This is a genomic window from Amycolatopsis sp. 195334CR, assembly GCF_017309385.1.
Lineage (GTDB): Bacteria > Actinomycetota > Actinomycetes > Mycobacteriales > Pseudonocardiaceae > Amycolatopsis.
Genome location: NZ_JAFJMJ010000002.1, coordinates 825,978 through 940,322 on the forward strand (window position 1 = coordinate 825,978; position 114,345 = coordinate 940,322).

The 114,345-nt window shown below is 70.9% G+C and carries 98 protein-coding genes, 1 tRNA gene and 3 pseudogenes (1 of these 102 cut by a window edge); 54 read left to right on the plus strand and 48 right to left on the minus strand.

Annotation, left to right across the window (positions count from 1 at the left end):
- Nucleotides 1-331: 331 nt before the first annotated feature.
- The 9 genes and pseudogenes from JYK18_RS26920 to JYK18_RS26960 form a co-directional block, all read left to right on the plus strand.
- Nucleotides 332-958: pseudogene (locus JYK18_RS26920) on the plus strand (carboxylesterase family protein); the annotation flags it as partial.
- Between the two features lie 161 nt (nucleotides 959-1,119).
- Nucleotides 1,120-2,529, plus strand: a complete 1,410-nt coding sequence (locus tag JYK18_RS26925) for an MFS transporter (protein ID WP_206806265.1) — start codon at nucleotides 1,120-1,122, stop codon at nucleotides 2,527-2,529.
- Between the two features lie 16 nt (nucleotides 2,530-2,545).
- Nucleotides 2,546-3,985: an amidohydrolase family protein gene (locus tag JYK18_RS26930; protein WP_206806266.1), complete on the plus strand. Its 1,440-nt coding sequence runs from the start codon at nucleotides 2,546-2,548 to the stop codon at nucleotides 3,983-3,985.
- A 25-nt stretch (nucleotides 3,986-4,010) separates the two neighbouring features.
- Nucleotides 4,011-5,216, plus strand: a complete 1,206-nt coding sequence (locus tag JYK18_RS26935) for a CdaR family transcriptional regulator (protein WP_206806267.1) — start codon at nucleotides 4,011-4,013, stop codon at nucleotides 5,214-5,216.
- Between the two features lie 82 nt (nucleotides 5,217-5,298).
- Nucleotides 5,299-6,321: a dipeptidase gene (locus JYK18_RS26940; protein ID WP_206806268.1), complete on the plus strand. Its 1,023-nt coding sequence runs from the start codon at nucleotides 5,299-5,301 to the stop codon at nucleotides 6,319-6,321.
- Nucleotides 6,322-6,333: 12 nt separating this feature from the next.
- On the plus strand, nucleotides 6,334-7,716 hold the full coding sequence (locus tag JYK18_RS26945) for a serine hydrolase (RefSeq protein WP_206806269.1): 1,383 nt from the start codon (nucleotides 6,334-6,336) through the stop codon (nucleotides 7,714-7,716).
- Nucleotides 7,713-9,002, plus strand: coding sequence for an FAD-binding oxidoreductase (locus tag JYK18_RS26950; RefSeq protein WP_206806270.1), 1,290 nt, complete (start codon nucleotides 7,713-7,715; stop codon nucleotides 9,000-9,002). Before JYK18_RS26945 ends, JYK18_RS26950 begins: the two co-directional genes overlap by 4 nt.
- Nucleotides 8,992-9,387 (plus strand): RidA family protein, encoded by a 396-nt coding sequence (locus JYK18_RS26955; RefSeq protein ID WP_206806271.1) that lies wholly within the window; start codon nucleotides 8,992-8,994, stop codon nucleotides 9,385-9,387. The genes JYK18_RS26950 and JYK18_RS26955 overlap by 11 nt, the downstream gene beginning before the upstream one ends.
- 17 nt (nucleotides 9,388-9,404) lie before the next feature.
- Nucleotides 9,405-10,823, plus strand: coding sequence for a serine hydrolase (locus JYK18_RS26960; RefSeq protein WP_206806272.1), 1,419 nt, complete (start codon nucleotides 9,405-9,407; stop codon nucleotides 10,821-10,823).
- A 281-nt stretch (nucleotides 10,824-11,104) separates the two neighbouring features.
- Here the strand turns inward: JYK18_RS26960 and JYK18_RS26965 are convergent, their stop codons facing one another.
- Nucleotides 11,105-13,111 (minus strand): RNA polymerase sigma factor, encoded by a 2,007-nt coding sequence (locus tag JYK18_RS26965; RefSeq protein WP_277992304.1) that lies wholly within the window; start codon nucleotides 13,109-13,111, stop codon nucleotides 11,105-11,107.
- A 118-nt stretch (nucleotides 13,112-13,229) separates the two neighbouring features.
- On the opposite strand from JYK18_RS26965, the gene JYK18_RS26970 reads away from it, so the two are divergent.
- Complete coding sequence (locus tag JYK18_RS26970) at nucleotides 13,230-13,550, plus strand: hypothetical protein (protein WP_206806274.1); 321 nt, start codon at nucleotides 13,230-13,232, stop codon at nucleotides 13,548-13,550.
- Nucleotides 13,551-13,749: 199 nt separating this feature from the next.
- Nucleotides 13,750-14,946, plus strand: coding sequence for a lipase family protein (locus tag JYK18_RS26975; protein WP_206806275.1), 1,197 nt, complete (start codon nucleotides 13,750-13,752; stop codon nucleotides 14,944-14,946).
- Between the two features lie 43 nt (nucleotides 14,947-14,989).
- Here JYK18_RS26975 and JYK18_RS26980 read toward each other — a convergent pair.
- Nucleotides 14,990-15,742: pseudogene (locus JYK18_RS26980) on the minus strand (MFS transporter); the annotation flags it as partial.
- Between the two features lie 94 nt (nucleotides 15,743-15,836).
- Here JYK18_RS26980 and JYK18_RS48325 point away from each other — a divergent pair.
- The gene (locus tag JYK18_RS48325; RefSeq protein ID WP_374195087.1) at nucleotides 15,837-16,388 is read left to right on the plus strand and encodes a LuxR C-terminal-related transcriptional regulator; all 552 of its coding nucleotides are present in this window, start codon (nucleotides 15,837-15,839) and stop codon (nucleotides 16,386-16,388) included.
- A gap of 304 nt (nucleotides 16,389-16,692) precedes the next feature.
- Here the strand turns inward: JYK18_RS48325 and JYK18_RS26985 are convergent, their stop codons facing one another.
- The 9 genes from JYK18_RS26985 to JYK18_RS27025 all read right to left on the minus strand — a co-directional run bounded on the left by JYK18_RS26985 (nucleotide 16,693) and on the right by JYK18_RS27025 (nucleotide 22,847).
- Entirely contained in the window at nucleotides 16,693-17,442 is a 750-nt protein-coding gene (locus JYK18_RS26985; protein WP_206806276.1) for a GAF and ANTAR domain-containing protein, read from the minus strand.
- Nucleotides 17,443-17,631: 189 nt separating this feature from the next.
- Complete coding sequence (locus JYK18_RS26990; RefSeq protein ID WP_206806277.1) at nucleotides 17,632-18,015, minus strand: STAS domain-containing protein; 384 nt, start codon at nucleotides 18,013-18,015, stop codon at nucleotides 17,632-17,634.
- 155 nt (nucleotides 18,016-18,170) lie between these two features.
- Complete coding sequence (locus tag JYK18_RS26995) at nucleotides 18,171-18,662, minus strand: nitroreductase family deazaflavin-dependent oxidoreductase (protein ID WP_206806278.1); 492 nt, start codon at nucleotides 18,660-18,662, stop codon at nucleotides 18,171-18,173.
- Nucleotides 18,663-18,669: 7 nt separating this feature from the next.
- Nucleotides 18,670-19,845 (minus strand): FAD-dependent monooxygenase, encoded by a 1,176-nt coding sequence (locus tag JYK18_RS27000; RefSeq protein ID WP_206806279.1) that lies wholly within the window; start codon nucleotides 19,843-19,845, stop codon nucleotides 18,670-18,672.
- Nucleotides 19,842-20,420: a TetR/AcrR family transcriptional regulator gene (locus tag JYK18_RS27005; protein WP_206806280.1), complete on the minus strand. Its 579-nt coding sequence runs from the start codon at nucleotides 20,418-20,420 to the stop codon at nucleotides 19,842-19,844. Before JYK18_RS27005 ends, JYK18_RS27000 begins: the two co-directional genes overlap by 4 nt.
- Nucleotides 20,421-20,544: 124 nt before the next feature.
- Nucleotides 20,545-20,745, minus strand: a complete 201-nt coding sequence (locus JYK18_RS27010) for a hypothetical protein (protein ID WP_206806281.1) — start codon at nucleotides 20,743-20,745, stop codon at nucleotides 20,545-20,547.
- 437 nt (nucleotides 20,746-21,182) lie between these two features.
- On the minus strand, nucleotides 21,183-21,383 hold the full coding sequence (locus JYK18_RS27015) for a hypothetical protein (protein WP_206806282.1): 201 nt from the start codon (nucleotides 21,381-21,383) through the stop codon (nucleotides 21,183-21,185).
- 44 nt (nucleotides 21,384-21,427) lie between these two features.
- Nucleotides 21,428-22,687, minus strand: coding sequence for a site-specific integrase (locus tag JYK18_RS27020; RefSeq protein ID WP_206806283.1), 1,260 nt, complete (start codon nucleotides 22,685-22,687; stop codon nucleotides 21,428-21,430).
- A gap of 83 nt (nucleotides 22,688-22,770) precedes the next feature.
- A tRNA-Leu gene (locus JYK18_RS27025) sits at nucleotides 22,771-22,847 on the minus strand.
- A gap of 220 nt (nucleotides 22,848-23,067) precedes the next feature.
- On the opposite strand from JYK18_RS27025, the gene JYK18_RS27030 reads away from it, so the two are divergent.
- The 7 genes from JYK18_RS27030 to JYK18_RS27060 all read left to right on the plus strand — a co-directional run bounded on the left by JYK18_RS27030 (nucleotide 23,068) and on the right by JYK18_RS27060 (nucleotide 29,973).
- Nucleotides 23,068-23,679, plus strand: coding sequence for an ANTAR domain-containing response regulator (locus JYK18_RS27030; RefSeq protein WP_113692905.1), 612 nt, complete (start codon nucleotides 23,068-23,070; stop codon nucleotides 23,677-23,679).
- Nucleotides 23,680-23,941: 262 nt separating this feature from the next.
- Nucleotides 23,942-25,123: a branched-chain amino acid ABC transporter substrate-binding protein gene (locus JYK18_RS27035; RefSeq protein ID WP_206806284.1), complete on the plus strand. Its 1,182-nt coding sequence runs from the start codon at nucleotides 23,942-23,944 to the stop codon at nucleotides 25,121-25,123.
- Between the two features lie 97 nt (nucleotides 25,124-25,220).
- A complete protein-coding gene (locus JYK18_RS27040) occupies nucleotides 25,221-26,234 on the plus strand; it encodes a branched-chain amino acid ABC transporter permease (RefSeq protein ID WP_374195067.1) in 1,014 nt (337 codons plus the stop codon).
- Nucleotides 26,231-27,355, plus strand: coding sequence for a branched-chain amino acid ABC transporter permease (locus JYK18_RS27045; RefSeq protein WP_206806285.1), 1,125 nt, complete (start codon nucleotides 26,231-26,233; stop codon nucleotides 27,353-27,355). The genes JYK18_RS27040 and JYK18_RS27045 overlap by 4 nt, the downstream gene beginning before the upstream one ends.
- Nucleotides 27,355-28,308, plus strand: a complete 954-nt coding sequence (locus JYK18_RS27050; RefSeq protein ID WP_206806286.1) for an ABC transporter ATP-binding protein — start codon at nucleotides 27,355-27,357, stop codon at nucleotides 28,306-28,308. Before JYK18_RS27045 ends, JYK18_RS27050 begins: the two co-directional genes overlap by 1 nt.
- On the plus strand, nucleotides 28,295-29,008 hold the full coding sequence (locus JYK18_RS27055; RefSeq protein ID WP_206806287.1) for an ABC transporter ATP-binding protein: 714 nt from the start codon (nucleotides 28,295-28,297) through the stop codon (nucleotides 29,006-29,008). The genes JYK18_RS27050 and JYK18_RS27055 overlap by 14 nt, the downstream gene beginning before the upstream one ends.
- A 179-nt stretch (nucleotides 29,009-29,187) precedes the next feature.
- Nucleotides 29,188-29,973, plus strand: coding sequence for a S9 family peptidase (locus JYK18_RS27060; RefSeq protein ID WP_206806288.1), 786 nt, complete (start codon nucleotides 29,188-29,190; stop codon nucleotides 29,971-29,973).
- Here JYK18_RS27060 and JYK18_RS27065 read toward each other — a convergent pair.
- Both JYK18_RS27065 and JYK18_RS27070 read right to left on the minus strand, forming a co-directional pair.
- Entirely contained in the window at nucleotides 29,957-30,910 is a 954-nt protein-coding gene (locus tag JYK18_RS27065) for a LysR family transcriptional regulator (protein ID WP_206806289.1), read from the minus strand. The two genes, JYK18_RS27060 and JYK18_RS27065, sit on opposite strands and share 17 nt — an antisense overlap.
- 20 nt (nucleotides 30,911-30,930) lie before the next feature.
- Entirely contained in the window at nucleotides 30,931-31,368 is a 438-nt protein-coding gene (locus tag JYK18_RS27070; RefSeq protein WP_228004128.1) for a PaaI family thioesterase, read from the minus strand.
- Nucleotides 31,369-31,413: 45 nt separating this feature from the next.
- Here JYK18_RS27070 and polA point away from each other — a divergent pair, with 45 nt between their 5' ends.
- From polA to JYK18_RS27105, 7 genes are all read left to right on the plus strand, one after another.
- On the plus strand, nucleotides 31,414-34,128 hold the full coding sequence (polA, locus tag JYK18_RS27075; RefSeq protein ID WP_206806290.1) for a DNA polymerase I: 2,715 nt from the start codon (nucleotides 31,414-31,416) through the stop codon (nucleotides 34,126-34,128).
- Between the two features lie 3 nt (nucleotides 34,129-34,131).
- The gene (locus tag JYK18_RS27080) at nucleotides 34,132-34,572 is read left to right on the plus strand and encodes a helix-turn-helix domain-containing protein (RefSeq protein ID WP_206806291.1); all 441 of its coding nucleotides are present in this window, start codon (nucleotides 34,132-34,134) and stop codon (nucleotides 34,570-34,572) included.
- Nucleotides 34,573-34,630: 58 nt separating this feature from the next.
- On the plus strand, nucleotides 34,631-35,080 hold the full coding sequence (locus JYK18_RS27085; RefSeq protein WP_206806292.1) for a VOC family protein: 450 nt from the start codon (nucleotides 34,631-34,633) through the stop codon (nucleotides 35,078-35,080).
- Nucleotides 35,081-35,152: 72 nt separating this feature from the next.
- A complete protein-coding gene (locus tag JYK18_RS27090) occupies nucleotides 35,153-35,752 on the plus strand; it encodes a hypothetical protein (protein ID WP_242582123.1) in 600 nt (199 codons plus the stop codon).
- Between the two features lie 159 nt (nucleotides 35,753-35,911).
- Nucleotides 35,912-37,486: a discoidin domain-containing protein gene (locus JYK18_RS27095; RefSeq protein WP_206806293.1), complete on the plus strand. Its 1,575-nt coding sequence runs from the start codon at nucleotides 35,912-35,914 to the stop codon at nucleotides 37,484-37,486.
- A 15-nt stretch (nucleotides 37,487-37,501) separates the two neighbouring features.
- Nucleotides 37,502-38,746, plus strand: a complete 1,245-nt coding sequence (locus JYK18_RS27100; RefSeq protein WP_206806294.1) for an MFS transporter — start codon at nucleotides 37,502-37,504, stop codon at nucleotides 38,744-38,746.
- On the plus strand, nucleotides 38,743-39,756 hold the full coding sequence (locus JYK18_RS27105; protein WP_206806295.1) for a PD40 domain-containing protein: 1,014 nt from the start codon (nucleotides 38,743-38,745) through the stop codon (nucleotides 39,754-39,756). The genes JYK18_RS27100 and JYK18_RS27105 overlap by 4 nt, the downstream gene beginning before the upstream one ends.
- On the opposite strand, the gene JYK18_RS27110 is transcribed toward JYK18_RS27105, so the two are convergent.
- From JYK18_RS27110 to JYK18_RS27135, 6 genes are all read right to left on the minus strand, one after another.
- Complete coding sequence (locus JYK18_RS27110) at nucleotides 39,749-40,327, minus strand: TetR/AcrR family transcriptional regulator (protein WP_206806296.1); 579 nt, start codon at nucleotides 40,325-40,327, stop codon at nucleotides 39,749-39,751. The genes JYK18_RS27105 and JYK18_RS27110 overlap by 8 nt on opposite strands.
- The gene (locus JYK18_RS27115; protein WP_206806297.1) at nucleotides 40,324-42,219 is read right to left on the minus strand and encodes a YhgE/Pip domain-containing protein; all 1,896 of its coding nucleotides are present in this window, start codon (nucleotides 42,217-42,219) and stop codon (nucleotides 40,324-40,326) included. Before JYK18_RS27115 ends, JYK18_RS27110 begins: the two co-directional genes overlap by 4 nt.
- A complete protein-coding gene (locus tag JYK18_RS27120) occupies nucleotides 42,216-42,890 on the minus strand; it encodes an ABC transporter ATP-binding protein (RefSeq protein WP_206806298.1) in 675 nt (224 codons plus the stop codon). Before JYK18_RS27120 ends, JYK18_RS27115 begins: the two co-directional genes overlap by 4 nt.
- A gap of 97 nt (nucleotides 42,891-42,987) precedes the next feature.
- Nucleotides 42,988-43,821: a GNAT family N-acetyltransferase gene (locus tag JYK18_RS27125; protein WP_206806299.1), complete on the minus strand. Its 834-nt coding sequence runs from the start codon at nucleotides 43,819-43,821 to the stop codon at nucleotides 42,988-42,990.
- Complete coding sequence (locus JYK18_RS27130) at nucleotides 43,818-44,852, minus strand: GNAT family N-acetyltransferase (RefSeq protein WP_307796079.1); 1,035 nt, start codon at nucleotides 44,850-44,852, stop codon at nucleotides 43,818-43,820. The genes JYK18_RS27125 and JYK18_RS27130 overlap by 4 nt, the downstream gene beginning before the upstream one ends.
- Complete coding sequence (locus JYK18_RS27135; RefSeq protein WP_206806300.1) at nucleotides 44,849-45,694, minus strand: class I SAM-dependent methyltransferase; 846 nt, start codon at nucleotides 45,692-45,694, stop codon at nucleotides 44,849-44,851. The genes JYK18_RS27130 and JYK18_RS27135 overlap by 4 nt, the downstream gene beginning before the upstream one ends.
- Nucleotides 45,695-45,967: 273 nt before the next feature.
- On the opposite strand from JYK18_RS27135, the gene rpsA reads away from it, so the two are divergent.
- Complete coding sequence (gene rpsA / locus JYK18_RS27140) at nucleotides 45,968-47,470, plus strand: 30S ribosomal protein S1 (protein WP_206806301.1); 1,503 nt, start codon at nucleotides 45,968-45,970, stop codon at nucleotides 47,468-47,470.
- 568 nt (nucleotides 47,471-48,038) lie between these two features.
- Nucleotides 48,039-49,865, plus strand: a complete 1,827-nt coding sequence (locus JYK18_RS27145; protein WP_206806302.1) for an AfsR/SARP family transcriptional regulator — start codon at nucleotides 48,039-48,041, stop codon at nucleotides 49,863-49,865.
- Here the strand turns inward: JYK18_RS27145 and JYK18_RS27150 are convergent.
- The 8 genes from JYK18_RS27150 to JYK18_RS27185 form a co-directional block, all read right to left on the minus strand.
- Nucleotides 49,835-50,878 (minus strand): class I SAM-dependent methyltransferase, encoded by a 1,044-nt coding sequence (locus JYK18_RS27150; protein WP_206806303.1) that lies wholly within the window; start codon nucleotides 50,876-50,878, stop codon nucleotides 49,835-49,837. The two genes, JYK18_RS27145 and JYK18_RS27150, sit on opposite strands and share 31 nt — an antisense overlap.
- Nucleotides 50,875-52,005 (minus strand): glycosyltransferase, encoded by a 1,131-nt coding sequence (locus tag JYK18_RS27155; RefSeq protein WP_206806304.1) that lies wholly within the window; start codon nucleotides 52,003-52,005, stop codon nucleotides 50,875-50,877. Before JYK18_RS27155 ends, JYK18_RS27150 begins: the two co-directional genes overlap by 4 nt.
- Complete coding sequence (locus JYK18_RS27160; RefSeq protein WP_307796080.1) at nucleotides 52,002-52,790, minus strand: alpha/beta hydrolase; 789 nt, start codon at nucleotides 52,788-52,790, stop codon at nucleotides 52,002-52,004. Before JYK18_RS27160 ends, JYK18_RS27155 begins: the two co-directional genes overlap by 4 nt.
- Nucleotides 52,787-53,074, minus strand: coding sequence for an acyl carrier protein (locus JYK18_RS27165; protein ID WP_206806305.1), 288 nt, complete (start codon nucleotides 53,072-53,074; stop codon nucleotides 52,787-52,789). Before JYK18_RS27165 ends, JYK18_RS27160 begins: the two co-directional genes overlap by 4 nt.
- On the minus strand, nucleotides 53,071-57,018 hold the full coding sequence (locus tag JYK18_RS27170) for a beta-ketoacyl synthase N-terminal-like domain-containing protein (protein ID WP_206806306.1): 3,948 nt from the start codon (nucleotides 57,016-57,018) through the stop codon (nucleotides 53,071-53,073). Before JYK18_RS27170 ends, JYK18_RS27165 begins: the two co-directional genes overlap by 4 nt.
- Nucleotides 57,015-63,431 carry an SDR family NAD(P)-dependent oxidoreductase gene (locus JYK18_RS27175; RefSeq protein WP_307796081.1) on the minus strand — a complete coding sequence of 2,139 codons (6,417 nt, stop codon included), beginning with the start codon at nucleotides 63,429-63,431 and terminating at the stop codon, nucleotides 57,015-57,017. The genes JYK18_RS27170 and JYK18_RS27175 overlap by 4 nt, the downstream gene beginning before the upstream one ends.
- Nucleotides 63,432-63,735: 304 nt before the next feature.
- Complete coding sequence (locus JYK18_RS27180; protein ID WP_206806307.1) at nucleotides 63,736-64,368, minus strand: TetR/AcrR family transcriptional regulator; 633 nt, start codon at nucleotides 64,366-64,368, stop codon at nucleotides 63,736-63,738.
- A gap of 43 nt (nucleotides 64,369-64,411) precedes the next feature.
- Nucleotides 64,412-64,627, minus strand: a complete 216-nt coding sequence (locus tag JYK18_RS27185) for a hypothetical protein (RefSeq protein WP_206806308.1) — start codon at nucleotides 64,625-64,627, stop codon at nucleotides 64,412-64,414.
- Nucleotides 64,628-64,764: 137 nt separating this feature from the next.
- Between JYK18_RS27185 and coaE the strand changes: the two are divergent.
- Nucleotides 64,765-65,673: pseudogene (coaE, locus tag JYK18_RS27190) on the plus strand (dephospho-CoA kinase); the annotation flags it as partial.
- On the opposite strand, the gene JYK18_RS27195 reads toward coaE, so the two are convergent.
- From JYK18_RS27195 to JYK18_RS27225, 7 genes are all read right to left on the minus strand, one after another.
- Nucleotides 65,660-66,292 carry a response regulator transcription factor gene (locus tag JYK18_RS27195; protein ID WP_206806310.1) on the minus strand — a complete coding sequence of 211 codons (633 nt, stop codon included), beginning with the start codon at nucleotides 66,290-66,292 and terminating at the stop codon, nucleotides 65,660-65,662. The pseudogene coaE and the gene JYK18_RS27195 overlap by 14 nt on opposite strands.
- Entirely contained in the window at nucleotides 66,289-67,542 is a 1,254-nt protein-coding gene (locus JYK18_RS27200; RefSeq protein WP_307796082.1) for a sensor histidine kinase, read from the minus strand. Before JYK18_RS27200 ends, JYK18_RS27195 begins: the two co-directional genes overlap by 4 nt.
- A gap of 20 nt (nucleotides 67,543-67,562) precedes the next feature.
- Nucleotides 67,563-69,074 carry a glycosyltransferase family 39 protein gene (locus JYK18_RS27205; RefSeq protein WP_206806311.1) on the minus strand — a complete coding sequence of 504 codons (1,512 nt, stop codon included), beginning with the start codon at nucleotides 69,072-69,074 and terminating at the stop codon, nucleotides 67,563-67,565.
- Nucleotides 69,075-69,078: 4 nt separating this feature from the next.
- A complete protein-coding gene (locus tag JYK18_RS27210; RefSeq protein WP_206806312.1) occupies nucleotides 69,079-69,822 on the minus strand; it encodes an ABC transporter permease in 744 nt (247 codons plus the stop codon).
- Nucleotides 69,822-70,733: an ABC transporter ATP-binding protein gene (locus JYK18_RS27215; RefSeq protein ID WP_206806313.1), complete on the minus strand. Its 912-nt coding sequence runs from the start codon at nucleotides 70,731-70,733 to the stop codon at nucleotides 69,822-69,824. Before JYK18_RS27215 ends, JYK18_RS27210 begins: the two co-directional genes overlap by 1 nt.
- Before the next feature lie 126 nt (nucleotides 70,734-70,859).
- Nucleotides 70,860-71,495, minus strand: coding sequence for an endonuclease V (locus JYK18_RS27220; RefSeq protein WP_206806314.1), 636 nt, complete (start codon nucleotides 71,493-71,495; stop codon nucleotides 70,860-70,862).
- On the minus strand, nucleotides 71,492-72,004 hold the full coding sequence (locus tag JYK18_RS27225) for a DUF402 domain-containing protein (RefSeq protein ID WP_206806315.1): 513 nt from the start codon (nucleotides 72,002-72,004) through the stop codon (nucleotides 71,492-71,494). The genes JYK18_RS27220 and JYK18_RS27225 overlap by 4 nt, the downstream gene beginning before the upstream one ends.
- A 50-nt stretch (nucleotides 72,005-72,054) precedes the next feature.
- Here JYK18_RS27225 and JYK18_RS27230 point away from each other — a divergent pair, with 50 nt between their 5' ends.
- From JYK18_RS27230 to JYK18_RS27240, 3 genes are all read left to right on the plus strand, one after another.
- Nucleotides 72,055-73,263 carry a DUF5685 family protein gene (locus JYK18_RS27230; protein ID WP_206806316.1) on the plus strand — a complete coding sequence of 403 codons (1,209 nt, stop codon included), beginning with the start codon at nucleotides 72,055-72,057 and terminating at the stop codon, nucleotides 73,261-73,263.
- A gap of 36 nt (nucleotides 73,264-73,299) precedes the next feature.
- Nucleotides 73,300-75,456, plus strand: a complete 2,157-nt coding sequence (gene uvrB / locus JYK18_RS27235) for an excinuclease ABC subunit UvrB (protein WP_307796083.1) — start codon at nucleotides 73,300-73,302, stop codon at nucleotides 75,454-75,456.
- A gap of 370 nt (nucleotides 75,457-75,826) precedes the next feature.
- Nucleotides 75,827-76,219, plus strand: a complete 393-nt coding sequence (locus tag JYK18_RS27240; RefSeq protein ID WP_206808151.1) for an NUDIX domain-containing protein — start codon at nucleotides 75,827-75,829, stop codon at nucleotides 76,217-76,219.
- Between the two features lie 4 nt (nucleotides 76,220-76,223).
- Here the strand turns inward: JYK18_RS27240 and JYK18_RS27245 are convergent, their stop codons facing one another.
- From JYK18_RS27245 to JYK18_RS27255, 3 genes are all read right to left on the minus strand, one after another.
- Nucleotides 76,224-77,600: a S28 family serine protease gene (locus tag JYK18_RS27245; RefSeq protein WP_206806317.1), complete on the minus strand. Its 1,377-nt coding sequence runs from the start codon at nucleotides 77,598-77,600 to the stop codon at nucleotides 76,224-76,226.
- 99 nt (nucleotides 77,601-77,699) lie between these two features.
- Nucleotides 77,700-78,662 (minus strand): ABC transporter permease, encoded by a 963-nt coding sequence (locus JYK18_RS27250; protein WP_206806318.1) that lies wholly within the window; start codon nucleotides 78,660-78,662, stop codon nucleotides 77,700-77,702.
- The gene (locus JYK18_RS27255; RefSeq protein WP_307796084.1) at nucleotides 78,659-81,577 is read right to left on the minus strand and encodes an alpha/beta fold hydrolase; all 2,919 of its coding nucleotides are present in this window, start codon (nucleotides 81,575-81,577) and stop codon (nucleotides 78,659-78,661) included. The genes JYK18_RS27250 and JYK18_RS27255 overlap by 4 nt, the downstream gene beginning before the upstream one ends.
- A 286-nt stretch (nucleotides 81,578-81,863) precedes the next feature.
- On the opposite strand from JYK18_RS27255, the gene JYK18_RS27260 reads away from it, so the two are divergent.
- The 5 genes from JYK18_RS27260 (at nucleotide 81,864) to JYK18_RS27280 (ending at nucleotide 86,130) form a co-directional block, all read left to right on the plus strand.
- Complete coding sequence (locus tag JYK18_RS27260; RefSeq protein ID WP_206806320.1) at nucleotides 81,864-82,889, plus strand: TerC family protein; 1,026 nt, start codon at nucleotides 81,864-81,866, stop codon at nucleotides 82,887-82,889.
- A gap of 39 nt (nucleotides 82,890-82,928) precedes the next feature.
- On the plus strand, nucleotides 82,929-84,860 hold the full coding sequence (locus tag JYK18_RS27265) for a S9 family peptidase (RefSeq protein ID WP_206806321.1): 1,932 nt from the start codon (nucleotides 82,929-82,931) through the stop codon (nucleotides 84,858-84,860).
- Nucleotides 84,857-85,366, plus strand: a complete 510-nt coding sequence (locus JYK18_RS27270) for a GNAT family N-acetyltransferase (RefSeq protein WP_206806322.1) — start codon at nucleotides 84,857-84,859, stop codon at nucleotides 85,364-85,366. Before JYK18_RS27265 ends, JYK18_RS27270 begins: the two co-directional genes overlap by 4 nt.
- Nucleotides 85,367-85,429: 63 nt before the next feature.
- The gene (locus tag JYK18_RS27275; protein WP_206806323.1) at nucleotides 85,430-85,801 is read left to right on the plus strand and encodes a type II toxin-antitoxin system RelE/ParE family toxin; all 372 of its coding nucleotides are present in this window, start codon (nucleotides 85,430-85,432) and stop codon (nucleotides 85,799-85,801) included.
- On the plus strand, nucleotides 85,798-86,130 hold the full coding sequence (locus tag JYK18_RS27280) for a helix-turn-helix domain-containing protein (protein WP_206806324.1): 333 nt from the start codon (nucleotides 85,798-85,800) through the stop codon (nucleotides 86,128-86,130). The genes JYK18_RS27275 and JYK18_RS27280 overlap by 4 nt, the downstream gene beginning before the upstream one ends.
- On the opposite strand, the gene JYK18_RS27285 is transcribed toward JYK18_RS27280, so the two are convergent.
- Both JYK18_RS27285 and JYK18_RS27290 read right to left on the minus strand, forming a co-directional pair.
- Nucleotides 86,127-86,783, minus strand: coding sequence for an RES family NAD+ phosphorylase (locus JYK18_RS27285; protein WP_153033808.1), 657 nt, complete (start codon nucleotides 86,781-86,783; stop codon nucleotides 86,127-86,129). The two genes, JYK18_RS27280 and JYK18_RS27285, sit on opposite strands and share 4 nt — an antisense overlap.
- A 51-nt stretch (nucleotides 86,784-86,834) precedes the next feature.
- On the minus strand, nucleotides 86,835-87,419 hold the full coding sequence (locus tag JYK18_RS27290; RefSeq protein WP_206806325.1) for a DNA-binding protein: 585 nt from the start codon (nucleotides 87,417-87,419) through the stop codon (nucleotides 86,835-86,837).
- Nucleotides 87,420-87,617: 198 nt separating this feature from the next.
- Here JYK18_RS27290 and JYK18_RS27295 point away from each other — a divergent pair, with 198 nt between their 5' ends.
- From JYK18_RS27295 to JYK18_RS27310, 4 genes are read left to right on the plus strand one after another with little or no spacing between them, the layout of a single operon-like run.
- Nucleotides 87,618-88,187, plus strand: a complete 570-nt coding sequence (locus JYK18_RS27295) for a hypothetical protein (protein WP_307796085.1) — start codon at nucleotides 87,618-87,620, stop codon at nucleotides 88,185-88,187.
- Nucleotides 88,188-88,233: 46 nt separating this feature from the next.
- Complete coding sequence (locus JYK18_RS27300) at nucleotides 88,234-89,799, plus strand: sugar ABC transporter ATP-binding protein (protein ID WP_206806327.1); 1,566 nt, start codon at nucleotides 88,234-88,236, stop codon at nucleotides 89,797-89,799.
- Nucleotides 89,796-90,773, plus strand: coding sequence for an ABC transporter permease (locus JYK18_RS27305; RefSeq protein ID WP_206806328.1), 978 nt, complete (start codon nucleotides 89,796-89,798; stop codon nucleotides 90,771-90,773). The genes JYK18_RS27300 and JYK18_RS27305 overlap by 4 nt, the downstream gene beginning before the upstream one ends.
- Before the next feature lie 12 nt (nucleotides 90,774-90,785).
- Nucleotides 90,786-91,793, plus strand: coding sequence for a substrate-binding domain-containing protein (locus JYK18_RS27310; protein ID WP_206806329.1), 1,008 nt, complete (start codon nucleotides 90,786-90,788; stop codon nucleotides 91,791-91,793).
- A 451-nt stretch (nucleotides 91,794-92,244) separates the two neighbouring features.
- On the opposite strand, the gene JYK18_RS27315 is transcribed toward JYK18_RS27310, so the two are convergent.
- Nucleotides 92,245-93,234 carry a LacI family DNA-binding transcriptional regulator gene (locus tag JYK18_RS27315; RefSeq protein WP_206806330.1) on the minus strand — a complete coding sequence of 330 codons (990 nt, stop codon included), beginning with the start codon at nucleotides 93,232-93,234 and terminating at the stop codon, nucleotides 92,245-92,247.
- A gap of 121 nt (nucleotides 93,235-93,355) precedes the next feature.
- Between JYK18_RS27315 and JYK18_RS27320 the strand changes: the two genes are divergently transcribed.
- A complete protein-coding gene (locus JYK18_RS27320) occupies nucleotides 93,356-94,771 on the plus strand; it encodes an L-fucose/L-arabinose isomerase family protein (RefSeq protein WP_206806331.1) in 1,416 nt (471 codons plus the stop codon).
- Nucleotides 94,764-96,263, plus strand: coding sequence for an FGGY-family carbohydrate kinase (locus JYK18_RS27325; RefSeq protein ID WP_206806332.1), 1,500 nt, complete (start codon nucleotides 94,764-94,766; stop codon nucleotides 96,261-96,263). Before JYK18_RS27320 ends, JYK18_RS27325 begins: the two co-directional genes overlap by 8 nt.
- Nucleotides 96,264-96,265: 2 nt before the next feature.
- Here JYK18_RS27325 and JYK18_RS27330 read toward each other — a convergent pair whose 3' ends face one another.
- Nucleotides 96,266-97,135, minus strand: coding sequence for a hypothetical protein (locus JYK18_RS27330; protein WP_206806333.1), 870 nt, complete (start codon nucleotides 97,133-97,135; stop codon nucleotides 96,266-96,268).
- Nucleotides 97,135-97,692, minus strand: a complete 558-nt coding sequence (locus JYK18_RS27335; RefSeq protein WP_206806334.1) for an RNA polymerase sigma factor — start codon at nucleotides 97,690-97,692, stop codon at nucleotides 97,135-97,137. Before JYK18_RS27335 ends, JYK18_RS27330 begins: the two co-directional genes overlap by 1 nt.
- A gap of 154 nt (nucleotides 97,693-97,846) precedes the next feature.
- Here JYK18_RS27335 and JYK18_RS27340 point away from each other — a divergent pair, with 154 nt between their 5' ends.
- On the plus strand, nucleotides 97,847-98,812 hold the full coding sequence (locus JYK18_RS27340; RefSeq protein WP_206806335.1) for a hypothetical protein: 966 nt from the start codon (nucleotides 97,847-97,849) through the stop codon (nucleotides 98,810-98,812).
- Between the two features lie 3 nt (nucleotides 98,813-98,815).
- On the opposite strand, the gene JYK18_RS27345 is transcribed toward JYK18_RS27340, so the two are convergent.
- Genes JYK18_RS27345 through JYK18_RS27360 form a run of 4 tightly spaced genes read right to left on the minus strand, consistent with a single transcriptional unit; the run spans nucleotide 98,816 to nucleotide 101,897 of the window.
- A complete protein-coding gene (locus tag JYK18_RS27345; RefSeq protein WP_206806336.1) occupies nucleotides 98,816-99,805 on the minus strand; it encodes an aldo/keto reductase in 990 nt (329 codons plus the stop codon).
- A gap of 59 nt (nucleotides 99,806-99,864) precedes the next feature.
- Nucleotides 99,865-100,296, minus strand: a complete 432-nt coding sequence (locus JYK18_RS27350) for a GNAT family N-acetyltransferase (protein ID WP_206806337.1) — start codon at nucleotides 100,294-100,296, stop codon at nucleotides 99,865-99,867.
- Entirely contained in the window at nucleotides 100,297-101,172 is an 876-nt protein-coding gene (locus JYK18_RS27355) for a hypothetical protein (protein ID WP_206806338.1), read from the minus strand.
- Nucleotides 101,169-101,897 carry a helix-turn-helix domain-containing protein gene (locus tag JYK18_RS27360; RefSeq protein ID WP_242582127.1) on the minus strand — a complete coding sequence of 243 codons (729 nt, stop codon included), beginning with the start codon at nucleotides 101,895-101,897 and terminating at the stop codon, nucleotides 101,169-101,171. Before JYK18_RS27360 ends, JYK18_RS27355 begins: the two co-directional genes overlap by 4 nt.
- A 41-nt stretch (nucleotides 101,898-101,938) precedes the next feature.
- On the opposite strand from JYK18_RS27360, the gene JYK18_RS27365 reads away from it, so the two are divergent.
- The 4 genes from JYK18_RS27365 to JYK18_RS27380 all read left to right on the plus strand — a co-directional run bounded on the left by JYK18_RS27365 (nucleotide 101,939) and on the right by JYK18_RS27380 (nucleotide 105,882).
- On the plus strand, nucleotides 101,939-102,880 hold the full coding sequence (locus JYK18_RS27365; RefSeq protein ID WP_206806339.1) for a threonine/serine dehydratase: 942 nt from the start codon (nucleotides 101,939-101,941) through the stop codon (nucleotides 102,878-102,880).
- A 39-nt stretch (nucleotides 102,881-102,919) separates the two neighbouring features.
- Nucleotides 102,920-104,377 carry an SDR family oxidoreductase gene (locus JYK18_RS27370; protein ID WP_206806340.1) on the plus strand — a complete coding sequence of 486 codons (1,458 nt, stop codon included), beginning with the start codon at nucleotides 102,920-102,922 and terminating at the stop codon, nucleotides 104,375-104,377.
- Nucleotides 104,378-104,480: 103 nt separating this feature from the next.
- Nucleotides 104,481-104,972, plus strand: coding sequence for an MmpS family transport accessory protein (locus tag JYK18_RS27375; RefSeq protein ID WP_206806341.1), 492 nt, complete (start codon nucleotides 104,481-104,483; stop codon nucleotides 104,970-104,972).
- A 172-nt stretch (nucleotides 104,973-105,144) separates the two neighbouring features.
- Nucleotides 105,145-105,882, plus strand: coding sequence for an ABC transporter permease (locus JYK18_RS27380; RefSeq protein WP_206806342.1), 738 nt, complete (start codon nucleotides 105,145-105,147; stop codon nucleotides 105,880-105,882).
- Here the strand turns inward: JYK18_RS27380 and JYK18_RS27385 are convergent.
- Nucleotides 105,872-106,552: a histidine phosphatase family protein gene (locus tag JYK18_RS27385; protein WP_206806343.1), complete on the minus strand. Its 681-nt coding sequence runs from the start codon at nucleotides 106,550-106,552 to the stop codon at nucleotides 105,872-105,874. The genes JYK18_RS27380 and JYK18_RS27385 overlap by 11 nt on opposite strands.
- 87 nt (nucleotides 106,553-106,639) lie before the next feature.
- Between JYK18_RS27385 and JYK18_RS27390 the strand changes: the two genes are divergently transcribed.
- Nucleotides 106,640-109,306, plus strand: a complete 2,667-nt coding sequence (locus tag JYK18_RS27390; RefSeq protein ID WP_206806344.1) for a sugar-binding domain-containing protein — start codon at nucleotides 106,640-106,642, stop codon at nucleotides 109,304-109,306.
- A 7-nt stretch (nucleotides 109,307-109,313) separates the two neighbouring features.
- On the opposite strand, the gene JYK18_RS27395 is transcribed toward JYK18_RS27390, so the two are convergent.
- Complete coding sequence (locus JYK18_RS27395; protein ID WP_206806345.1) at nucleotides 109,314-109,802, minus strand: GNAT family N-acetyltransferase; 489 nt, start codon at nucleotides 109,800-109,802, stop codon at nucleotides 109,314-109,316.
- A 111-nt stretch (nucleotides 109,803-109,913) separates the two neighbouring features.
- Here JYK18_RS27395 and JYK18_RS27400 point away from each other — a divergent pair, with 111 nt between their 5' ends.
- The 5 genes from JYK18_RS27400 to JYK18_RS27420 all read left to right on the plus strand — a co-directional run.
- Complete coding sequence (locus JYK18_RS27400) at nucleotides 109,914-110,180, plus strand: hypothetical protein (RefSeq protein ID WP_206806346.1); 267 nt, start codon at nucleotides 109,914-109,916, stop codon at nucleotides 110,178-110,180.
- Nucleotides 110,181-110,460: 280 nt separating this feature from the next.
- Nucleotides 110,461-111,411, plus strand: coding sequence for an ABC transporter substrate-binding protein (locus JYK18_RS27405; protein WP_206806347.1), 951 nt, complete (start codon nucleotides 110,461-110,463; stop codon nucleotides 111,409-111,411).
- A 154-nt stretch (nucleotides 111,412-111,565) separates the two neighbouring features.
- Entirely contained in the window at nucleotides 111,566-112,477 is a 912-nt protein-coding gene (locus JYK18_RS27410; RefSeq protein ID WP_206808153.1) for an amino acid ABC transporter permease, read from the plus strand.
- The gene (locus JYK18_RS27415; RefSeq protein WP_206806348.1) at nucleotides 112,467-113,240 is read left to right on the plus strand and encodes an amino acid ABC transporter ATP-binding protein; all 774 of its coding nucleotides are present in this window, start codon (nucleotides 112,467-112,469) and stop codon (nucleotides 113,238-113,240) included. The genes JYK18_RS27410 and JYK18_RS27415 overlap by 11 nt, the downstream gene beginning before the upstream one ends.
- On the plus strand, nucleotides 113,237-114,345 hold the 5' portion of the coding sequence (locus tag JYK18_RS27420) for an aminotransferase class V-fold PLP-dependent enzyme (RefSeq protein ID WP_206806349.1). The gene runs 616 nt beyond the window's last position; 1,109 of the gene's 1,725 nt are visible here — the first part of the coding sequence; the start codon lies at nucleotides 113,237-113,239; its stop codon lies beyond the right edge, outside the window. Before JYK18_RS27415 ends, JYK18_RS27420 begins: the two co-directional genes overlap by 4 nt.

Here is a 114,345-nt window from a genome sequence, read left to right on the forward strand (position 1 = left end):
GGTGTGGCGCACCCAGGCGCTGGACAGTGCTCGCCGCCAAGCTCGGCGTCTACGCGATGGCGGGCCTGACCTACGGCCTGATCACGGTTACTGTCTCCGGCTCCGGGACAGCACTGGCCGCTCCGCCCGCCCTAACCGCACCCGCACACCCCGCCCCAACGGCACCCGACCCGCCATCACAACCTCCGATCACAACCGGTGTTGCAACGACCCCATGAACCCAAGTGGCTTTCGGGATCCTGCGTCCCGAAAGCCACGTTCGTGACATCGGGCCGGGCCCAGTTGCGCCGAGCCCGAGCCCGTTCCCGAACTCGCGCCGACCACCGTCACCACCACCAGCGGACAGGTAGCGGGCCGCGCGGACGCGACCACCCGGCAGTTCCAGGGAATCCGCTACGCGCAGGCCCCATTCGGGCCGCGCCGCTGGACGCTGCCCGAAAAGCCCGCGCCGTGGGAAGGGGACACGCAGGCCACCGCGCCCGGATCCCGCTGCCCCCAGAGCACAGCCTCGGCCCCGCCCGGCGCACCGATCGACGAGGACTGCCTCTTCCTCGACGTGACCACCCCGAGCGAGGTCGCCCCCGGCGAACGCCTGCCGGTCGTGGTGTGGTGGCACGGCGCGGGTTTCACCACCGGCAGCGGTTCGGACTACGACGCCCGCCGCCTCGCCGAACGCGGCCGGGTCATGGTGGTCTCCATCAACTACCGCCTCGGCGCGCTCGGCAACTTCGGCCTCCCCGGCCTGGCCGGATCGGGCAACTTCGGCTTCGCCGACCAGGTGGCGTTCCTGCACTGGGTGCAGGAGAACGCCGCCGCCTTCGCCGGTGATCCGGACAACGTCACCGTCGCCGGGCAGTCCGCCGGCGAGCACCGCACCACCGGGCTGGACACTTCGGTGCCTCAGGCAGGCGGTTTGGCTAGAGGCGGTGCGACAGGTGACGTATATGCGATGGCGTGATTCGACATTTTCCTATAGGTGGCGGTCGCGGTGAGCGGTGACACTGGTGCATCAACCCGGGGTCCGGCAACTGTTCCCCAAGCGTGCACCTCCCGTTCCCCGCACGGGTAGCGCTGTGCCACACCCCGTCGAAAGGCTCGCTCACCCATCCGGAGACATCCATGTCGGTATCTGCGCTCACCGTCGAGAACGGACCGAAATCCGGGGCATCCGCCACCGCCGTGCTGGGCTTGGTCATCCTGGTCTACACCGTGCTGGAGTCGATGCTGGTTCCGGCACTGCCCCTGATCCAGGACGGGGTCGGCGCCTCCGCCTCGTCGATCACCTGGGTCTTCACCGGTTTGCTCCTGTCAGGCACGGTGGCGACCCCGCTGGTCGGACGGCTGGCCGACATCTACGACAAGAAGGCGGTCTTCCTCGTCGTACTGGGGATCGTCGCGGTGGGCACGCTCCTCGGCGCGGTGGCCACGTCGATCGTCGTGCTCGCGATCGGTCAGGTGCTCCAGGGCGCCGGGCTCGGACTCGTTCCCCTGTCGCTCGGCATTCTGCGGGACACCCAGCCGGCCGCGCGGGCCAGGATCGGCAACGGCCTGGTGGTCGGCATGTCGGGACTGGGTTCGGTCATCGGCTTGTTGCTGGCCGGCCCGCTCCTGACCGCACTGCCCTACAACTGGCTCTACTGGCTCCCGCTGGCCGCCCTGGTCCTGCTCGGTGCCGCGGCGGTGCCGGTACTTCCGGCCGCCCGGCCGCCCACTGGCGACGTCCGGGTCGACTGGGTGGGCGCGGCTTTGCTGAGCGGTGGTCTGCTCGCGGTGCTCATCGGTCTCACCCAGTCCCCGTCGTGGGGATGGTGGTCGGCGGAGTTCCTCTCGCTCGGCGCTGCGGGCCTGACGCTGCTGGCCGTGTTCGTGGTGGTCGAGTTGAAGGTCCGGCAGCCACTGATCGATCTTCGCTCCGGTGGCCGGTCGGTGATCATCACCTGCGTCGTCGCGTTCGCCGTCGGCTGGGCGACGTACGCGGTCTTCCTCTCACTCCCGACGATCGTCGCCGCGCCTCCCTCGACCGGGTACGGGCTCGGCGACACGCCGAGCACGGCTGGGCTGCTGCTGATCCCGCTGGGCGTGGTCGCCGCCGCGTCGGCGCCACTGGCCGGGCTGCTGGAACGCGTGCTCGGCGCCAAGATGGTGCTGGTGCTGTCCTGCCTGCCGATCGTCGCTTCCGCCGCGGTCCTCTTCCTGGCCCGCCACGAGGGCGTCGTGCTGGCGTTCGCGTCCGGGCTTGCCGGGCTCGGCATCGGCATCGGCCTGACCCAGGCGATGAACATCGTGTCGTCGGCGGTGCCCGCTGAGCGGATGGCCAGCGCGAGCGGCCTGCTGCTGGTCGTGCGCTCGATCGGCGCGACGGTGGGCGTGCAGGTGTCGGGCAGCGTCCTGGCGAGCGACCCCGTTCCGGGGACGGCCTTGCCCACCTGGTCGTCCTTCAGCGCGGTCTTCCTCATGGCGACCGTGGTCGGCGTCGGGGCGGTCATCGCCGGCGCCGCGCTTCCCGGTCGAACTGCCCGCTTCGAATGAGTAAAGGAAAGAACACATGCCTCAGTTGCTGACCGGTGCGACCATCATCGATGGCGTTGCCGACAAGGGAATCGACGGCCAGGCCATCCTGATCGACGAGGGCCGGATCGTGGCGATCGGCCGACCGGAGGAGATCTCCGCGGACGCCGAAACCGTGGACTTCAGCGGGAAGTACGTCATTCCAGGGCTGATGAACGCCAACGTGCACCTGCTGATGAGCGTTTTCCTCGAAACCCTCGTCCGCTATGAGGACCGGTACGAGGACCTGATCATCGAGGCCGCGCAAGTCGCGCTGAAGAGCGGAATGACCACGGTGTTCGACACCTGGGGGCCGCGTCGTGTGCTCATGTCCGTTCGCGACCGGATCGACCGGGGTGAGGTCGTGGGCAGCCGCATTCGCTGTGCCGGCAACATCATCGGGTTCGACGGTCCGTTCTCCGGGGATTTCGACGGACGGATCAGCGGGGTCGGCAGCTCCTACTTCGTCGACCGGGTCAACGCGACGTGGGTGGAGAACACCGGCCGGCACCTGATGTGGCTGACGCCCGAGGCCGTCGGCGAGGAGGTGCGGGAGTACATCGGGCGTGGCATCGACTTCGTCAAGTTCGCGTCGAACGAGCACGGCGCGACCGCGGCCGGTGCCTTCCTGCAGTTCTCGGGGCGCACCCAGCGGGCCATTGTGGAAGAAGCCCACCGTGCTGGGGTGACCGCGCAGGCGCACACCTCGTCGGTCGAGGGGCTGCGGCTCTCACTCGAAGCGGGCTGCGATCTGATCCAGCACTGCAACGTCACCGGGCCGACCGAGATTCCCAAGGAGACGCTCGAGTCGTTCGCCGAGCGGAACTGCGGCGCCGTCCTCTTCCCGTTGACCGACAACGGTCTTTCGACGCTGAAGGAGTCCATTTCGGATCTCGAATGGACGATGTGGAAGGCCGCCGACGCCAACTGCCGTCACCTGGTCGAATCCGGGGCCACCATTCTCATGGCCAACGACGGGGGAATTCTCGCGCCGGAGGTCATGCGGGAGCCGATGATCAAGAACACCTGGAACGGGCTGCCCGAAGGCGAAGCGCTCGGACGGCTGGCGACCGGGCACTTCACCTGGCTGCGGGCGATGGAGGAGAAAGGCATGTCGCCGATGGACCTGCTGCGGGCGGCGACCCGCAACGTCGCCGAGGCGTACCGGGTCGACGACGAACTCGGCACGCTCGAAGCTGGAAAGCGCGCCGACCTGGTGGTGCTCGACCGGGATCCGTTGCAGGGCGCCAAGAACTACCAGAGCATTCACGCGGTCATCAAGGGCGGCACCCGCGTGGACCTTGACACGCTTCCCGAACGGCCGCTATTGACCGCGGACCTTCCCGAGCAGACTGAGGAAGAAGGCCGGTACAAGCGATTCCTCCACCACGGTGCGCGCCTGCCGTCCTGCCCGTCCTGTCTGCCTGGGACGCGCTGACGGCGGGCGGGTTACATTCACCGGCGTGAGCGAAGACCTGCAGCGGGTGGTGGACACACTGGCTCGGCAGCTGGGCCGGGCGGTCGCGGTCGACGACGTCCACTTCCGGCTGCTCGCCTACAGTGCGCACGCCGGTCCGATCGACGACATGCGAGCGCGGGTGATCCTGACCCGTGAGGCCCCGCCGGAGGCGGTCGCCTGGCTGCGGCGGTTTCGGCTTCCTCGTGCCGACGGGCCGGTTCGCCTTCCTGCTTCGGCGGAGCTCGACCTGCTGCCGCGGGTCGCCATCCCGATCCGCTTCCAGGGTGTTCAGTTCGGCTACCTGTGGCTCATTGACGCCGAGGAGCCGGTGGACGATGCCGGGCTTGAGCTCGCCGGGGCCGCGGCCGACGAAGCCGCCGAGGTGCTGTTCCGCGAGCGGGCGCTCGGCGAGCTGCACGACGCCCGTGTCGGGGAGTTCCTCCGGGATCTGACGTCGGAGGATCCCGTGGCTCGCGCTCTCGCTGCCGGTGGGCTCGTCGAATCCGGTCTCTTCGCGGCGCGCGGGGGCGTGGTCGTCATCGTCGTCGCACCTCTGCCGATAGCTGGTCAGGAGGTGGAAGAGGGTGACCGGCTGGCGCTCGGAGCGGCGCTACGCGCGGCAGCCATGGCGATGCCGGTCCGCGAGAGCATGGTCCTGATCCGCCCCGGCCACGGGTTGCTCGTCGTGACGCAGCGCGCGCTGGAGCGGATCCCCCGGCTCGCGGACGAGCTGTGCTCGTCCGCGGTGGAGCGGCTGGGGCGCGCCGAGCGCTGGCGGGCCGTGGTCGCCGGGGTGGGCCGTCCGGCGGCGCGATTGGCCGACGCCGCGACCTCGTACCAGCAGGCCCTCGACGCGATCCGGGTCGCCGACGTCATCCCGGTCTTCCGGCCCGTCGCCCGCCACGACGCGCTGGGGATCTACGCCCTGCTGGCCGCTCTGCCGCGTGAGCAGCTCCGCAGCATGGGGGTCGCGCAGGCGATCACCGCACTCCTCGACGCCGATTCCGCGCTCCTGGTAACCGCGGAGGCGTTCCTCGACCGTGCGGGAGATTCCCGCGCGGTGGCCGAGCAACTCGGTGTGCACCGGGCGACGATCTACCACCGGCTCCGCCGCATCGAAGAGCTCACCGGCTTCGACCTGAGCGACGGCGAACTCCGCCTCGTGCTGCATCTCGGCATCAAGGCGGCGAGGCTTCTCGGCGACATCTGATGCGACAGGTGTTGAACATAGGCCCCCGTAGTGCGACATTCTGCGCATCCGTTCGGGTGGATCGGTTCCTACACTTGCGGGCATGCCTCTGCACCAGGACGCCGTGGTGGTGGACTGCCACAACGACCTCATCCTGCTGGTCGACCACTTCGACCAGCGAGATCAGCCCGGCCACTTCAGGGACTTCTGGCTCCCCGAACTGCGTGCCGGGGGAGTCGACGTCCAGATCCTGCCCATCTGCCTCGAACCGGCCTTCCAGTCCGAGGGCGGCCTGCGGCGCACCCTGTTGCTCGTCGAGCGCATCCATCGACTCGCCGCCGAGCACAGTGACGACGTGGCAGTCTGCCTGACCGGCGCCGAGATCGACTCCGCGGTCGCCGACGGCAAGATCGCCCTGGTCATCGCGCTCGAGGGAGCGCACGGAATCGGGCAGGATGTCGCGCTCGTCCGCACTCTTCACCGGGTGGGGGTCCGGGTCGTGTCGATGGCGCACTTTGGCCGCACGTTCCTCGCCGATGGCAGCGGCCTCGACACGACTTCACGGGGCCGCCTCACCCCGCAAGGCATCGAGGCCCTGCGCGAGCTGGAGGACCTGGGCATCGTCTTCGACATCAGCCACCTCGGTATCGGTGGGGTCGACCACGTGCTCGAACTCGCCACCAGGCCGTTTCTCGCGACCCACTCGGCCTGCCTCGGCATCACCGACGTCCACCGCAACCTCCACGACGACCACATCAAGCGGATCGCCCAGCTCGGTGGCGTCATCGGGGTGGCCGCGGCGATCCCGTTCTTCATCGACGCCCAGCACCCCACGGCCGACCGGGTCGTCGACCACATCGAGCGGATCGCCGACGTGGCGGGCATCGACCACGTCGGGCTCGGCCCCGACTTCATCGACGACTACTACCAGCAGGTCTTCGGTGGCTGGATCATTCCGCCTGACCTCGCGGCCACCGCCGCACACGCCGAGGTCGCCCGTCCGTCGGACCTGCCGAAGATCACCGAGGCGCTGGTGCGGCGCGGCTTCGCCGAGTCCGACATCCGGAAGATCCTGGGAGAGAACGTGCTGCGAGTCCTTCGGGACGTCATGACGGCCCACGCCTGAGAGGGGCTGCTCATGCCGACACTTGCCGACACCGCGGCTTGGCTCGACGAGAGCCTTGCTGAACTTCTTGCCCAGCACCGGATTCCCGGCGCCGCTGTCGCGGTGCTCGCCGATGGCGAGGTGACCGACCACGCGGCGGGCGTGCTCAACACCGGCACCGGCGTTGACTCCACAGTGGACTCGCTGTTCCAGATCGGGTCGATTTCCAAGGTGTGGACTGCAACGCTGGCGATGCAGTTGGTGGACGAGGGGCTGCTGGGTCTCGACGATCCGGTGCGGGCCCACCTGCCGGGCTTCACCGTCGGGGACGAGCAGGCCGCGGCCGGGATCACGGTCCGGCAGCTCATGTGCCACACCGCGGGTTTCGAGGGTGACGTCTTCACCGACACCGGACCCGGCGACGATGCCGTGGAAAGGCTCGTGGCGTCTCTTTCGGACGTTCCGCAGCTCTTTCCCCCGGGCGAGCGGTTCTCCTACAACAACGCCGGCTTCTGCGTGCTCGGCCGCATCATCGAGGTGCTGCGGGGCAAGTGCTGGGACGACTGCGTGCGCGAGCACCTCATCGCACCGCTCGGCCTGACCCACGCGGCAGCAGGGCCGTACGACGCGATCCGCTACCGCGCCGCGATCGGGCACGTGCAGCCCGGCCTGGACGCGGAACCGGTTCCAGCACCGGTCTGGGCGCTCCCGCGTTCGAACGCTCCGGCTGGTTCGACACTGGCGATGAGTCCGCGTGAGCTCCTCACGTTCGTCCACAGGCACCTCGTGGCAGACAGTGGCACGCCGGTGCTGTCGCCGGAGTCGGCGCTCGCGATGCGCGAGCCCCAGGTGCAGGCGCCCGACCACGGGCTCATGCCTGACGCGCTGGGCCTGGGCTGGTTGCTCTACGACTGGACGGGTGGGCCGGTGTTCGGCCACGACGGCGCCACCATCGGCCAGAACGCCTACCTCCGGGTCGTCCCGCACCGCGGTGTCGCCGTCGCGCTGTCGGCCAACGGTGGCCGGGCGCTGCACCTGTACCAGGAGGTCATGGCTCGGGTGCTGCACGATCTCGCGGACGTGGTGGTGCCGCCCCTGCCCGCCCCGGCCGCCGGCCCGGCGCCGGTCGAGGTGGCACGGTTCGTGGGCGAGTACACGTCGATGGTCACCGACACGGTGGTGAGCGGGGACGATGCCGGCCGACTGTGGATCGAGCGCACGCCGAAAGGGATCCTCGCCGAGATGGGCGAGCGCCCGTCGAAGAACGAACTGCTGCCGTACCGGGGCGAGACGTTCGTCGCGCGCATCGATCCGGCAACCGGTTACTACCAGCCGTACACGTTCGTCGGGGACGACGGAGCCGGCCACGCCCAGTTCCTCTACCACGGACGTGCCGACCGAAGGGAACGTTCATGACCGCCATGGCCGCTGGTGAGCGGGTCGTCATCGTGGGCGGTGGAGCCATCGGCCTCGCGACCGGCTACTTCCTGCAGCGCGCGGGTGCCGAGGTCGTTGTGCTGGATCGCGGCCACGTCGGAGACGGTGCCTCGCGGGGCAACGCCGGCTGGGTCACGCCCGTGCTGTCCGGGCCCATCCCGGCGCCGTCGGTCCGGAAGTACGCGCTGCGCAACATCGCCAAGCCGAGCTCCCCCTTGTTCATCCCGCCCCGGCCCGACCCGGCACTGGCGCTGTGGCTGTGGCGCTTCTGGCGGTACTGCAACCGCCGCGATCACGCGGCCGGGCTCGCTGCGATGGCGGAGCTCAACCGCAGGACGATGCCGCTGTTCGACGAACTCCGGCGGGATGGAGTGGAGTTCGCCATGTGGCAGAAGGGTTTGCTGTTCGCATTCCTGACCGAACAGGGCGCGGCGCACGAACTCGCCTCGCTGCGGGAAATGGCGAGGTTCGGCTACGAGGTGCCCGACGCCCCGCTCGACTCGTCCGCCGTGCACCAGCTCGAACCGGCGCTCTCGCAGCGCGTGTCGGCGGGCTTCCTGCTCGCCGGCGAACGACACGTGGACCCGCAGACGCTCACCCGAGGGCTGGCCGACCGGCTGCGTCAAGGGGGTGCGGTCATCCGGGAGCGCCTGGAGGTCACGGATTTCGAGACGAAGGGCGACCGGGTCGTCGCCGCGATCTCCCACGGCGAGCGCATCGAAGCCGACCGTGTCCTGCTCGCCGCCGGCGCCTGGACGAGGCCACTGGCCCGCAAGCTCGGCGTGGACCTGCCGGTCCAAGGTGCCAAGGGGTACAGCTTCACGGTGCGCACGGAGAACCCGCCCGCCCACCCGCTGTACTTCGGCGACGTGAAGGTCGGAGTCAGTTCTTATGAGGACGGCCGCACCCGCATCGCCGGGACCATGGAGCTCAGCGGGCTTAACGAGAAGATCCACCAGGGCCGGGTCAGGTCGATCGCCGAGCACGCGCGGACCTACCTGGGCGACTGGGCCGGCGGCCCGATCGAGGATGTCTGGGGCGGCATGCGCCCGCTCACCTACGACGGTCTTCCCGTCATCGGCGGATCGGCCCGCTATGCCAACGTCTACGTGTCCACCGGGCACGCCATGCTCGGCATCACCCTCGCACCGGCCACCGGCGAGACGCTCGCCGAGCTGATCGCCACGGGCCGGTCTCCCGGCGTCCTGCGGCCGTTCACCCCTCAACGATTCCACAAAGGATGGAAGAGGCACGATGAGCACTGACTTGATCCGCGTCGGAAACGCGCTGGACTACGGGAACCTGCCCCTGTCGGCCGCGGCCCGCATGGACGGGACGGTGCACACCGCCGGCGTCCTGTCGATCGACCCGGCCACCGGCGAAGTGGTCGGCGAGACGATCGAGGAGCAGGCACGGGTCGCGCTGAGCAACCTGGAGGCCGTCCTGCGAAGCGCCGGCTCATCGCTGGGCCAGGTCGGGATCGTGCGGGTCTACCTGGCCGACATCGTGGCCGACATCGACGGCTTCAATCGCGTCTACGCGGAGTTCTTCGCCCGGCACCACCCCGCCCGCTACGCACTGGGGGTGGCCCTTGCTCTCCCCAGCCTGAAGGTCGAGCTCCAAGCGGTCGCCTCCGCCGAGCCCGCCTGACACCGGGAGGACCAACCGTGACTGCTCTGAATTCCCTGCGTGACCGGATCGCCGGCATCCTCGATGCCCAGTCGCCCGCGACAGGTGTCGCCGGGGCGGTGATCGGTGTCGCGGTGGGCGGCGATCAGTTCTCTCTCGCCCACGGCTGTGCGAACCTCAACACGGGCCAGGAGTTCTTGACGGACACCGGCTGGCTGCTCGGCTCGGTCACCAAGGTGCTGACCGCGACGGTCCTGCTGCGCCTGGTGGACGCCGGCGCGGTCGACCTGGACGCGCCCGCGCGCCGCTACCTCCCCGAGTTCACCCTCGCCGAGGCGGACGCGGCCGATGCCATCACCGTGCGGATGCTGGTCAACCACACCAACGGCATCGACGCCGACGACCTGATGCCCGCGTCGGTACGAGGGCGGGACGCGACGCGCTCGTACATCTCCCAGCTGGCGGACTTCGGCTGCGTCTTCGAGCCCGGTGCCGGTGTGCACTACTCCAATCCCGGGTTCGTTCTCGCCGCACGGATCATCGAGCGTTGCACCGGGCTGCCGTACGAGCGGGCGATTCAGGCCGAACTCTTCGACTTGTGCGGCATGACCGACGCCACCGCGGTGCAGACCCAGGCGTTCCTGCGGCCCACCGCGATCGGCGCGTTTGCCACCGACGAGCCGGGAAAACTGCGGGCAACGACGCTGTTCAGCCTGCCGGAGTCCGCAGGCGGAGCCGGTGCGACTCCGATCGTGACCGTCGGCGACATGATCGCCTTCGGCCGCACGCATCTTGCCGGTGGCCTGGCCCCCGATGGCCGGCGGGTGCTGTCGGAGCAACTGGTGGCGGAGATGCAGGCCAAGGGCGTCGACCTCGGACTGCCTCAGACACCGCCGATGGGGCTCGGCTGGTGGCTGGCCCCGATCGCCGGAACGACCGCTGCCTGGCACGGCGGCGGGTCTCCTGGGGGGACGTCGAGCTTCTGCATCGTCCCGGAGCACAACGCGGTTGTTGTCAGCTTCGTCAGCGGACCCAACACGTTGCTCAACGACACGCTGCATACCACCGTGATCGAGCACCTCACCGGGCGCCAGGCCACTCCACCGTTCACTCCGGCTTCGGCGTCGGCAGACCCGGAGATGGCCGGCGAGTACGCGGCGTTCCACCGGTCCGTGCGCACCAGCTGCCACGACGGTGAGCTGATCGTTCGGACGACCACCCCGCCCTACACCGCCGACGAGGACCTGGATCGCATCCTGGCTGCCTACGGATCGCCCAGTTCGTCGACGGACACCTACACAGCGGTGGCCCCCGGCCTGTTCCTGCCCAAGGGCGTCGGCTCACGGCACACCACCGGCTTCTACGGCCGGACCAGTCTCCTCGCAGACCTCCCCGCGGCACCTGGCCGACCGCGGGGCCTCCACACCGGGCTCCGCTTCATCCCCAGGGTCGGCTGACCACGGCGGCGGAGTCACCGCCACGGCGCTGGTCGGCACGATCTTCCGCCGGGAACGGCTGGGAAACCTGCGGACAAAAGTGAGTGTGCGCAGCACCGGGTACCGCTCATGAGCGATCGCCAGACTGGCCGCCGACCGGCGCGGACGACTGCCGGGCGCACTGGTCCGGGCAGGGAGATCAAGGAGGCCGCGCGCGGCGAACTGTTCCGTGCTCGGTGCGCCGAGTCCACACCGACCCGTGTACGCCTCGGACCGCGGTTTAGGCCAGTGCAACCGTTGGCTTATGAGGGGTGGAGTCGTGTGACGTTCTCGGCGACCGTGCGGGTGGTGGTGCCGTTGGAGAGGGTGAGCGTGCCGGCGGCGATGGTGGAGTTCGTTGTGGTGGCGGTGTAGGTCAAGCTGGTCTGCCAGCCGCCGCCGACGTCGGTGAGGAACGGGCGAGCGTTGTCTTCGAACGTCCAGGACCTGTCGCTGGAGCGGTACGTGCGGGCGGAGGCTGTTGAGCTCGGTTCTTGTCCAGGACTGGGTTGGGCGATGGCGACGGCGGTCGCCGTGCCGTCCGGGGCGATGGTGAGGTCGCCGATGGCCCAGGAGGGTTCCAGTGCGGTGCGGGCCAGTGTGGTGCCGGTTCGGGTGTCGATCAGGGTGAGGACTTGGGTTTCGGCGTAGGTGGGTGGTTCGTGGTGGCGGGCGATGTGTGCGAGACGGCTGCCGTCCGGGCTCAGAGCGAGGGCGGTGATGCTGTCCGCGGTGTCGAGAACGGCGGTCGCGGTGCGGTCTTCGTTGATCCGGTGGACGGTGTAGCGCAGCTCGCCACTGACGTCGCCTTCCCGGGTGATGGCGTAGACGGTGGTGCCGCTCTCCGCGCGGGCGGTGAGCATCGTCAGGTGCGGGCTTTCGTCGACGGTGTCCGCGGGACGGGTGGGCAGCCCGCTGATGATCAGGGGCGTGGGTGGTCCGCCGTCGGCGGGGTAGCTCACCAGTCCGGTGTCGGTCTTGCTGGTGCCGATCAGTTCTGTGCCGAGGAATGCGCTCTCGCACCCGGTGCAGGGCCAGCTGTGCTGGGTTCCGGTCCTCAGGTCTCGCAGTACGACGTCGCCGCTTTCGGCATGGTTGATCCACCATGCCGCCTGGTTACCGTCCGAGGAGAACACGACGTCACCGGCGACGTAGAAGGGGTCGTCGGGGATGAGGGTTTCGGGCTCGGCGTCGGGGGCGCGGAGTAGTTGCGCGCCGGACAGTGTGGTGAAGGCGATCGGGCGGAACGTGGTGGTAGGTGGTGCCGCGACGGGCGCTGGCGCGTTGGGGCGGGTGAGCACCACAACGAGGGTGATCAGGGCGATGACCGCGAGGGCGGCGGTGGCCTGAAGAGCCCGCCGTGCCCGTGGCCGGGGACGGCTGCTGCGGCCGGGTGGGGGGCGGTCGGCGGGCTCGCTGGCGTGTGCGGCCGGTGCGATGGCGAGGTTTTCGACGAGGTCGCGCACCTCGGGGGCGATCAGGATGGGGATCAGGACCGGCGCGTAGGTGCCGGTGAGGCGTCGGCGTTGGTGCTGGCAGGTGGTGCAGTCGTCGCAGATTTCGCAGTTGTTGAAATGACGGGCGATCCGCTCGCGGAGTTGCTTGGTGAAATTCTCCCCGCTCCAGTCGGCTTCGTCGAGGATCTGCGCCAGGCGCGCGCAGTGCGGTCGGCCTTCCTGGGCCAGGATGAGCGCGCCGAACCCGTCGTTGAGCAGTGGGACCAGCTCGCTGCTGAGCCGGCTGGCCTGCGCCGGTGACACGCCGAGGCGCTCGCCGAGTGCCGTGCCGCGCAACCCTTCCCGGAAGGACAGGTGGAAGAGGTTCTGCTGGCGTTCGGTCATCGTGGCGACCACCGCGTCGAGCAAGCGGTCGACCTGAGCCCGGCGGGCTTTGCTGCCCTGTTCGTAGGCGCCGGGTTCGTCCTCGCCCTCGAACTCGGGAGACGCGGTGATTCTTCGTTGCCGCTCCAACTCCTTGAGGCAGATGTTCTTGGCGACCGTCCGGAGCCAGCCCGCGAGGCTTTCCCGGACCTGGCCCAGGCTCTGGAAAGCGATCAGGAATGTCTGCGCGGCGGCGTCGCGGGCGGAGTGCGGTTCGCGCAGCCTGCTCGCGCACTCGCCGAGCACCAACGCTTCATGACGCTGGTAGATGGCGAAGAAGATGGCTTGGCGTTCGGTCGGTGAGCTGGTCGCCAGGAACCGCCGGACCAGTTCCGCATCCGGTGGCTCCCGCACGTCCGACGGCTGCCCGCCACTGGACACCTCCACCATGTCACCCCTCCTGAACAGGCCGAACAGAAAGTCTCAAAGTTTTTCCGGATGAGAGGGGGAGTAAGCGCGGTCTCGATTCCCAGGCATCCGCAACGTTCCCTCGACTGCGGAGGACATCATGGCTTCGAGCAACGCCAACTCCCGAACTACGCTCACCCGCGGCTCCCAGCGGTCCGCCGGGATGGCGGTGCCGTTCGCCGCCGGTCTGGCCGCGTCCGGTTCCGCTACTGCACTGACAGTCGCGCTGGTCGTGCTGGGCATCTCCGCTGCGCTGGTCTTCGTGATCGAGCTGTTGTCCTTGCCCGCGGTGGCCCAGCACCTCGGTTACCGGCAACTGCGGTGGAACACCGAGCACCTGCCGGCCGGTGAGCACCAGCGCGACCTCAACCAGCGGACCGTGGACCTGGCGCGCACCACGATCACCGGAAAGAACGGCTGAGGCCGGTGCGCGCGGTGGCTCATGCGCCGGTTGCCGCGGGCGGCGAAGTGGCGGAGCAGGTCACCACCGTCGGCCATGGTGTACGCCAGGCGCTCCGGGAACAACCCAATATTCCACTTGCGGGGTAGGGCTGTCCCCAGGTCCGATCCGGGGGAGCGCCTGCTGGCCGCCATGGGCGGCCGGAGCCAAAGATGATCACGTGAAAAGCAAGCACCTCAAGAAGTTCGTGGCCGGCTTGGTCGCCGTCGCCAGTCTCTCCGCGGCTTGTGGCACTGCCGAACCGGAGCAGCGGTCCGAGCCGGGACGCGGCAGCGTGGTCTCTGTTGTGCCGGTGGCCGATCTTGCCCAGGCCGAAGTCGCCGATCGCCTGCGGGCGATCGGGATCGACGCGTCGCCGGTCAGGTTCGGCGTGACCGCCCAGCGCGTGGTCTACCGCACCGTCGGCACCACCGGCGAGCCGACCACGGCCAGCCAGCTGGTCGCCTTCCCCAAGAACGACCGGAGCGACCTGGGCGTGGTGTCCTGGTTGCACGGCACCACCGTCTACCGAGGCGACGTCGCGTCGGTCAAGGACGAATCCACCGACCGGGTGGCGGCACTGCTGTTCGCCGCCACCGGGCAGGCCGTGTCGGCACCGGACTACCTCGGGCTCGGCGAAGGTCCCGGCACCCATCCATACGGGCACCCCGAAGCCACCGTCTCCGCCGCGCTGGACGGGCTGCGGGCGGCCAAGGAGGTTGCCGGCGGCCAGGGCAGAACCTTTGACGAACGCGTGCGGGTCAGCGGTTTCTCCCAGGGCGGCCCGGCCACCATGCTGTTCGGCCGCGCGCTGCAGGACGGTGCTGATCCGGCGTTCTCGCTGGGCGGGCTCGCGCCGATCGCCGGGCCGTTCCACCTGAGCCGGTTCGAGGCGGACGCCGCGTCGGACAAGATCGACAAGGCAGCTCTCTACCTGGCGTACTTCAGCACCGCGTGGGACCGCATGTACGGGCTCTACGACTCGCCGTCGGAAGCGTTCCGCGAGCCGTACGCGGCCAACGTGGAGACCCTCTTCGACGGTGACCACCAGACGCAGGAGATCGCGAAGGCACTGCCGCCGGTGGCGAAGGACCTGTTCACCGAGCAGTTCCTGGCACGGGTGCGGGAGCCGGCCGGGGTGCTGGCGGACCGGCTGCGGCCGCTGGACACCACCTGCGACTGGCAGCCCGAAGTGCCCGTGCACCTGTTCCACGCCGCCGGTGACCGGGATGTCGCGTTCACCCATGCTGAGTACTGCCAAGCGCAACTCGTGGCGAAGGGAGCCCAGCAGCAGCTGACCGACGTCGGCGCGGTCGACCACAACGGCAGCGTGCGCGCGGCTCTACCGCAGGTGGCCCGCGAGTTCGCTCCGGCGTGACAGCGGCCCGGCAGGAACACCGGGAGGGAGCCGAGCGTGGTCATCAGGCTCCTTCTCGCACAGCGTGAACGTGTTCGGCGTGGTTGTCCACATCAGCTGTGTGCTGTGGGTCCAAAGTGGACTTCCGGGCGGGTTCGCGGACGAAGAGCGTGGCGAGGAAGGTGAGCGCGATGCAGCCGGTGACCCACCAGTAGAAGCCGCTCTCGTTGCCCCCTTGTTTGAACCAGAGCGCGATCGGTTCGGACAGTCCGCCGAAGGTCGCGGTGACCAGTGCGTGGGGCAGGCCGACGCCGAGGGCGCGCACGCTGGTCGGGAACATTTCGGCCTTGATGATCGCGGACAGCGCGGTGTAGCCGGTGAGCACGGCCAGTGCGGTGAGCATCAGGAGGAAGGCGATCCAGGGGTTGCCGGTCTTGCCGAGGATGGTCATCAGCGAAACGGTGATGACCATGCCGCCGATGGAGAAGCCGAACATGATCGGCCGGCGGCCCCAGCGGTCGGACAGGGCTCCGGCGACGGGTGGCAGCATGAAGAGGAACAGGGCGACGAAGCTGATCAGGGCGACGGTCGGTTTGGGCATGCCCGCGGTGAGCACCATGTACTTCTGCAGGTAGGCGGTGAAGGTGTAGAAGGCGACGGTGCCGCCGATGCCGAGACCGAGCACGGCGAGCAGCCGCGGCCGGGCCGGTGCCGTCGCCCGGCGGGCCTGTTCGGCTTCGAACTGCTCGGATTCCATCATGGACCGCCGCAGGTACATCACCACCAGCCCGGCGATGGCGCCGATGACGAAGGGCACCGCGGCCGCGTCCGGCTTGCGGGACCTGGGTTTCGTCTGGGACGCCGCGCGGCTGGCCGGCCAGGCGGCGATCCGCACCAGCGACCGCCAGGCGATGACCCGGCTGCTGGAAACGGCCCGCCAGTTCCAGGGCCGCGGCCGCGAGGACGCGGCAGGCACCACTTCGGTGATCACCCCGGAGGTGGAACTCAGCCGCCGCGAACGGCAGGTCGCCGAACTCGTCGTGGAAGGCCTGACCTACAAGCAGGTCGGGGCGCAGCTCTACATCCGGCAAACCGTCGAACACCACCGGAGATTGGTTCCGCCTCGCTCTCTCGTAGGCCGGGTTCGCCGATGGCCGCTGACGCGGCCGAGTGCGGTGTGGCGCACTCAGGCGCTGGACAGTGCTCGGCGTCAACGCGATGGCGGGCTGACTTACGGTCTGATCACGGTTACCGTCGACGGTTCCGGGACAGCACTGGCCGCCGCTGCGCGAGGTATCAGTCTCGGACTGCCAACGCCCGCGGTGATGGAGTTCCTGCTCAGGATGGCGGCATTGATGGCGATTTGCACGATCCTCGGCGCAGCGTTCGGCGTGCTGCTGCGCAACCAGGTGACCGCGATGACGGCCTTCGGAGAGGGCGGCCAGATGCTGCGGTGCAGCTAAGAGGACCTGGCCAGCATGCCGGTGCCGGTGGCTCGGGTGCCTGTTCTCGGCATCTCGGAGGCCCGAATGGGTGGGTTTTGAAGCCTCGGAAATAAGTACGCTAGTGCGGTTCGAACCCGGGTCCCCGAGGTTCAAGCTGGGTTCCGGGGACAGGCTCTGGCCGTGCCGCGCCGCTTTCCTGCTGGTTCCCGGCTGGGATCGACGCCCTCTGCTCTGGTGATCCGGGACGCCGGAGCGGCAACATGATCGTGTCGCCTGGGAGGGCCGCTCAACGCCGGGGGCACCGGCCATCCCGGGTGACGGTTCAGCGACCGGACAGGTCGGCGGTCAGCGCGTCCAGCACCGGTTCGAGTTTTCCGTTGTCCTGGGCGGTGACCAGTTGGGCGGCGATGTCGCGCACCTTGGTGTTGTGCCGCTGGGAGATGATGCGGAGCAGGGTGAACGAGTCGTCGGTGGTGATGTCGTGGTGGCGCATGAGCAGGCCTTGGGCGCGGCCGATGGTGGTGCGGTTGTCCAGCGCGGTTTCCAGTTGGCCGATCAGTGAGCGGCAGTCGTGGTAGGTGGTGACGTTGTCGAAGGTCGTGCCCGCGTGGAGGGTGAACATCAGGATGAGGTCGTGGCTGACCGTGCCGAACTGGTTGGGTGTGCGGGAGTAGAGGCTGAACGCGGCGCTCTGCGCGCGCTGGGCGGGGAGGGGCAGGGCCAGGCAGCTGCGCAGTCCCGCTCGTCGCAGCAAGGCGGAGTAGGCGGGCCAGCGCTCGTCGGTGCGGGTGTCGGTGAGGTAGCGGGGTTCGCGGTGGGCCAGTACCTCGCCGATCGGCCCGACAGCGACGGTGGGGCGGTGGCTGTTCTCGGTGACCGCGGCGGGCAGGTTGGTGCTCACCGGCTCGGGTCCGTGCGTGGTGCGCACCGTAATCGCGGCGTGGTCGCAGCCGGGCACGGTGGCCACCACGCGGTCGATGTAGCGGGACAGCGCGGTGTCGAGATCGGCGTCGTCGACCAGCCTGCCGATCTCGGCCAGATCCTGGGCCACCGCGATCACTGAATCGGCCATGGAATCCTCCGTTCCGTCCCCTGGACCGTGGTGAGCTTGCCACGCTGGACGGTTCGGGCCGTCCGATGGGGCGAATGGTGTAAAGGGCTCCGCCGCCGGGTACACGACGTAGACGGCTGGGGGAGTCCCGGGGCTTCGACACCGGTCGCAGGGGGTGGTCGTCCAGACCACGGGCGGCCACCCCCCCGCTCACGACAACGAACGGCGAGCGGCGTTGACGGAGTTGTGGACTGGCAGGTAAGGGCCGAGGTTCAACACCTCGATCGGGCGCTGGACCGGGCGATGGGGTGCCACGAGCCCGAAGCGCGTCCCGGCTGTCTTGGCCGCGGCGCTGGCGTTGATCAGCACGCCCAGGCTGGTCGAGGAGCAGAAGCTGACAGCGGTAAGGTCCACCACCAGTACCTGGGGGCTGAGCGCTTGGGCCTGGCTGAGCAGATCGCCGAGTTCCCCGGTGTTCGAAATATCGAGTTCACCGCCGACCACCACGACGACGCACTTGTCGTCCAGCGGCTCCAACGAGAACGCCGCCAGCGGCAGACTGTCTCCACAGCTTGGGTCGATGTCTTCGGGCATGCGCAGCCTCCACATCGGGATGAGCCCCGACCCGGCCGGTCGCCGTGTCGATAACGCTCAGCTGTGGTCTCAACCGCGCGCCACAACGTTACAACGCCGCGCCCGCGCGGCCCCTGGGGAGCATCGCTGTCACCCTGTTCGTTCCGAGGCGACGTTCACGCACCCTGCGGCGACCTCACGGAATCGAGGGTGAACGCGACGGAGCGAAGGCGTTCTGCGGCGTTGTCGAGCTGGCCGGTGGTGGGTTCGGCGGGCAGGCTGAATGCGGAAGCCAGGCGGCGCCAGGTGCGCGGGTGCCGCCGACGGTAGCTGGAGAGCAGTTCCACGGTCTGCTCACGGGTGAGGAACCGCTGCGCGGGCCGCTGGTAGCGGTGGCCCGCGAGCCGGATCTCCAAAGCGGGTGCGGCCTGCAGGTTGCGGTACCAGTCGGCCCGTTCGCCGTAACCGGATACCACGAACACTTCGGTGTCATCGAGGCCGACCACTTCCACAACGGTTTCGCGTCGTAGTCCGCTGCTGCGACCGCGGTGGGCCACGTAGACGAACCGGCGTCCGAGCAGCGAGCCCAGGCGCATCCGGTAAAGCCAGACAGGGCCGCGGAACGCGATTCGCAGCAACCCGGTCGGCAAGCTGTCGAACAGTGCCAAGGCATCCTCACTTTTTGTTGGCAGCAGGGAGGTTTCGGATGAGCGGGGTGGGTTTCCCGGCTACGCTCGCCGCTATCAGGCGGTTGAGCACCGGCACGTGCGTTGTTCGCAAGGCCGCACGGCGCAACGGGAGCTGCCACGCCGAGCCCGGCAGGAACCAGCGTGCGGCGGCGCGGCCGGTCTTCTGCTTCTCCTCGGCCACCGGGCGCCAGAGCCGCTCGTATTCCAGCACCGCCTGGCTGATTGGCCGCCTGGCCAACTGGTCGGCGAGCAGATAGGCACCTGCCACGCCCAGCGACGCACCTTGCCCGGCCAGCAGGGAGACGGCGTGGCACGCGTCGCCGACCAGCACGACGTTCCCGTTGCTCCAGCGCGGCATCTCGATCTGAGCGACCTGGTCGTAGTACAGCTCGGCGGATGGCGGGCACCGATCGAGCGCGTCAGGTACCAGCCAGCCCAAATCGGCGTAGGCGTCGAGCACCGCGGCGCGGACGTCGTCCGGCAGCGTCGGATCCGGAGTCCGGTGTATGCCGAATGTGGCGACGCGGCCGGCCGGCAGGGCGTAGAAGCCCATCTGGCTGTCGATGGTGTCGGTCAGGCACGCTCGTCCGGCGACCGCGGTACTGATCGCGGGGGAGTCGAAGGTGTAGGCGGCGGTGTGAAAGCCGAGGTAGCGGAAGAACTGAGATTCGTCCCCGAACACCAGCCGCCGGATGGCCGAATGAATGCCGTCGGCGCCCACCAGGAGATCGGCCTCCAGTTCCGTGCCGTTGTCCAGAGTGACCAGCACGCGGTCTCCGCGCTCGGCGACCGCGACAGGGCTGACGCCGAAGCGCTGATCGGCCGTGTCCAGCAGCTGGTCCCGCAGCACGCGTTCGAGGTCGGGCCGCATGAGACTCAGTAGCGGGCCGTGAGCGAACAAGGTGGGGCGCACGGTGGCGCGGCGCCGCCCGCGCGCGTCGACGAACCACGCCTCTGTGATCGGGTGTGCGATGTCTTCGAGTGCGGGCAGCAGGCCAATCGATCTGGCCGCGTCGTAGCCGGGGCCGAAGAAATCGATCATGTACCCGTGCGTCCGAGGGGACGGCGCGCGTTCGAGAAGCACGACGTCGCCGCCGAGGTCCGACAGCCGCGCCGCCAGGGTGAGCCCAGCGATCCCGGCGCCGCAGATCACCGTCTTCATCCCGGCTCCTTCGCATCGGCGGTGAGCCGGCGCAGCACGGCCGCCACCTCCGCGGTACGCGGGACCGAGCCCAGGCCGCGGTGCAGGAGCAGTCCGTCGACCGAGGCCATCAGCACGGCCGCGGTCTCCTCGGCCGCGGGTACTCCGCGTTCGCTCAGCCACTGGCCGAACCGCTGCCGGAACTCCCCGGCCACCCCGGCAATCCGCTCGCGGAGCTCCTCGTCCCTCGTCGCCGCCAGATACGCCTCGATGAACAGCAGCGACGTCCGATCATTTCCGGAGTACTGGTCCAGGGACGCGAGGATCTCCTCGATCGCCGCTGCCGGGTCGGCCGCGGCGTCGAATGCATTGTCCATTTCGGACAGTACTTCGCGCATTCGGCCGATTGCCGCCTCGTTCAGTAGCGCGGGCATCGAGGAGAAGTGGTAGTGCACGACGCTCGGGGTCACTCCGGCGCGTTCGGCCAGCACTCGCGTGCTCACCGCCGGCCAGCCGCGCTCGGGAATGAGCTCGACCGCGGCTGCCAGTAGCCGCTCGCGCACCTCTTGGCCTCGTTCCGCCGCGGGAGAAGTCATCGGCGAATACCTCCTGGGCGATCGTCCTGTACGACTGCCCTAACTCTAGGCCGCGCGTCGGTGCCGGCGCAACAACGGCCGCGCTCGGATTTGCCTAGTCCATTGTGGACTTTGGTGTCGAGGCTTAGCGGAGTCGTCGGCGCGTGAGTGCCAGTGCGAGCGTGACGACGACGGCGCCGGTCAAGTCGTGCCAGGTGAGCGCCAGGGTGGCGTCCCACCAGATCAGGCACCAGCCCAGCACCGCGAACAACCGGGGCAGCCGCTGGGGGAGCAGGGCGAAGCCGAGTAACACCAGCGTGGCGGCGAGCACGATGATCGTTTCCATGGGCTTACGCGCCGTTGGGGTGGTCGGTGCTCAAGGTGGCCCTCCGCTGGGTGCGACTTTGCTGCCGCCGACCAGACTTCCCGGCACACCTGCACGGCATCGTAGCCATCCGTGGTCCGGACGCCGGGTGCCGGGGGTGCGAGCCGGGCCTGACCTGTTGATTTCCCTGGGGTGGTTCCTTGCGGCATGTTTACGTCCGGAGCGCCGCGGCCGTCGACGAGATCGCCGAACTCGCAATGACGCAAAATCGACGCCGTCGGAAACCCGGTGCCGGCGGTACGGGACAACTCCCGCTACGACTTGTCACCCTCGACGTGTGTGGAGGTCAGCGGACCGGTCGCAGTCGAATGCAGCGCGCCCCGCGTCGAGCCGCTGGCACCGGAATCGCCATACGTGGTCATTCCCGACCTGCTAACTCGGGTGTTCCTTTTTGGACTTCAGTGGAGGTTGCCGTTGTAGGTGGCGAACAGTCCTCTGAGGTTGACCATGTCCTCAGTCGGGTTCTTGGCGTCGCCGAGTGTGATCGCATCCTTGCTGTCTTCAGCGGACTTTGAGGTAGTTGGCCTGTCGGACTCTTGTCTTCGGGCGGTCGACTTACCCTTTTTGATCTTGTCATGCTTGCGTTTCGCTTCGTGCATAGAGCCAGAATACGGCGAACAGGAGTTCGAGGAAGCTCGACACGCTATGGTTTTCTTTGGGGCTTCGGCATGCGGGAACCGAGGATCTCGGCGGCCTTACGGTCCGAGGCAGCGACCCATGCGGCGTAGACGCGCAGCGTCGTAGCACCGCCGCCGCCGTGGCCGAGGCGGCCTGCGACGGTTCGCAGGTCGATTCCGGCGGACAGCAGTTCGGTGGCGCTGAAGTGGCGCAGGGCGTGTAGGTGAGTCTTGATGCCGAGGCGGGTGGCCATGTCCTTGTATCGCTGCGTGACGGCGTTGGGGGAGTAGGGCTCGGAGTGGTCCGGCGTCTTGCTGCCCGAGAAGACGAAGAGGTCTTCGTGGAACTTGGTGCCCAGCTTCTTGAGGCGCTGTTCGACGCGCTTCCGGTGCTCCCGGAGCAGGGTGACGGTCTCGGAGTCCAGGGCGATGCGGCGGTTCTGGTGGGTCTTGGTGTCCTTCTCCTTGCCACCGACCCAGTTGAACCGCAGGTCGATGACCTCGGCGTCCAGGTCGACGCGGGAGAAACGTAGGCCGACCAACTCGCCGCGCCGGACGCCTGTCGTCATGGCTAGCCAGACGAGGGTGCCCCAGTCGGCGTCCATCTTGAAGGCGGCTTCGACCAGGCGTGCTGCCTCGGCGGCGGTGGGTGGGTCCGGCTCCGGAGCCTTCTGCTTGGGGCGCCGGGCGATGAGGGCTGGGTTCTCGTTGAGCCAGCCCCAGCGCTTCGCGGCGCCGAATGTGCCGCTCAGGATGGCGTGAATTTGGCGGACCGTGGACGCGGCCATGGGGCGGCACTTATGCGCCCGGCATTCCGCGGCCTGGCAGTCGTGGTCTGCCTCAAGAGACTTGTGCTTCTCGATGAACGGCTTGCCGTCGCATCGCGCGCGGCAGCGGCGTAGTTCGTTGTAGAAGCTTTCGAGGGTGCGAGCGGTGACCTTCTTGGCGGGCTGCTCGCCGAGGGCTGGCTTGATGGTCCGCTTGATGTAGCCCTCGTAGGTCTTGCGGGTGCTGTCCTGCATCTCCGTCAGGCGCATCCACTCGTCCAGGGCATAGGACAGAGTCACTGACGAACTGGGCGCCCGCTGCTCGTCGGCCTGGGTGAGCAGGCGGTTCAAGACCTTCTCGGCGCGCTTCTGGGCCGCTTTATCCGTGCCGTCGACCTTCTCCCGCAGGTAGGAGCGCTTGCCGGTGACCGGGTCGGTGCCTGCGTAGACGACTACGCGCAGGCTGCTCCCACGTTCCTCGATCCGCCCCCGTGAGCGGCCCTCCACAGCACGACTCATGGCCGTGAGTGTACTCGCACCCACGGCCGCATCCAATGATCAACAACGTCGATCAGTCTTCAGTTGTAACGCCAGGTCAGGCGTGGTGCCCCCGGTGCGACTCGAACGCACACTGGACGGATTTTGAGTCCGCTGCCTCTGCCGATTGGGCTACGGGGGCGGCGCCGCCAGACTTTACGGGATGGGGCCGAGCCCAGCGCAACAGGGTTACCAGTGGGGCCGATGGGGTGAAAACCCACTGTGCGCTGAATCATGTTAAACCTGCGTGACCTGGTCGCACACGTGGTGAACGCCATCTCTCAATCGGTTCCGCTGACGGTACGCTCGGAACCCGCGGCAAGCCGCACCTTCCACCCCTTCGAGCTCGCAGGAGGACACCGGTGACCGAACCGGCTGCCGAGGCCAACGGCGTCGCCACCGCCCCACAGCGTCGAGTGCTCGTCGCCGAGGACGAGGCCCTGATCCGCCTCGACCTGGTCGAGATGCTCCGCGAAGAGGGATACGAGGTGGTCGGCCAGGCCGGCGACGGCGAAGAGGCCATCAAGCTCGCCACCGAACTCAAGCCCGACCTGGTCATCCTCGACGTGAAGATGCCCAAGCTGGACGGCATCGAAGCGGCCTCCAAGATCACCGGCGACCGGGTCGCGCCGGTGGTCATCCTGACCGCCTTCAGCCAGCGGGACCTGGTCGAGCGGGCCCGCGACGCCGGCACCATGGCCTACCTGGTCAAGCCCTTCGCCAAACGGGACCTCGTGCCGGCCATCGAACTGGCCGTCAGCCGGTTCGCCGAACTGCAGGCGCTGGAGTCCGAGGTGGCCGGGCTGACCGACCGGCTGGAAACACGCAAGGTGATCGATCGGGCCAAAGGCCTCCTGATGAGTGAACAGGGACTGTCCGAGCCGGACGCCTTCCGCTGGATCCAGCGGACCGCGATGGACCGCCGCACCACGATGAAGGCCGTGGCGGAAGCCGTCGTTCGGGGGATCGGCTGAGCGCCGACCCCACTGGATTACTGGCTAAATTGTCACTTGTGGTTACCACTCGTTCGTTGCAACCCGATGATCGGGTATAAAGCCTCCGTTAACACCGGTGACCACCGTCACGATGTGGAAACAACCAGCTTCGTGACGCTGTGCAACGCGGCGAGGGACGACTAGGTTCAGCGCCCAGTCAGGTCCAGGACGAACGGCCGTTCCGGTGGTTCGTCGGCATTTGGAGGAACGAGTGTCAAGAGCACGACTCACGCGGGTTTTGGTGCTGGCAGCGACCGCATCGCTGGCCCTGGGCGCGTGTTCGGCGCGTACCGACGGCGGGTCCACCGGGGACACCCCCACGGCCCCGCAGGCCACCGCTCCCGCCCAGGCCGCCGACGCGGCCGACCCCAAGGGCGACGGCAAGGCCACCTGCGCCGCCGGCACCGCCATCGCGTACGCCGGAACCATCAACGGTGAGAACGCCGCGCTCGGCCAGAACATCCTCAACGGCGTCAAGGTCGCGGTGAACCGCCACAACGAAGCCAACCCGGGCTGCAAGATCGAGCTCAAGGAGTTCGAGACCGAGGGCACCCCGGACAAGGCGCCGGGCATCGTCACCCAGATGGTGAACACCCCGCAGATCCTCGGCGTCATCGGCCTGCCGTTCTCCGGTGAGTCGAAGGCCGCCGGCAACATCTTCAACGACGCGGGCCTGGTCTCCATCACCCCGTCGGCCACCGGCCCCGGCCTGTCCCAGAACGGCTGGAAGACCTTCTTCCGCGGCCTGGGCAACGACAACACGCAGGGCCCGGCCGCCGCCACCTTCATCACCGGTGAGCTCAAGGCCGAGAAGGTCTGCGTCGTCGAGGACGACTCCGAGTACGGCATCGGCCTGGCCAACGCCATCAAGGGCGCGCTGGGCAGCAAGGTCGCCTGCAACGAGAAGGTCAAGTCGAAGCAGATCGACTTCGCCGCCACGGTGAACGCGGTCAAGGGCGCCGACCCGCAGGCCGTCTTCTACGCCGGTTACTACCGCGAGGCCGCGCCGTTCGCGCAGCAGCTCAACGACGCCGGCGTGACCGCCAAGTTCGTCGCGCCGGACGGCGTGAAGGACGACGAGTTCGTCAAGGGCGCCGGTGACGCCGCCGCCAGCGCGTACTTCACCTGCCCGTGCGTGCCCGCGGACCAGTTCACCGAGTTCAGCAACGCGTTCAAGGCGCTCTCGGGCAAGGACCCGGGCACCTACGCGCCGGAGGGCTACGACCTCGCCACGATCCTGATGAAGGGCATCGACTCCGGCAAGACCGACCGCGCCGGGCTGCTCGACTACGTCAAGAACTACGACGGCCAGGGCCTGACCAAGAAGTTCAAGTGGGACGCGACCGGCGAGCTGGCCGCCACCACCGTGTGGACCTACAAGGTCGAGAACGGGAAGATCGTCCGGAACACCGAGATCAAGTAGCAGAGCCGCTCTCGGCAAATCGATTTTGTAACCGGGGTGTGCGCGCGACGGTTCGATCCCGTCGCGAGCACACCCCGGAACCACATGGAGAACGAGTGTGTCCATAAACCACGCACTACCGCTGTTCCTCGCGCAGGAGGACAGCTGGATCAAGTTCGACCTCGGGGCGCTGGGCGACCAGTTCTGGACCAGCACCGTCGAAGGCCTCTCCCAGGGCAGCATCTACGCCCTGGTCGCGCTCGGCTACACCCTGGTCTACGGGGTGTTGAAGCTGATCAACTTCGCGCACTCTGAAGTGTTCATCTACGGCGCCTACGCCACCTGGTTCGTCTTCTACGCCCTCGGCTTCCGCCCCGGCGCCACGCCCGACCTGCCGGTGATGGAGCTGATCGGCTTCCTCCTACTGGCACTGGTCGCCGCGATGGTGGTCTCCGGCGGTACGGCGGTGGCACTGGAAAGAGTCGCCTACCGGCCACTGCGGAAGAAGGGCGCGCCGCGGCTGGTCTTCCTGATCACCGCGATCGGCGCCTCCTTCGTGCTCCAGCAGCTGATCTTCATCTGGCGCGGCGGCAACGCCGAGCAGGCGATCCGGCTGCTGCGCCCGCAGGAGGTCTTCGAGCTCTTCGGCGCCAGCGTCACCAACATCACCATCATCATCGTGCTGGCCTCGATCGTGATGATGGTCGGCATCGACATGTTCGTGAACCGCAGCCGCCTCGGCCGCGGTATCCGCGCGGTCGCGCAGGACCCGGACACCGCGACGCTGATGGGCGTGAACAAGGAGCGGGTCATCGTGATCACGTTCCTCATCGGCGGCCTGCTCGCCGGTGCCGCCGCGCTGCTGTACATGATGAAGAACCCCCAGGGGGCGTCCTACCAGGGCGGCTTCCTGCTCGGGATCAAGGCGTTCACCGCCGCCGTGCTCGGCGGCATCGGCAACCTGCGTGGCGCGCTGCTCGGCGGCCTGCTGCTCGGGCTCGCCGAGAACTACGGGCAATCCCTGTTCGGCGGCGAGTGGCGCGACGTGGTCGCGTTCGTGCTGCTGGTGCTGATCCTGATGTTCCGTCCCACCGGCATCCTCGGTGAGTCTCTCGGGAAGGCACGGGTATGACGACGCCAAACACCGCAAGCCGCCGCTCGTTGGGCGAGTGGTGGAGCAACCTCTCGCGGCCGCAGCAGTGGCTCGTGCTGATCCCGGTGGTGGCGCTGATCTACGCGCTGCCGGTGCTGAACCCGCCGATCATCTCCACCGAACCCGGGTTCGACTTCCAGATCGCCATGTTCGAGGTGGCCCGCTACGCGCTGGTCGCCATCGGCCTGAACGTGGTGGTCGGCCAGGCCGGCCTGCTCGACCTCGGCTACATCGGCTTCTTCGCCATCGGTGCCTACGTGGCCGCGCTGTTCACCAGCCCGGACTCGCCGCTGCAGAAGCTGCCGTTCCTCGCGGTCATCCCGCTGGCGATGGCGATCACCATGGTCTTCGGGGTCATCCTCGGTACACCGACACTGCGACTACGCGGTGACTACCTGGCCATCGTGACGCTCGGCTTCGGCGAGATCGTCCGCCTGATCGCGGACAACGTCGACCCGCTGCGCGGGCAGTCGGGCTTCCAGGGCGTCGGGCACCCGCCGGGCACCAACGACGACGGTTCCGCGTTGTTCAACAACACCGACGGCACACCGTGGTACTGGCTCACCGTCACGGTGATCATCCTGGTGCTGTTCCTGGTCGGGAACCTGGAGCGCAGCCGCGTCGGCCGCGCCTGGATCGCCATCCGCGACGACGAGGACGCGGCGTCGATCATGGGCGTGAACACGTTCAAGTTCAAGATCTGGGCGTTCGTCATCGGCGCGGCCATCGGCGGGCTCTCCGGCGCGCTCTACGCCGGGCAGATCGGCTTCGTGAACAACCAGAAGTTCGACGTGGTCACCTCGATGCTGTTCCTGGCCGCGGTGATCCTCGGCGGATCGGGCAACAAGGTCGGCGTCATCCTCGGCGCGGTGGTGGTCGCCTACGTGCCGCTGCGCTTCCTGGTGATCGCCGAGTACAAGTTCCTGATCTTCGGCCTGGCGCTGATCGTGCTGATGATCTTCCGCCCGCAGGGCCTGCTCGGCGCGCGCCAGCGCCTGCTGACCTACGGCAGACTCGCTTACCAACGCCTGCTGGGCAAGGGTGAGCAGGTCTCCAGCGACACCGCGCTGGTGGTCGAGAAGAACGGAGGGGCGCGCTGATGACCACACCGGAGAACCCCTCGGACAGCCCCCGGAACGGGGACACCGGCCCGGAGGTGGTCGCCGAGGGCGGCATCGTCGCCGAGCTGGAGCACATGACGGCGGAGGAGCGGGCCGCGCACGACGCGGAGGTCGCCGAGGTCGTCGCCCCGGACCGCGAGATCGCCGTCGAGGTCGGTGAGACCCTGCTCGAACTGCGCGAGCTGACCGTGCGCTTCGGCGGCCTGGTCGCGCTGGACGGTGTGTCGTTCAACATCAAGCGCGGGGAGATCCTCGGGCTGATCGGGCCGAACGGCGCGGGCAAGACCACCTGCTTCAACGCGATGACGGGGGTCTACCGGCCGACCTCGGGCCAGGTGCTGCTGGAGGACAAGCCGCTGGGCAAGGTCTCCAAGCACGGCATCACCCAGCTCGGGATCGCCAGGACCTTCCAGAACATCCGGCTCTTCGGCGAGATGACCGCGCTGGAGAACGTGGTCGTCGGCACCGACGCCCGGCACCGCACCAGCGTGCTCGGCGCGCTGCTGCGCCTTCCCCGCCACTTCAAGGAGGAGAAGGCCGCGGTCGAGCGGGCGATGGCGCTGCTGGAGTTCGTCGGCATCGCCGACCGCGCCGCGGACAAGGCGAGGAACCTGCCCTACGGCTACCAGCGCCGCCTGGAGATCGCCAGGGCGCTGGCCACCGAGCCGAAGCTGCTGTGCCTCGACGAGCCCGCCGCCGGGTTCAACCCCCAGGAGAAGGAAGAGCTCATGGGGTTGATCAAGAAGATCCGCGACGACGGCTACACCGTGCTGCTCATCGAGCACGACATGAAGCTGGTCATGGGCGTCACCGACCGGATCGTGGTGCTGGAGTTCGGCAAGAAGATCGCGGACGGCAGCCCCGCCGAGATCAGGGACAACCCCGCGGTGATCGCGGCGTATCTGGGGGTGCCAGACGATGACGTTGCTTGAGCTCTCCGGAGTGTCCGTCCACTACGGACGGATCAAGGCGGTGTCGGAGCTGACGCTGACCGTGGCCGAGGGGGAGATCGTCACCCTCATCGGCGCGAACGGCGCGGGCAAGTCCACCACCATGCGCGCGATCTCCGGGATCCGGCCGCTCTCGGCCGGGTCGATCTCCTTCGCCGGTGAGGACATCACCAAGCTGCGGGCCGACCTCCGGGTGGTCCGCGGCATCTCGCAGGCGCCGGAAGGCCGGGGGATCTTCCCCGGCATGACGGTGATGGAGAACCTGGACATGGGCGCCTACGCCCGCAAGGACCGGAAGAACCTGCAGCCGGACCTGGACCGGGTGTTCGAGCTGTTCCCGCGGCTGGCGGAGCGGCGGACGCAGACCGGCGGCACGATGTCCGGTGGCGAGCAGCAGATGCTCGCGATCGGGCGCGCGCTGATGGCCAAGCCGAAGCTGCTGCTGCTGGACGAGCCCTCGATGGGGCTGGCCCCGCAGTTCATCCAGCAGATCTTCCGGATCATCACCGAGATCAACAAGCAGGGCACCACGGTGCTGCTGGTGGAGCAGAACGCCCAGCAGGCGCTTTCGCGCGCGCACCGGGCGTACGTGCTGGAGACCGGGCAGATCACCAAGACCGGCACCGGCCAGGAGCTGCTGGCCGACCCGTCGGTCAAGGAGGCCTACCTCGGCGTCGGCTGACGCTCCGACTGATTGCTATGAGTGGGGCATTACTTGCGTTGAATGCAAGTAATGCCCCACTCATAGCATTGGAGGTACAACCGGTGGTTGTGGCTGGGGTGTGGAAAGCTGTTGGACGTGCGGGCTCCGCAGGCTGTTTCCTATACACAACAAGGAAAACAGCGAAGGAGAACGCAGAGATGACCACCTCGAACGCCGTCCAGGGCGTGGCTGCCGGTGTCCCGTTCGTCGCCCTGCCGCCGGCCGGTGACGGACCGGCCCCGCTCGTGGTCACCTGGCACCTGATGGAGCCGCCCGCCTCGGAGGCGGCGATGGCCGAAGCGGTGCCGATGCGTGGGCTCGACGCCTGGCGCGTCTACTTCGGACTGCCGATGTCGGGCGACCGGCTGCCCGAAGGCGGTTTCGACGAGTTCTTCCGGCTGGCGGGCGAAGACTACGTGCTCAACGTGATGGAGCCGGTCACCGGGCAGGCCGCTGACGAGTTCCCGGCGGCGGTCGCGGAACTGCGCGAGCGGTTCGCCATCGCGGACGGCCCGCTCGGCGTGGCCGGTGGCTCGGCCGGGTCGACGGTGGCGCTGGAGGTGCTGGCCTGCGCCGAGGTGCCGATCGCGGCGGCCGCGGTGATCAGCCCGGTGGTGCAGCTGGCCCCGGCGGTCGGCCGCAACGAGCGCTTCTACGGCATGAGCTACCCGTGGACCGACCGCTCGCGCGCGGTCGCGGACCACTACGACTACGTGAACCGGGCCGCCGAACTCGGCGCGGACCTGCTGCTGGTGGTCGGCGACGCCGACGACGTGGCGTTCCGGGAGCCCTCGGCGGCGCTGCACCGGGCGCTCGGCGGGTCCTCGAAGCTGGTCACCGTGCCGGGCATGGGGCACGCGCTGGCCGAGGAGGACGGCACGCCGAACGAGCACGCGGCGACCGTCGACGCCGAGCTGACCGCGTGGTTCAGCGCCCGCCTGTGAGCGTGCCTTCGGGCAGCCAGTCGCGGTCCGGGTCGTAGGAGCACCAGCCCTCCTTCCGGCTGAGCAGGCTCATCAGCTTGAGCAGCCGGACCAGGGCCGGTGACTCCTCGCCGCGCCGCCACACCACCGACCACGGGTAGAGCGGCGACGGCGCGAACGGCAGGCGGCGCAGGTTCAGGTCCGACGCCAGCTCCATGTCGGCACCGGCCAGCGTCACCCGCGGCCTGCCGTACCGCGTCTGCTCCAGCGTGTGCCGCAGGTCGAAGCTGACCCCGGAATCGTCGATCGGCACCGACCAGCCGCCGAAGCTGGTGCGCAGGAAGGTGCGGAATTCGCCGGGACCGGCCAGCGAAGGCAGCCAGACGCCCTCGTCGCGCAGGTCCTCGACGCGGACCGCCTCGCCCGCGGCGAGCGGGTGCTCCGGGGGCAGCAGCGCGACCAGCGGTTCCAGCCGGACCAGGCGCTGCGCGAGCCCGGCGGGCAGCTCGCGGCCCGGTTCGCCGGCCCAGCCGAAGGCCAGGTCCAGCTCACCGGCCAGCAGCGGCTCGAAGCTGTGCACCAGCCCCTGCCGCGTGCTGCGCTCGACGCGCAGCTCCGGATCGGCCATCGAGCACCGGCGCAGCACGAACAGCGGCGAGAGGCGGTGGTCGATCACGTCGACCCGCAGGCGCGGCTGCTCCCCGGTGGCCGCCACGACCGCCTCGTCGTTCAGCTTGACCAGCTCGCGGGCCAGCGGCAGGAACCGGCGGCCCGCGTCGGTCAGCTCGACCCCGCGGTTGGTGCGGCGGAACAACGCGCCGGGCAGCGCGTCCTCCAGCTTGCCGATGCGCCTGGACAGCGCCTGCTGGGTGAGGAACAGGCTCTGCGCGGCACGGGTGAAGTTCTGGTGCTCCGCCACCGCGACGAAGGCGCGCACCTGCCCCAGGTCGAGGTCCATGACCAGGGAACTTACCCAGTTCAGGAGCCCGGCGGGCGCTCCCGGACGGCACAGGTCAGCCGCGCCGTGCAGGTCCGCTTGCCGGCGTCGTCGGTCAGCACGATCTCCACGGTGATCGTGCTGCGGCCGACGTGCAGCGGGACGGCCACCCCGGTGACCAGGCCCTCGCGCACCCCGCGGTGGTGCGTGCACGACAGCTCGAGGCCGACCGCGGCGCGCTCCGGCCCGGCGTTGACCGCGGCCACGGTGGAGCCCAGCGCCTCGGCGAGCACCGCGTTGGCGCCACCATGCAGCAGGCCGTACGGCTGGAGATTGCCCTCGACGGGGATCGTGCCGACCACGCGTTCCTTGGTCACTTCCAGCAGCTTCATGCCGACCTTGTCGTTGAGCTGCTGCTGCGCCCACCGCGGATCGATCTGGAACTTCTCGGCGGTGATCGCCGCCCCCTGCTCGGGCACCCGTGCCTCCTTAGAGTGTCGGGGTCTCACCCTAGACTCGCTCCCGTGAGCCCAGCCGAGAACACCCAAGTAGCGAACGACACACCCCGCCTGTTGCTCATCGACGGGCACTCGATGGCGTACCGCGCCTTCTTCGCGGTACCCGCCGACCGGTTCCGCACCACCACCGGCCAGGTCACCAACGCGGTGTTCGGGTTCACCTCGATGCTGATCAACCTGCTGCGCGACGAGCAGCCGACCCACCTCGCGGTGGCCTTCGACCTCTCGCGTCAGACCTTCCGCTCGGAGGCCTACGCCGACTACAAGGCGGGCCGCTCGGCCACCCCGGACGACTTCAAGGGGCAGGTCGACCTGGTCAAGGACGTGCTCGGGGTACTGGGCATCCCGATCCTGACCAAGGAGAACTACGAGGCCGACGACATCATCGCCACGCTGACCACGCAGTCGGAGGCGCTCGGCTACCAGGTGCTCATCTGCACCGGCGACCGCGACGCGCTGCAGCTGGTCACCGACGCGGTCACCGTGCTCTACCCGCGCAAGGGCGTCTCGGACCTGGTGCGGTTCGACCCGGCCGCGGTCTCGGACAAGTACGGCCTCACGCCGTCGCAGTACCCGGACTTCGCCGCGCTGCGCGGGGACCCGTCGGACAACCTGCCCGGCATCCCCGGCGTGGGGGAGAAGACCGCGACCAAGTGGATCCAGCAGTTCGGCTCGCTGAACGACCTGATCGACCGGGTGGACGAGGTCAAGGGCAAGGCCGGGGACGCGCTGCGCGCCCACCTCAGCTCGGTCGCGCTGAACCGCCAGCTCACCGAGCTGGTCCGCGAGGTGCCGCTGGAGGCCACCCCGCCGGAGCTGGAGCTGAAGCCGTGGGACCGCGACGCGGTGCACCGGCTGTTCGACGAGCTGGAGTTCCGCGTCCTGCGCGACCGGCTGTTCGCCACGCTGTCCAGCGCCGAGCCCGAGGCCGACGAGGGCTTCGAGGTCACCGGCGCGGCGCTGGAGCCGGGGCAGATCGGCGGGTGGCTGGCCGAGCACGCGCCGGCCGGCACGGTGACCGGGCTGTCGTTCCGCACCACCGGCGCCTCGGTGGCCGCCGACGTGCTGTCCATCGCCTTCGCCGCCGAGGACGGGAAGGGCACCTACCTCGATCTGTCCACTCTGGACGAGGCGGACGAGAAGGCGCTGGTCGCCTGGCTCGCCGACGAGAAGGCGGGCAAGAGCGGGCACGCGCTGAAGGTGGCCGTGCACGGGCTGCTCGGCCGCGGCTGGCGACTGGCCGGGCTGCGCACCGACACCGAGCTGGCCGCCTACCTGGTCCGCCCCGGTCAGCGCTCGTTCGAGCTGGACGACCTCACCCTGCGCTACCTCAGCCGCGAGCTGCGCTCGGAGACCGACGAGGGCGACGGGCAGCTCTCCCTGCTGGACGGGGCCGAGGGTGCCGACGCCAAGATCGTGCAGGCCGAGCTGGTGCGGGCGCGCGCGATCGCCGAGCTGACCGGCGCGCTGCACGAGGAACTCGGCAAGATGAACGGCACCAAGCTGCTCGACGAGATCGAGCTGCCGCTGTTCGAGGTGATCAACGAGCTGGAGGCGGCGGGCATCGCGGTCGACATCGAGCAGCTCACCGAGCTCGAAGCGCACTACGCCAACCGCGTGCACCAGGCCGCCGACGCCGCCTACGAGGTGATCGGCAAGCAGATCAACCTCGGTTCGCCGAAGCAGCTGCAGGTGGTGCTGTTCGACGAGCTGCAGATGCCGAAGACCAAGCGCACCAAGACCGGGTACACCACCGACGCGGACGCGCTGCAGACGCTGTTCGAGAAGACCGAGCACCCGTTCCTGCAGCACCTGCTCGAACACCGCGACGCCACCCGCCTGCGCACCACGGTGGAGGGGCTGATCAAGTCCATCGCGGACGACCGGCGCATCCACACCACGCTGTACCAGACCATCGCGGCCACCGGGCGGCTCTCGTCCACCGAGCCGAACCTGCAGAACATCCCGATCCGCACCGAGGAGGGCCGCCGCATCCGCGACGCCTTCGTGGTCGGCGAGGGCTACACCGACCTGATGACCGCGGACTACAGCCAGATCGAGATGCGGATCATGGCGCACCTGTCCGAGGACGCCGCGCTGATCGAGTCCTTCCAGTCCGGGTTCGACTTCCACGCGGCCACCGCGGCGAAGGTGTTCGGCGTGGAGCCCGGCGAGGTCACCGGGGCGCAGCGGGCCAAGATCAAGGCGATGAACTACGGCCTGGCCTACGGGCTGTCGGCGTACGGGCTCTCGGCGCAGCTGCGGATCTCCACCGAGGAGGCGCGCGGGCTGATGGACGACTACTTCGCCGGGTTCGGCGGGGTGCGCGACTACCTGCAGTCGGTGGTGGTGGAGGCGGGCAAGGTCGGCTACACCGAGACCATCTTCGGCCGCCGCCGCTACCTGCCCGACCTGAACAGCGACAACCGGCAGCGCCGCGAGATGGCCGAGCGGATGGCGCTCAACGCGCCGATCCAGGGCAGCGCGGCCGACATCATCAAGGTCGCCATGCTCAACGTGCACCGCGGCCTGACCGAGGCGAAGCTGCGCAGCCGGGTGCTGCTCCAGGTCCACGACGAACTGGTGCTCGAAGTGGCCGACGGCGAGCACGACGAGCTGGAAGCACTGGTGCGCAAGGAGATGGGCGCGGCCTACGAACTGGCCGTGCCGCTGGAGGTCTCGGTCGGCTACGGCCGCTCCTGGAACGACGCGGCGCATTAGCCGATGAGCGGGCGCGTCGATGCGTTGGGGCACCTTCGCCGGGCGAAGGACCGGATCGACGCGCACTACGCCGAACCGCTCGACGTGGACCAGCTCGCCAAGGTGGCGGGCTGGTCCCGCGAGCACTTCACCCGCACCTTCGCCGCGGCCTTCGGCGAGACGCCCGGCGCGTACCTGGCGCGCCGCCGGATCGAGCGCGCCCAGGACCTCCTCCGCTCGGCGAACCTGACGGTGACCGAGGTGTGCCTGCTGGTGGGCTACTCCAGCCTCGGCACGTTCAGCCGCCGGTTCACCGAGATCACCGGGGAAAGCCCGACCGCCTACCGCGCGCGGGCCCGTCAGCGGGGCACCCCGCCCATTCCCGGCTGCTACCTGATGATGTGGACCAGGCCGGTCGCGGGGAACCAATCCGGAAAGGACGGAAAGGACATCACTTCCGGATAAGCCATCCGGCGGCGGGCGCGACTAGCGTTCGGGCCAGAGCGCTGGACGGGAGCAGGAAATGATCAAGAATTTGTCGCACGCCGGCATCTACGTGCTGGACTACGAATCGGCCAAGGAGTTCTACACCGCGAAGCTCGGTTTCGAGGTGCGCCAGGACGTCAAGATGGACGGCCGGTTCCGCTGGCTGACCGTCGGCCTGCCGGGGCAGCCCGGGCTGGAGTTCACCCTGATGGAACCGGGGCCGCCGCAGCACGACCCGGAAACCGAGAAGCAGTTGCGGGAACTGATCGCCAAGGGCGTGCTCGGCATGGGCGTGTTCGACACCGACGACTGCCGCGGGACCTTCGAGACGCTTTCCGCGCGCGGGGTGAACTTCCTGCAGGAACCGGCTGACCGACCGTACGGAGTGGAATGTGTATTCCGAGACGACTCCGGGAACTGGTTCAGCCTCACCGAGCGACGGGAATTCGACGAAGCGAAGGACTGGGGACTCTGTGTGGACGGTTGACCGCGTTTCGCCGCGGTAAACAAGCCTTTCGCCGGACGGCAGGGGCTTCCGCTCGCGAGTAGCGTGACGGGCATGGTGCTCAGAAAGGCGCTGATCCTCGGTGGCACCGGCATGCTGGCCGGCGTCGCGGAATCCCTCACCGGTGACGGCTGGCTGGTGGTCCTGCCGAGCAGGCGGTACAGCCCGATCGGCCGCCGCCCGCCCGAGCCGGGTATCGCCGCCCGGCTGTCGATGGGCGCGCGCGGGCACCGGCCGCAGGGCGGTACCGCGACGCTGGGCCGGGCCATCTGGGTCGAAGCGCAATGGGAACGTCCACGGGAACTGGCGAAGAAGGCGGAGGAGGCGCTCGGCGGACCGGCGGACCTGCTGGTGGCCTGGGTGCACGACTCCTACCGCCGGGCGGTGATGGGGGTGGTGGAGCCGTTGCTGCGCCCCGAGGCCCCGGTGGTGGAGGTGCGGGAGGCCGCGTCGGTGAAGGCGGGCGAGGCGGAGTCGCTGCTCGCGGTCCACCCCACCCAGCAGGTGCGCCTCGGCGCGATCTCGGAGCAGACCGGGCGGCCGCTGAGCCACGCCGAGATCGCCGCGGGCGTGCTCGACGCGGTGGAACGGGCGCTGGAGGACCGCCCGACCTCGGTGCACCAGATCGGGCACAACCGCCCCTACGTGCGGTAACGCGCCGGACCGAACGCCCCCGCTGCTCCGGTGGTGGGGGCGTTTTCGCGCGCTCTTGATCGGGAATCGGCAACGGTGTTACGTTACCCAAACTGGTAACTTTGTTAACTAATTGAACACCGTCCGCTTTCCGCCGCCCGCACCCCCAGGAGAGCGCAGATGAACCGATCTACCCTGCTGGTCAGGGGCCTGCCGATCGCGCTGGCCGCGCTGCTGGCGCAGTCCGTGGTCGCCGCCAGTGGTGAGACGCTGGCCGAAACCCTGCTGTCGCACCAGAAACCCACCACCACCTCGTCGGTGGAGGACGCCACCTTCGGCGGCGGGTTCGCCGTCGACGGCGACACCACCACCCGGTGGGCCAGTGCCGAGGGCAGCGATCCACAGTGGATCGCGGTCGACCTCGGCGGGCCCGCGCGGGTGAGCCGGGTGAAGCTGAACTGGGAGGCCGCCCACGCCAGCGCGTACCAGGTCCAGGTGTCCGCCGACGGGAAGGCGTGGACCACGGTCAAGTCCGTCACCGGGTCGGACGGCGCGGTCGACGAGGTCACCGGGCTCGACGCCTCGGCCCGGTTCGTGCGGGTGCTCGGCACCCAGCGCGCCACCGCCTACGGCTACTCGCTCTGGGAACTGGAGGTGCACGGCTCCCGCACCGGCGGCGGTGACATCGAGGCACCCAGCGCGCCCGCCGGGCTGAAGGCCACCGCCGCCACCACCGACACGATCACCCTGGCCTGGACGCCGTCGACCGACAACGTCGGGGTGACCGGGTACGAGGTGCTGCGCAACGGCAACGTCGTCGGCACCACCAGCACCGCCGGGTACACCGACACGGCCCTCGCCTCCGGCACCGCGTTCACCTACTCGGTGCGGGCCCGCGACGCGGCGGGCAACCTCTCCGCGCCGAGCGCCGAGGTGCAGGCGAGCACCCAGCCGGGCAACGGCACCGGCGGCACGGTCTTCGTGATCGCGGGGGACATCGCCAAGCGCGAACTGCCGTCCGAGCACTCCAAGACCGCCGAACTCGTCGCCGGCATCAAGCCGCAGCACGTGCTGACCGTCGGCGACAACCAGTACGACAACGGCACGCTGAAGGAGTTCCAGACCTACTACGACAAGACCTGGGGCAAGTTCAAGGCCATCACCAAGCCCACCCCGGGCAACCACGAGTGGTACGACCAGCTCAAGGGGTACAAGGCGTACTTCGGCTCGATCGCCACCCCGCAGGGCAAGCCGTACTACAGCTTCGACGTGGGCGACTTCCACTTCGTCGCGCTCGACTCCGATCCGGTGACCGACGGCAACACCGCCGAGCAGGTGGCCTGGCTCAAGGACGACCTGGCGAAGAACACCCGGTCGTGCGTGGTCGGCTACTGGCACCACCCGCGGTTCAACTCCGGCGAGTACGGCGACAACAAGGCCATCGCGCCGCTGTGGGACGAGATGGTCAAGGCCAGGGCCGACGTGGTCTTCGGCGGGCACGACCACCACTACGAGCGGATCAAGCCGCTCAACTCCCAGGGCCGGGTCGACGAGGCGAACGGCGTGCGCTCGGCCATCGTCGGCATCGGCGGCGACAGCCTGTACACGCAGATCAAACCGCGTGAGGGGGTGGAGAAGTCGTTCGCCAAGCACGGCGTGATGAAGTTCGTGGCCAACGGCAAGACCTACTCGTGGGAGATCATCGGCACCGACGGGAAGCTCCTCGACAAGGCGGGTCCCTACACCTGCCGCTGATCGGGGGAGGCAACCGTGTACATCGCATCGGCGCGGGAAACCGGCCTCGACACCCAGCCGGGACGTAGTGGGCGCCGGGTGGCGGGCAACGTGTTCGCCCTCGGCGCGGTCAGCCTGGTCACCGACGTCTCCTCGGAGATGGTGACCGCCGTGCTGCCGCTGTACCTGGTGTTGCAGCTGGGGTTCTCCCCGCTGCAGTTCGGCATCCTGGACGGGCTGTACTCCGGGGTGACCGCGTTCGTGCGGATCGTCGGCGGCACGCTCGCCGACCGGTGGCAGCGCCGCAAGCTGATGGCCGGGCTCGGTTACGGCATCTCCGCCGTGGCCAAGCTCGGCCTGCTCGGGGCCACTGGATCGGCCACCTCGATGGGGCTGGTGCTGGCCGCCGACCGGACCGGGAAGGGCCTGCGCACGGCCCCCCGGGACGCGTTGATCTCGCTGAGCAGCGACCCCGGCACGCTCGGCCGCGCGTTCGGCGTGCACCGAGCGATGGACACCGTCGGCGCCTTCCTCGGGCCGCTGGTGGCGTTCCTGCTGCTGTGGGCGGTGACCGGCGGGTACCAGGCGGTGTTCTTCGTCAGCTTCTGCATCGCCTCGCTCGGCGTGGTGCTGCTGGTGCTGTTCGTCCGCGACCACCGGCAGCCGGCGCCGCCCCGCCGGTCGGCCTCACTGCGGTCGGCGTTCGGGCTGTTGCGGGACAAGGGGTTCCGGCGGATCTGCGGCTGGGCGGCGGTGTTCGGCCTGGCCACCGTCGGCGACGCCTTCGTCTACCTGCTGCTGCAGGACCGGCTGGCCATCGAACCCGCCTGGTTCGCGGTGCTGCCGCTGGGCACCGCCGGGGTGTACCTGCTGCTGGCCGTGCCGATGGGCCGGGTGGCCGACCGGCTCGGCCGGTGGCGGGTGTTCGTCGCCGGGCACATCGCCCTGCTGGGCGCCTACGTCCTGCTGCTCGGCGCCGCCGACGGGCTGTGGCTGGTGGTCGCGGGCCTGGCCGCGCACGGGCTGTTCTACGCCTGCACCGACGGGGTGCTGATGGCGGCGGCCGGTCCGCTGCTGCCCGCCGGGCTGCGGACCAGTGGGATGGCCGTGCTGCAGACCGGGCAGGCGCTGGCGAAGCTCGCGTCCTCGGTGCTGTTCGGCGCGGCCTGGACGGTGTGGGGCAGGGAGACCGCGCTGGTCCTCGCGGTGTCGGCACTGGCGGTGGTGGTGGCCGCGGCGCTGATCGCCCGGCCGTTGCGCACGGGAAGGGGAGTGGCATGAGGCTCGGGATCAAGGTGGCCACCGCACTCGGTGCCACCGCGCTGCTCGGCGCGGCGGCGACGGTCTACACGCTGGACGCGATGGCGGGGAACCCGGAGCACGCCCGGCCGGACGTGACGATCGCGGTCGACGCGACCGCCCAGGTGGACCTGGCCGAGCCGGGGCGCCTGCTGTTCCGGACCACCGCGCCGGGACCCCACCACGGCAAGGTCTCCTCGGTCCCGCTGGCCGATCCCGGCGGGCCGCGGCGGATCAGCCCGCTCTCGTGCGACCGGTTCTTCACCGAGGCCGGGACCGGGATCTGCCTGGCAACCGCGCCCGGCCTGATGCCGAGCGCGGTCGCGCTGCGGGTGGACGACCGCCTGCGCGAGACCGAACGGGTCGAGGTCGCAGGCATCCCGAGCCGCGCGAAGCTGTCCGCCGGCGGCCGCATGGCCACCTGGACCACCTTCGTCACCGGCGACTCGTACACCCAGGGCAGCGGGTTCTCCACCCGCACCGCGATCCAGGACCGCCGCGACCAGGCGTACCTGAGCAACATCGAGGGCATCCCGCTGACCGTGGACGGCAAGCCGTACCAGGCGGAGGACGTCAACGTCTGGGGCGCGGGGTTCACCGCCGACGGCAAGCGGTTCTACGCCACGGTGTCCACGGCCGGGCGGACCCACCTGCTCGAAGGCGACTACGACGCCTGGGCCGCCCGGACCCTGGTGGAGAACGCCGAATGCCCGTCGCTGTCCCCGGACGGCACGCGGCTGGCGGTCAAGAAGCGGGTCTCGGACGATGCCGCGAGGCCGTGGCGCGAGTACGTGCTCGACCTGACCACGATGCGGGAGACGCCGCTGGCCGAGACCCGCAGCATCGACGACCAGGTGGTCTGGCTGGACTCGCGGACGATCGCCTACGAACTCCCGCGCGACGGCGGCTCCGACATCTGGGCGGTCCCGGCCGACGGCTCCGGCACCCCACGGCTACTGGTGCCGTGGGGGTCTTCTCCGTCAATTACTTAGCCAGGCCGCGGATCAGCACCATCACCGACTCGCGCACCTCGTCCCGGCTGCGCTGCCGCTGGAACACCTGCCAGTCCAGGGCCACCACCAGCAGCGTGCCGAACAACCCGGCCGCGGCGGTCGGGATCTGCACGCCGTCGGGCAGCCGTCCCGCGTCGGCGATGCGCTGCAGCTGCTCCTTGACGATCGAGATGATCTCCTCGCGCAGCAGCGTCAGCGTCTCGTGCCACTGGCCCGGTGTCCGCCACATCTCGCTGACCAGGATCTGCGAGAACCCCGGGTACTCGGCGATGAACCGGAGCGCACCGTCCACTTGGGACTCCAGCGCCTCGACCGGGTCCGCCGGGGCGGTGCCCGCGCGCAGCCGGTCGGCGAGCTGCCCGACGCCGTAGCGCAGCAGCGCGTCGATCAGCCCGTCCTTGCTGCCGAAGTTGTAGTACACGGTGCCCTTGGCCACCCCGGCCTCGGCGGCGATCTCGTCCACCGTCAGCCCGACCAGCCCGCGGTCGGTGGCCAGCTTCAGCGTCGCTTCGAACAGTCGGCGCCGCGTGGCGTCGGCCCTCGCACTCACAGGCTCAGCTCCGGTTTCAGCTGCGACACCGTCCACATGCGACGCTTGCTCGCGGCGTACGCGGACACCGCCAGCGCGCCGACGAGATAGGCCAGCAGCACGCCGATGTCGCCGAGGATCTGCAGGGAGGCCCCACTGTAGAGCAGGTGCCGGAACCCGTCGATGGCGTAACCCATCGGCAGCACGATGTGCAGCGGGTACAACGCGTCCGGGATGGTCTGCCACGGGAACGTGCCGCCCGCGCTGACCAGCTGGAGCACCAGCAGCACCAGGCCGAGGAACTTGCCGACCGCGCCGAACAGCGCGTTCAGCGCGTGCACGATCGCGGTGAACGACAACGACACCAGCACGGCGAAGCCGATCGCGCCCAGCGGGTGCGCCACGTGAATGCCGACCAGCCAGGTCACCGCGCCGAACAGCACGATCACCTGCGCCACGCCGAGCAGCGCCGAAGCCAGCCAGCCGCCGAAGGCCACCCGCAGCGGGGACGCGCCCGCGGTCAGCGCCCTGGTCGAGAGCGGCCGCAGCAGCAGGAACAGCACGAACGCGCCGATCCAGGTGGCCAGCGAGATGAAGAACGGGGCCAGCCCGGCGCCGTAGGTCCCGGCCGAGGCCACGCCGACCGAGTTGACCGCCACCGGGTCGGCGATGGTGTTCGCGGTGGCCTGGCGGGTCGGGTCGTCGGGGTTCGGGATCTCCTTGAGCCCGGCGCCGAGCCCGTCGCGGAGCTGGTTCGCGCCGTCGCGCAGCTGCGTGCTGCCCTTGAGCGCGTCCTGCTCACCGGTGGCCAGCTTCGCCGAACCGTCGACCAGTTGCTTCGCGCCGTCGGCGGCCTTGCCGATGCCGTCGACCAGGGTGGGGGCCGAGGACGCCAGCTGCGCGGCGCCCTCGGAGACCTGGCGGGCGCCGTCAGCCAGTTTGCTCAGGTCGCTGTTCGCCTGCTGGATCTTGGTGTTCGCGTCGTCGACCGGTTTGCGCAGCGTGCCGAGCACGCTCAGCGCGTGCTGGACCTCGTCCTCGCTCAGCCCGCCGTTGCGCAACGCCTGCGCCAGCTGGCCGTTCGCGTTGTCCAGCGAGTTCTGCAGGTCGGTGGAGGCGCCCGCGGCCACCTGCGCGGCGGAGGCGACCTTCGCGTTGCCCGCCGCGACCTGGCTGGCGCCGTCGGCGAGCTGCTGCGACTTCGACGGCAGTTGCGCGGTGCTGTCCCGCAGCGTGTTGAGCCCGGTGGACAGCTGCGTGCTGCCGGTGTTGAGCTGGTTCGCGCCGTCGGCGAGCTGCTGCTGGCCGCTGACCAGCTGCCCGGCGCCGTCGGCGAGCTGGGTCGCGCCGCGCGAAGCCTCCTCGATCTTGCCGTAGATGGTGGAGAAGCCGACCAGGAAGCGGCCGGCCGCCTCGCTGCCCACCTTCTCCGCGATCGTCGCGCGCACCTGCTCGGCCACCTGGTCGGCGATGGTGCCGGACAGGTAGTTGTTGGCGTCGTTGGTGGTCAGCGTGATGGTCGCCTGCTGCGGCTGGAAGTTGCCGGTGGACAGCAGCGCGGTGGAGAACTCGCGGGGAATGGTGATGGCGAAGGAGTACCGGTCGTCGCGGACGCCGGCCTGCGCCTCCTCGGCGGAGACCTCGTGCCACTGGAAGGTGCCGGAGCCGACCAGCTCGTCGGTCACCTCGCGGCCGACGTTGCGCTGCACGCCCTCGCTGTCGGTGGCGCCGGTGTCGGCGGAGACCACCGCGGCGGGCAGCTTGTTCAGCCTGCCGTACGGGTCGTAGTTCGCGTAGAGGTAGAAGGAGGCGTAGAGCAGCGGGACCAGCACCAGCGCGAGCATCGCCAGCTTGGGCAGCTTCCCGGAGCTCAGCCTCCGCAGTTCGTTGAGGGCGATCCGGACGCTGCTCACTGCTCTTCTCCTTCGGGGTCTTCTTCCGGCTCCGGCTCGGGCAGGGGAGCGCACTGCCGCGGTTCCGGCTGCGTCAGCTCACCGGCCACGGCCGGGGTGAACGGCAGCGCGGAGACGGGCGTGGTCGCGCTCAGCACGACCACCGCGAGCCCGCGTTCGGCGTGCTCCACCGCCAGCGACGACCAGCTCTCCACGTCGCTGGTGTGCCGGTCGGGGGTGTCCAGCACCAGCAGCTCGACGCCCTTCCGGCTCGCCGCGAGCGCGGTCAGCAGCCGGGTGCGCACCACCGGGGCGAGGTTCTCGAAGCGGGTGTCCGCGAACGGGCCGACGTCGTTCGCCGCCAGCCAGCGGCGCACGTCCTCCTTGGCCGACGGGCGGCGCGCCAGCGCCAGCTCCTCGCCGACCACCACGCTCAGGCTCAGCGCGCCGTCCGGTTCGCTCACCCCGGGTGCGTCCACCACGGCCGAGACCTCGCGCAGCTTCGACGGCCCGGTGACCGTGCCGGTGGCCGGCTTGAACCGCCCGGCCAGCGCCAGCCCGAACGCGGTCAGCCCGGCGCCCGGCTCGCCGTGCAGCACCGCCAGCTGCCCGGCGGCGACGGTCAACGAGGTCGGTGGCAACAACGTGCCGTGCGGTCCGGTGACGGACACGCGATCGGCGTGAACCTGCACGGGGGCTCCCGGTATTTGAACTGACTGGTCAGTGCAAAAGTAGGCCCGGAGCTGGGAGTGGGCAAGTTCAACCGGGCAGAACACCCCGGTTGAGTGACTACCGCAACAGCGAGGCCGGGCGAACCTCCCAGATCGTCCAAAGTGGACGATAGCCCCGTCGGTGCCAGAACACCGAGGACAGCGGGTTGGGCGGGTTGTAGTAGAGGTAGGTGCCCGCCGCCCCGCGCTCGTGGAAGTACGCGTGCGCCGCGGCCGCCAGTGTCCGCCCGATCCCGTGCCCGCGCACTTCGCGCGCGGTGCCGACGTTGTTCAGGTAGCCCCAGCTGCCCGGCGGCAGCAGTTCGCCGGCCCCGGCCTCCCCGGCCACGTCCACCCAGGAGCAGTCGGCGAGCCCCGCCACCAGGCCGTCGACCTCGGCCACCCAGACCGTGCCGGTGTCCTGCGCCAGCTTGGCCCGCAGCCGCGGCGCGAGCAGTTCCTCGGTGTGCTCGCGGCGCGGGAGGGCGACCAGCGCGGAGTAGTCGAAGACCTCCAGCGCCAGGTCCAGCACCGCGGCGAAGTCGTCCGGCCGCGCCTGGCGGACGGTCACGCCGGGCTGGCCGAAGGTGTCCGGCGGGCCGGTGCGCGTGGCCAGCGCCGTGACCGGGGCGAGGCCGTGGTCGAGGAAGGCGCGGATCGCCTCGGCGTCGTGGCTCGGCCAGGTCACCACGCAGGCCGAGTCCTCACCGGGCGACTCGGTGTCGAGTTCGGCCCGCCACGCCCGGAGCAGCGCGTCCATGCCCGCCGTCCCGGTGGTGCCGATCTCCGGGAACAGCCGCCACACCCGCTCGGCCGACCACAGCAGTTCCAGCGAGCCGGGCTCGTGCCGTTCCCGGCGCAGCACGGCGGACACGCGCTCGCCGTCGGCGGTCACCGCGTGCAGTTCGGTCATGCCCTCATCTCCCCCGCCGGGGTCACGTCCCAGATGGTCCACAGTGGACGATAACCCTGGCGGTGCCAGAACACCGAGGAGAGCGGGTTGCACGGGTTGTAGAAGAGGAAGGTGCCGCGCACGCCGGACTCGGCCAGCGCGCGGTGCGCCACCGCCATCAGCGCCCGGCCCACGCCGCGGCCCCGGCTGTCCTCGGCCACCGAGAGGGTGGAGACGTACCCCCAGCGCCCGCCGGGCAGCCGGTTGGCCAGCGGGCCGCCCGCCTCGGGGAGCACGCAGCGGGTGCTCGCCATGCCGACCGCCAGCCCGTCCGCCTCGGCGAGCCAGACGTGGCCCTCGGCCAGCAGGCGCCGCAGTCCGGGTTCGAGCAGGCGGGCGGCGTTGTCGAGCGGGCGCGCGGTGCCGACCAGCGCGGCGTAGCGCAGCTCGGCGACCTCCAGCGCGAGCAGTTCCTCGAGATCGGCTTCCTTCGCCGGGCGCACGAGCAGGCCGGGCGGGCCCGACGATCCGGCGTGGCCGGTGCTGGTGGTGCTGATGCCGGTGCCGGGGCCGTGGCTGTGGCCGGTGCCGGGGTCGGTGCCGGGGCCGTGGCTGTGGCCGGTGCCGTGGGCGATCGTGCCGGTGCCGGTGCCGGTGCCGGTGCCGGTGTCGGTGCCGGGGTCGGCGCTGGTGCGCACGCCGATCGCGGTCCGCGGCAGGAAGCCGTGCCGGGGCAGCACCCCGGCCACCGGCGCGTCCAGGCTCGGCCACGCCAGCACGCACGCCGAATCGGGGCCGGGCCGCTCGGCCAGCAGGCGCACCCGGACCGTCGGCAGCAGCGCGCGCAGCCCGGCCACGTCCCCGGCGTCCAGCAGCGGGGTGACTTCCCAGGTGCGGGCGGGGGAGAACAGCCGCTCCACCGCGCCGGCAGGCAGCTTGCTCCGGTAGAGCACCGCGCTGACCTGGCGGCCGTCGCGGACGCGGGCGTGGACGCGCTCTCCCGCCGGGGCACTCGCCTCCGGCAGCAGCGGGTCCAGCCCGGCGAAGCTCACCCCGGCTTCCGGGTCCGGAAGATCGCGGTGCCGGGGAAGAGCTTGCCGCGCAACGGGCTCCACTGGCCCCAGACGCGGGTGTGCCCCTCCGGCCACTCCGGCTCGATCAGGTCGAGCAGCTCCAGCCCGGCCCCGGCCAGGCCGCGGACGTAGTCGCCGAGCGTGCGGTGGTACTCCACATAGGTCGCCGTGCCCGTACCGTCCACTTCGACGTACGGGGTGCGGTCGAAGTAGGGCTGGGTGGCGGTCAGCCCGCCGGGGCCGGGGTCGTCCGGGAAGATCCAGCGCATCGGGTGGGTGACCGCGAAGACCCAGGGCGCGCCCGGCCGCAGCACCCGGTGCACCTCGGCGAACACCGCGTCCACCGAGGACACGAACGGCACCGCGCCGAAGGCCGAGCAGGCCGCGTCGAAGCTGGCGTCGGCCAGCGGCAGGTACTCGGCGTTGGCCTGGACCAGCGGGACGTGGATGCCGGTGCGCTCGGCGGCCTCGCGGGCGTAGCGCAGCATGCCGGCGGACAGGTCGAGCGCCACCGTGCGCGCGCCCTGCGCGGTCAGCCAGCGCGCGCACGGCGCCGAGCCGCAGCCGACCTCCAGCACCCGGCGGCCGTCGACCGGGCCGAGCAGGCCGAGATCGGCTTCGCGCAGGCCCTCGGGGCACCAGAGGAAGTCGGCCTCGCCGAGGAACTCGCCGTGCGTGGCGTGGTAGTCGTCGGCATCGGCGTCCCACCAGGCCAGATTGGCCGCGGCGGCCTCCGACGAGCCCACCTCGCGGTAGGCGACGGCGGCGGTGCCGAGGCGTTCTTCGGCGCGGTCGTGACGATCAGCGGGCGGGGAGTTCACCGGCTCATCCTCCCGCAGGCGCCATAGCCGACGACGTGTGTGGACCCTGTTTGTGCCCTGCCCAGTGGGCCGCGTAGGATACTCACTAGCGCAGTGGGTTCGCGCTACCTCTCCCTCCGGCCTCCGTGCTGGGGTCCGGGTCGCGCACCAGCCGTCGGTGATGCACGTGGCCGATTTCTTCGGGAACGCAGCAGAATCGCTCGTCCGGTTTCCCGGTGCGCGCGCAAACAGCAAACCTACTATCCCCAAGCCGTTACCGGAGCAACCCGCCTAATGACCATCGACACCGCCACCGCCCCGACTGCGTCCACCCCGCAGCAAGTCGCCATCAACGACATCGGGTCGGAGGAAGACTTCCTCGCCGCGATCGACAAGACGATCAAGTACTTCAACGATGGCGACATCGTCGAAGGCACCATCGTCAAGGTCGATCGCGACGAAGTGCTGCTCGACATCGGGTACAAGACCGAGGGCGTCATCCCCTCGCGTGAGCTGTCCATCAAGCACGATGTCGACCCGGCCGAGGTGGTCACCGTCGGCGACGAGGTCGAGGCCCTGGTCCTCCAGAAGGAGGACAAGGAAGGCCGCCTGATCCTCTCCAAGAAGCGCGCGCAGTACGAGCGCGCCTGGGGCACCATCGAGGAGCTCAAGGAGAAGGACGAGCCGGTCAAGGGCACCGTCATCGAGGTGGTCAAGGGCGGCCTGATCCTGGACATCGGCCTGCGCGGCTTCCTGCCCGCGTCGCTGGTCGAGATGCGCCGCGTGCGCGACCTGCAGCCCTACGTCGGCCGCGAGCTCGAGGCGAAGATCATCGAGCTGGACAAGAACCGCAACAACGTGGTCCTGTCCCGCCGCGCCTACCTGGAGCAGACCCAGTCCGAGGTGCGCAGCGAGTTCCTCAACGCGCTCGCCAAGGGCCAGGTCCGCAAGGGCGTGGTGTCCTCCATCGTCAACTTCGGTGCCTTCGTGGACCTGGGTGGCGTCGACGGCCTGGTGCACGTCTCCGAGCTGTCCTGGAAGCACATCGACCACCCGTCCGAGGTGGTCGAGGTCGGCCAGGAGGTCACCGTCGAGGTGCTCGACGTGGACATGGACCGCGAGCGCGTGTCCCTGTCGCTGAAGGCGACCCAGGAAGACCCGTGGCGCCAGTTCGCCCGCACCCACGCGATCGGCCAGATCGTGCCGGGCAAGGTCACCAAGCTCGTCCCGTTCGGTGCGTTCGTGCGCGTCGAGGAGGGCATCGAGGGCCTGGTGCACATCTCCGAGCTGGCCGAGCGCCACGTGGAGATCCCGGAGCAGGTCGTGCAGGTCAACGGCGACGTGATGGTCAAGGTCATCGACATCGACCTGGAGCGCCGCCGCATCTCGCTGTCGCTGAAGCAGGCGAACGAGGGCTTCACCACCGAGTCCGAGTTCGACCCGACGCAGTACGGCATGGCCGCCGAGTACGACGACCAGGGGAACTACATCTACCCCGAGGGCTTCGACCCGGACACCCAGGAGTGGCAGGAAGGCTTCGACAAGCAGCGTGAGGAGTGGGAGCGCCAGTACGCCGAGGCGCACACCCGCTACGAGGCGCACATGAAGCAGATCGCCAAGGCCGCCGAGCAGGACGCCGAAGCCGCCGCCAACGCGGCGACCGGTGGCGACCCGTCCGGTGGGGAGCAGAGCTACACCTCCGCCCCGGCCGACTCCGGCTCGAAGAGCAGCGGTGGCACCCTCGCCTCCGACGAGCAGCTCGCCGCCCTGCGCGAGAAGCTCTCCGGCGGCGCGTGACGCCACGGTTCCGACCGGGAAGCCCCGGGACCCGTTCAGGGTTCCGGGGCTTCCCCGTTTCCGGGGTCCGCCCGTGTCCATCCCGCGGCCCGCTGCCGCCGTCCGCGCGGCTCCGGCGCTCGTGACCCCGGCGGCGCCACCCGCATCGCCGCCCGCGCCACCCGCACAGCCCCCGCACCCCCCGCACGGCCCCCCGCGCCACCTGCGCCGCCGCTCGCGCCCTCGCCAGGTGCAGTGAATGTGGCTTTCACTGCCGATTCCGCAGTGAAAGCCACATTCACTGCACCCGGCGGCTCCGTAGCGCGAGAGAAAGCCCGGCTCACCCGGGGGAGGTAGTTGCCCGCGGCTGATCGGCGCTGGGTACCTACGAGTGATGGACTCCCTGATGGTGGGAAATTTGCGTGTCCGGAAGTATTCACTAGTGTGCGTTCCGTGGTGATGGTGATGGACGCGGCCCCGATCCGGCGTAATACTCAGGGATGACAGCGGGACGTGCCGCCTGTCGTCACCCGCACCGCCGGTGCTCGCGGGTTGTCGGATCTTCGGACCGCTGATTCGGGGTGGGTGAATGACTGTCGGCGTGCGGGTCCTCGGCGAGCTCGAGGTCGTGCGTGATGGCCTGCTGGTCACGCCATCACAGCCGAAGGTGCGCCAGCTGCTCGCCCTACTGGCGGTCAACTGGAACAAGGTGGTCCGCACCGAACAGCTGCGCACCGAACTGTGGGGCGGCAACCCGCCCCCGAAGGCCAGCACCACGCTCCAGGTCTACGTCTCCAACATCCGCCGCATGCTGGCCGGTGAGCCGCGCTCGGCGAGCGGGACCGTGGTCCACCGGCCCCGCGTCGGCTACGCGCTGAACCTCCCCGAGCACACGCTCGACATCGCGCGCTTCGCCGAGCTGGCCCGCTCGGGCCGCGCCGAGCTGGACGCCGGTCGTCTCGAAGAAGCCTCCGCCGCCTTCCGCGGCGCGCTGGAGGAGTGGCGCGGCGGCCCCCTCTGCGACCTCGATCCCGGCGAGGTGCTCGCCCCGCACGTGGCCCGGCTCCGCCAGGAACGCGCGAGCGTGCTGGAGCAGCGCATCGAGGTCGACCTGGTGCTCGGCCGCCACCTCGACCTGATCGGCGAGCTGCGCGTGCTGGTCCAGGAGTACCCGACGCACGAGGGCCTGCACGCCAAGCTGATGCTCGCGCTGCACCGCTCGGGCATGCGCTCGGAGGCGCTGAGCGTGTTCCAGCGCCTGCGCACCGACCTGATCGACCAGCTCGGCCTGGAGCCGAGCGCCTCCACCCGCCGCCTGCACCAGGACCTGCTCGACGGCGAGGTCAACCAGGACCAGCCACCCGGCAGCACCAGCATCCGCCGCGCCAAGTCGTGGTGGCACCCGCCCGCGCAGCTGCTGCCCGACCCGGTCGAGGTGATCGGCCGCGACACCGAGGCCGAGCGGATCGCCGGCGAACTGCGGGAAACCGCGAAGCTGGCCGTGGTGACCGTGGCCGGCGGACCGGGCGTGGGCACCTCCACCCTCTGCGCGCACGTGGCGAACCAGGTCCGCGAGTCCTTTCCGGACGGTCAGGTGTACGCCGACCTGCTGGCCCACGAGTCGCCCGGCGACGTGCTGGCCGGGTTCCTGCGGGCCATCCGCGGCCCGGACTGCTGGCTGCCCGCCAGCGAACAGGAGCGCGCGGACCTGTTCCGCAGCTGGACCGCCCGCCGCCGGATGCTGGTGGTGCTGGACAACGTCACCGCCGCCGACCAGTTCTCCCTGCTCCTGCCCGGCGGCGAGGGCAGCGCGGTGCTCGCCGGGTGCCGCCGCCGGATCGCCGATCCGAACGGCCTCGCGGTGACGCTGCGCCCGCTGTCCGCCGCGGACTCGCGCCGCCTGCTCGAAACGATGATCGGCGCCCAGGTGGAACGGGAACCCGACGCCGCCACCGAACTGGCCGAGCTGTGCGGCGGCCTGCCCGCGGCGCTGATCGGCGCGGCGACCCGGCTCGCGCTGCGGCCGCACTGGTCGATCTCGCGCGTGGTGCACCGCCTGCGCGCGCCGGGCGACCGCCTCGGCGAGCTGTCCGCGGGCAGGCTCGACCTCCTGGCCAGCGTGGAACGCACCTCGTCGCTGCTCGACGACGACCAGGCCGACGCGTTCCAGCGGTTCGCCGGCCTCTTCGTCACCGCGGTGTCGGTGCCGGAGTTCGCCCGCGCCTGCCTGATCGGGGAGCGGGCCGCGGAGTCCCGGCTGGAGCAGCTGGTCGAACTGCAGCTGATCGAGGTCGAGGAGAACCGCCCGCAGCCGGGCACCGGGTACTTCACCTACCGCATGCACCCGCTGGTCCGGCTGGCCGCGCTGGCCATCGGCGAACGCCGTCAGGAATCCTTGCGCGCCACCATCCGGTAGGCGTTGGACAGCCGCGCGCGCCCGGCGAACGGCCGCACCAGCCGGTCCGCGACGGCGGCCAGCACCACCCCGAGCGCTCCGGCCAGGAGCACCCCGCCGCGCGCGATCCGGCGGAATCGCCCGGGGGAGCGCGGGTGCCACGGCGCGTCCTCGCGCGGGGCGAGGTCGTCGAGCGAGAGCCAGGCCGCGGCCACCAGGTCGATCGGGTCGTGCGCCTCGGCCCGCTGTTCGAGCACCACGGTGAAGCCGAGCGATTCCAGGCGCTGCCGCAGGTTCGCCAACGGCACGAAGTGCAGGTGCTGCGGCTGCAACCACGGCAGCCAGCGGCGCCCGAGCAGCCGGGCGTACCGGCTCTCCGGATCGGGCACCTCGATCACCAGGTGCCCGCCGTCGCGCAGCACGCGGTGCGCGGCATCGAGTTCGGCCTGCGGCGCGGTGCTGTGCTCCAGGTAGTGGTACATGCTGACCACGTCGTAGCGGTCCGCCAGCTCGTCGGCCAGTTCGACGAACAACCCGCGGTACCCGGTGGACACGCGGCCGTGCTCCTCCGCCAGCTTCACCCCGTCGGACAGGTCCAGCCCGTCGAACCGGGTTTCCGGGAACACCTCGCGCGCGGATTCGCAGAAGTGGCCGTGCCCGGTGCCCACGTCGAGCCAGTTCGACGGCGTGACCAAGCCGGAGACCGCCGAAGCGCGCCCCAAGTAGGTCTTGCCACGGCCTTCGAACTGCCCGGCGAGTTGCTTCTCGCCGAGGCCGTCGTAGAAGTCGCGGTAGTAGAACTCCAGCCCGGCCGGGCTCAGCCGCGGGTTCTGGAAGATGTGCGCGCAGTCCTGGCACTGGTCGAGGGTGAACCGGCCCGGCTTGTGCTGCAGGAAGTCCTTGGTGCGCAGCCGGACCGACAACCGCTCGGACGAGCACCACGGGCAGGCCGGGGACCGCGGCTCGAAGAACCGGTCGAGCCCGCCGGCGAGGTCGGCCTGGTAACCCGGCCGGAGCCGGTCGATCTCGGTCATGCGCGCACTCCCGCCGTGGTCAGGGCTTCCAGGTGCCCGGCTGCCGCGGCGGCGCCACCGGCCGCGCGGAAGGACCGGCCGATGCGGGCCGCGTTGGCCCGCATGCCGCTGCCGGGGTCGAGCACGGTGCTGATCGCGACCCGCAGGTGGTCCGCGGTCGCCTTGGTGAACCGGACCCGCACACCCGCGCCCGCCTCGGCCACCTGCTCGGCGATCACCGGCTGGTCGTCGCGGATCGGCGCGACCACCAGCGGCAGTTCGTGCCAGAGCGCTTCGCAGACGGTGTTGTGCCCGCCGTGGCAGATCACCGCGTCCATTTTCGGCAGCAGTTCGAGCTGCGGCACGTGCGGTCGCGACAGCACGGTGTCCGACGACGGGAGCACCCCGGCCGGGTCGGCGACCACGGCCCGCACGCCGGTGGCGGCGCATTCGGTGAGGAACCGGGCGCCCGCGTCGACGTTGGCCGTGCCGAGGGTGACCAGCACGGTGGGCCGGTGGTCGAGCCACTCCCACGGGAAGTCCTTTTCGGACTCGCGGTCGGTGATGGACGGCCCGACGAAGTGCACCCCGCGCATCTCCCCGGCCAGCTCGGCGGTGGTGAAGGCGAGCACGCCGTGCGGGGAGAAGCGGGGATCGGCGGTGCTCGCCGGATCGCCGATCGACGCCCGCAGCCCGGCCAGCCGGTCGAGCACCCAGTCCCGGACCTTCGGCATCGAGGCGAGCGGATCGGTCAGTTCGGCGGAGGTGGTGGCCGAGGTCAGCCACGGCAGGCCGAGGCGGTCGGCGATCAGGCCACCGGCCACCGCCTGCTGGTCGACCAGCAGCGCGTCCGGCCGGAAGTCGGCGATCGCCGCTTCCACACCCGGCGCCATGGCGGCGGCCAACGGCAAGAAGCCCTCTTCCCACAGGAACTTCAGCGCCGCCGCGCCCCGCAGCTCGGGCGGGCGCGGGGTGGCGGGCGGCAGCGCGCAGTCGTAGGCGCGGACCGCGCCGGCCAGGCGGGTGATCAGTTCACCGTGCCCCGCCCAGGCCACCTCGTGCCCGCGCCGGGTCAGCTCGGCGGCCACCCCGACGACCGGGTTGACGTGCCCGACCAGCGGGGGCACCACCAGCAGGAACCGGCTCATCCGGTCTCCACCAGGGTGTGCTCGCGCACCCAGCCGAGCACCAGTTCCCTGGTCAGCTCGGTCCGTTCGACCAGCACCGAATGCCGCTGGCCCGGCACCACCACGGTCCGGCAGACCGGCAGCAGCTCCGCCAGCACCGGCGCCTGCTCGGCGAGGTCCGACTCGGCACCGTAGATCGCCAGCACCGGCGCGGTCACCGCGGCGATCTCGCCGGGGGTCAGCACCGCGCTGGCCGGGATGTCGTCGGCGAGCGTGCTGGAGCGCAGGACTTTTCCGGCCGAGCGCGCCAGCCTGCTGGTGTGCGCGCCGTGGTTCGCGGTGATCCACTCGAAGGCGGCTTCGTCGGCCAGCTGTTCGCGGGCGCGGCCGAGGTTCGCCGCCATCTTCGTGGCCCAGGCGGCGGTCGCGGGTTCCGACTCGATCATCGTCACCGACGCCACCCGGCCCGGGAGGCGGGCGGCGAAGCCGAAGGCGATGGTGCCGCCGAAGGAGTTGCCGACCAGGTGCACCGGCTCGGTGACGGCCAGCTCGCCGAGCAGCGCGGTGAGGTCGTCGACGAAGGTCTCCAGCCGGTACCCGGCGGGCGGGCGCTCGCTGCGGCCGTGCCCGCGCAGGTCGTACATCACCACGTCGTGCCCGGCCGCGGCGAACGCCGGGCCGAGGGTGAAGTAGTAGCTGGCCAGGCTGTCCGTGCCGAGGCCGTGCAGGAACACCACCGGCGAGCCTTTTCCGGCGCTGCCGAGGCGCTGGACGTGCACGCCGATGCCGTTCGCGGTCAGCTTCACCGGGCCGCCCCCACCAGCGAACCCTCCACGTGCCGCACCAGCGCGCCGACGGTCAGCCCGATGATCTCGTCGAGCTCCAGCCCGGCGATGAACTCGGCGAAGTTGACCTGCTCGCCGTAGCGCTCCTGCAGCTGGCCCGCGAGCGCCACCAGGTCGATGCTCTCCATCTCGAGATCGTCGGTGAACAGGGTGTCCATGCCGATCTCCACGTCCCCGGTGCCGTAGTCGGCCAGCACCACCTCGATCATCTCGGTGATCTCGGCCAGGATCCGCTCGGTGCTCATACCCCAGCTCCTTCCTCCGCCGCCTGCGCGGCGATCCGGTCCAGCGCGGTGCCGCCCGGGTCGACCATGGCCACCGCGGTGGTGCCGTGGCAGGCCGCGCCGACGGTCAGGGGTGGCAGCACCCGGCCGTGCGCCCCGGTCACCGTGGTTTCGCCGGTGACCTGGATTTCGGCGGGGAACAGCTCGCCCTCGCCGCGGTTCCACAGCCACCACCGCACCGCGTCCTTGATCGCGATCCGCCGCAGCAGCCACTGCCGTTTTTCCCGTGGTGGCACGCGTTCGTAGTCCGCGCGCTCGGCCTTGCCGAGGTGGTTGCGCATGATCAGCTCACGTGAAGCCAGATCCGGCCACTGCTCGCGCAGCACCACCCAGCCGCCTTCCTCGGGCACGGAAAGCGTGTTGCGGCTGGGGAAGCGGTCGGCCGAGCGGGTGTGCGGCGTGCTGTCGAAGCGCCGGTCGCGCCAGCCGGTGATCTCCGCCCACGGCCTGCCACCGGCGGACAGCTGCACGTCGGCGTCCAATGTGGACTCGGTCAGCGCGGTGATCCGGATGAAGCAGTCGAGGCGCTCCCCGGTGGCCGGGTGCGGGCCGAAGAACCGGATCCGCCGCATCTGCACCGGGAACACCACGTCGCGCTCCGGGTGGTGCGAGATGATCCAGTAACCGAGCAGCTGGCCCACGTTGTCCAGCAGCGCGCCCGGTGCCGGTGGGGTGGTCAGCACCCCGCGCACGTGCCGCGGTCCGATCGCGGTCAGTTCCGAAACACCTTGGTAGCGCGGGCCGTGGAACATCCAGTGCTCGTCGTACAGCTGGGCCGCGGTCATCTCCGGTGCGCGTTCCGCGCCCGGCCGCCACAACGCGAGCGGCGCGGGGTAGCCGGTGGCGAGTTCGATCTCGGCGCGGGCGTACCCGGTCAGCTCCACCGCCACCCGGCCGGGCGCGGTCACCTTGACGTCCACGGGGATCTCGGTGGCCGGGATGGCGGCGAGCCACCGGGAGAGGCGGACGTCGTGCACGCCGATCGCCCTGGTGCCGGGCACCGCGCGCTCGGCGAACTCGATCAGGTGCTGGATGACCGTGGTGGCGGGCACGATCGGCCAGCGGTCCTCCAGGTCGGGCCAGTCCGGGCGCTGGCGGAAGAAGCAGTGGTCGGCGAGGTAGGGCATCGCGTCGACGGAGACCCGGAGGCTGGGTGGTTTGCTCGCGGCCAGCAGTTCGGCCGCGGTGTTCGCGGTCTCGCGCATCAACGCGGACAACTCGGCGGCGATGGGGGAAGCGTGGGCCAGCGAGTCCAGTTCGGACGGACCGCCCAGGTTCGGCTGCTGGCCCAGTTTTAGGCGGACGGAGCCACCGAGGCGCACCATCGGCGTATCGAGGCTGATCGGCACGGTCTTGCGCCGGGGTGCTTCCGGCCGCCGTGTGTCGAGCTCGCCCGGCACGGTCCCGTGCCGAGATGCCGTCGGCTGCGGTGTCTCCAGCAGGTCCGGGTCGCCGCCTTCTGCCCACAGTGCCAGTGCCACCCGCCGCAGTTGGGCGAGGCCGGGGCGCTTGGCCGAGTTCGCCGCGACCACCAGGTGCGGTGAACCGGCCAGCGTGTCGCCGATCAGCGAGCCCACCTGCCCGGCACCCAGCTGGACGAACGCCCGGAACCCGGCCGCGTGCATGGCCTCGATCATCGGCCGGAACCGCACCGGTTCGAGCAGGTGCCGCACGAACAGCTCGCGCACCTCACCCGGCGCCGACGGGAACTCCGCGGCGGTGGTCGCCGACCATACCCCGACCGCGGGCCGGTGCAGCTCGAACCGGTCGGCGGCGGCGCGGATCGGCTCCAGGTACGGCTCCAGCATCGGCGTGTGGAAACCCGACTGGAACGGCAGCACCTGGCTGATCACCCCGGCCGCGCGCATGCTCCGCACCAGCTCGTCCACCGGCCCGGCCGGCCCGCAGACCATCGCCTGCTTCGGCGCGTTGTCGTGGGACAGCACGACCTCCGGCGGCAGCACGCGGGCGAGCTCGGCCGCCGACGTGCCGATCACCGCGAACGCCAGCCCCGGCACCCGCAACCCGGCCGGGTCGAAGGAACCCAGGAACTCGTCCACAGCGGACTGGTCGTAGATGCCACCGCAGGCCATCGCGGTCCATTCGCCGACGCTGTGCCCGGCGACCGCGTCCGGGACCACGTTCATCCGGCGCAACGCGGCGTCGAGCAGCCTGCCCAGCTGGAAGACCCCGGCGCCGTGCCCGCCGAGCACCGAGGCGTCCGGCGCCGACCACGGCAGGCCGAAGTGCGCGGCCACGTCCTCGGCGCGGGGCTCGAACTCGGCCTCGAGCCCCGGGAAGACAAACGCGATCTTGCCGCCACCGGACAGCAGCGGCTCCGGGCTGAACCAGATGTCGTTGCGCCCCCGCCACGGCTTGCCCCTGGCGACGGCCTTCCGCGCGGTGGCAAGGCGTTTCGGCGTCGGGTCGGCGACGGCCAGGCGCACCGGACCGGTGCCGCCGGTCACCGGTTCACCTTCCAGCGCGCGGGCCAGTTCGTCCACAGAGGACGCGGCGAGGCGCAGCGCGCGTTCCGGCTCACGGACTTCGACCACCGGCTGGGCCCGGCCCGCCTGTTCGAGCACGACGTGGGCGTTGATCCCGCCGAAGCCGAACGCGTTCACGCCCGCGAGCCGGTGGCCCGTCCACTCCTCGGCACGGCCGGTGGTCCGGAAACGCGTGTCCGCCAGACCGGGGTGCGGGTCGTCGCAGTGCAGGGTCGGCGGCAGCACGCCGTGGTAGACCGCGAGCGCCGCCTTGACCAGCCCGGCCACCCCGGCGGCGGGCATGGTGTGCCCGATCATCGACTTGACCGAGCCGAGCACCGCGCGCGGCCCGTCGGCCGGGCCGAACACCTCCGCGAGCGTGGCCAGTTCGGCGCCGTCCCCGGCCGGGGTGGCGGTGCCGTGGGCCTCCAGCAGGCCGATCGACGCCGGGTCGAGGTCGGCGGCCCGCCAGGCCGCCCGCACGGCGGTGACCTGACCGCCGGAGTCGGGGTTGACCAGGCTGGCGGTGCGCCCGTCGCTGGCCACCCCGCTGCCGCGGATCACCGCGTAGACCCGGTCGCCGTCGCGCTCGGCGTCGGCGAGCCGTTTGAGCACCACCACGCCGGTGCCCTCACCGATCAGGATGCCGTCGGCCTCGCGGTGGAACGGCCGGATGCGCTCACTCGGCGAAAGCGCCTTGAGCTGGGAGAACACGCTCCACAGGGTGATGTCGTGGCAGTGGTGCACACCGCCGGCGAGCATCAGGTCGCACCGGCCGCTCGCCAGTTCGCGCACCGCGTGGTCCACCGCGATCAGCGAGGAGGCGCACGCGGCGTCCACTGTGTACGCCGGGCCGCGCAGGTCGAGCCGGTTGGCCACCCTGGATGCGGCGAGGTTCGGCACCAGGCCGATCGCGGACTCGGGGGAGTGCGGGCCGAGCGCGTCGGTGAACGCCGAGCGCACCCGCTCCAACTGGTCGGCGCCCAGTTCGGGGAGCAGTTCGCCGAGCGTGTGCGTGAGCTGCCTGGCGGTGCGCACGCGCTGGTCGAGCCGGACCAGCCCGGGGGTGAGGTAGCCACCGCGGCCGAGGATCACCCCGGCGCGCTGCCGGTCCGGCAGGCGGCCGCCCGCGTCGGCGAGCGCCTCGGCCGCCACCCGCAGCGCGATCAGCTGGTCGGGTTCGGTGCCGGGCACCGAATTCGGCATGATCCCGAACTTGGTCACGTCGATCTCGGCACCGTCGACGAAGCCGCCGCGACGGCAGTAGACCTCGGATCCGCCGGCTTCCCAGCGTCCGCCGGGCACCTCGCTGATCGCGTCGACACCGCCGGTGATGTTGCGCCAGTAGGTGGCCAGGTCGGGCGCGCCGGGCAGCAGGACCGACATGCCGACGATGGCCACGGGCGTCACGGTGCTCACCACTCGGACGCGCTGTAGACCACGGACCGCGCCGAATCCTCGCCCCAGGCCAGTTCGCGCAGCAGGGCGAGCGCGCCCTCCTCCTGGTCGATCAGGCCGATCCCGCGCCGCTGGTAGGAGCGCATCAGCTCGGGGGAGACCATGCCGCCGTGCGTGCCGCCGGGTGCCCACGGTCCCCAGTGGACGGTCAGCGCGCGCCGCTCGGGCGTGGACCATCGGCGGCCGATGGCTTCGAGCGCGTCGTTCGCCGCCGCGTAGTCGCACTGCCCGCGATTGCCGAGCACCGCGGCGATGCTGCCGAACAGGACCGCGAACCGAGGTGCCACCGGCAGTTCCGCACCGGCCGCCAGCAACGCCCTCGCACCGTCCACTTTGGTGTCGAACACCCGGCGGAAGGACTCCGGGTCCTTCTCCGCCAGCAGCTTGTCCTCGATCACGCCCGCCGCGTAGACCAGTCCGTCGAGCCTGCCGTGCTCGGTGTGGATCTCCTTGACCAGCCGGTGCACGGCTTCGGCGTCGCGGACGTCGAGCGCGTGGTAGCGGGCCTGGCTGCCGAACTCGGCCAGTTTCGCCAGGGTGGCGGCGACTTCGCGCTGGGCGAGCAGGCGGTTCGCCTCGCGGTCGACCTCGGCCGGGGTGCGGCCGGGGGCGGCCAGCGCGCGGCGGAGTTCGGCGAGGGTGGTCGCGCTGGCGGTCGCCGGGTCCTCCGGTCCGCTGGGCAGCGAGGTCCGGCCGACGAGCTCGATCCGGCAGCGGCTCGCGGCGGCCAGGGTCTCGGCGAAGTGCGCGGTGATGCCACGGCCGCCGCCCGCCAGCAACACCACCGAATCCGAGTCCAGGCCGAGCGCGGCGGCTTCGGCGGCGCCGTCCCCGGCGGGTCCGGCGCCGGTCGAGCCGAGCAGGCCCAGCGGGGTTTCCACCAGTTCCAGCGACTGCCGCCCGGCCGGCGAGCGCAGCACCACCGGCGCGCCCTCACCGGTCAGGAGCTCATCGAGGATGGCGTCGGACGGGTCCTCGCCGTCGATCTCGACCAGCCGGATCGCGCTCTCCGGGTACTCGCGGGCGAGGGTGCGGAAGAAGCCGCGCAGGCCGTCGGTGCGTTCGGTCAGCCCGGCGGGCACACCGGCGATCACCGTGCTGGGGTTCCCGGCCAGTGCCTCGCGGAAGGTGCCGAACGCCTCGGGGAACAGCGGATCCGTACCGGTGAAGGCATCGAGGTGGATCAACAACTCCACAGTGGACTCACCGGGGTGGGCGCCGTGTTCGGTGAGCAGTGCGCTCAGGCGGTCGGCGTGGGCGCCGCCGCCGAGGAGGCGAAAGGACCGGCCCGCCAGCCCGTCCGGGGTCGCCGGGGTGCCGTTCAGCGCGGTGGGCACGAGTTCGAACCGCTTGGGCGCGACGCCACCGGCTTCGAGTTCGGGCTCGGGTGCGGGGGCCGTGGCCGGGGTGGTGAGCTTGGCTTCCAGCAGTTCGGCGATCGAAGCCGCGGTCCTGGCCTTGGACAGTTCCTCCAACTCCTCGTCGGAACCGGAGGACAGGCCGAGGCGCACCGCCAGCTCACCGGCGATCTCGGCGCGCTTGATCGAGTCGACGCTCAGATCGGCTTCGAGGTCCAGGTCCGGCTCGATCATGTCGGCGGGGTAACCGGTGCGCTCACCGATGATCTCGACCACGGCCTGCATCACGTCGAGCGCACCCCGGGCCGTCACCTCCGCCACCTCCGGCACCGGCTCGGGGGTGGCGACGGCGAGCTGGGAGGGCGCGGGGGCCGGGAGCACCGGCGCGGGCAGGGACGGCACGCCCTGCTGCGTGCCGAGATAACCGAGCAGCACGTCGCGCTGGGCGGCGACCATTTCCCGGCTGCTGCGCAGGAACTCGGCGATGAGCGCGTCGGCTCCGGTCACGGGTGCCTCCTGGGTGCTGGCTAGCTGGACTCGGTGCGCGGGCCGCAGTGCGCCCGCCGGGATGCTGCCGTCGGCGGTCCGCACCAGCTGCCCGTCGACCGTCCACCCCGGACGCTTCGCGGGTTGCGCGGTGACCGCGTCCCGGCCGTCGAACAGGTGGCTCGCGGTGACCTCGGCCCCGGCCAGCGCCAGCTTGGCCAGCGCCTCCAGGAAACCGCGGAGCCCGCCGTCGCAGGTCACCGTCTGGTGTGGACGGTCACCGAGCACGGCCGCGGTCAGCTTGGTGAGCACCGACCCCGGTCCCGCTTCGACAAAAACCCGGGCACCGGCCGCGTACATCGCTTCGATCTGCTCGGCGAACCGGACCGGGGCGCCGATCTGCGCGGCCAGTTCGGCGCGGACCTCGTCCGGGTGCGCCGGGTACTCGGCCGCCGTGCGGTTCGACCAGACCGGCAGCCGCGGCGTGCCGACCTCGTGGTCCGCCAGCACGTCGGCGAACAGGCCGGTCGCGCCGGCCACCACCGGGCTGTGGAAGGCACACGCGACCGGGATCCGCTTCGCGCTGAACCCCGCTGCCCGCAGCACCTCGATGGCTTTGTCCACTTCGGTCGTCGGCCCGGAAATGACCGTCTGCCCGGGGGAGTTCCGGTTCGCCGTCACCACGTCGAGCCCGGCCAGTGCGGACTCGACCGCGTCGGCACCGGCGGAGACGGCGGCCATCGTGCCGGGATCGTCCCCGGCCGCGGCCAGGATCGACTCGGCACGCGCGGCGGACAGCTCCAGCAGGGTCGCGGGATCGAGCACGCCCGCGACGCTGAGCGCGACCAGTTCACCGTAGCTGTGCCCGGCGGTCATCGCGGGCCGGACACCCGCCTGGGCCAGCAGCTCGGCCACCGCGAGCCCGGCGATGCCGAGCGTCGGCTGCGCCACCCGGGTGTCGGTGATCGCGGCCTTGCGCGCGGCCGCCGCGTCGCGGTCGAAGTCGGCGGGCGGGAACAGGTCACCGAGCCAGCGCTCACCGAGGCTGAGGTACCGCCGCAGTTCCGGGAAGTTGACGAACAACTCCGCGAGCATCCCCGGCTTCTGGCTGCCCTGCCCGGGGAACAGGAACGCGATGTCGCCGGTGACCTGCGGCTCCGGCACGGGCTCGGTCAACCGCGTGACCAGTTCACCGACACTGCTCGCCACCACCGCGATCCGGATCGGGCCGGTGCGCGTGTCCGACCGGCGCGCCGCCACCAGCGCGAGGTCGCGCAGCCGCCAGTGACCCGTGCGGGCCTGCTCCAGCAGCTTCTCCGCGTCGGCGGGATCCCGGAACAGGAACAGTTCAGCGGGCCACGCGTCCTGCGTGTGCCGCGGCGGCGGGCCCTCGTCGTGGGCGGTCAGCACGGCGTGGAAGTTCGTGCCGCCGAAGCCGAACGCGCTGACCCCGGCGATCCGCTCGCCCGACGCCCACGGGCTCGGCGTGGCGCGGAACTCGAACGGGCTGGTTTCGGCCTGCCACGCCGCGTTCGGCTTGCTCACGTGCAGCGTCGGCGGCTTGACCCCGGTGTGCAGCGCCAGCGCCGCCTTGATCAGCCCGGCCAGGCCCGCCGCGCACTTGGTGTGCCCGATCTGGGACTTCACCGAACCGAGCGCGCAACTCGACGGCGCGGCACCGGCTTCGGTGAACACGTTCGTCAGCGTGGTCAGCTCGGTGCGGTCGCCGACCACCGTGCCGGTGCCGTGGGCTTCGAGCAGCCCGACCGCCGCCGGGGAGACCCCGGCCGAGGTGTACGCGCGCTCCAGCGCGGCGCGCTGTCCTTCCGGCCGGGGTGCGGTCAACCCGAGCGAACGGCCGTCGCTCGCGCTGCCGACCCCCTTGACCACGGCGTAGACCCGGTCGCCGTCGCGTTCCGCATCGGACAGTCGCTTGAGGACCAGGCAGGCCACGCCCTCGCCGAGCGCGATGCCGTCGGCCGAGTCGTCGAAGGTGCGCGAGCGGCCGGTCGGCGACAGCGCGTGCACCGAGGAGAAGAGCACGTAGTCGTTGATCCCGTTGTGCAGGTCGGCGCCACCGCACAGGACCACGTCGCTGGTCCCGGCCACCAGTTCCTTGCAGGCCACGTCGAGCGCGGCGAGCGAGGAGGCGCAGGCGGCGTCGACGGTGTAGTTCGCGCCGCCGAGGTCGAGCCGGTTCGCGATCCGCCCGGCGATCACGTTCGCCAGCATGCCGGGGAACGAGTCCTCGGTCAGCTCCGGCAGCTGCCCGGCCAGCGCGGACGGCACCTGGTCCACATAGGACGGGAGCACCGCGCCGAGGGTGGCCGCGTTCGACAGGTCGCTGCCCGCCTCGGCGCCGAAGACCACCGAGGTGCGGGTGCGGTCGAACGCACCGAGCGCGGCGTCGTCCAGCGCGCGCCGCGCGGCCTCCAGCGCGAGCAGCTGCACCGGCTCGATGCTGCCGAGCGACGCGGGCGGAATGCCGTACCGCAGCGGGTCGAACGGGATCTCCGGCAGGAAGCCGCCCCATTTGGACTTGCTGGCGCCGGATTCGTAGTGCACCGCGGGATCCCACCGGTGTGGTGGCACCTCGGTCACCGAATCGGTGCCCGCCAGCACGTTCGCCCAGAACTCGGCGAGGTCGGCGGCACCGGGGAACATGCCCGCCATGCCGACGATCGCCACGTCCAGCGGTTTCGCGACCGGCTCGGGTGCTTCCTCACCGCGCAGCCGTCGCGTGCTCTCGCCCAGGTACGCGGCGGCCCCCGTGCTGACGGACTCGTGCAGCTTCGCGAGCGTGGTCACCGAAGACCGGAGCACGGCGACCTCACCGGCCATGAACATGCCCTCGGCGAGCTGGCGGTCTTCCTCGACCTGCCGCAGTTCGTCGCCGACGCGCTCGACGCCCTTGCTGGCCAGCCGGAGCCTGCCGACGTTGAGCTGCTCCAACTCGGCCCACGCCTGCTTGTCCGGCACGCCTTCGGCCCGCAACCGGTCGCGGATGCCGGTGAAGTCCTCGGTGAACGGGCTGCGCACGCAGCGGGTGGCGTGGCCGGGCGCGGTCTCCAGCAACGCGGTCCCGGTCGCGGCGACCACCTCCCGCTGGAACGCGGGCAGGATCGCGCCGTGGTCCACGGCCTCCTCGGTGAACAGGTACGCGGTGCCCATCAGCACCCCGAACTTCGCGCCGCGCCCGGTCAGCGGCGCGGCCATCGCGGCCACCATCGCCGCCGAGCGCTCGTCGTGGATGCCGCCGGCGAAGTAGACCTCGACCCCGTCCAGGTCGCCGGAATCGAGCAGGGTGTCGAGCTGCGCCTCCCACAGCGGGAAGCTGGTGCGCGGGCCCACGTGCCCGCCGCATTCGGCGCCCTCGAAGACGAATCGCCGCGCGCCCGAGCGCAGGAACTGGGCCAGCAGCCCGGGGGAGGGCACGTGCAGGTAGGTGCGGATGCCCGCGGCTTCGAGCGCGCTCGCCTGCGCGGGACGGCCACCGGCCACGATGGCGTGCGTCGGCCGCAGCTCGTGCACGGCTTCGAGCTGCGCGGACCGGGTCTCCTCCGGCGCGAACCCGAGCACGCCGACGCCCCACGGCCGGTCGCCGATCGTGGCCTTCGTGCGCGCCAGCAGTTCGCGGGTCTGGTCGCGGCCGGACAACGCGAGCGCGACGAACGGCAATGCGCCCGCCTCGGCGACCGCGACGGCGAATCCGGCGCGATCACTCACCCGGGTCATCGGGCCCTGGGCAATCGGCAATTCCGCGCCGAACCCGGAATTCACACTTTTCACGGCTTCGCGAATACCGCGAATCGCGGCCCGGACGGTGCCCCAGCGGTCGGCGAATTTCCGCGCGAGAAATCCGTCCTGCCCGATTTCCAGCACGTGCCCACCGCGCTGGAGCACGCGGCGGCCGTCGACCACGGTGGTTTCCGAGCCGTCCATTCCGGTCAGCGCGGCGGCGATTCCGGCGGGCAACCCGGTTTCCTCGAGCAGCGCCAGCTGGGAATCGAGCACCACGCCCGCAGCACCGCCGACCATCGCCGCCACGGCGGTCCGCGGGCCGATGCCACCGCACGCCCACACCGGTGCCCCGGTGGCTTCGACCAGGCGTTGCAGCAACACGAACGTGCTCAGCTCGCCCACCGGCCCGGCGCACTCGTGACCGCGCGCGATCAGCCCGTGCGCTCCCGCGGCGAGGGCCCGCTCGGCTTCCTCGAGGCTGGTGACTTCGGCCAATACCACGAAATCACTGGGGATTTCCCCAATCTCCCAAGGGGAATCCGCGCCGACCAGCACCGTCCGCGCCCGCTCGGGCAGGTCGCCGGGCCGCAGTTCGCACCCCGGAACCGGGCGCACGCCGAACTCGCGCGAGGTCCAGCCCGCCGTGCGGTCGAGTTCTTCGCGGCCACGCGCGCCGAGTTCCAGCACGCCGAGCGCGCCGGCCTGGCAGGCCGCGGCCACGAGCCGAGCGCCGGAAAAGCCGCGGGGGCCCAGTGCGAGGACGAGGCCGGCCGCCGATCGGGTATTCACCGAATTCACCGTAAATTCCTCAATGTCGACCAGTGCTGGGGGGTGACCTGCTTTGCGTGACCTGCTGTGCCGGTCCGCCGGGAAATCATCACTCGTGAGTGGCGGCGATGAACTCAGAAGTGTGATGCCGGGTCAATTTAGGTTGGCCTTGGCCACCACGTCAACGGGGCTGACCTGGGGGTCAAGCCGCAGCCAAGTGGCGGCCAAGTGCTCGGCAAGCCGCCGCGAAATAGCCGGCTATTCCGCGTGTAACCAGCACGTCAACAATTCATGAATCCGAGTGGGTGAACCTGACCGCGACCGGTCAGCCGAACCGGGCGTCCAGTCCGGTGGTGATGGCCAGCACGCCGTCGGTGTAGACCTGCTCGCGGGCCTGGTCGTCGGGGTCGACGAACCAGCCGGGCAGCGGGCTGCGCGCGGCGTTGGTCAGCTCCACGCTGATCAGCCCGTGCATGGTGGTCCAGAGCAGGTACGAGTACCGCCTGCCGTCCTCAGCGGACAGTCCCTCGGGGCTGGCGCGGTCCACCACCTGGGTGAAACTGGACCGCAGCACGCTCAGCCGCAGCGCCGGGTCCGGGTCGAAGTCGGCCACCGGGCGCTCGAACATGAACGCGTACCGGGCCGGGTTCTCCAGCGCGAAGCGGCGGTAGACCAGCGCGAGGGCGAGCACGTCCGCCCGCCGGTCACCCGTTCGTGGCGGCAGCGTGGCGTACGCCGCGTCGAGCTGCTCGAAGGCCCGTTCGTACAGCGCGTCGAGCACCCCGGCGCGCCCGCCGAACCGGCTGTACACCCCGATCGTGGAGGAGCCGGCGGCGTCGGCGAGGTTGCGCACGGTCAGCCCGGCGACGCCCTGCTCGGCCAGCACGCGGATGGCGGCGCGCAGGAACCGCTCCCTGGTCTCGGCGGCCGATCGCGCCGCGCCCTCCCGTGCCGCCATGACTGTCCCCGTTTCCTCGGCCCCGCCGGGGAAACATAACCCATCAGGTGGTGGCGGGCGCCCACATGCGATCGATGGTGGCGGCGGCGCGCGCCCGCCGCTTCAACCCGGCGAGGCTGTGCTTGGCAGGCACGAGCAACGCGGTCAGCCAGGTGCGGCGGTACTCCACCAGTGCCTCGGCCACCGGCCGATGCCGGACGCAGTGCACCAGGCCCGGGGTGCCGAGCCGGTGCCTTCCGGTGTGCTTGCTCGCGGGCATCGTTCCTCCGTGAATCGATCACCGGCACCGTACGCAACGTGCCGGTCGTTCCGGCGCACTCGCGCGGCGTGTCACCCAAATCGGTTCGGTAACGACCACTCACCGTGGCACCGGGGGTGAGCTGGTTGAATGCGGCCATGCTGCGTGTGGGGCTGACCGGCGGGATCGGTGCGGGCAAGTCGACGGTGGCGACCCGGCTCGCCGAGCACGGGGCGCTGGTGATCGACGCCGACCGGCTCGCCCGCGAGGTGGTCGAACCGGGGACCGAGGGCCTGGCCGAGGTGGTGGCCGCGTTCGGCGAGGACGTGCTGGCCGAGGACGGTTCGCTGAACCGCCCGGCGCTGGCCGCCAAGGCGTTCGCCGACGACGAGTCGCGGCGGCGGCTCAACGCGATCGTCCACCCCAGGGTGGGCGCGCGCACCGCCGAGCTGATGGGCCAGGCCGCCGCCGACGGCATCGTGGTGCACGACGTGCCGCTGCTGGTGGAGAACGGCCTCGCCCCGCACTACCACCTGGTGCTGGTGGTCGACGCCGAGCCGGAGGTCCGGGTGCGGCGGCTGGTCGAGTCCCGCGGCATGGCCGAGGCCGACGCGCGGGCCAGGATCGCCGCCCAGGCCGGCCCCGAGCAGCGCCGCCTGGTCGCCGACGTGTGGCTGGACAACGGCGGCACCCCCGACCTCGTGCTGTCCGAAGTGGACCGGCTGTGGGCCGACCGGATCGTGCCGTTCGAGGCGAACGTCCGGCTGCGCCGGGTGCGCCCGCGGCCCTCGCTCAAACCGGTGCCCCACGACGACACCTGGCCGGTGCAGGCCGAGCGGGCGATCGCGCGGATCCGCGCGGCGGTCGGGGCCAAGGGCGAGAACATCGAGCACGTCGGGCCGACCGCCGAACCGGGCACCGAGGCACCCGACGTGATCGACCTCCGGCTGACCGCGAACGCCGACGTGACCGAGGAACTGGCCGGGGCGGGCTTCCCGCACGACCCCGAGGACCCGCCGGGCCTGCACCGCGGCGCCGACCCCGGCCGCCCGGTCACCCTCGCCGTGGTGTGAGCAGGCCGCGTTCGTAGGCCGCGGCCACCGCCGCGGCCCGGTCCTTCACCCCGAGCTTCGCGTAGGCGTGCAGCAGGTGCGTCTTGACCGTGGCCTCGCTGATGAACAGCTTCGCCGCGGCGTCCTTGTTGGTCGATCCGCGCGCGATCAGCCCGAGCACCTCCAGCTCGCGCCCGCTCAGCGGTTCCTTCGCCGGGGCGCGCATCTGCGCCATCATCCGGCTGGCCACCGCGGGGGAGAGCACCGACTCGCCGCGCGCGGCCGCCCGCACCCCGCGGAACAGGTCCTCCCGCGGCGAGTCCTTGAGCAGGTACCCGGTGGCGCCGGCCTCGATCGCGGGCAGCACGTCGGAGTCGGTGTCGTAGGTGGTCAGCACCAGCACCCTGGCGGGATTGCCCCGCTTGGCCAGCTCGGTGATCGCGGCGACCCCGTCCACGCCCGGCATCCGCAGGTCCATCAGCACCACGTCCGGGCGCAGCCGCTCGGCCAGGTCGACCGCCTCGGCGCCGTCGGCGGCCTCACCCAGCACCTCGAACCCGTGCTCCGGGGTGAAGATGCCCCGCAGGCCGTCGCGGACCACCGGGTGGTCGTCGGTGATCAGCAGCTTGATCATTCTTCCTCCGGGGCGGTGATGGCGGGCAGGTTCACCGAGATCGCCGTGCCCGCGCCCGGCTCGGACTCCACGTGCAGTTCCCCGGCCAGCCGTTCCGCGCGCTGGCGCATCCCGCTGAGCCCGTAGCCGTCCGGCCGCGGGGCCGCCGGGTCGAACCCGCGCCCGTCGTCACGCAGGTCGAGGGTCACCTGATCCTCCATGTAGGACAGCGTCAGGCCGGTGCGGGCCGCCGCCGCGTGCTTGTCCACATTGGTCAGCGCCTCCTGGGTGATCCGCAGCAGGGTGGCCTCCACCTCCGGGTGCAACCGGCGCACCGTGCCGGTGGTGGTGAACTCGACCTGCACCCCGGAGCGTTCGGACCAGCGCCCGGCCACCCCGCGCAGGGCTTCCGGCAGCTTCGCCGAGTCCAGCGCCTCGGGCCGCAGCGCGTGCACCGCGCGCCGCGCTTCGGCGAGGTTCTCCCTGGCCAGCGCGGTCGCGGTGGCCAGGTGCCGCTCGCGCTCGGCCGGATCGCTGCGGGCGGCTTCGAGCTGGGTGATGATGCCGGTGAAGCCCTGGGCCAGCGTGTCGTGGATCTCGCGGCTGAGCCGCTGCCGCTCGTCGAGCACCCCGGCCTCCCTGGCCTGCGCGAGCAGCTGCCGGTGCAACCCGGCGTTCTCGGTCATCGCGGCTTCCAGCTTCTTCATCGCTTCCCGGCGCTTGGCGCTCTGCTCCATCAGCTTGTCGCCCATCAGCGAACCCCCGGCGATGGCCAGCGTCTGCACCAGCACCACCGGGATGAACAGCTCGGGGTTGGTGAGCAGCGCCTCGTCGGGCCCGCCCGAGGCCAGGCTGTTGATCAGCACCGAGGTGGCCAGCAGGCCGAGCAGCATCAGCCAGACCGGGCGCAGGCGCAAGGCGTGGAAGAAGCCGACGATCAGGAACAGCAGGTAGAGCGTCTCCCTGGCCATCAGCACCCCGGCCAGCGCCAGCAGGCCGGCCATCGAGAGCACCGGCAGCCAGCGGTTGTCCGGCGCGCGCAGCCGCGGCAGCGTGTCGGTCAGCACCACCCAGCACAGCGCCACGCCCGCCAGCAGCAGCGTGACGCGCTGGTGTTCGGCGGAGTGCGTGGAGGTGGTCAGCTGGATCACCACGCTCAGACCGAGCATGAAGTACGGGAACCACCGCTCCAGCCGGATCGCCCACGGGCTCCAGTGGGTGGGCGTGTCCTCCGACACCCCCACCCAGCTGGGCTTCGCCTTGGTCTCCACCACGGCATTATCCGCCACGGTCACAGCGCGAGGTCGCGGAACGCCGGCCACAACTCCGGCAGCGGTGACGACGGGCCGGTGGCCAGCCACAGCGGCGCGCCCTGGGTGAACATCGGGGCCGACGGAAGCTTCGTGTCGACCGCACCCACCGGCACGACCTGGGCGAAGTGCGTGCGCAGCACCGGGCTGTCCGCGCCGACGTAGAGCACGGTGTCCGCCGAAGCCGGTGGTGTGGCCAGCGTCCAGTAACCGCGGTTGCCGCTGTACGGCTCCGGCAGCCCGCGTTCGGGGCCGTAGTGGTCCAGCGCGGACGCCTGCCAGTACACCTGCGTGACGATCGCCGTGCGCTCCCGCTGTTCCGGCGGCAGGGAGTGGTAGACCGCGGCGACCGCGTCGGTGAACTCGGGCCAGCCCCGCTCGGCGTCGGCGAAGATCGGCCGCGGCAGGCCGGGGTTGGCGTCGAGCACCGAAGCCGGCAGGACCGGCAGCGTCGACGGCACGGCGATCACCGCGGTGAGCGCGTACACCGGCCACGTCGCCATCCACCGCCACCAGCGCTGTGCCTGCCCGGCCTCGAGCCGGACCGCGGCGACCGCCCAGCACAGCGGGAACAGGCCCGCCACGTAGTAGAAGCGGCCGCCGGTCACCGCGAAGAGCACGGTCAGCACCAGCAGGGTCCACCCGAGGAAGCGCAGGGACGGCGTGCGCAGCAGCCGCCACAGTCCGTAGAGGACCAGCACCAGCCCGACCCCGACGCCCGCCGTCGCCAGCGCGAGGACCGGGAAGGAGAGCGCGGCGGCCAGCTTGTCCGGGTTCTCGTCCCCGATCGCCTCGCCCATCTCCAGCTGCGGCCAGCCGTTGTTCGCCTGCCACACCACCGTCGGCACGGCCATCAGCAGCGCGATCCCCGCGCCGAACCACAGCTTCGGCCGGGCGAGCAGGTCACGCGGCCCGAGCCAGGCGGCGAAGGCCAGCGCCACCACCCAGAACGCCGGGACCAGGAACTTCACGTTCAGCGCCAGCCCGGTGACCACGCCCGCCCAGAGCAGCAGGTCGTCCGACCGGGTGCGCAGCCAGCGGGTGAGCAGCCACAGCAGCACCGTCCACAGGAACGGGTCCATGGTGGACGTCGCGAGGTAGTGGCCGCTGCCGAGGAACTGCATGCTGACCGCGAACGCGCCGGCGGCCAGCACCTGCGCCCGCCTGCCGCCGCCGAGTTCCCTGGCGATCAGCGCGGTGCACACCACCGACACGACCATCGCCAGCACCGAAGGCAGCCGCAACGCCCACACCGAACCCGGCGCCAGCAGGTCCATCAGGTGCGCGAGCAGCGGGAGCCCCGGCGGCTGGTCGGCATACCCCCAGTCGAGATGCCGTCCGGCCGCCAGGAAGTAGAGCTCGTCGCCGAAGTAGCCGTAACCGCCGTTGACCAGCAGCAGCACCGCCGCCATCGCGCCCGCCACGGCGAACACCGGTCCTGTGGCGAACGGCCGGAGCACCGGGTCCGCCGTCCGCTCCCGGGTGATCGTCATCGGCTCACTCCCACCGGAAGAACCGGGCGGCGAGACCGGCGCAGACCACCGTGACCAGCGCCAGCGCGCCGAGCTGCAGCAGCTCGGGACTGCCGCCCGCCCAGGTCTCGCGCATGCCGTTGAACGTCGCGCCCATCGGCAGCACGTCGGCCACCGGCTGCAGGAAGCCCGGCAGGTCCTCCTTGCGCACCCACACCCCGCCGAGCGCCAGCATCGGGAAGAACACCGCGGTCCCGACGCCGTTCGCGGCCCGCCCGGTCGGCACCAGCGCCGCGATCAGCAGGCCGACCGAGAACAGCGCCGCGGTGCCGAGCACCGCGACCACCGCGAACCCGGCGAAGTTGGCCGGCAGCGACATGCCCAGCACCAGCGCGCCGAAGCCGACGATCAGCAGCAGCACCACCAGTGCCGCGGCCAGGTTCACCAGCAGTTGCGCGGTGAGCAGCCGCGCCGGCGGCACCGGGCTGGCCGACAGGCGGCGCAGCACGCCCTTCTCCCGGTAGATGGCCATGATCGCCGGGAACGCCGTCACCGCCAGGATGGCCAGCAGGATCGACACCGCCAGCGGCGCGATGAAGGTGTCCAGCGGGACCTGCCCGCCGAACTCCTCGGACGGCTCGCCCGCGCCCGGCACCAGGCCGAACACCACCAGCAGCGCGAGCGGGATGCCGAGCACCACCACCGTGGTGCCGGGATCGCGCAGGTACAGCTTCGCCTCGACCGCGGTCAGTTTCGCCAGCGCGCCCATCACACGTCCTCCAGTTTCCGGCCGGTCAGCGCCACGAAGGCGTCGTCCAAAGTGGTCTGTTCCACCCGCAGCTCGCTGGCGATGACCTGGCGCCTGGCCAGCACCGCGGTGACCGCGTGCAGCACGTTGCCGTTGCCGGTGATCACCACCTGCCCGCCCTGGCGCTCCACCCGCCGCACCTCGGGCAGCGCGGTGAACGCCTCGTCCTCGATCGCCGCCGACGGGCGGAACCGGATGCGCTGCTCGTCGTTCACGCCCGCGACCAGCCCGGCCGGGGTGTCGATGGCCACCACGCGGCCGGCGTCGATCACCGCGATCCGGTCGCAGAGCCGCTCGGCCTCCTCCATGAAGTGGGTGACCAGCACGATGGTCACGCCACGGGCGCGGATGCCCTCGATCAGCTCCCAGGTGTCGCGGCGGGCCTGCGGGTCCAGCCCGGTGGTCAGCTCGTCGAGCACGGCCACCTCGGGGCTGCCGATCAGCGCCAGCGCGATGGACAGCCGCTGCTTCTGCCCGCCGGAGAGCTTCTTGTACGCGGTGTCCTTCTTGTCCGAGAGCCCGAGATCGGCCAGCAGCTTCGCCGGATCGGCGGGATTCCGGTAGAAGGAGGCGTAAAGGTCGAGCGCCTCGCGCACCTTCAGCTTGTCCGGCAGTTCGCTCTCCTGGAGCTGCACGCCGAGGCGCTGGCGCAGTTCGGCGGTGTCGCGCCGCGGGTCGAGCCCGAGCACCGAGATGGTGCCCTCGTCGGCCTCGCGCAGCCCCTCCAGGCATTCCACCGTGGTCGTCTTGCCCGCCCCGTTCGGCCCCAGGATGCCGAAGATCTCGCCGCGTTCGACGGTGAACGAGACCCCGTCGACGGCCAGTTTGTCCCCATACCGCTTGCGTAGCCCGGATACCTCGATGATCGGCATTCGCGCGTCCCCTTTCCTGTGTGCGAACAGGTTCGCGCGGGAAGGGGGTCGCGCGGATCGCCTCGGCGGCCAGAACACCGGTCCACCGGCGGTCGCCGCGCCTCCACCGATCGGTGGAGCGGCGGGTCAGCCCCGGGAGAGCCGGTCCGCGGTGCGCGTGGTCTCCGGCAGGCGGAAGCGCGGGGTCAGGCGGAGCACCAGCGAGCACGCGGTGGCCAGGTCCATCCGGTGCCCGATCGAGACGAACACCGGTTTCACGCCGTCGCGGGTGCGCAGCGCGCGGCCGACCACCTCACCGTCGTCACGCAGTTCCGACCACGCACCGCGTTCGGGCGCGGGCGGTTCGTAGGCGCCCAGCGCGTTCTTGCCGACGCCCAGGGACGGCAGGCCGGTCAGCACACCCGCGTGGCAGGCGAGGCCGAAGCGCCGCGGATGGGCCAGGCCCTGGCCGTCGCAGACGAGGACGTCCGGTGCGGTGGTCAGCTCCTCGAGGGCGTCGAGCAGCGCGGGCAGCTCGCGGAAGGCGAACAACCCCGGTACGTAAGGGAATCCGGCTTCACCTTCGACGACGGCCTGGTCGACGACGGCCAGTGTGTCCAGGTCCAGCACGGTCACCGCGGCACGCAGCACGTCCCCGTAGGACACGTCGAGACCGGCCGCCGTGCGCGGTGCGAACCCCGCGGGCGCCTCGCGCACCACGGACGGCGCGAGGCGCTCCTGGACAGCCACCGCATCCTCCACAGTGGACGGCCAGTCGGTCATTTCCGCTGCCACGTCAGGTGTTCCCCGGTGGTGGCGAGCCAGTCCCGCAGGTGGTACCCGTGCGCGGCCAGGCCCTCGACGGTGGCGTAGGTGGTCTCCAGCGCGCGCTGGGCCGCCTTCTCGGTGATCAACCCGGCGACGGTGGCTTCGAGCAGTTCGTCGGTGTCGATCACTTCGAGGCGGACGCCGTCGCGCAGCACGATGTCGACGTAGAGGTCGGTGGCGCGCCAGATCCGCCCGTCCTGCTCCACCTCCACCACGTCGAGGTAGAAGTCCTGGTCGCGTTCGTGACCGGGGCTGAACCAGAAGTCGGTGACCCGCAGCCCGCGGGCGGGCAGCAACCACGATTCGAGGTAGTGGAACTGCGCGCGGCCGGGTGCCGGGCGCGCCATGTAGAGCCCGTACGGCTCGACCTGGAAGCGCTCGACCTCGCGGACGATGCCCTTGTTGTCGATGTTCGCGGCTTTGTCCGGATCGAAGGTCTCCACTTTGGGCGGATGTGGGCTCATGCGCCCATCTTCCCGGTTAAGGTCGGCGCGGGAAGATCGAGGGGAAGCACATGTTCGGCATCATCCGGCCCTGCCGCCACCGCCTGTCCGACGGCCTGCACGCGGACTGGCTGGCCCACCTGTGCGGCCTGTGCCTGGCCCTGCGCGACGAGCACGGGCAGCTGGCGCGCGTGGTCACCAACTACGACGGCCTGGTCATCTCGGCGCTGGTCGAGGCGCAGTCACCGAAGGCGGACGGACGGCGCGACGCCGGGCCGTGCCCGTTGCGCGCGATGCGCCCGACGTCGGTGGCCCGCGGGTCCGGGGCGCAGCTGGCGGCCGCGGTCTCGCTGGTGCTCGCCTCGGCCAAGGTCAGCGACCACGTCGAGGACGGCGACGGCGCCTTCGGCCGCCGCGCGGTGGCGGGCGCGGCTCGCCGGGTGGCCTCGCGCTGGGCCGAGCAGGGCAGCCGCACCGGATCGCGGATCGGCTTCGACACCGCCGTGCTGCTCGACGCGGTCGACCGGCAGGGCGAGGTCGAGCGCGCGGTCCGCCTCGGCGACCCGGTCCTGCTGGCCACCGAGCCCACCGAGGAAGCCACGGCGGCGGCGTTCGCGCAGACCGCGGTGCTGGCCGGGCGGCCGGGCAACGTGGCGCCGCTGACCGAGGTGGGCAGGCTCTTCGGCCGCGCGGCGCACCTGCTCGACGCGGTCGAGGACCTGGCGGAGGACACCGAGACCGGGGCGTGGAACCCGCTGCTGGCCACCGGCGCGACGGTGGCCGACGTGCGCCGCCACTGCGACGACGCGGTGCTGGGTGTCCGGCTGGCCATGCGGGAGGCCACCTTCGAAAACGGCAAGCTGGTGCACGCGCTGCTCGTGCACGAGCTGGAGCAGGCGGTCCGGCGGACCTTCGGGCACCTGGAGATCGAGGCGCACCACCCGGGCGGGCAGCCGCAGTCGCCGTACGGGCACCCGGGCCACTACGGGCCGTACGGGCAGCAGCCCCCGCCAGGGGCGACCGGTCCCGGCGGCAAGCCGCCCAAGAAGAAGAAACGCGGTCCCGGCCCGCACGACGGGGACGGCGGCTGCTGCTGGGTGCCGAAGTTCCGGGTGCCGCCGCGCAGGCGGAACGCCGTGTTCGGCTGCCTGGTCGCCTTCTACCAGTGCTGCAGCTGCCAGGTCTGCTGCCGCGACCCGTACCCCGGGGCGTGGAGCGGCAAGCCGAAGGACGCCTGGTGTGACAGCTGCGACGGCTGTGACTGCGGCTGCGACTGCTGATCTGAAACTGTCGGTGGGTGCGCCTACCCTGGACCCGTGGCTTTCGCAACCGAACACCCCGTGCTGGCGCAGTCCGAGTTCCGCCCCGTCTCCGAGGTCCCCCGGGCCGACGGGCGGTTCAAGGTGGTCAGCGACTACGCGCCGGCCGGCGACCAGCCCGCCGCCATCGACGACCTGGAGCGCCGCATCGCCGGCGGGGAGAAGGACGTCGTGCTGCTCGGTGCCACCGGTACCGGGAAGTCGGCGACCACCGCCTGGCTGATCGAGCGGGTCCAGCGGCCCACGCTGGTGATGGCGCCGAACAAGACGCTGGCCGCCCAGCTGGCGAACGAGCTGCGCGACTTCTTCCCGCACAACGCGGTCGAGTACTTCGTCAGCTACTACGACTACTACCAGCCCGAGGCGTACATCGCGCAGACGGACACCTACATCGAGAAGGACTCGTCGATCAACGACGACGTCGAGCGGCTGCGGCACTCGGCCACGATGAACCTGCTGTCCCGGCGCGACGTGATCGTGGTCGCCAGTGTGTCCTGCATCTACGGCCTCGGCACGCCGCAGTCCTACCTGGACCGGTCGACCAGGCTGGCGGTCGGCGCCGAGGTCGAGCGGGACACCCTGCTCCGCGCGCTGGTCGACGTGCAGTACGCGCGCAACGACATCGCCTTCGCCCGCGGCACCTTCCGGGTGCGCGGGGACACCGTGGAGATCATCCCGGCCTACGAGGAGCTGGCGATCCGGGTCGAGTTCTTCGGCGACGAGATCGACAAGCTCTACTACCTGCACCCGCTGACCGGCGAGATCGTGCAGGAGCTGGACGAGGTGCGGATCTTCCCGGCCACGCACTACGTGGCCGGGCCGGAGCGCATGGAGAAGGCGATCAAGGGCATCGAGGCCGAGCTGGAGGAGCGGCTGGCCGAGCTGGAGAAGCAGGGCAAGCTGCTGGAGGCGCAGCGGTTGCGCATGCGCACCAGCTACGACATCGAGATGATGCGCCAGGTCGGCTTCTGCTCGGGCATCGAGAACTACTCGCGGCACATCGACGGCCGCCCGGCCGGATCCGCCCCGGCCACCCTGATCGACTACTTCCCGGACGACTTCCTGCTGGTCATCGACGAGTCGCACGTGACGGTGCCGCAGATCGGCGGCATGTTCGAGGGCGACATGTCGCGCAAGCGGAACCTGGTCGAGTTCGGCTTCCGGTTGCCCAGCGCCACCGACAACCGGCCGCTGACCTGGGAGGAGTTCTCCGACCGGATCGGGCAGACGGTGTACCTGTCGGCCACGCCGGGGCCGTACGAGATGGGGCAGACCGGCGGGGAGTTCGTCGAGCAGGTGATCCGGCCGACCGGGCTGATCGATCCGGAGGTGGTGGTCAAGCCGACCGAGGGCCAGATCGACGACCTGGTGCACGAGATCCGCGAGCGGGCGGAGAAGGACGAGCGGGTGCTGGTCACCACGCTGACCAAGAAGATGGCCGAGGACCTCACCGACTACCTGCTGGAGCTGGGGATCCGGGTGCGGTACCTGCACTCGGAGGTGGACACCCTGCGGCGGGTCGAGCTGCTGCGGCAGCTGCGGTCGGGCGACTTCGACGTGCTGGTCGGCATCAACCTGCTGCGGGAGGGGCTGGACCTGCCCGAGGTTTCGCTGGTGGCGATCCTGGACGCGGACAAGGAGGGGTTCCTGCGCAGCGGGACCTCGCTGATCCAGACGATCGGTCGGGCCGCGCGAAACGTGTCCGGTCAGGTGCACATGTACGCGGACAAGATCACCGACTCGATGCAGCACGCGATCGACGAAACGAACCGCAGGCGGGCGAAGCAGATCGCGTACAACACCGAGCGGGGGGTGGACCCGCAGCCGCTGCGGAAGAAGATCGCGGACATCCTGGACCGGGTGTACACGGAGGCGGAGGACACCGACGAGGTCGCCGTCGGTGGTTCGGGCCGCAACGCCTCGCGCGGCAAGAAGCCGGAGCAGGGCGGGGGCGGCCGCAGCTCCGGGGTGCTGGTGGACAAGAACGTGGCGGGCATGCCGCGGGCGGAGCTGGCGGACCTGATCCAGTCGATGACCGACCAGATGATGCAGGCGGCGCGGGACCTGCAGTTCGAACTGGCCGCCCGCCTGCGGGACGAGGTGGCCGACCTGAAGAAGGAACTGCGGGGCATGGACGCCGCCGGCATCAAGTAACCGACGCCTCGGCAGCTCCCCGCCCTCCCCGCGACGAACGCCGGGCCGCGGTGGGTGGCCCGGTGCCGCTCACCGTGGTGCCGCCCACCGTGGTGCCACCCACCGTGGTGCCACCCACCGTGGTGCCGCTCACCGCGGGGCGCCCCCGCGGGGCGCACTCCCGCCCCGCCGGGACCGGTCGATTCGTGCAGCGGTCCGCTGCCGCCCGCCCCGCACCCGCGCCGCGCCCACGCCGTAGCACTGGCCTGCGCCGCACTGGGCCTGAGGCAGGCCCGAGGGCGGTGATCCCGGGCTGTGCCCGTCACCCCGTGGTGGGCCGCGGTACGCCAAGATCATGGGAGCGGGCGGGGAGGAAGGCGCACCCATGACGGTGATCGACAAGATTGCGTGGATCCGGCTGGAGAACGGCAAGGTCCTCAGCACGCGTTCACGGGGCAAGGACGTGTACTACCTCCCCGGCGGCAAGCGCGAGCCCGGCGAGACCGACGTCCAGACCCTCGTCCGGGAGATCGACGAGGAACTCACCGTCGCCATCTCGCCGGCCAGCGCGGTGTACGTCGGCACCTTCCAAAGCCAGGCACACGGCCACGCGACCGGTACCACCGTGCGGATGACCTGCTACACCGCCGACTACCGGGGAAGCCTGGCCCCCAGCAGCGAGATCGAGGAACTCACCTGGCTGACCTACGCCGACCGCGAGCGCGTTTCGCCCGTTGACCAGATCATCTTCGACCACCTGCACCGGGCGGGCCGGCTCACCTGAACCGCTAGAGCCGCGGCCGGTTCTCCATCAGCGGATCAGCATCGAGACCCGTCGTGTCCAAGCGCGCGGTGGGAGCCGGGACACCCGCCCACCGCCGGACCGTGTCCGTGGCCGCGGTGGCATCAGCAGCCGGCAACTGTCCGATCTTCGAGCCGTGGTTTCCGCCCGGCACCACGTACCGGTACGAGTCCCGCGAACCGAAGCCCAGCCGGAACGGCTCGGCGCTCCACGGATCGTTCTCCCCGTCCACGAACAGCAACCGCGAACCCCGCGACCGCACCCAGAAGTCGACGTCCGGCATGGCGAGGTGGTCGAACCGCGGCAACCGCACCGAATCCGGCACATACGTCGCCGCGACGTTCGAGCCCGGGTAGCGCAGCAGGTCCCGCAGGTGCCGCTCGTACGACGCGGGTATGCCCAGCTGCACCGCCGCCTGGTAGTAGTACGGCACGTACTGCGCCAGCTCCTGGTCCGCGTACGTGTTCAGGCTCTCCACCCGCACGAAGAAGTCCCAGATCTCCTGCGTGGACGCCGAAGGCCCCGGCACCGACGCGCAGTCCGCCTGCTTCTGGTACTGCCAGAAGGTGAAGTACGAGTCGATGATCGCGATCTCCATCGCCTTGTCCTGCGACCCCACGACGTCGAAGGTGTACCCCTTCGCCGAAGCCTCCGCCGAAGCCAGCGCGCCCAGCTCGTCCCGCCGCTTCAGCGACTCCCGCTGGTTGGCGCGCAACGCCTCCCGGCACGCCGGGTCATCGCCCACAGTGGACAGGAACCGGTCGTACCCATCCAGCCCGTCGACCACGTCGTTCGGGGCCACGTAAGCGATCGTGCCCTGCACGTCCGACGGGTAGAACCGCCGGAAGTACACCGCGGTCATGCCGCCCTTGCTCCCGCCGGTGGCCAGCCAGTTCGCCCCGTACAACGCCTTGAACGCGGCCGCCACCCGGTGCTGGTCGGTGGCCGCCTGCCAGATGGTCAGCTGCCTGCCCCAGTCGGCGGGCTCCGGCCGCGACGGCGTGAAGTACCGGTACTCCATGGACAACTGGTTCCCGTCGACCAGCTGCGTCGGCTCCGACCGGTTCGGGCTCGCCGACACGTTGTACCCGCTGGTGTACATCACCATCGGCGCGCGCACGTCCCGGTGCAGCAGGGTCAGCCGCTGTTCGAACGTGCCCGCCCCGGGGTTCCGGTGGTCGGCGGGCTGGGTGAAGGTCAGCTTGAAGAACCGGAACCCCTCGGGCGCCTGTTCCTCCGAGACCACGGTCAGCCCCGGCACCCGCTTCAACGCCGAACCGATGTCCTCGGCCGCGTGCGCGGTGGGGGAGACCAGCACGACCGCCATCAGCAACGCCGCCACCGCGGCCCCGAACCTGCGCATCGCCGAATCCTCACAGAACCCGGCCGCGGTGGGCAATCGGCTATCCGGACGCGAAAAGCCCCGGCCGTCCACGGGGGACGACCGGGGCCGGGAACGGGTTCAGCTGGTGATGTCCTTGGTGGCGAACCGGCGCGCGGCCAGCAGGCCGAACACCGTGCCGAACAGCACCGAGGACAACGCCCCGCTGGCCATGTTGGACCAGTCGATGTCCGTGGAGATCAGGTCGATCCACGCGAACGAGTAGTGCGTCGGCAGGTAGTTCCGCAGGTCCTCGAGCGCGGTGATCTGGTCCAGGATCTGCGAGACGATCGCCACCAGCACCGCACCGCCGACCGCGCCCAGCGGCGCGTCGGTGAGCACGCTGAGCAGCAGCGCCAGCCCGGCCACCCAGGCCAGCTGGATCACGATGTAGACGATCGACATGCCCAGCGCGAGCAGGCTGTCGGCGAAGGTGACCGCGTCACCGGTCGGGCTGATCGCGTCGCCCGCGCCGTACCAGACCACCCCGACCAGCAGTGACACCAGCGGGAGCAGCACCAGCGCGATCGCCGAGAGCAGCGCCGAGACGATCGCCTTCTGCCGCAGCACCCGGTGCCGCGGCACCGGGATGGCGAGCAGGTACTTCAGGCTCGACCACGACGCCTCGCTGGCGATGGTGTCCCCGAAGAACAACGCGACGATCATCGGCAACAGGAACGTGCCCGAGACGAACAACGCCAGCACCACGAAGTTCGGCGCGCTGGCGGTGGCCAGGTCGACGAACCCGCCCGAGCGCCGGTTCGGGTTCGCCTCGCCGATTTCGAAGGCGATCACCAGGATGAACGGCAGCAGCGCGACAAAACCGAGCACCAGCTGCGTGCGCCGCCGCTTCAGCTGCCGCCGCAGTTCCACGCCGAGGCGCAGGGTGCGCCCGGCCCGGTACCCCGCCACGGCCCCGTCCGCGCCCACCTCGGTGGGCTCGGCGCTGGCCGCGTCGGTCAGTTCCTGCAGCGCGGCCGGATCGGTGTGCACGCCGTGGTCGACCGCGGCGTTGGCCTCGGCCAGTTTCTCCGCCTTGCTCATGCGTTCGCCTCCTCTCCGACCAGTTGCAGGAACGCGTCTTCCAGCCGCCGCCGCGGTCCGGCCTGCTCGACCGCGATGCCGGCCTTGACCAGCACGGCCACCGCGTCGGCCCGGTCCATGCCCGCCAGATCGGCGTGCACCAGCCTGCCTTCGGTGACCACCTCGGTCACCCCGGCTTCGCGCAGCGTCTCGGCGGCCGCGTCCGGGCGGTCCACCCGGAAGGTCGCCTCACCACCCGCCGCGACGATGTCGTTGACCTCGCCCGCGGCGACCAGCTTGCCGCGGTGCATCACCACCACGTGCGTGCAGGTCTGCTCGACCTCGGCGAGCAGGTGGCTGGACACCACCACGGTGCGGCCGGTCGCGGCGTAGCGCTGCAGCACCTCGCGCATCTGGTGGATCTGTGGCGGGTCGAGCCCGTTGGCCGGTTCGTCGAGCACGAGCAGCTCCGGCAGGCCGAGCATGGCCTGGGCGATCGCCAGCCGCTGCCGCATGCCCTGGCTGTAGGTGCGGACCTTGCGGTGCACCGCGTCGCCGAGCCCGGCGATCTCCAGCGCCTCGGTGAAGTGCGCCTTGTCCGCGGGCCGCCCGGTGGCGTCCCAGTACAGCCGCAGGTTGTCCTGGCCGGACAGGTGCGGCAGGAAGCCGGACCCCTCGACGAACGAGCCGATCCGCGACAGCACCGGCGCCCCCGAGGTGACCTTGTGCCCGAACACCCGGATGGACCCGGCGCTCGGGGAGATCAGGCCCATCAGCATGCGCAGCGTGGTGGTCTTCCCGGCGCCGTTCGGCCCGAGCAGGCCGAGCACCTGACCCGGTTCCACCCGGAAGGACAGGTCCTTCACCGCGGTGAGCCCGCCGGGGTAGGACTTGGTCAGGTTGTCGATCACCAGCGGCGTGTCCGCCAGTTCCTCGTCCAGCACGTGCGACCGCTTGCGCCGGATGCCCGCGATCACGGCCACCACCAGCGCGGCGAGCAGCGTGCCGGCGATGCCGAGCACCTGCCCGAGCGGCCAGCCGGTGCTGACCGCGGTACCCGGCACCACCGGCACCCCGAGCGCGCTGCCCTCGGCCAGCGAAACCCGGTAGGTGGCCGGCTGCACCGGCGTGGCATACGCCTGGTCGGTGGTGCTGACCACGAGGACCAGCGAATGCCCCGCCTCGACCGGCCGCACGATCGGCGGCAGGGTCACGGTGACCTCCGCGGCCGAACCGTCGGCGGGCAGCGCCGGGATCCGGATCGGGGCGACCCCGTTGCCCGGCAGCGTGCGCGTGCCGTCCTGGCTGGCGTCGTACAGCTTCGCGAACAGCACCGCGCCCTCGGGCGGGACCGGGCCGTTCGCCGCGACGCGCAGCCGGACCGTCGACGATCCGGCGACCAGCACCTGCGACTCGACCGGCGCGGAGGCGAAGCGCGCGGACTGGCCCGGCGGTTCGACCGAGAACAACCCGGCCAGCCGCGAGGAGCCGGCGGCGATCCCGTTGAGCCCCGGAATGCCGCTCACCGCCGCCGGATTGCCGCCCGGCGGGTTCACGATCGGCTGTTCCTGGCCCAGTAGCGGGATCTGCCGCCGCTCGGCCGGTGGCGCGCCGATGCCCGGGTAGGCCGGGGCCTCGACGGTGCGCACCGACGGCGCGCCGTCCGTGCGCAGCGCGCCCTGGACGTCGTAGGCGAAGCCGGTGCCCGGGTCGCTGCCCTCGCCCTTGAGGTGGAAGGCCATCCAGTCGCCGATCTGCGCCCGCAGCTTCGGGCCGGGGCGGCCGCCGTCGTGCCCGCCGGCGAACCAGATCGACTTGACCTTGCCGCCGGTGGCGGCGATCTGGCGGGCGGTGGCGTCGGACTGGTCCAGCCCGAACAGGGTGTCGCGCTCGCCCTGCACCAGCAGCGTCGGCGCGGTGATGTTCGAGGTCACCGACACCGGCGAGACGCGGCGAAGGAGGTTCAGCGTCTCCGGCCCCGCCTTACCCGTCGCGGCGACGTCGGCGTAGGCGCGGCAGACGGCTTCGGTGAACCGCCCGCATGGGTCGCCCGCGCCGGGCGGCGCACCGGGACCACCCGGTCCGCCCTGGCCACCGGGCGCGCCCGCCATCGCCCCGGCGGCGGCCGCGGCGTCCTGGCCGCCACCCATGCCGCCGCCGGTCGAGCCGCTGTCGTCCTGCTCCTGCCCGGCTTCGGGTGCCTCGTTGCCCGGTTCCCCGGAGGAAGCGCCACCGGAACCGGCGGAGAAGAAGATGCCAGCCCAGGACCGCTTGAACACCCCGTCCGGGGCGAACGCGTTCTCGGCGGGGGTGCCCGCCGCGGCGGCCGCCGGGGTCGCCGAGTTCGGGATCAGGCCCTGGCTCAGGTCGTTGTAGGTGATCACCGGCGCGATGCTGTCCACGCGCTTGTCGATCCCGGCGAGCAGCAGCGAAAGCGCACCGCCGTAGGACCCGCCGGTGACCCCGACGCGCGGGTCACCGGGCCCGTCGGTCCGCACCTCGGGCCGTTCGGCCAGGTTGTCCAGCAGGCGCTGCGCGTCGGCGACCTCGTAATCGGGGTCGTTGAGCGCGATCTGCCCGGTGCTACGGCCGAACCCGCGCGCGGACCAGGCCAGCACGACGAACCCGCGTTCGGCCATTTCGCGCGCGTCGGCGGCGACGCTGTTCTTGCTGCCGCCGAAGCCGTGGGGCATCAGCACCGCGGGCGCGGGCGTCACCTCGGGGAGGTACAGCGTGGTGTCCAGGCGCACACGATCGGGCGAACCGGGCGCCGCGGCGACCTCGACGGTGGCATCTTCGGTGCGGATCGGCGAGGCTTCCTCACCGGTCTGCGACCAGACGAGCACACCGGCCGCGGCGACCACGGCGACCAGCACCAGTGCGATCACCCGGCGACGCCGAGGTGGCGTATCTCGGAGTAGTGGAAGTGGGGGCACGCAGTGACCGTATGGGACGTTTGCTGAGAGTGTCCTGTGGGTATCAGGTTGCCTGGACGTGACGCAGGTTACGCCAGGCAAAACGGTGACACCGGTGACCCTGGCTGGCGTTCGACCCGCTCAACGGCCAAGATGGTCAAGCACGTGGAGGGGAGTATTCCTTCGCGATGGCGTCGTCAGCACGGCCGTCCTCAGTGACGCCCGGCGCCATCGGCCGGTTCCGCACCGGTGGAAGAGACCTCCGGGTAGTGGTTGGTCGTCCCCGCTATACCGGAGGGTAGTTTTCATGACGGTTCCATTGTGGCTATGGATCGCTACGATCGGCGGCCTGCTGGTCCTGATCGCCATCGACCTCGTTGTCGTCGATCGCAAGCCGCACCAGGTGACGACCGGTGAAGCCGCCCGGTGGGTCACCTTCTACGTCGCCTGCGCGGTCCTGTTCGGGATCGGGGTGTGGATCTTCGGCGGGCACGACCCCGGCGTCGAGTTCTTCACCGGCTACATCACCGAGTACTCGCTCAGCGTGGACAACCTGTTCATCTTCATGGTGATCATGTCCTCGTTCAAGGTGCCCGCCATCCACCAGCACCGCGTGCTGCTGATCGGCATCCTGCTCGCGCTGGTCATGCGCGGCGCGTTCATCGCCGTCGGCGCGGCCCTGATCGCCCAGTTCGTCTGGGTCTTCTTCCTCTTCGGCGCGATCCTGATCTGGACCGCGGTCAGCATGGTGCGCGGCAACGACGACCACGAGGAATACCACGAGAACGCGGTCACCAAGTGGGTCCGCAAGATCTTCCCGGTGACCGACGACTACGTGGGCCACAAGTCCTTCGTCAAGCGCGACGGCAAGCGCTGGATCACCCCGATGTTCGTGGTGATCGTCGCCATCGGCAGCGCCGACCTGCTCTTCGCGGTCGACTCCATCCCCGCCATCTTCGGCATCACCCAGGACGCGTACCTGGTCTTCGCCGCCAACGCCTTCGCGCTGATGGGCCTGCGGCAGTTGTACTTCCTGCTCGGCGGCCTGGTCACCAAGCTGGTCTACCTGTCCTACGGGCTGGCGATCATCCTCGGCTTCATCGGCGCCAAGCTGTTCCTGCACGCGCTGCACGAGTACCACCTGGTGCCGGACTGGCTCGACATCAACAACTGGGTCTCGCTCGGCGTGATCGTCACCGTGCTGACCCTGACCACGGTGCTCAGCCTGCGCAAGGCCAAGAAGGACCCGGAGTCGGTCCAGGGCCCGAACCTCGACCTGAACGCCAAGTCACCCGAGGAGCGCGAGGCCGAAGCGGCCCAGCCCGAGCGCTGATCCCCCGCCGGAGCGGGCGGAAGTTGTACGGTCGGCATCGTGCTTCCCACTGACATCGAACTGCTGACCGCACCTCGTTCGCCCGCTCTGCACGGTGATCTGCTGCTGACCGGGCTGTCCCGGCCCGATCTGAAGGCGAACCGCGCCCACGGCGTGGTCCGCCGGGTGAGCCCGGCCGGCGGTGACCGGCCGTGGACCCACGGCCCGCGCGACAGCGAGCCCGCCATTTCCCCGGACGGCACGCAGGTCGCCTTTCTCCGGGTGACCGGCGAACGCGGCGCCCAGCTGCACGTGATGCCCGCCGACGGTGGTGAAGCCAAGCGCGTCACCGACGTGCCGCTGGGCGTCGAAGGCTTCCGCTGGGCGCCGGATTCGCGCCGGATCGCCTTCACCGCCCGGATTCCCGAAGCCGGGCGGTACGGCACGCCCGACGCCGACGGGGAGACCGTCGAGGCCGCGGCCGAGGCGCCGCGCCGGATCACCCGGTTCGACTACCGGATCGACGACATCGGCTTCCTGCGCGACCGTCCACAACGGCTGTTCGTGGTGGACGGTTCCGTCGAGGAGCCGGTCGAGCTGACCCCGCTGACCGACGAGCAGGTGGACGTCCACGATCCCGAGTGGACCCCGGACGGCGAGTTCGTGCTGGTCGTCGCGCCCCGCGACTGGGGCCGGGTGGAGACGTTGAACGCCGATCTCTACGCCGTGCCGGTCGCCGGCGGTGAGCCGGTGCTCGCCGTCCGCACCGCGGGCGACGCGGCGGCGCCGCTGGTCACCGCGGACGGCGTCGTCTACTTCCACGGCATCGAGTTCACCGGTCCCGACATGGTGCGCAACCGCGGCCTCTGGGCGGCGCCGCTGCGCACCGACGGCGAACCGGCCACCCCGCGGCGGCTGACCGACGCCGAGACCGTCGACACCGACGCCGGTGCGGGCAGGCCCGCGGTGCTCGGTGACGAGGTGCTGGTGGTCGTCCGCACGCGCGGCGCGGCCGAACTGCGCGCGGTGCCGTCCGACGCGGACCAGGCTGAACTGGCCGGGCTGCGCCGCCTGCTCGGCGAGAAGGCCGCGGTCCGCGGGTTCTCCGTGGACGGTGACCGGGTCGCCGCCGTGGTGGCTTCGCCGGTGGACTCCGGGGAAGTGGTGCTGCTGGAGCACGGCGAGGCCCGCACGCTGACCGACTTCTCCGCGCCGCTGCGGGAGAACGTGCGCCCGGCGGTCGAGCTGACCGCCACCGCGGCGGACGGGCACCCGGTGCACGGCTGGGTCGTGCTGCCGGCGGGGGAGGGGCCGCACCCGGTCCTGCTGGTGATCCACGGCGGGCCGTTCGCGCCGTACGAGTGGTCGCTGTTCGACGAGGCCCAGGTGTACGCGTCGGCCGGGTACGCGGTGGTGATGGCGAACCCGCGTGGTTCGGCCGGTTACGGCGAGTCGCACGGGCGGGCGATCGTCCGCGCGTTGTGCACTGTGGACGTCACGGACCTGCTGAGCTTCCTCGACGCCGCGCTGGAACGGTCCGATTTGGACGCTTCGCGGGTCGGTGTGATGGGTGGTTCGTACGGCGGGCTGATGACCACGTGGCTGTCCGCGCACCACGGCGACCGGTTCCGCGCGGCGTGGAGCGAGCGCGCGGTCAACGCGTGGGATTCGTTCGCCGGGAGTTCGGACATCGGGTGGGAGTTCGTCGAGTGCTACGTGGGGACCGATCCGGAGGTGCAGCGGGAACGCAGCCCGCTCACCTACGCGGCGAAGATCGGCATCCCGTTCGCCGTGGTGCACTCCGAAGAGGACTGGCGGTGCCCGGTGGAGCAGGCGCAGCGGTTGTTCGTGGCGCTGCGGGGCAACGGGGTGGAGACGGAGTTCCTGCTGTTCCCCGGTGAAGGGCACGAGCTGAGCCGGTCCGGGCGGCCGCGGCACCGGGTGCAGCGGTTCGAAGCGGTTCTCGAGTGGTGGGGGCGGCACCTGGGATGAGCGTGAGGTGGGCCGTCCGCCGGGCTGTCGCCGCCGATGCCGACCGGCTGGCGGCGATCTGCCTCGACGGCTGGCGGACGGCCTACCGCGGCATCCTGCCCGACGACCACCTCGATTCTTTGCGGCGGCCGGAGTGGGAGGAGATGTTCGCCGCGCGCATCGCCGCGTCGACGGACCGCAGCACCATGCTGGTCGCGGTCAACGCCGATGGGGAGATCGGCGCCTACGCGGGCGTGCTGGGGGACGGTTCGCCGGGCATGCTCGGCGCGCTGTACGCCGCCGCGGAATGGCACGGAACCGGCGCGGGGCACGCCGCGCACGAAGCCGCCATCGCCCACCTGGCTGCCTGCGGCTTCGGGCACGCCGTGCTGTGGGTGTTCGAGCGGAATGCCCGGGCGCGCCAGTTCTACGAAGCCCACGGGTGGCTGTGTGACCAGGTGACCCAATCCACCAAGTTCGCCGACGGGTCAGCGGTGGAGATCCGCTACTCGCGCTTACTGCCGTAACTTCCGGCCACCCGTGCGAGTGAGCTTGCGCTCGACCTATAAGGACTGCATTATGGTTCGGGAGTGGTCTGGGAAATCGAGTTGCACGCGGAGGTCGACCGGTGGTTCTCCGGGTTGTGCGAAGCGGATCCGGTCAGTGCGGATCTGGTCGAAGAAGCCATTGACCTGCTCGCCGATCAGGGGCCCGCGCTCGGGCGCCCGCTGGTCGACCGGATCAAGGGAGCGAGGTACCACAACCTGAAGGAGTTGCGCCCAGCCTCCTCGGGGAACACCGAGGTCCGGATCTTGTTCGTCTTCGATTCCCGCCGGCGGGCGATCCTGTTGGTGGCCGGGGACAAGGCAGGCGACTGGCGAGGCTGGTACAGCACGAACATCCCGGTCGCGGAACGGCGATACGAACGGCATCTGCGCCGGTTGGAGGAGGCGGGGACATGAGCCGATCTTGGCGGGAAGTCAAGGCGGAGAAGAACGCCAGGGACCGCGCCGCGGGCCGGGACGTGGAGGCCGCGCGTGCCCGGGCGAAAGAGGTGACCGAGGCCCACCTCGTCGGCTTCCGCTTGGCGCAGCTCCGCGAGCAGGCCGGGGTGAGCCAAACCGAACTCGCCCGGCGGATCGGGGTCAGCCAGCCGCGGGTCAGCCAGCTGGAGAACGGCGACCTCGCCCAGATGGAACTGGACACGGTCCGGCGCTACATCGCCGCGCTGGGCGGGCGGTTGCGGGTGGTCGCCGGGTTCGACGACCGCGACGTCGTGGTGAGCGCCTAGTTGACCATGTCGTAGTTGAGCTCGTGGCAGACGCGGCCCAGCGGCACGTCCAGCCCCGGGTGGTCCAGCGGAAGCAGGACCTCCGGCTTCAACGGCAGCGCGCCACCCGCCGGCGGGTCCCACAGGCACAGGGCCGGGTCACCCGAGTCCATCGACGAGCGATACCACAGGCCGTCCAGGTCGCCGAAGGCCGAGCGGATGGCGCGCGCCCAGGCCTGCGTGATCTTCTTCGGCCCGCTGGAGATCTCCTGCGACGCCCCGACCCTGGTCGGCCAGAGGCCACCGAGGTCGAGCAGGCGCAGCGTGCGCGTCGGCCGGACCACCACCAGGCGCGGGCCGCGGGTCTTGCGGTCCACCGTGGACGTGGTCTGGTACACCTCCGCGACGCTCGTGCGCACGGTGAGCCCGAAGTAGAGCACCCCGTTCTTCTGGTCGGTCACCGGCACGCCGCCGCGGCCCGGCCGCTGCTGGTCGAAGCGGCCGTGCGGGAGCGGACCGGTGTAGCGGAACGAGTTCCACTGCTGCGGGTGGTTGCCGTGCGCGGTGAAGATGCGCACCAGCCTGGTCGCCGGGTGCACCGCGACGACGTCCTCGGTACGCCGCAGTTCCCTGACCAGGACGGCACGCGCGGGTGGCAGGGGGAGCCTGGCCATGCGTGGGGTTCAACACTTTCTCGTGCGGACAGGTGATCTCTCGAGACGCGGTCAGGCGGGGGTGCCCAAGGTCTCGGTCAGCCGGGCGACGGGCTCGGGATCACCACCCGCCAGCAACCACTGCCGGGGAGTGGCCGGCCGGTCGTTGATCACCAGATCGGGCTGCGGGGTGCTGATGAACGCGGCCACCACCAGCGGCGGCTGGTCCTCGGGCACCGCGCGCAGCACCACGTCCAGCCCGGGCAGCAGCCCGGAGGAGGTGAACTGCCACGACGGCAGCCGCCAGCCGCCCTGCGCCTTCCAGGCGGCGAGCCTGCGGTCCTTGATCTTGTGCCGGATGCGGCTGTCGTCCACGCCCAGCCGTTCGGCGGCGGCGAGCACGGTCAGCGAGGACTCGGCGAGCACCGCGTGCGCGGCGACCGTCCTGGCCCGCATGTCCGGCTCGCTCTCCGCCTGTGGCGCGAGGTCCAGCCCGACGTCGATGAGCGCGTCGCGCTGCTCGGCGGAGAAATAATCCGATGGGTCCGGATTCGGCGGGGACAGTTTGCGAGCGGCGTCCTCCACGTGCGTGAGGAACTCGGTCGCGTCCACCTTGAGCCCGGCTTTCGCCAGTACGGTCTCCAGCGCCACAGACATGCACCCAGACTATCCTGTGTGTGCGGGTTCGTGCGTTTTCGTGCCGCTATTGTGTGTCAAGTCACCAAAGATCGACACAGAACGCACATAACCCAACACGTACGGTAGACGAACGTGGGTTAGTCTGACCGTCCCGGGTGCGGTTGTCCAGAGTCCTTTGGCGGTTCGTGACGGAGGAGGCTCGTGCTTATTCCGCGAGTGACGCTCGAGCGCATCATGGCGGGGGAAGTCACGCTCGCCTTCCGTCGCTGGCGCCGCCCCACCGTCCGAGCAGGGGGAACCCTGCGCACCGCGCTGGGCGTGGTGGCCGTGCGTTCGGTCGATCCGGTCGCTGTCGCTGACATCTCCGAAGAGGATGCCCGGCGGGCGGGCTACGAAAACACCGCCGAACTGCGGCATTTCCTGAGTGGACGGCCGGACGGACAGGTCTTCCGGATGGAACTCGGGCCCGGTGGCGCGGATCCGCGGGTGGCGCTGCGGGACGAGGTGCCCGCCGGTGAGCAATTGTCCGAATTGCTCAGCAAGTTGAACAAAAAGGACGCAACGAGCAAACGTGGCCCGTGGACGCGGGCCTTCCTCGCCGAGATCGCGGCGCGTCCCGGGGTGCGCGCGGCGGAGCTGGCCGAGCGGTTCGGCCTGGCCACGCCCGTGTTCAAGGCCGACGTCCGCAAGCTCAAGGAGCTGGGCCTGACCGAGAGCCTGGAGGTCGGCTACCGCCTGTCGGCCCGCGGCCGGGCCGTACTTGACACCCCCGGCGAGGGCCCCTAGCTTCGGGTAATCGATTTCTCAGGCCACCTGCCGGCAGGGGACGGGCATGACCGATCGAGCACCGCTGGTCGCCATGACGGCCATCAGCAAGTCCTACGGCGGGGTGCGCGCGATCCGGGACGCCGACTTCACCGTGCACGCCGGCGAGGTGCACGCGCTGCTCGGCGAGAACGGCGCCGGGAAGTCCACCCTGATGAAGGTGCTCGCCGGCGAGGTCGGCGGCCACCACGGCGAGATCCGGATCGACGGCGAGCCGGTGCGCTTCGCCGGCCCGGCCGACGCGCAGCGCGCGGGCATCTCGATGATCCCGCAGGAACTCGACCTGGTCCCGGCGCTTTCGGTGGCGGAGAACATCTTCCTCGGCCGGGAACCCCGCACCCGGATCGGCGCGCTGGACCGGCGGCGCATGCTGGCCACCGCGCGCGACCTGCTCGCCCGCACCGGCGTCGACCTCGACCCGAAGCGGCCGGTGGAGCACCTGCGCACCGGTGAGCAGCAGCTGGTCACCATCGCCAAGGCGCTCTCGCTCGACGCGCGCGTGCTGATCATGGACGAGCCGACCTCCGCGCTGCCGCCCGCCGAGGCCGAGCGGCTGTTCCGGGTGATCGCCGGACTGCGGGCGAACGGTGTCGGCATCGTCTACATCTCGCACCGCATGGCGGAGATCGGCCAGGTCGCCGACCGCGCCACGGTGCTGCGCAACGGCCAGGTGGTGGCCGAGTTCGACGCCCGCGAGATGACCGCCGAACAGGCGTCCGAGGCGATGGTGGGCCGCCGGGTGGACCTGCTGTTCCACACCGAGACCGGCGCGGCGGGCGGCCGCGAGCTGCTGGCGGTGGACGACCTGGTGTTGCGCCCGCGCCGCCCGATACCCGGCCGGCGTGAACCCGCCGGGATCTCGCTGCGCGTCGCCGAAGGGGAGATCGTCGGCCTGGCCGGGTTGCTCGGTTCCGGACGCACCGAACTGCTGGAGACGCTCTACGGCGTGGGCACCCCCGGCCGTCGGACGGGCAGCGTGCGGTTGCACGGCACGGAGGTTCACCCGAAAGGGCCGCGGGACGCACTCCGCCGGGGGATCGCCTTCGTGCCGGAGGACCGCCGCACGTCCGGGCTGGCGCTCGACCACTCGGTGCTGGCGAACACGGTGCTGTCCGTGGTCGACCGGATCGGGCGCTTCGGCGTGGTGCCGCCCGCCCGCGAACGCCGGGCCGCGCTGGGCACCGCGGACCGGCTCGGCATCAAGCTGTCCGGGCTGGCCGCTCCGGCGGGCTCGCTGTCCGGCGGCAACCAGCAGAAGGTGGTGCTCGGCCGGAACCTGCTCACCGAACCGGCGTTGCTGCTGCTCGACGACCCGACCCGCGGCGTCGACGTCGGTGCCAAGGCGGAGATCTACCAGCTGCTGTCCGAAATCGCCGGGCAGGGCGTCGGCGTGCTGCTGGCGTCCTCGGAACTCGCGGAGCTGATGGGGGTGTGCGACCGGGTGGTGGTGCTGCGCGAAGGGCGGAGCGTGCGCGAACTGCACACCGCCGAAGCCGGCGAGGCCGAACTGCTCGCCGCGTCGATGGGCGAGGCGGAGGCGCTGGCACCGGACTCGCGGGAGGAGGCCGGATGATCGCCTGGCTGTTCCGCTTCCAGAGCCTGTTCGGGCTGGTGCTGGTGTTCGTCGCGGCGGTGGTGTTCTCGCCGGTCCGCGACGGCGAACTGCTCTTCCTCGACAGCGGCAACCTGTTCAACGTGGTGCGCGCGATGTCGGAGATCGGCATCCTCGCGGTCGGCATGACCTTCGTGATCCTGGTCGGCGGCATCGACCTCTCGGTGGGCTCGGTGCTCGGCCTGGCCAGCGTGGGCGCGGCGGTGCTGCTGGTGCGCCAGGACTTCGGCGTGCTGCCCGCGGTGCTGGTGGTGCTCGCCGCCGGGCTGGTCTTCGGCCTGCTGCAGGGCGTGGTCACCGCGAAACTGGGCATCCAGGCGTTCATCGTCACGCTGGCCGGCATGCAGATCGCCCGCGCGCTGGCGCGGATCTGGTCGGGCGGGCAGGGGGTGGAGATCGCCTACGGGGACGCGCCTGGCCGCGCGCCGATGGCCTTCTCCCTGCTCGGCGAGCGGACGTTCAACGGGCTGGTGCCGATCCCCGCGCTCATCTTCGCCGTGGTCGCCGGGCTGGCCGCGCTGCTGCTGCGGGTCACCGCGTTCTCCCGGCACGTCTACGCCATCGGTGGCAACGAGAAGGCGGCGCGCCTGTCGGGGGTGCCGGTGAACCGGGTGAAGATCCTGGTCTTCGGCCTGTGCGGGCTGCTCGCCGCGCTGGCCGGGATCGTGCACGCGGGGCAGTTGAACTACGGCGGTCCCAACGACGGGTCGATGGCCGAGCTGGACGCCATCGCCGCGGTGGTGATCGGCGGGGCGGGCCTGTCCGGCGGGCGGGGCACGGTGGTCGGTACCGTCGCCGGGGCGCTGCTGGTCGGGGTGCTGCGCAACATCCTGACCCTGAACAACGTGGATTCGAACGTCCAGCTGTTGATCATCGGACTGGTGATCGTGGCGGCCGCGGGGCTGCAGCGCCTGCGGCCGGCCGCGGTGGGGTAGAGGGAGGAACTCATGCCGAAACGAGCGCGTGGCGCGCTTTCACTGCTGGTGGGCGTGGCGCTGGTGGCTACGGTGGCTGCCGCCTGTGGCACCACCAGCGAGAACGCCGGTGGTGGTCCGGCCGAGCCCAAGCCGTGCGGCGGGGCGGGCGGGAAGTACACGATCGGGGTGAGCCAGGCCAATGTCGCCGAGCCGTACCGCGAGCGGATGGACGCCGACATCCGGCAGGCCGCGGCCGGCGTGCCCCAGTTCACGGTGAACTTCGCCGACGCGCAGCAGGACAACTCCAAGCAGGTCGAGCAGGTGGAGAACTTCCTCACCCAGAAGATCGACCTGCTGATCATCAGCCCGAACGAGGCCACCCCGCTGACTTCGGTGGTGAAGAAGGCCTACGAGCAGGGCGTGCCGGTGCTGGTGCTGGACCGCAAGGTCAACGGCGATTCGTTCACCTCGTTCATCGGCGCGGACAACTTCGACATCGGCCGCAAGGCGGGGGAGTTCGTGGCGCAGACGCTGCTGCCCGGTGGGGGCCGGGTGGCCGAGATCAAGGGGCTGTCCGGGTCGAGCCCGGCCAAGGAGCGCAGCGACGGGTTCAAGCTGGGGATCGGGGGCCGGAACATCGAGATCGTGGCGAGCGCCGACGGTGACTGGCTGCGGGACCGGGGGCGGCAGCAGGCCGACGCGCTGCTCAAGGGGACGCCGGGGATCCAGGTGGTCTACGCGCACAACGACCCGATGGGGGAGGGCGCGTACCTGGCCGCGCAGGACGCCGGGCTGAGCGGGATCAAGATCGTCGGGATCGACGGCCTGCCGATCGAGGCGGGCGGCATCAAGGCGGTGGAGGCGGGCAGGCTGGCCGCCACCTTCGTCTACCCGACGGGCGGCAAGGAGGCCGTCGAAGCCGCCCGCAAGATCCTGGTCGACTGCCAGCAGGTGCCGAAGGTGCAGGGCCTGCCGATCGAACGAGTCACCCCGGAAAACGCGGCGGAGGTCTACGCGCGGCTGAACGCGGGGAGCTGACTCGGGGCTCGCCCGCCGCGGTGGTAGCGGCCAGACAGCCGCGACGGTGCTGCCCCCTCGGCTCCGCCTGTCGCGACGGTGGCTGCCCCCTCGGCTCCGCCTGTCGCGACGGTGGCTGCCCCCTCGGCTCCGCCTGCCGCGACGATGGCTGCCCCGGCTCCGCCTGGTGCGATGGTGGCTGGCCCTCGGCTCGGCAGCCGCAGCGCTCGGTTTTCGCGGTGGCTGGCCACCAGCCCGGCCGTCGCGTCGGCGGGTGATCGCCGGTCTGGCTTGGCGGCGGGTGGCTAGTGCCACCCCGGTCCGGCGACGGGTGGCTGGTGCCACCCCGGTCCGGCGGCGGGTGGCTGACCACGGCCCGGCGGCCGCGACGGTGGCTGGCTACCCGCCTCGCCACCGCTTCGGTGGCCAATCGCCGCCGCCGCCGCGGGCGGGCTGGTGACCAGCCGCCGGGTCAGCGGTGGCTGCTGTCCCGTTCGATCAGTTCGGCGGCCAGTTCCCGGGCCTCCGGCGGCCGGGTGCTGTCGGCGATCCGGTCGAGCAGCAGCCGAGCGGCGATGCTCCCGATCTCGTAAGCGGGCTGCGCCACCACGGTCAGCGGCGGATCGAGCAACGCCGCCCACGGCGCGTCGTCGAAGCTGACCAGGCCGAACTCGCTGCCCGGCCGGATTCCGCGTTCGCGCAGCGCCTCCAGCACGCCGATGGCCATCGTGCTGTTGGCGATCAGCAGCGCGTCCGGCGGATCGGCGTCGTCGAGCAGGTCCAGTGCCGCCGCCTTGGCGTGCGCGGTGCGCAGCTCGCACCGCCGGACGCAGGTGGTCTCCTGGGCCGCCGACGCCGCGATCGCGCTCTCGTACCCGGCCAGCCGATCGTCCGCGGTGCGCACGCCCTCCGGCCCGGTCAGGCAGCCGATCCGCCGGTACCCCGCCGCCAGCAGGTGCCGCGTCGCCTCGTCGGCCGCGCACCGGGTGTTCACCAGCACCTGGTCACCATCGACCGCGTGCAGCGGCCGGTCCACCGCCACCACCGGCGTGCCGCGGGCGAGCAACCCGGTGACATCGGTGTCGCCGCCGGTGGGCGAGAGCACCACCCCGGCCACCCGCTCCTGCAACGCCACGTCGAGGTACCGGCGCTCCTTCTCGGCGTTCTCGTCCGAATTGCACAGCACCACCGAGTACCCCGCGGTCTGGGCCACGTCCTCCACCCCGCGCGCGATCGCGGTGAAGAACGGGTTCTCCACGTCGGAGATGACCAGCGCGAGCACCGCGGTCTCCTGCCGCCGGAGGTTCCTGGCCAGCCCGTTCGGCTGGTAGCCGAGGTAGGCGGCGGCCTCGCGCACCTTCTCCGCCAGCGCCGGGTCCACAGTGGACTTCCCGTTCAGCGCTCTGGAGACGGTCGCGGTGGACACGCCTGCTCTGGCCGCCACGTCGCTGATGGTCGCCATGGCGGGCCCCCTTTCCTCGTGCCGCGGCGGCTATTGACACTACTCAACCCGCACAATAGCGTCTTGAGTAAACGATTACCCAGAGCGCCCCCCCCGCCCAACCCGACGCCTGGAGGACCCGGTGGCCCGGATCGGTGTGCTCAGTGTTTCCGACGGACGCGGCCACGTGCACGAGCGCAACGCCGCGTTCATCCAGTCCACACTGGACGCTCTGGTCAGCGCGCTGACCAGAGCGGGCCACCAGGTGGTGACCGGTGCGGCACCGTTGTCCGACAACGCGCTGGCCGTCTCCGTACCCAGGGAAATCGCCGCGGCCGGGGTGGATGTCACGGTGTTCCACTACCCCGTCTGGAGCTTCCCGCACTTCTCCATGCTCGCCGCGGACGCCACCCCCGGCCCGCTGGTGCTGCTGGCCAGCACCGACCCGACCGAACCCGGCCTGGTCGGCATGCTCGCCGCCGGGGGCGCGCTGGACCAGATCGGCCGCGAGCACGTGCGGCTCTGGGGTGCGCCCGACGACACCGGGGTGATCACCCGGATCGGGGTGCTGGCCACCGCCGCGGCCGCGGTCGCCGACCTGCGCGGGTCCACCTTCGGCCGGTTCGGCGGGCGCCCGATGGGCATGAACACCGCGGTGGCCAACACCGACCAGTGGATGCGCCAGTTCGGCATCGACGTCGAGGAGATCGACCAGTACGAACTGGTTTCCCGCGCGGAGACCGCCGACGCGGGCGAGGCGCGCCGGGCCAGGGAGTGGATCGAGGCGCACGCGGCCGGGGTGCACTACGACGGCAAGAAACTGACCCCGGAACTGCTGGAGCGCCAAATCCGCTCGTACCTGGCCGTCCGCGACATCATCGAGGAGCGGAAGCTGGACTTCTCCGGCATCAAGGGGCAGCCGGAGCTGACCGAGCGCTTCGCCACGATGGACGTCACCGAGGCCTTCCTCAACGACCCGTACGACTGGAACGGCCCGAAACCCGTGCACGTCACCGCGACCGAGGCCGACATGGACGGCGCGCTGACCATGCAGCTGATGCACCGGCTCTCCGGCGACCCGGTGCTCTTCGCCGACGTCCGGCACTACCACGCCGACCGCGACATCTGGGACCTCTGCAACTCCGGCCAGCACGCCACCTGGTACGCCGCCCGCAGCGCGGACCCGGCGGAGAACCTGCGCCACGTCAACTTCTACCCCGAGGTGTTCTTCTTCCCGGCGGGCGGCGCGTCGGTGCAGCACGTGGCCGCGCCGGGGGAGATGACGCTGGGCAGGCTCACCCGGCAGGATGGCCAGTACCGGCTGCAGGTGATGCTGGGTACGTTCGAGAACTATGACGAGCGGACCACGGAGGAACTCGTGCGGCAGTCGACGCCGGAATGGCCGCACGCCTTCGCGCGGCTGGACGTGGCGGCGGAGACGTTCCTGAGCCGGTTCGGGGCGAACCACATCCACGCGGTGCCCGGTGACCTCCGGGCGGAACTGCGGGCGGCGGCGGAGTTGATGGGCGTGCGGTGGGAGGAATGGACGCGTGGTTAATGGCGCTGACGGGCTTCTGCTCGGCATCGACATCGGCACGGCGAGTTCCAAGGGGGTGCTCGTCGACGCGCGGGGAACGATCGTGGCCCGCACGTCGAGGCCGCACGAAACCTCCCAGCCGCATCCCGGTTGGGTGGAGCACGACGCGGAATCGGTGTGGTGGCGGGATTTCACCGCGATCGCCGGGGAACTGGCCGCGGCGGCGGGCGATCGGCCGCTGGCCGGGCTCGGGGTCAGCGGGATCGGCCCGGTGCTGCTGCCCGCCGACGCCGAGGGCAGGCCGTTGCGGCCCGCGGTGCTCTACGGCGTGGACACCAGGGCGAGCCGCGAGATCGACGAGCTGACCGCCGAACTCGGCGCCGAGTCCATTGTGGAACGTGGTGGCACGGTGCTGTCCTCACAGGCGGTCGGGCCGAAGTGGCGCTGGCTGGCCCGGCACGAGCCGGAGGTGTTCGGCGCCTCCCGGCTGTTCCTGATGGCGAGTTCCTACCTGGTGCACCGGCTGACCGGGGAGTACGTGCTGGACCACCATTCGGCCAGCCAGTCCGACCCGATGTACGACCTGCGCGCGGCGGACTGGGCCGGTGACTGGGCGGAGGCGGTGGCGCCGGGGATCCGGTTGCCGCGGTTGTGCTGGCCGACCGAGATCGCGGGCACCGTCACCGCCGCCGCGGCGGCGGAAACCGGGTTGCCGGAAGGACTTCCGGTCACCGCGGGCACGGTGGACGCCTGGGCGGAGGCGGCCAGCGTCGGCGTGACCGAGCCCGGCGACACCATGGTCATGTACGGCACGACCATGTTCCTGATCCAGTTGCTCGCCGACCCGAACCCGCATCCGGGGCTGTGGACCACGCGCGGGGTCAGCGACGGCAGCTATTCGCTCGCGGCGGGCATGGCCACCTCCGGCGCGATCACCGACTGGCTCCGGAAGCTGGCCGGTCGCGACTTCGGGGAGCTGGTGTCGGCCGCCGCCGAGGTGCCCGCGGGCAGCCGTGGGTTGCTGATGCTGCCGTACTTCGCCGGGGAACGCACGCCGCTGTTCGATCCGGACGCGCGCGGGGTGTTCGCCGGGCTGACCACCGGACACGGCATCGGCGAGCTGTACCGGGCGGCGCTGGAAGGCATCGCCTACGGCGTGCGGCACAACCTCGAGGTGATGGCCGACGCGGGTGGCCGCGCGCGGCGGCTGGTCGCCGTCGGCGGTGGTGTCCAAGGTGGACTGTGGACGCAGATCGTCAGCGATGTCACCGGGATCGAGCAGGAGATCCCGGCGGAGACCGTGGGCGCCGCTCTCGGTGACGCCTACCTGGCCGCGGTCGCGCTCGGCTGGTCACCCGACATCGGCGCGTGGAACCCGGTGCGCTCGGTGGTCCGCCCCGACGCCGGACGCGGGGAGGTCTACGAGCGCTTCTACCAGCGCTACCGCGCGCTTTACCCGGCCACCAGCGAAATCGCGCACTTCCTCGCCGCGGAGCAACGCGCGGCCGAATGACTTCACGGCCGGCTGTGGAGATCGGCGACGAAGCCGGTCGTGTTCCACAGGAGGTACCCGACGGTGGTGGGCACGTCATTTCCCTCGGCGGTCGTCGCGACGAGTTCCGTGGCCAGGAGCTGCCCGGTGTCCGGGGCGATCAACAGGTAGCGGCGCTGATCGGGAAACCCGCGGTCAGGCTGGTAGGAGTGCGCCGACACGGCAACCGCGGCCCGGCCGCGCCGATCGGTGGTGTGCCCTTCGACGGTGAGCCCGGGTTGTTCGGCGAGCACGTCCAGGTAGGCCGCGGCGGTCGCGGGCACGTGCAGCTGCGCACCCCAGCGCAAGGTCGCTTCGAGCCACCACTCCGCGGATTTGCCCTGTCCCTCCTGTCGAAGTGCCGCTTCCTGATCGGTTCCCGGCAGCAGGCCCTGTGCGGACAGTGGGCGCTCCATCGCCGGTGGCCCGTGGCCGTCTTCGGGATTTTGGTGTTCGCGCCCAGTGCCGTCGGCCGCCAGCCAGGTCTGGATGGTGCGCTCGACCAGTTCGCTGCCGAGGTCCCGGCCGTGGACGTCGAGCTTCGTGACGAAGAGCCATTGGCTGCGTTCGGAGTAGAGCACGCCGCCGGATCCGGGCGGACCGCCGTGCTGGCGCGCTCGTGCGGCGAGTTCGTGCAGCAGCGTCGCCGGGTCGGAAGCCACTGCCGTGGGTGAGAACTGCAGCAGCGGCGGGGCCGATTCGGTACCACGGAAGGTGAAGGTGCCGGCGGCGGCCGCGAGCACGGCGGCCCCGGCGGTGAGAAGCACGCGTCGTCGTGGGACGTCCTTGCGGGCCGGCCCGGGCAGCCCCTGGGCCGAAAGTCGTTCCATCGCTTCGGTGACCCGGGTCCTCATCACACGACCTTCCCGTCGATCGGAGCTTGCGCGTCGGCGTGCGGTGCCGCGTCCAGGCGGGCCAGCACATCGGTGAACCGGCGGCGCGCGCGGTGCAGCCGGACCGCGAACGTGGCCGCCGAGCAGCCACTGACCTGGGCCGCCTCTCGCGTGGTCAAGCCGTCCCACTGCGCCAGGACCAGCACCTCCCGATCCTTGGCGGCGAGCTCGGCCAGCGCGGCGAGCACGGTCATCCGCTCGACCACGGCCGCCCCGACGTCCCCCGAATCCGCGAGGGCCGACAGCCGCGCCAGCTCGGCGGTGAGCGCGTCCTGGTAACGCCCGCGCCGCCGCCGATCGGCGAGTACGTTCCGCGTGGTCACCAGCAACCAGGGGAGCACCCGGCTCTCCGGGATTTCGGCGCGTTTGCGCCAGGCGATCAGGAATGCCTCGTCCACCGCGTCGTGGGCCGCGTCCGCGGAAGCGCGATGCAACGCGTACCGCACCACCCGGGGATGCAATTCGGCGTAGCGCCGGGTAAAGCTCTCCTCGTCGATCACCGTCCGCCTTCCTGCCACCAGCCCGACCTGTTCGGTACTGGCGCGACGCCCCCGCGAAATTACCCGGCTCGGGCAGGTATTCACGGCTGCAAATCCACTGGGCGGATACGGGCCACAGGTATAGGCCGGTTATAGCCGGTTGCCCGCCAATGGGCGCATGTCGAATCACAAGTTGAGACGGGTGTTCGCGGCCGCCGTGTTCGGTGCCGCGCTGGTGACGTTGCCCGCGGGCCAGGCCACGGCCGAGACGGCAGCCTGCACCTGGCAGAAGACCGCGTGGGAGATCCCCGCCGGGGACGAGGTCGGCGAGATCTTCGGTTACGACGGCAGCCGGTACGCGGTGGGCGTCAGCGGGTTCGAGGCCTGGGAGGGCGAGGGCGTCTGGGAGGCCAAAGCCACCCTCTGGGACCGCGGGAAGGTGGTCTACCGCGCCGACGAGCTGCTCCCGCACTTCCGCGACGTCAACGCCGCCGGGCTGATCGTCGGCGACACCATCGTCGACAACCGGTTCATCGGCATCACCGCCACCCACGACGGCCGTACCACCCCGCTGCCCGCCAATCCCGCGTGGCGCAGCTACTCGGCCTGGCAGGTCAACAACGCCGGCGACATCGCCGGGTGGGCCAGTAACGCGGACCAGAGTTGGCTGGTGGTGTGGCCGGCGAACGCGCCGGGCACCTACCGCGAGTTCCCCCATGAGCCCACCAGCCTCGCGGACCTCGACGAACAGGGCCGCGTGCTCATCCTGACGTCCTCCAGCGAGGGCGGCGGTTCCGTGCTGGACGTCGACGGCCAGTGGCGAGTGCTCGTCCCGCACGGCACCGCCACCTACAGCAGACCGCACGACCTCCGGGACGGCCGCGTCGTCGGGGCGAGCGGAGGCAGCGCGATCGAGTGGGATGCGCAGGGGAAGGTGGTCCGCGCCTTCGGCGGCGGCATCACCGACGCGGCGGCCATCGGCGGCAACGGCACGATCGCCGGTTACGGCGGTTCACCGAGGGGCGTGGTGCTCTGGCGCGGCGGCGCGGTCGTGGAGCAGCCCATCGCCGGCGAGTTCCTGGTGAACGGCTTCAGCGACGACGAGCGCACCATCGTCGGGCGCGAGTCGGCGATTCCCACGCAGTACCACTGTTCCTGACCGTCAGCGCAGGCTGCCCTCACCGGCTGGCGCGAACTCGCGAAGTGCTTCGTCGATTCGCGCCAGCGTGGTGCCGGTGAGCACCAGCCGCGCGGCTTCGAGGTTCTCGGTGATGTGCGCGGGCGTCCGCGAACCGGGGATCGGCACCACGGCCGGATCCTGGTGCAGCAGCCAGGCCAGCGCGAGCTGTCCCGGGCTGACGCCGATCTCCGCGGCGACCGCGCGCACCGGGGCGTACTTGTCGTTGTTGGCGGCCAGTTTCGCGGCGTCGAAGCGCGGGATGTTGCTGCGGAAGTCCGATGTGGACACCGAATTGACCTGACCGGTGAGGAAACCGCTGCCGAGCGGGCTCCAGGCCACCACGCCGACGCCGAGCTCCCGCGCGGTGGCGAGCAGTTCGGGCTCGATCGGCTGCCACATCGACCACTGCGCCTGCACCGCGCTGACCGGGTGCACGGCGTGCGCCAGCCGCAGTTGCGCGGAATCCACATTGGACAAACCGAGGTGCCGGACCAGCCCGGCGCCGATCAGTTCGGCCACCGCGCCGACGGTGTCCTCGATCGGCACCGCCGGGTCGGGGAAGTGCGGGTAGTACAGGTCGATCCGGTCGGTGCCGAGGTTGCGCAGGCTCTGCTCGGCGTACCCGCGGACGTACCGCGGTTCGGCGTTCACCGCGAGCTCCCCGAACGCGTAGTTCACCGGGAAGGCGTGTGCTTCGGCGCCTTCGGGCACGCGGAAGCCGAACTTCGTGGCCAGCACGACCTCGTCGCGGCGACTGCGGACGGCCTCACCGATGAGCTTCTCGTTGTGCCCGTCCACGCCGTAGCCGTCGCTGGAGTCGATCAGCGTGGCCCCGGCGTCGACGGCGTGGTTCAGCGCGCGGGCGGCGGTCCGGTCGTCGATCTCGCCGTACATGCCGGGGGAGAGCACCATCGCGCCGAAGCCGATGGCGGAGACGTCGAGGCCGCCGAGCGAGCGGGAGGGGAGGTTCATGCCCCCCATCCTGACGCCGGACCGCGGGCCCGTCGAAGACCTGCCGTGATAACCAGGAGCTATGGCGACCAGACCAGCTTGACGTCCGGCTCGCCTTCCTCGTTGCCGCTGCCGTCGGTCCACTCCACCTCGGTGAACCCGTGCCGCCGGTAGAACCGCCGCGCCGGTGCGTTGACCTGGAACGTCCGCAGTTCCAGGCCATCGGGCCGCTGTCGTTTCGCCAGCGCCACGAACCGGTCACCGAGGCCCTGCCCGCGCCGGTCCGGATCGAGGTAGAGCTGCGCGAGCTCCGGCCCGTCCAGCACGAGCAGCCCGGTGACCGAGCCGTCGTCCACCGACACCCAGGTTTCCAGCCGTGGCACCACGAATCCGGCGAACCAGGCGCGCACCTCGTCGGCCGGATGCGCCTGCCGGACCCCGAGCGTGGCGAACGAGCGCAACCACACCTCGGCCGCGGCGGGCGCGTCGGCCGCACCGGCCCGCCGGATCACTCAGCGGCCATAGGCGTTGAGCTGACTGATCGCGTGCAGGGTGATCACACCGCGCCATTCCAGTTCGGCCGCGGGCCCCGGCGGCGCCCAGGCGACCGGCCAGCCGCCGTCGTCCTGCTGCTCCTTTTCGAGCCGGTCCAGATGCGCCTCGACGGCTTCGCGCGGGAACAGCCGGGCCCGCGGGCTTTCCGGGCTCGGCACGAAATCCAGCGGGGTGAGCCCGTAACCGGCACCGGGGTAGAGGTGGAACAGCGTCAGCTCCGGCACCTTGGCCTCGAACGCGGCCATCAGCTCCTTCTCGTCCGTGCTCTCCAGGTAGGTCAGCACGTTGATCGCGGTGTGCGCGTCCAGCTCCCCCTCCAGCGCGCGCTCGATTTCGGTGCGGCAGAAGCGATCCGCCTCGTCGAGCCAGGCCGAGGACAAGCCGAGCGCCCGCAGCCGGGCGACGAGGTTCGCGGTCGGGTTGAGCCCCGGCGGGAACTCCCCGGAGCCCCAGTGCTCGGCTCGCGGGTGCGCGGCGATCGACGGCGTCACGATGGGCAGGCCACCGCCCGGCGCCGCCACGGATTCGAGGTAGGGCAGCAGACCGGCGGCGAACTCCCGCGCCTCATCACGGATCGACGGCACCGCCTCGACCAGCTCGGCCAGCACCATCAGGCCGAAATCGACCGCCAGGGGCTGGCTTCCCGGCGCGCGGACGTCGGGTTCCAGCGCCTGGCCGAGCCCGCCGTCGGGGTTGCGGTAGGCGGCGAGCGCCGCGATCACCGCGGGCGCGGCCTCGGGCGCCCCACCGCGCACCTCGGCGATCCGCCGCTCCAGCAAGCGTGCGTGCGTGGCCAGGAACTCCCCGGCCCGGACCTTGTTTTCGGTGTTCATGCCGAAGACCGTAGGCGCGGCCGCGCGGCCCCGTCTTGAACAGAACGGAAGTACGCCGACGGGGTGACACCGGTCAGCTCGCGGCAGTCCCGGCTCAGGTGCGCCTGGTCGGCGTATCCGGCTTCGGCCGCGAGACCGGCCAGATCCGGGACCTCCCCGGCCAGCTCGATCGCCCGCCGCAGCCGCGCCACCCTCAGGTAGGTGGCCGGACCGTAGCCGACGGCCGCGCCGAACCGGCGGCGGAACTGGCGGGCTCCCAGGTCCAGCCCGGTGAGCGCGGCGGAGACCCGGGGTACCCCGCGGTCCAGCCTGGCCAGCACCACGTCCAGCGCCGGATCCGCGTCGTCGTCCGGCACGCCGACGACTTCGAGCAGGTCGCCGGGGGAGTTCAGCACGCGCTCGGTGAGCTGCCGCCCGCGCGCACCCCACAGTTCGGCCAGGTCGACCCGCTGGTCGCGCAGTTCGTCCGCGGGCACCCCGAGCACCCGCGGCGCGTGCCCGGGCCGGAACCGCAGGCCGTGCAGCCTGGTCCCGGGCGGTTGCCGCGACCACCAGGCCTCGGTGTCCGGCCCGGCGACGAAGACCCGGCCGCCACCGGCGATCAGGTCGAGGCAGCCGTCCGGCACGATCCGCTTGGCATCCCCGGCCACCGACAGCCACCGGCAGCGCACCACCGAGCGCAGTGGGGCGGGTGCGGGCAGTTCGCGGTACACGTCCGCCATCATGCCCCGGACCCCCGACAATTTCGCGGGGTACCGTCGGGGACGTGGCTCTGGTGACCATCGACGACATCTTCGACGCCGCCGCCCGCATCGACGGACTGGTGCTGCGCACCCCGCTGGTCGGCAACCAGCGGCTGTCCGAGGAGTTCGGCACGCGGCTGCTGCTCAAGGCCGAGAACCTCCAGCACGCGGGCAGTTTCAAGGTCCGCGGTGCGCTGAACGCCCTGCTCACCTGGCAGGAACGGGGTGAACTGCCCGAGGGCGTGGTCAGCTTCTCGGCGGGCAACCACGCCGCCGCGATCTCCTACGCGGGCAGACGGCTCGGGGTGCGCGTGATCGTCGCGATGCCGAGCGACCCGGTGCCGTCCAAGGTGGCGAACGTGGAGCGGTTCGGCGGGGAGATCGTGCGCACCGACGACCTCGCCGGGACGCTGGACGAGCTGGCCGAGCAGCACGGTTTCCCGATCCTGCACCCGTTCGACCTGCCCGAGGTGATCGCCGGGCAGGGCACCACCGGGCTGGAGCTGTGCGCCGACGGGCCGTCACCCGATCTGGTGCTGGTGCCGGTCGGCGGGGGCGGGCTGCTCAGCGGGGTGGCCGCCGCGGTGCGCAAGCTGGCGCCGTCGGCCCGCGTCGTCGGCGTGGAACCGGCCACCTCGAACGCGATGGGCCAGGCGCTGGCCGCCGGCGAGGTGGTGCGGATCGGCAACCCGTCGGCGACCGTGGCGGACGGGCTCAGCGCACCCTTCTCCGGTGAGCACACGCTTCCGCACGTCCAGGCCTATGTGGACGAAGTGGTCGAAGTGGACGAGGACGCGATCCGGGCGGCGTGGCGCGAGCTGGTCGAGTCGAGCAAGCTGCTGGTCGAACCGGCGTCGGCGGTCTGCCTGGCGGCGCTGCGCACCGGGGTGGTCGAAGCGCCGGAGGGCGGGGTGACCGTGCTGGTCGTCTCGGGCGGCAACGCCGACCTGTCCCGGCTCGGCTGAACCCTGCCGGATCGCTTCCGGTGCCCGAGAATGGCGAGAATGCGCTGTCTGGTCACCGGGGCTACCGGTTACATCGGGGGAAGACTCGTCCCCAGTCTGCTGGAAGCGGGGCACTCGGTGCGCTGCGTGGTGCGGGATCCGGCGAAGCTGCGGGATGTGCCGTGGGCCGGTGAGGTCGAGATCGTGCGCGGGGACGTGCTCGACGCGGACAGCCTGCACGCGGCCACCGAAGGCGTCGACGTCCTCTACTACCTCGTGCACTCGCTCTCGCAGAAGGGTTTCGCCGGGATCGACCGCCAGGCGGCGCTGCTCACCGCGGAAGCCGCCCGCGACAACGGCGTCGGCCGGATCGTCTACCTCGGCGGACTGAAACCCGATGGCGAGGAGCTGTCCGACCACCTCGCCTCGCGCGCGGAGGTCGGCGAGATCTTCCTGCGCTCCGGCGTACCGACCGCGGTGCTGCAGGCGGCGATCATCCTCGGCTCCGGCTCGGCCAGCTTCGAGATGCTGCGGTACCTGACCGAACGGCTGCCGGTGATGGTGGTGCCGAAGTGGGCGCACAACCGCGTGCAGCCGATCGCCATCCGGGACGTGCTCCGCTACCTGACCGGCTGCGCGGAGCTGCCCGCCGAGGTGAACCGGACCTTCGACATCGGCGGCCCGGACGTGTGCACCTACCAGGAGTTGATGCGCCGCTACGCCGTTGTTTCCGGATTAATCCGGAGGGTGATGGTGCCGGTTCCGGTGCTCACGCCCCGGCTTTCGTCGCACTGGGTGAACCTGGTGACGCCGGTTCCCCGCGGGATCGCCCGGCCCCTGATCGATTCACTGGTGCACGAGATGGTCTGCCGCGAGCACGACATCGAGCGGTACGTGCCCGCGCCGCCGGAGGGCCTGGTCAGTTACGAACGGGCGGTTGAGCTGGCCCTGGCCAGGATCCGGGACGCCGAGGTGCCGACGCACTGGGCGGGTGCGTCGGTGCCGGACGCGCCAGCCGAGCCGCTGCCGTCGGATCCGGAGTGGAGCGGCGGCTCGGTCTACACCGATCACCGGCGGTCACCGTGCGCGGCTTCGCCGGAGGCGCTGTGGCGGGTGGTCGAGGGCGTCGGCGGCAGCAACGGCTGGTACTCGTTCCCACTGGCCTGGGCGGTGCGCGGCTGGCTGGACCGGCTGGCGGGCGGGGTCGGCCTCCGGCGCGGACGCCGTGACCAGCAGCGGCTGCACCTCGGCGAGGCGCTCGACTGGTGGCGGGTGGAGGCGATCGAACGCGGCGAGCTGCTGCGGTTGCGCGCGGAGATGAAGGTGCCGGGGCAGGCGTGGCTGGAGCTGGCGGTGGAGCCTTCCGAGTCGGGCTCGACCTACCGCCAGCGGGCGGTCTTCGTGCCGAAGGGCCTGGCCGGGCACCTGTACTGGTGGTCGGTCGCGCCGTTCCACGGGCTGGTGTTCGGCGGCATGGTCCGCAACATCGTGCGGACCGCAGAACGCCCGAAAGAGTGAATGTTCAAATATTCCGACCTTCGGGGGTAACAGGCCAACGCGATTAAGCGAGTATTAGACAGCGTGCCCGACCTGGGGCGCGGTGACGTGGGGAGCGGCACCTGTGACAGCGACCGAGGACCCCGAAGCGGCGAAGCTGCGTGCCGAGCGCCGAGCGCGCCGGTTGCTGGGCGGGGTGTCCCTGGTGCTCGGCGTGGCCGTGGTCGGCGCCGCCAGCATCGTGCTGCAGGTGACCGCCGGGGAGCGGCCGGCCAGGTCGAACCAGCAGCAGCCGCGCGTGCGCGCCGACCACGTGGCGCCCGTGGTGCCGCCGACGCCGTCGAAGTACGTCACCTACGAGCTCAGCGGGGACAACGGCGCGCGGAACATCACCTACGTGGGCAACGAGCTGACCGTGGCGCAGGAGATGAGCGCCGAACTGCCGTGGTCGCGCACGCTGGAGCAGCTGACCCCCAGCTCGGGGTACTTCAGCATCTCGGCGCAGAACCCGGCGGCGGGCAGTCTCACCTGCCGCATCGTGGTCGACGGCCAGGTGGTCTCGCAGAAGTCGACGACAGTGGCCAAGAACGTGGTTACCTGCTCGCACAGCCGGTAACCACTTTCCGAGCGCCGCATGCCGTGAGCGCCGCCAGCACGGCATGCGGCGCACCCAGCCCGCGTCCACACCGCCCGATGTGCGGTGAATGTGGCTTTCACTGCCGAATCCGCTGTGAAAGCCACATTCACCGCGGGCGGCGCCGGGCGCCGGTGTCCGGCAGGATCACCTTGTGAACGCAGCCATCGAGGCGGGACCCCTGCTCGCCGTCGTGCTCGGGTTCTTCGTGCTGGTCGCGGCCGCCGTGGTGTGGCGCGGCGGGCTCGGGTCCGGCTGGTCGGTGCTGATCGCGGCGGTGCGCGCGGTGGTCCAGCTGGCCGCCGTCTCGCTGGTGATCACCGCGATCCTGCGTTCCGGCTGGTGGACGGCGGGTTTTGTGCTGTTCATGTTCGCCGTGGCCTCGTTCACCGCCTACCGGCGCGTGGCGGCGCCCGGCGGCTGGCCGTGGTTCGCCGCGGCCATCGCCGCCGGGGTGGTGCCGGTGCTCGCCCTGGTGCTGGCGACCGGCGTCGTCCCGTGGAAGCCGATCGTGGTGGTGCCGATCGCCGGCATCGTCATCGGCGGCGCGATGACCGCCACCGCCCAGGCCGGCCGCCGCGCGCTCGACGAGCTCAAGACCCGCCACGGCGAGTACGAGGCGGCCCTGGCGCTCGGGTTCATGCCGCGCGCCGCCGCGCTGGAGATCTGCCGCCCGTCCGCGGGCCATGCCCTCATCCCCGGCCTCGACCAGACGCGCACGGTCGGCCTGGTCACCCTGCCCGGCGCGTACGTCGGCATGCTGCTCGGCGGCGCGAGCCCGGTGCAGGCCGGCGTGGCGCAGCTGCTGGTGCTGATCGGCCTGCTCGCCGCGCAGTCGGTCGCCGTGCTGGCCACCGTGGAGTTCGTGGCGTTCGGGCGGATCAGCTGGTGAGGTGCGCGATGTCGTTGTACCGCCGGACGATCCACTGCGGACCGTGCACCACGAGCTGCGAGATCGACCCGTTGTCCGCGCCGACGAAGGCGAACGGCCTCGACCGCGCCGCCAGCGCGAGCGCCTGCCCGATCACGCCCCCGTGGGTGAACACCGCGACGCGCTGACCGGCGTGCTCGGCGGCGATGCGCTCGATCCCCGTCCGCACGCGCGCGGCGAACGCCTCGTCGTCCTCCGCGCCGGGCGCCACGCTCCAGCGCTCCTCGGCCCACAGCCGTTCGGCCAGCGGGTCGCGCTCGGCCACCTTCTGCCGGAACACCCCGCCCTCCCACTCGCCGAGGAAGACCTCCCGCAGCTCGGGGCACACCCGCGGGGTCAGCCCCAGCCGCGCGGCCAGCGGTGCCGCGGTCTGCGCGGTCCGCTGCAACGTCGTCACGTACAGCGCGTCGAAGTGCTCGTCGCCGAGCCGTTTCGCGATCAGTTCGGCCTGCGTCAGCCCGTCCGGCGCGAGTTCGGGGTCGCCCTGGCCGTCGACCAGCGGGAACGGGCGGCTCGCGCGGGCGGGCGCGGATTCGCCGTGGCGGATCAGCAGCAGGTCGGCCGCGCCCGGCGGGGCGGTGAAGCGGCGCTGGCGGTACTCGGGCTCGGCGGGTTCCTCGGGCATCGTCACGGTGCCGAAGGTAGCCCGGGCGGCCGCTTGCACGGAAATCGGAAAGTGTTCCAGGGTGGTTTGGACCAATGACTCCCGGGAGCAGCCATGCGCCGTTTGCCGAAGTTGCTCGCCGCACTGGCGGTGTTCGTCCCCCTCCTGTCCGCCCAGACGGCCGTCGTACCGGCGCCCGCGGGCGCCCCGATGTCCGCGCCCGCCGCGCCCGGGCAGACCACCACCGTGCCCGACTGGCGGTTGCAGACCAGCAAGGTGGTCACCGCCGGCGGTGACGCGCTCTCGCAGCCCGCATACGACGACAGCGGCTGGTACCCGGCGCCCGCCCGCTCCACCGTGCTGGCCGGACTGGTCGCGAACGGCAAGTACGGCGACGTCAACTACGGCACCAACCTGCAGAAGGCGGCGCGCTCGGAGTTCACCGTGCCGTGGTGGTACCGCAAGGCCTTCACCGCCGATCCGCAACCCGGCGCGCACACCTTCCTCAAGCTCAACGGCGGCATCATCGCGCGCGGCGAGGTCTGGCTCAACGGCGTCAAGGTCGCCGGGACCGATCAGGTCATCGGTGCCTACCCGACCCACGAGTTCGACGTGACCTCGTTGCTGCGCAAGGGGAACAACGCGATCGCGATCAAGGCGATGCCCGCCGACCCGCAGCAGGACCTGGCGATCCACTTCATCGACTGGGCGCAGCTGCCGCCGGACCGCAACCAGGGGCTGTTCCGCGACGTGCAGCTGACCCGCAGCGGCGCGGTTTCCCTGCGCGACCTCCGTGCCGACGGCGACCTGCCGCTGCCGGACCTCGGCAGCGCGGACGTCACCGTCAGGGCCGAAGTCCGCAACAACACCGCGCAACCGGTGACCACCGAGATCACCGGCAAGGTCGGCACGATCCCGCTCAGCCGCGCCCTTTCGCTGGCACCTGGCGAAACGCGGACGATCACCTTCTCACCCGCCGACACGCCCGCGCTGAAGATCGCGCAGCCGAAGGTCTGGTGGCCGTTCACGATGGGCGGTCAGCCGATGTACGAAGCGAGCTTCGACGCCACCGTCGGCGGCGAACTCTCCGACGCGGTGAAGACCAAGTTCGGCATCCGCGAGGTGACTTCGCGGTTGAACCAGGGCGCGCGCGAATTCTCCGTCAACGGCAAGCCGTTCCTCGTGCGTGGTGGCGGCTGGGCCTCGGACCTGTTCCTGCGCACCGATCTGCGGCGCATCGGTGACCAGCTGAACCTGGTGCGGTCGATGGGGATGAACACCATCCGGCTCGAAGGGAAGCCGGAGAACGACGAGTTCTACGAACTGGCGGACCAGCTCGGCATCATGCTGCTCACCGGCTGGGAATGCTGCTCGAAATGGGAGAACTACGGTTCGTTCGACGCGGAGGACAACCTCGTCGCCGGAAAGTCCGCCGAAAGCGAAGCGAAACGCGTGCGCAACCACCCGAGCATGCTGGGCTTCATGATCGGCAGTGACGCCGCGCCCGGCGCCGGGCTGGAGAAGATCTATCTCGACGCGTTGAACCGGGCGGAGTGGAAACTGCCGGTGATCTCCTCGGCGAAGGCGATCAGCTCGCCGCAGCTGGGCAGTCCGGGAATGAAGATGGACGGCCCGTACTGGTGGGAGCCGCCGAACTACTGGTACCACGAGCAGAAGGGCGGCGCGTTCGGGTTCGCCTCGGAAATCGGGCCCGGGCCGACCATTCCGGAAATGGCGGAGCTGAAGAAGTTCCTCACCCCGGAGGACATCGGCAAGCTCACCGACTACACCGCCACGCAGTACCACCTGTCGCCGAGCACCACCTTCAACAAGCTGTCGTTCTGGGGTACCGCGCTGGACCGCCGCTACGGCAAGCCCGCGAACCCGGAAGACCTGGTGCGCAAGGCGCAACTGGCCAACTACGAGACGAACCGCGCGCAGTTCGAGGCGTTCGGGCGGGACTGGTCGGACCCCGCGAAACCGGCCACCGGGGTCATCTACTGGATGCTCAACAACGCCTGGCCGACCGTGTACTGGCACTTGTACGACTACTACCTCGACACCGCCGGTTCCTATTTCGGCGCGAAGACCGCGTTGCGCCCGTTGCACGTCCAGTATTCCTATGACGACAAATCGCTGGCTGTGGTCAACACCGGGCTCGAAGCGGTGCCGGGGCTGCGCGTGGAGGTGACCGTCTTCAACGCGGACGGCACGCGGAAGGCGAAGGAGGTCCGCCCGGTCGACGCCAGGGCGAACGGTTCGGTGCGGGTGGGTTCGCTGCCGCAGCCCGCCGGGTTGTCCACCACCTACTTCACCCGCCTGCTGCTCACCGACAGCGCGGGCAAGGTGCTCGACCGCAACGTGTACTGGTTGTCCACCAAGGCGGACACGCTCGACTACGCCGGTTCCACCTGGTACCACACACCGCAGTCGGGGTACGCCGACCTCACCGGGCTGAACGCGTTGCCCCAGGGCACGATCAGCGCGCAAGCGAAGTCCACTGTGGAGGGTGATCGGACGCGGACCGACGTGACGCTGACGAACACCGCCACGGGCGGGCAGGTCGCCTTCTTCGTCAAGGCGACCGTGCGCAAGGGGGCGGGCGGGCCGGAGGTCCTGCCGACGGACTGGTCGGACAACTACGTGACGCTGTGGCCGGGGGAGACGCTGCGGTTGTCGGGCACGTACCGGACGGCTGAGTTGGGTGGTGTCGCACCGGTGGTCGAAGTGGCCGGGCACAACGTGGACCCGGTGGTGGTGGCGGCGCCGGGCCGGTACTGATCCGTTGTCAGGGCAGGGTTCGGCGGAAGCGGGTCTCGTTGACCGTTGCGCCGAACATCTGCTCGGTGCGCGTGGTTTTCTCCTCGGTCCAGCCGTCGGCGAGGTAGAAGCGGTGGGCCTGGTCGTTGCCGATGAGCACCCACAGGATCGCGCTGCGGTAGTGCTGGGCGAGGAGGCGGCGTGCTTCGGTGATGAGGGCCCGGCCGTGGCCGCCGCCCCAGTGGTCGGGGTGGACGTAGATCGCGTACAGCTCGCCTTCGTTGTCGCTGTCTCGTGAGGGCCCGAACGCGGCGAATCCGCGGACGCTGTCTTCGTCGACGGCCACGATCGGCCTGGTCCGGCCGGACGTGAAGTTGTACTGGGCGGCCCGGTCCTCGGGGCGCAGCCCGTCGAGGAAGTCGTCGGGCAGGAGGCCGCGGTAGGCGGCCTGCCACGAGCGGACGTGCACGGTGGCCACGCCGAGCTCGTCCCCGGCGGCGGCTGGTCGGATCGGCATGGGGCCAGCCTGGCACAACCCGGGCTCGCGTCCCGATCGAACATGTGTTCTACTGTGCGGGCCGGCTCCGATGGGGAAGATCGGGGCCGGCTCCAGCTTCGGGAGGGCGTCATGGCGGTCGAGATCACCAGCCGCATCACCAGCCAGCGGGTGCGGTTCCGCAGCAGGCTGGCCGCCGAGCGCTACGCCGAGATCATCGGGGGCGGGGTGGCGAACTGGGAGTTCGCCGCGGTCGATGCCGAGGCCGAGGTGCCGGTGGAGATCCCGGTGCAGGCGCGCCGCGTCGTCCACCTGGTCCTCGACGACTGGCGACGCCGCGGCGGCTCGGGGCGCCCGCCCGCCACCTCCTGCGCCCGCCGCGGGGAGGCGATCGACTGAGGTAGCCGCACTGCTGCCGTCGGCACGACAGGCCGACGGGGTGCCCCTCTGGCCTCTGGTCGCCGATTTCGGCCCGGCTTTGGCTGCGGGCCCGGCTGCTTGCCGCGGGCTGTGGCCTGTCGGCTGCGGTGCCGGGCCGCCGGGCCTGTCGCGGGCTGCTGGCCACCCAGCCATCAGCCGCGGGGACTGCGGACAGGGCAATTTCAACTCTTGGTTGACGTCTTCAACAACGAGTTGTAGCGTCCTGCTCCAGCATTTCCCCTGGTCGCGGAGGTGGCCCATGCCCGCTCGAAAACTCGTGCCTGCGTTCGCGCTGCTCGCGCTGGTCCTGACCGCCTGTGGCGGCGGACCGGATGGCGCCGGCGGCGGCGAAGCCCAGCAGCCCGGCGCCGGCGTCTCGGCAGGCGTGCCGGACACCGCCCCGGTGCTCGCCAAGATCACCAAGGACGAGCAGCTCAACGCGGCCCTCCCGGCCGCCGTCAAGCAGTCCGGCACCCTGCGGCTGGGCTCCTACCTGCAGTCCGCGCCCAACAACTTCTACGCCGCCGACGGCAAGACCCCGGTCGGCTACGAGGTCGACCTGGCCAAGGCGATCGGCGCCAAGCTCGGCCTCACCGTCGCCCACCAGGACATGGCGTTCAGCTCGCTGATCACCAGCCTGCAGTCCGGCCGCATCGACCTGACCATGGCCGCGATGAACGACACCGCCGAGCGCCAGCAGCAGATCGACTTCGTCGACTACTTCACCTCCGGCATCACGATCATGGTCCGCAAGGGCAACCCGGACGGGGTGAACGGCCCGGAGACCCTGTGCGGCAAGGCCGTCGCCGTGGTGCAGGGCACCAGCCACCAGAAGTTCGCCACCGAGCAGAGCGAACAGTGCAAGCAGGGCGGCAAGCCCGAGGTGACGGTCACCGCCACCGACAGCGACACGCAGAACCAGAACCAGCTGCGCACCGGCCGCGTGGCCGCGGTGCTCAACGACCTGCCCAGCGCCGTCTACATCTCGAAGACCGCGGGCGAGGGCGAGTTCTTCGAGGTCATCCCCGGCGAGCCGATCAACGGCGGCCCTTACGGCATCGGCGTCAACAAGGGCAACGCCGAACTCGCCCAGAGCGTGCAGAAGGCGCTGCAGGCGCTCGTCACCGACGGCACCTACAACGAGATCCTGCGCGCGTGGGGCGTCGAGCAGGGCGCGGTCGGCGAGGTGAAGCTCAATGGCGGCGGATAAGCGGTCACGATCGGACGCTCGCCGAGGGTCTCGGCGGCCCAGCTTCCCGCTGGACGCACGGCCGGAAGACCCGAGTACGACTCCGGTACGCAGGTCTCCCGGCCGCACGCCCAGCGGAAACCTGGATCCACCGAATACCCCCGACGAGCGTCCGATCGCAACCACTGAGCTGCCGATAGTCCGGCTCCGCCACTGGGGCCGGTGGGTCAGCGGCGCGATCATCCTGGCACTGCTCGCGGCGCTCGGCGTGGCGCTGGCCCAGGCGAAGATCGACTACGAGTCGGTGCCGGAGTTCCTCTGGTACCGGGTGATGGCCGTCGGCCTGCTGAACACCGTGCTGCTGGCGGTGATCTCGCAGGGCCTGGCCATCGTGATCGGCATCGTGGTCGCGCTGATGCGCCGCTCGGCGAACCCGGTGGCGCGCTGGTTCGCCGTGGTCTACATCTGGCTGTTCCGCGGGCTGCCAGTGCTGCTGCAGATCCTGATCTGGTACAACCTGGCGCTGGTCTTCGAGTTCATCTCGATCCCGCTGCCGTTCACCGGCGGCTACCTGCTGCACGAACCGACCAACGTCCTGGTCAGCGCGTTCGTCGCGGCCCTGCTCGGGTTGACGCTGAACGAAAGCGCCTACATGGCCGAGATCGTGCGCGCCGGGCTGAACAGCGTGGACGGCGGGCAGACCGAGGCGGCCAAGGCGATCGGCATGACCCCGGCCACCACGCTGCGCCGGGTGGTCCTGCCGCAGGCGATGCGGGTGATCATCCCGCCCACCGGCAACGACTTCATCAACATGCTCAAGGCCACCTCGATGGCGTCGGTGATCGGGGTGACCGAGCTGATCCACGCCTCGAACAACATCTCGTCGAACAACCTGCTGGTGATGGAAACCCTGCTGGCGGCCGCGATCTGGTACATGGTGGTGGTCACCGTCGCCGGGATCGGGCAGCACTACCTGGAACGCGCGTTCGGCGCCGCCGACCGGGCGGGCGTCGCGGCGGGGCCGTGGTCACGGGCGGCGCGGGCGTTGCGCGCGGTGCCGCTGCGGAGGGGGAAAGATGCCATCTGAGGACCCGTTGCTGCGCGCGGTCGGCGTGCGCAAGCGGTTCGGCTCGGCCGAGGTGCTGCGCGGGATCGACCTGTCCGTCCGAAAAGGACAGGTGGTCTGCCTGCTCGGCCCGTCCGGCGCGGGCAAGAGCACCTTCCTGCGCTGCGTCAACCACCTGGAGCCGATCGACGGCGGCCAGGTGTGGGTGGACGGCGAGCCGATCGGCTTCCGCGAGCGCCACGGCAAGCTGTACGAACTGCGTGAGCGCGAGGTGGCCAAGCAGCGCCGCGACATCGGCATGGTGTTCCAGCGGTTCAACCTGTTCGCGCACCGCAGCGTGCTGCAGAACGTGGTGGAGGGCCCGGTCCGGGTGCGCGGCGTCGACCCGGCGGAGGCGCGGGAGACCGCGCTCGCGCTGCTGGACCGCGTCGGGCTCGCGGATCGCGCTGGCGACTACCCCGCGCAGCTCTCCGGCGGGCAGCAGCAGCGCGTGGCGATCGCGCGGGCGCTGGCCATGCGCCCCAAGCTGATGCTGTTCGACGAGCCGACCTCCGCACTGGACCCGGAGCTGGTGGGGGAGGTGCTCGAGGTGATGCGCGGGCTGGCCGAGGACGGGATGACCATGCTGGTGGTGACGCACGAAATGGCCTTCGCCAAGGAAGCCGCCGACGAGGTGGTGTTCATGGCCGACGGTGCCGTGGTGGAGACCGGCCCGCCGGACCAGGTGCTCAGCGATCCGCGGGAGCAGCGCACCCGGCAGTTCCTGGCGCGGGTGCTGCCGTGAACCGGATCTCCGCGCGCTACCTGGTGCAGTTCGACGAAACGCCCGGCTACCTGGACTTCGCCCGGTTCGGCCCGCCCTCGCACGCGGTGCTGGACACCACCGCCACCCTGCTGGACCGCTCGGTCAAGGCCGGTCAGTCCACTGTGGACGACCTGATGCTGCAGGAGGTCAGGGCGAAGGCGGCGGTGGCGCGGTTGTGCGGCACCGACACCGACCACGTGGTGCTGGTGCCGAACACCAGCACCGGGTTGTTCCAGGCTGCGTTCAACGCCACCGGCGAGGTGCTGGTGTCCGCGGGCGAGTTCCCGGCGAACACCTACCCGTGGGCCCGTGCGGAACAGGGCGGCCGGGCGAAGGTGCGCTGGTTGCCCCCCGGGCACGTCACGCCGGAGGCGGTCGCCGAGGCGCTGACGCCGGAGATCACCGTGGTCTCGGTGAGCGCGGTCGACTACCGCACCGGCTATCGCGCGGACCTCGGCGCACTGCGGGAGGCGGTCGGCGACCGGCTGCTGGTGGTCGACGGCATCCAGGGCTTCGGCGTGGTCGAAGCGCCGTGGGAGGTGGCCGACGTCCTGGTGGCCGGTGGGCAGAAGTGGCTGCGCGCGGGCTGGGGCACCGGGTTCGCGGTGCTGTCGGACCGGGCGCGCGAGCGCATGGACCCGCTGCTGTCCGGGTGGACCGGGGCCCGGGACCCCGGCCTGTTCGACAACGAGATCCACCCGGCGGCCGACACCGCGGCTTCGTGGTCGATCAGCAACCTGAGCCCGGTCACCTCGGGTGCCTTCGCCGCCGCGCTGGAACTGGTCGAGGAGGCCGGGGTCGGCGCGATCGAGGCGCGGATCGCCGAACGGGTCGGCGAGCTGGAGGAGGTGATCCGGTCGTGCGGCGGGGAAATCGTCTCCGCCACCGAACGCCGTGGCGGCATCCTCGCGTTCACCCTCGGCGACGTGCCGAGCGAACGCGTCGGCGCGGCGCTCAAGGCGGACGGGATCACCGCGACCGTGCGCCCGGAGCACGTCCGCCTCTCCCCGCACGCCTCGACGCACGCCGGTGCCGCCGAAGCGTTGCGGCTGACCCTTTCCCGGCTGGCCCGGCCCGCGGTCGC

What these genes read in the sequence shown, in the direction of transcription:
- JYK18_RS26985 (WP_206806276.1), bottom strand. Translation starts at nt 17,442, where the DNA reads ATGGCCGATTCAGTGATCGCGGTGGCCCAGGATCTGGCCGAGATCGGC.
- JYK18_RS26925 (WP_206806265.1), top strand. Translation starts at nt 1,120, where the DNA reads ATGTCGGTATCTGCGCTCACCGTCGAGAACGGACCGAAATCCGGGGCA.
- JYK18_RS48325 (WP_374195087.1), top strand. Translation starts at nt 15,837, where the DNA reads ATGACCCGGCTGCTGGAAACGGCCCGCCAGTTCCAGGGCCGCGGCCGC.
- JYK18_RS27400 (WP_206806346.1), top strand. Translation starts at nt 109,914, where the DNA reads ATGGCGGTCGAGATCACCAGCCGCATCACCAGCCAGCGGGTGCGGTTC.
- JYK18_RS27390 (WP_206806344.1), top strand. Translation starts at nt 106,640, where the DNA reads ATGCGCCGTTTGCCGAAGTTGCTCGCCGCACTGGCGGTGTTCGTCCCC.
- JYK18_RS27060 (WP_206806288.1), top strand. Translation starts at nt 29,188, where the DNA reads ATGACCACCTCGAACGCCGTCCAGGGCGTGGCTGCCGGTGTCCCGTTC.
- JYK18_RS27210 (WP_206806312.1), bottom strand. Translation starts at nt 69,822, where the DNA reads ATGGGCGCGCTGGCGAAACTGACCGCGGTCGAGGCGAAGCTGTACCTG.
- JYK18_RS26940 (WP_206806268.1), top strand. Translation starts at nt 5,299, where the DNA reads ATGCCTCTGCACCAGGACGCCGTGGTGGTGGACTGCCACAACGACCTC.
- JYK18_RS27090 (WP_242582123.1), top strand. Translation starts at nt 35,153, where the DNA reads ATGGTGCTCAGAAAGGCGCTGATCCTCGGTGGCACCGGCATGCTGGCC.
- JYK18_RS27215 (WP_206806313.1), bottom strand. Translation starts at nt 70,733, where the DNA reads ATGCCGATCATCGAGGTATCCGGGCTACGCAAGCGGTATGGGGACAAA.
- JYK18_RS27405 (WP_206806347.1), top strand. Translation starts at nt 110,461, where the DNA reads ATGCCCGCTCGAAAACTCGTGCCTGCGTTCGCGCTGCTCGCGCTGGTC.
- JYK18_RS27280 (WP_206806324.1), top strand. Translation starts at nt 85,798, where the DNA reads ATGAGCCGATCTTGGCGGGAAGTCAAGGCGGAGAAGAACGCCAGGGAC.
- JYK18_RS27220 (WP_206806314.1), bottom strand. Translation starts at nt 71,495, where the DNA reads ATGACCGACTGGCCGTCCACTGTGGAGGATGCGGTGGCTGTCCAGGAG.
- JYK18_RS27310 (WP_206806329.1), top strand. Translation starts at nt 90,786, where the DNA reads ATGCCGAAACGAGCGCGTGGCGCGCTTTCACTGCTGGTGGGCGTGGCG.
- JYK18_RS27225 (WP_206806315.1), bottom strand. Translation starts at nt 72,004, where the DNA reads ATGAGCCCACATCCGCCCAAAGTGGAGACCTTCGATCCGGACAAAGCC.
- JYK18_RS27080 (WP_206806291.1), top strand. Translation starts at nt 34,132, where the DNA reads ATGAGCGGGCGCGTCGATGCGTTGGGGCACCTTCGCCGGGCGAAGGAC.
- JYK18_RS27370 (WP_206806340.1), top strand. Translation starts at nt 102,920, where the DNA reads ATGCGCTGTCTGGTCACCGGGGCTACCGGTTACATCGGGGGAAGACTC.
- JYK18_RS27205 (WP_206806311.1), bottom strand. Translation starts at nt 69,074, where the DNA reads ATGACGATCACCCGGGAGCGGACGGCGGACCCGGTGCTCCGGCCGTTC.
- JYK18_RS27145 (WP_206806302.1), top strand. Translation starts at nt 48,039, where the DNA reads ATGACTGTCGGCGTGCGGGTCCTCGGCGAGCTCGAGGTCGTGCGTGAT.
- JYK18_RS27000 (WP_206806279.1), bottom strand. Translation starts at nt 19,845, where the DNA reads ATGAAGACGGTGATCTGCGGCGCCGGGATCGCTGGGCTCACCCTGGCG.
- JYK18_RS26965 (WP_277992304.1), bottom strand. Translation starts at nt 13,111, where the DNA reads ATGGTGGAGGTGTCCAGTGGCGGGCAGCCGTCGGACGTGCGGGAGCCA.
- JYK18_RS27095 (WP_206806293.1), top strand. Translation starts at nt 35,912, where the DNA reads ATGAACCGATCTACCCTGCTGGTCAGGGGCCTGCCGATCGCGCTGGCC.
- JYK18_RS26990 (WP_206806277.1), bottom strand. Translation starts at nt 18,015, where the DNA reads ATGCCCGAAGACATCGACCCAAGCTGTGGAGACAGTCTGCCGCTGGCG.
- JYK18_RS27015 (WP_206806282.1), bottom strand. Translation starts at nt 21,383, where the DNA reads ATGCACGAAGCGAAACGCAAGCATGACAAGATCAAAAAGGGTAAGTCG.
- JYK18_RS26930 (WP_206806266.1), top strand. Translation starts at nt 2,546, where the DNA reads ATGCCTCAGTTGCTGACCGGTGCGACCATCATCGATGGCGTTGCCGAC.
- JYK18_RS27270 (WP_206806322.1), top strand. Translation starts at nt 84,857, where the DNA reads ATGAGCGTGAGGTGGGCCGTCCGCCGGGCTGTCGCCGCCGATGCCGAC.
- JYK18_RS27005 (WP_206806280.1), bottom strand. Translation starts at nt 20,420, where the DNA reads ATGACTTCTCCCGCGGCGGAACGAGGCCAAGAGGTGCGCGAGCGGCTA.
- JYK18_RS27085 (WP_206806292.1), top strand. Translation starts at nt 34,631, where the DNA reads ATGATCAAGAATTTGTCGCACGCCGGCATCTACGTGCTGGACTACGAA.
- JYK18_RS26945 (WP_206806269.1), top strand. Translation starts at nt 6,334, where the DNA reads ATGCCGACACTTGCCGACACCGCGGCTTGGCTCGACGAGAGCCTTGCT.
- JYK18_RS27125 (WP_206806299.1), bottom strand. Translation starts at nt 43,821, where the DNA reads ATGACCGAACTGCACGCGGTGACCGCCGACGGCGAGCGCGTGTCCGCC.
- JYK18_RS27010 (WP_206806281.1), bottom strand. Translation starts at nt 20,745, where the DNA reads ATGGAAACGATCATCGTGCTCGCCGCCACGCTGGTGTTACTCGGCTTC.
- JYK18_RS27250 (WP_206806318.1), bottom strand. Translation starts at nt 78,662, where the DNA reads ATGAGCAAGGCGGAGAAACTGGCCGAGGCCAACGCCGCGGTCGACCAC.
- rpsA (WP_206806301.1), top strand. Translation starts at nt 45,968, where the DNA reads ATGACCATCGACACCGCCACCGCCCCGACTGCGTCCACCCCGCAGCAA.
- JYK18_RS27345 (WP_206806336.1), bottom strand. Translation starts at nt 99,805, where the DNA reads ATGAACCTCCCCTCCCGCTCGCTCGGCGGCCTCGACGTCTCCGCCATC.
- JYK18_RS27415 (WP_206806348.1), top strand. Translation starts at nt 112,467, where the DNA reads ATGCCATCTGAGGACCCGTTGCTGCGCGCGGTCGGCGTGCGCAAGCGG.
- JYK18_RS27150 (WP_206806303.1), bottom strand. Translation starts at nt 50,878, where the DNA reads ATGACCGAGATCGACCGGCTCCGGCCGGGTTACCAGGCCGACCTCGCC.
- JYK18_RS27185 (WP_206806308.1), bottom strand. Translation starts at nt 64,627, where the DNA reads ATGCCCGCGAGCAAGCACACCGGAAGGCACCGGCTCGGCACCCCGGGC.
- JYK18_RS27330 (WP_206806333.1), bottom strand. Translation starts at nt 97,135, where the DNA reads ATGAGGACCCGGGTCACCGAAGCGATGGAACGACTTTCGGCCCAGGGG.
- JYK18_RS27045 (WP_206806285.1), top strand. Translation starts at nt 26,231, where the DNA reads ATGACGACGCCAAACACCGCAAGCCGCCGCTCGTTGGGCGAGTGGTGG.
- JYK18_RS27245 (WP_206806317.1), bottom strand. Translation starts at nt 77,600, where the DNA reads ATGCGCAGGTTCGGGGCCGCGGTGGCGGCGTTGCTGATGGCGGTCGTG.
- JYK18_RS26970 (WP_206806274.1), top strand. Translation starts at nt 13,230, where the DNA reads ATGGCTTCGAGCAACGCCAACTCCCGAACTACGCTCACCCGCGGCTCC.
- JYK18_RS27165 (WP_206806305.1), bottom strand. Translation starts at nt 53,074, where the DNA reads ATGAGCACCGAGCGGATCCTGGCCGAGATCACCGAGATGATCGAGGTG.
- JYK18_RS27020 (WP_206806283.1), bottom strand. Translation starts at nt 22,687, where the DNA reads ATGAGTCGTGCTGTGGAGGGCCGCTCACGGGGGCGGATCGAGGAACGT.
- JYK18_RS27055 (WP_206806287.1), top strand. Translation starts at nt 28,295, where the DNA reads ATGACGTTGCTTGAGCTCTCCGGAGTGTCCGTCCACTACGGACGGATC.
- JYK18_RS27315 (WP_206806330.1), bottom strand. Translation starts at nt 93,234, where the DNA reads ATGGCGACCATCAGCGACGTGGCGGCCAGAGCAGGCGTGTCCACCGCG.
- JYK18_RS27050 (WP_206806286.1), top strand. Translation starts at nt 27,355, where the DNA reads ATGACCACACCGGAGAACCCCTCGGACAGCCCCCGGAACGGGGACACC.
- JYK18_RS27305 (WP_206806328.1), top strand. Translation starts at nt 89,796, where the DNA reads ATGATCGCCTGGCTGTTCCGCTTCCAGAGCCTGTTCGGGCTGGTGCTG.
- JYK18_RS27230 (WP_206806316.1), top strand. Translation starts at nt 72,055, where the DNA reads ATGTTCGGCATCATCCGGCCCTGCCGCCACCGCCTGTCCGACGGCCTG.
- JYK18_RS27285 (WP_153033808.1), bottom strand. Translation starts at nt 86,783, where the DNA reads ATGGCCAGGCTCCCCCTGCCACCCGCGCGTGCCGTCCTGGTCAGGGAA.
- JYK18_RS27260 (WP_206806320.1), top strand. Translation starts at nt 81,864, where the DNA reads ATGACGGTTCCATTGTGGCTATGGATCGCTACGATCGGCGGCCTGCTG.
- JYK18_RS27155 (WP_206806304.1), bottom strand. Translation starts at nt 52,005, where the DNA reads ATGAGCCGGTTCCTGCTGGTGGTGCCCCCGCTGGTCGGGCACGTCAAC.
- JYK18_RS27395 (WP_206806345.1), bottom strand. Translation starts at nt 109,802, where the DNA reads ATGCCGATCCGACCAGCCGCCGCCGGGGACGAGCTCGGCGTGGCCACC.
- JYK18_RS27360 (WP_242582127.1), bottom strand. Translation starts at nt 101,897, where the DNA reads ATGATGGCGGACGTGTACCGCGAACTGCCCGCACCCGCCCCACTGCGC.
- JYK18_RS27355 (WP_206806338.1), bottom strand. Translation starts at nt 101,172, where the DNA reads ATGAACACCGAAAACAAGGTCCGGGCCGGGGAGTTCCTGGCCACGCAC.
- JYK18_RS27065 (WP_206806289.1), bottom strand. Translation starts at nt 30,910, where the DNA reads ATGGACCTCGACCTGGGGCAGGTGCGCGCCTTCGTCGCGGTGGCGGAG.
- JYK18_RS26955 (WP_206806271.1), top strand. Translation starts at nt 8,992, where the DNA reads ATGAGCACTGACTTGATCCGCGTCGGAAACGCGCTGGACTACGGGAAC.
- JYK18_RS27105 (WP_206806295.1), top strand. Translation starts at nt 38,743, where the DNA reads ATGAGGCTCGGGATCAAGGTGGCCACCGCACTCGGTGCCACCGCGCTG.
- JYK18_RS26950 (WP_206806270.1), top strand. Translation starts at nt 7,713, where the DNA reads ATGACCGCCATGGCCGCTGGTGAGCGGGTCGTCATCGTGGGCGGTGGA.
- JYK18_RS27180 (WP_206806307.1), bottom strand. Translation starts at nt 64,368, where the DNA reads ATGGCGGCACGGGAGGGCGCGGCGCGATCGGCCGCCGAGACCAGGGAG.
- JYK18_RS27290 (WP_206806325.1), bottom strand. Translation starts at nt 87,419, where the DNA reads ATGTCTGTGGCGCTGGAGACCGTACTGGCGAAAGCCGGGCTCAAGGTG.
- JYK18_RS27195 (WP_206806310.1), bottom strand. Translation starts at nt 66,292, where the DNA reads ATGATCAAGCTGCTGATCACCGACGACCACCCGGTGGTCCGCGACGGC.
- JYK18_RS27300 (WP_206806327.1), top strand. Translation starts at nt 88,234, where the DNA reads ATGACCGATCGAGCACCGCTGGTCGCCATGACGGCCATCAGCAAGTCC.